Source organism: Mesorhizobium sp. MC2-1-1 (genome assembly GCF_057597255.1).
The window spans coordinates 396,121-508,451 of record NZ_CP195205.1; the positions used below are offsets into that span (position 1 = coordinate 396,121).

Sequence of the window (112,331 nt, forward strand, 5' to 3'; positions counted from 1 at the left end):
GTCATGAAATCCCCCTTTTTGAAACGCCAGCGCCAACGTGCCCGATCCCGATGACGGGAATGGGACAGAGCCAAGCGCCTAGCGCAACTCCAGGAAAGTGCGTACGGCTTTCCGTCCGGAATTGCGTAAAGACAAAGAGCTAAGCGGCTCACCGTTTCCGTGAAACGATGAACCGCTTTAGCACATCGCGGCGGCGACCAATGTGATCTACATCGCCTTGCCGACGCGCGGCAGTGGCGTGTGATTTTGCGGCTGCGTGCCGCCCGACGCATTGGCTGTCGCGGTCGGCTGGCTGCCGGCCTTGTCGTTGCCCTTCGGGGCGGCGGCCGTGCCGTTTGGCGGCGTTGCCGTCGAAGTGCCGTTCGCCGGCGCGGGCGTCGCGGCTGCCGGTGCCGTGGGCTTGGCCGACGCGGCCGCCGGGGGTGTTGCGAAGGCGCCGCCGACGATGCCGGCCCGGATGATCATCGGTGCCTGCTGGTGCCCGGACTTTTCGGGAATTGCCGCGACTTTTTCGTCCGTGACGGCAGGCATTGGATCGCCCAGCGCTATCACCGACGGCGTTAAGGCCGCCGACAGCTCGGCTGGTTCGATCGCCTTGAGGTGGATGACCGAAGGCGTCGAGGTCGACGGTCCCACAACGACGATCGACGAAGCCTGTGCCGCGCCGTGCATCGCCAAAAGGCTGATGCTTAACGCTCTGAGCAAACGCATCACAAGAAACTCCCAAGCCCGCAACCACAACAACCGCACCTTAGGGCCGGCACATTGAAGACGGCTTGCGCGGAAACTTAACATTTTAGGGATTGATAAATCGCCAATGCCCGCACTTGCCCGATAAAGGCGCCCGTATTACGGGACCGGGATGTTCAGGACTGGTGGCGGATTTGGCTGAGATATTGGCGGTTGGCGAGGCGCTTGAGCAAGCTTTGGCGTTGCTTCGAGCCGGCGACATCGTCGCCATCCCTACCGAGACGGTCTACGGGCTAGCCGGCGATGCCACTAACGGCGTCGCCGTGGCTCGTATCTTCGAGGCCAAGGGCCGGCCGCGCTTCAACCCGCTGATCGCCCATGTCGCCGATCGTGCGATGGCGGATCGCATCGCCGGCTTCGATCCGCTCTCGGCAAGGCTCGCCGACGCCTTCTGGCCCGGCCCGCTGACTTTGGTGCTGCCGCACAGGGCGGACAGCGGCATCCATCCGCTGGTCACCGCTGGGCTGGATACGATCGCGCTGCGCATGCCGCGCGGGTTCGGCGGCGAGCTTATCGCGCGGCTCGGCCGGCCGCTTGCAGCCCCCAGTGCCAATTCCTCAGGCAGGATCAGCGGCACGACGGCGGGAGCGGTCGCCGCCGATCTTGGCGGCAGGATCAAGCTGGTCGTCGATGGCGGCGCGACGTCTGTCGGCCTGGAGTCGACCATTCTAAAGGTCGAGAACGGCAAATTGCGGCTGCTGCGGCCTGGCGGCATCGGCGCCGAGGAGATCGAGGCGGTGGCCGGCGCGAAACTGTTGCGCGGCGCCAGCGGCATCGAGGCGCCGGGCATGCTTGCCTCGCATTACGCGCCGGGCGCCCCGATGCGGCTGAACGTCGAGAGCGTGGCCGAGGGCGAAGCGCTGCTCGCGTTCGGCCGCAATCGCGCCCGCGGCTGGGAACGGGCCGTTGCGTTGCGCAATCTCTCCGAAACGGGTGACCTGCGCGAGGCGGCAAGCAACCTCTTCGCCCATATGCAGGCACTCGACCGGGTCGGTGCCGCGACCATCGCCGTCGAGCCGATTCCGTTCGAAGGACTGGGCGAAGCAATCAACGATCGGCTCGCCCGCGCCGCCGCCCCCCGTGACAAGCTTGTCTGAGCACCATAGGTTCCTGGCGTCATGAACGATCAGCCCTTCGACCTCGACCCCGCCGTCATCGACCGCTTCGCGTCAATCGTCGGCGACAAATACGCCCTGCGCGATCAGGCCGACATCGCGCCCTACATCACCGAGCGGCGCGGCCTTTGGCATGGGCGCACATCGCTGGTCCTCAGGCCAGGCAGCGTCGAGGAAGTGAGCCGCATCATGCGCCTTGCGACCGAGACCGGAACGCCGATCGTGCCGCAAAGCGGCAACACCGGGCTGGTCGGCGCCCAGGTGCCGGACAAGATCCGGCCGCGACATCGTGCTGTCGCTGTCACGGCTGAACCGCATCCGCGAGATCGATGTCCTGTCGAACACGGTCACAGCCGAGGCCGGCGTCATCCTGCAGACGCTGCAGGAAGCAGCCGACGCCGCCGACCGCCTGTTTCCGCTTTCGCTCGCCGCTCAAGGGTCGTGCCAGATCGGCGGCAACCTGTCCTCCAATGCCGGCGGCACCGGCGTGCTTGCCTATGGCAATGCCCGAGAACTCTGCCTCGGCGTCGAGGTCGTGCTGCCGACCGGCGAGGTGTTCGACGATTTGCGCAAGCTGAAGAAGGACAACACCGGCTACGATCTGAAGAACCTCTTCGTGGGCGCCGAAGGCACGCTCGGCATCATCACCGCCGCGGTGCTGAAACTGTTTCCGAAGCCGAAGGGCAGGGAGGTCGCCTTTGCCGGCCTGCCGTCGTCCCCGAAGGACGCGCTGTCGCTGTTCACCCTGGCGATGGACCGCGCCGGCGCGTCGCTCACCGCCTTCGAATTGATCGCCAGAAGGCCTTATGATTTCACGCTTAAGCATGGGCAAGGCATTACGCGGCCGCTGGCCGACGACTGGCCGTGGTATGTGCTGATGCAGGTTTCGTCCGGCCGTTCGGAAGAGGACGGCAAGGCGCTGATCGAGGAGATTCTTTCGGCCGGCCTCGAGCAAGGCATCGTCGGCGACGCGGTGGTGTCGGCAAGCCTGGCCCAGGGCGACGCCTTCTGGAATTTTCGCGAGACGCTTCCTGAATGCCAGAAGCTCGAGGGCGCCTCGATCAAGCACGACATCTCCGTGCCGATCGCCTCGATTCCCGAGTTCATCGAAAAGGCGGCCGGCGTGGTCGAGAAGGTCTGTCCGGGCGCGCGCGTGGTGTGCTTCGGCCACATGGGCGACGGCAACCTGCACTACAACATCTCGCGCCCTGTCGATTGGCAGGACGACGCCTTCCTCGACCTCTACCATCCGATGAACAAGGCCGTGCACGATGTCGTGCGCTCGTTCCATGGCTCGATCTCGGCTGAGCACGGCATCGGCCAGCTGAAGCGCGACGAACTGATCGCCACGGCGCCGCCCATGGCCATCGACCTGATGCGCCGGGTGAAGGCGGCCTTCGATCCGGCCGGGGTCATGAACCCCGGTAAGGTTATCTGATCCTTCCCTGGTGGCATTCCGATAACCATCGCCGAGATCAGCAAAATTTAACCGACTTTCTTAAGCGCGCCGGTAAGGAGCCAGCGCTAATGTTTCTTCCCATAACGAGGCCGGAAAAACCGGCCCTGAGAGAACCGGAAAAACGGCCCTCAGGAATAACAGGGAAGACATCGATGAACACTGGACTGAAGCCAGTCTGGGCCGGGCGCAATATGCGTCTTGACCCGTTTCGCCTGCCGCAGATGGTGAGCTATGCCACCCGCGACGACTACGGCGATGTCACCTTCACCATCGACCAGCGCGGCGCCGTCATCCGCCGCATGCTGGAAATGAGCGGCGTGCCGGCGATCATCGCGCTGCCCGCCAAGGCGTTCCGCGGCGTCGCCGCGCGCGCCATGGAGGATCCGGACGGCAACGTCACGGTGACGCTCGAATTGCTGCACAATGATCCAATGCTGTCGGTGCCGCTTCTGGTGGCCGACGACCTCGACGACGTCGCCGCCGACTGGCGCGCCTGGGCCGATGCCTATCGCCTGCCGATGCTTCTGATCGAGGCCGACGGTATTGCCCGCACTCTGGAAGAATCGCTCGGCGCCGCCATCAAGGCGCTGCCGCCGCAGGAGCGCCGCAAGGGCCGCGCCTCCACCATGCGCCGCCCCCGCTTCCTCGCCCGCCGCAAGGCCGGCAACCTTGGCTTGAGGCTAGTCATCGACGGCCAGGAGATTATTGCGCGGGAGTAAGCTCGGCGCCCTTCCTCCCTCCGGGGAAGAAGGGGAAGCGCGCCGCTACACCAGCGGCTTCAGCCATATCCACACTGACCCGCCGATCAGGCCGAGGAAGATCAGCCAGCCGACCTGGTTGTTCGACTTGAACAGTTTCAGGCACTGGTCGGGATTGTTGATGTCAAGCCGGATGATCTGGCGCGCCATATGCGCGCCGGCGGCGATCAGCCCGGCCAGCGCCACGATCGGCACCTGTGCCGAGGCGAAGGCGATGGCGAAGCAGATCAGCGCGCCGCCATAGAGGCCGGCGAGCCACATCTTGGTATTGTCGCCGAACAGCCGCGCCGTCGAGCGCACGCCGACGATGGCGTCGTCTTCCTTGTCCTGATGCGCATAGATCGTGTCGTAGCCGATCACCCATAGGATCGAGCCGATATAGAGCATGATGGCCGGGTCATCGATGTCGCCGAACTCGACAGCCCAGCCCATCAGCGCGCCCCAGGAGAAGGCGAGCCCGAGCACGAATTGCGGCCAGTTGGTGATGCGCTTCATGAAGGGATAGACGGCCACGATCGCCAGCGAGGCGATACCGAGCGGAATGGCGAAGCTGTTGAACTGCAAAAGCACGGCAAGCCCGATGAGGGCCTGGATGATGACGAAAGCCCAGGCCTGGCGTCGCGTCACCTTGCCGGCCGGCAGCGGCCGCGAGCGGGTGCGCTCGACCTGGTTGTCGATGTCCTCGTCGGCAAGGTCGTTATAGGTGCAGCCGGCGCCGCGCATGGCGACGGCGCCGATGAAGAACAGGAACAGATACCAGGGCGCCGGCAGCAGCGTCAGCAGCGGGTCGGTTGGGCGCGGATAGGCGCCCGCGGCGAGCGCCGCCGACCACCAGCACGGCCATAGAAGCAATTGCCAGCCGATCGGCCGGTCCCAGCGCGCAAGCTGCGCATAGGGCCAGAGCCAGCGCGGCAGCACCCGGTAGACCCAATGGCCGCTCGGCGCGTCGGCGACACGGCCCTGGATCGCTTTCGACTGGACGGTTTCCATCACCATGGAGTGGCAGCAGCAAGGGGCGGCGTCAAGCGATCGTGTTGTCGCTCAAGCGGTGAAAACATCGTGACCGGCAAACCATGTCTTGGCGACCTCGATGAACGCCATGGCCGCCTTGGACAGGCGCTGGCGCGTGTCATGGGTGAGGATGATGCGCTGCATGGGGAGCGGATCGGATAGTGGTTTGCAGACCAGTGGCAGCCCGTCATAGCTACGGTCGCCATAAGGCCTCGTATAGCTGATCGCGACGCCGAAACCATTGGCCACCATGGAGCGCTGCAATTCGAACGAACTCGTCGTCGCCCGGGAGACCGGCGACAGGCCGCGGCTGAGGAAAAGGTCCAGCATGTGCTGCCAGCTATGCGGCTGGTCGGTGGTGATCAGCGGATGCTGCGCCAGCTCGGCCAGGCTGACGGCGTGCTTGTCCGCCAGCGTATGGCCGACTGGCAGAAGCGCATGCGGCCGCAATTCGTGGAGGAGGACGCGCTTGAAATGTCCGGGCAGGCCGAGATCGTAGGTGAGGCCGATATCGATGGCGCTGTCTGCCAGGCGCCGCCCCAGCGTGTCGAAGCTCTCGTCCCCGATGACGATCGTGACGGCCGGGCAGCGCTTGGCGAAGGCGCGCATCAGCGCCGGCGCGAAATAGGGCGCGAGGTCCTCGAAGCAGCCGAGCACCAATTCACCGCCGACGTCGGCATCGCGCGAACCGAGCGCCGCCAGCTCATCCGCTTCGCCCAGCACCTGCCGTGCTTTGGCGACGGCCCTGCGTCCGAAAGAGGTCAGCGCAACGCCGCTGCCCCGCTGGCGAACGAACAGTTTCTGGCCAAGCGCATCCTCGACATGGTCGATCGCCACCGAAATCGATGGCTGCGAAACATTCAGGGCTGCTGCGGCCACGGTCACGCTGCCGTGGCGGGCCACGGCGACCACATAGCGCAGTTGGGTGAGAGTCGGTCTCATAGGAGAAAACTATAAGCTGGATGACAAGTTATTATTTTACGCGATGTCGGGTGCTTGCGATAGTCGGCCACCGAACCAAGCAGCAATTCCAGGAAAAGTGTGCAGCGGTTTTCCGTCCGGAATTGCGTAAAACAAAGAGAGATGGAGCGCCATGGCCGGCCCAAGGATCGATGCTTCGACGATTGCCGATTACCAGCGCGACGGCGCTGTCTGCATCCGCGGCGCCTTCAAGGACTGGGTCGACGTCATCGCCGACGGCATCGAGCGCAATATGCAGAACCGTAGCGCCACAGCCTCCGACATCGCCGGCGGCAAGGGCAGCTTCTTCGACGATTACTGCAACTGGGAGCGCATCCCGGAATTCGTCAGGATCGTGCGCGAATCGCCGGCCGCCGAGCTCGCCGCCGCGGTCATGCAGTCGCGCAGCGCCCAGTTCTTCCACGACCACGTCCTGGTGAAGGAGCCAGGCACGCAGAAGCCGACGCCCTGGCACCAGGACATTCCCTATTACTTCGTCGACGGCAGCCAGACGGTCAGCTTCTGGATCCCGATCGATCCGGTGAAGGAGGCGACGCTCAGGCTGATCGCCGGCTCGCACAAATGGGAAAAGATGGTCCTGCCGGTGCGCTGGCTGAACGACGACAATTTCTATGCCGGCGAGGGCGACTATCTACCGGTACCCGATCCCGACAACGACCCGTCGATGAAGGTGCTGGAATGGGAGATGGAGCCCGGCGACGCCATCCTGTTCGACTTCCGCACGGCGCACGGGGCGCGCGGCAACATGACCTCGGCGCGGCGCCGGGCGCTGTCGCTGCGCTGGGTCGGCGACGACGCGCATTATGTCGAGCGTCCCGGCCGCACCTCGCCGCCCTATCCCGGCCACGACATGAAGCCCGGCCAGAAATTGCGCGAGGACTGGTTCCCGGTCGTCTACCGGGGCTGAGTAGCTCTCGCGGAGCGGTCAGCCGCCTGGTCCTCTTCACGTTTTGACGAGGGCCATCTTCCAGTGCGCAATTGCCGCCAAAAATGCCAAGACGCCTTGACCGGTCGCCCGCGGACCAATAGCGGGTTCTCTCGACGAGGACGATCGGCAGCAAGAGGTGGCCATGAATGTTCTTCTTCTCGGCTCGGGCGGCCGCGAACATGCGCTCGCTTGGAAGATGTCTGCCTCGCCACTGCTGACCCGGCTCTACGCCTCGCCTGGCAACCCGGGCATCGGCCGTATCGCCGAACTGGTCAAGCTCGACGTCGCCGACCATGCCGCCGTCACCGCCTTCTGCCTGGAGAGAAAGATCGGCCTCGTCGTGGTCGGTCCGGAAGGGCCGCTGGTCGCCGGCATCGCCGACGATTTGCGGGCGGCCGGTATCCGTGTCTTCGGTCCGTCCAAGGCCGCGGCAAGGCTCGAGGGCTCCAAGGGCTTCACCAAGGATCTCTGCGCCAAGTTCAACATCCCGACCGCCGCCTATGGCCGTTTCGGCGATCTCGCATCGGCGAAAGCCTATGTCGAGAAGACCGGCGCTCCGATCGTCATCAAGGCCGATGGGCTTGCCGCCGGCAAGGGCGTCACCATCGCCATGACTTTGGACGAGGCGAACGCCGCGCTCGAAGCCTGTTTCGAAGGCGCCTTCGGCGCGGCCGGCGCCGAGGTGGTGGTCGAGGAATATCTGACCGGCGAGGAGGCGAGCTTCTTCTGCCTGTGCGACGGCGTCACCGCGCTGCCCTTCGGCAGCGCCCAGGACCACAAGCGCGTCGGCGACGGCGATACCGGGCCGAACACCGGCGGCATGGGCGCCTATTCGCCGGCACCCGTGATGTCTCCGGAAATGACCGACCGCACCATGCGCGAAATCATCGAGCCGACCATGCGCGGCATGGCCAATATCGGCGCGCCTTTCGCCGGCACCCTCTTTGCCGGCCTGATGATCACCGACCAGGGCCCCAAGCTGATCGAATATAACACCCGCTTCGGCGATCCCGAGTGCCAGGTGCTGATGGTGCGGCTGAAGGACGACCTGCTCGTCCTCCTCAACGCCGCCGTCGACGGCCAGCTAGCGCACCTGTCTATCCGCTGGAGCGACGAGAATGCGTTGACCGTGGTGATGGCGGCGAGGGGCTATCCCGGCACGCCGGAAAAGGGCTCCGTCATCCGCGGTCTCGACGAGGTGGAAGACGAAGGCGTCCAGGTATTCCATGCCGGCACCGCCATCAATGGCGGCGCGCTGGTCGCCAATGGTGGACGCGTGCTCAACGTCACCGCGCTCGGCGCCACCGTCGGCGAGGCGCAGGCAAAGGCCTACGCCGCGATCGATCACATCGACTGGCCGCAAGGCTTCTTCCGCCACGACATCGGCTGGCGCGCAGTCGAACGCGAGACGGCGCGTGGTTGATATCGGCCCGACGAGGCCGCAAATCAGCGCTTGGCGCTGTCGAGCGCAGTAGAGGCGGTGCTGACGGGATCGGCGGCGGCAAAGGCCGCGTCGATCTGCTCGGGCGTGCGCTGTCCCGACCGCTTCCAGGCGACATATTGCACGATGCCGAAGCCGGGGCGCCGCGGCACAGTCTTCACCACCGGCATGCGGAAGCCGTCGCGGAATTTCTCCCAGCGCGCGCCGATCACCGCGACAATCTCCTCGACGGTCGGCGGCGTCGCCACGTCGGCATAGGTGATGGTCACCTTGCCGGCGAGGGCAGTTTCGCGCGGAACCGGCACCGGGATCGAGGCGAGATAGTCGGATGGCACGTCGATCAGGCCGCCAGAGGCCCATTGCTGGCGCAGTTCGTCGGCGCTCATCGGCGCGACGCTGACGTCGATATCATTGGGGGTGCCCGGCACACGGTAGGGACAGGAGAAATGGCCGCAATTGGCCTGCGCCGAGAATTGCCACAGCGCGTAGCCCTGCCAGTTGCCCATCGGGAAATGCACGTCGATGTCCGGCTTGTAGCGCGCGTACCAGAGCGGCAACCGCGACAGCAGGCGGTACTGATAACGGTTGTCGGCGATATACTGGGCTGTCTTGCCGTTGACATAGAGCACCGGAAAGCGGCCGAGCCGGCGATGCACCTGGCGCACGAATTCCTCGGCGTCCTCCAGCGACATCCATTGCGTGGCATCGATGCCTTCGATGTCGAGAGCCAGCAGCTCATCCGGCGCCGGGTCCGCGAAATCGATGAAATTATTGGCCTGCTCGACCGGGTTGCCCGGGCGGGCAAGATGATAGGCCCCCCATTTCAGGCCAAGCGCCTTGGCCACGACCTTGCGCGTGAGGAACAACTCGCGCGTCACCGCATAGCGCTTCCATTGCGCCTTGCAGAGTTTCACGTCCGCTTCGGCGCCGAAGCAGAAATAAGGTGGAGGCAGCCCGTCGGATGCCTTGTTGATGAAGCCGGCAACGCGCTTGTCGGTGACGAGCTGCTGCCAGTCGATCGAATTGTATTCGTAGGCGTCGATCACCAGCGGGCGGTCGGCATTCTTCCACGGCTCGGAGAAATCCGAGGCCTTTGCTGCCGTGCCAAGCACCATCGCCGCAGCGATCAGCGCCAGGCGGCGAAGTACGCGCGCCGGCTTTTTCAATCAGGGTGTCCCCACTGACGTAGAGAACGATCCTGAACCGCTATGGTTAAGGAAGTGCTTTAAAATCGGGTAGGCTCAGCGCCTGAATAGCGGCGGGACCTCGAACGGATCGGGCGCCGGTTCCTGCGGCAGCGTACCTTCGGCGGCGCGCTTCTTGTGATGCGCGAGCGAGCATTGCGGCGAGCACACTATGCCGCGATCGGTCCAATAGGCGGGGCCTTCCTCGATCATGCCGTGATAGTAGTGGAAGCCGGTGGCCCGATACGGCAGCCGCACTCGATACAGCGATAGGCGTCAGGTCTGGCAAGCATGTGTCTGTCCGGTGTGCCGGCGACATGCCGGCCTCGTTTAATCTAATGGGCTGAGACAAGAACGCAAAATCCGCGTGACAAAATTTGACGTTTACGTAAAAAGAAGATGACGGGGCGACCAAAGGCGGATGGTTTTGCCTTGGCTGAGGTCCTATGACCGAACTGCCGAAACGACGGCGGAGGAAAAGACAGCATGTATCGCGCCCCGGTCGAGGATATCGCCTTCACCCTGAAGCAGGTGGCCGGGCTGAAGCCGGCGCTCGATTCAGGTGTTTTCGGCGATCTCGGTGAGGACCTCGTCGACGCCATCCTTGCCGAAGCGGGCCGTTTCGCCAGCGAGGAGGTCGCTCCCCTCTACAAGGTCGGAGACGAGCATGGCGCGGTGCTGAAGGACGCGGCCGTCACAACGCCGCCGGGCTGGAAGGAACTCTACCGGCGCTGGATCGAGGGTGGCTGGAACGCGCTGTCCGGTCCGGAGGAGTTCGGTGGCCAGGGCCTGCCGACCATGCTCGGTGTCGCCGCGCTCGAAATGTGGAACTCCGCCTCGATGGCCTTCGGCATAGGCCCGACGCTGACCATGGGCGCGGTGGAGGCGCTCGACAAACACGCCTCGCCGGAACTCAAGGCCAAATACCTCGCAAAACTCGTCTCCGGCGAGTGGATGGGCACGATGAACCTGACCGAGCCGCAGGCAGGCTCGGACCTCGCGGCCCTACGCAGCAGCGCCGAGCCGGTGGGCGACGGCACCTACCGAATTTTCGGCCAGAAGATATTCATCACGTATGGCGAGCATGATTTCACCGACAACATCGTGCATCTGGTGCTGGCCAGGTTGCCCGACGCGCCGGCCGGCACGCGCGGCATCTCGTTGTTCCTGGTGCCGAAGTTCTTCGTCAACGAAGATGGTTCGCTCGGCGCCCGCAACGATGTCTTCTGTTCCGGCCTGGAGCACAAGCTGGGCATCCACGCCTCGCCGACCTGCACCATGATCTATGGCGACGGCTTTCAGGGCGCGACGCCCGGGGCCATCGGCTGGCTCATCGGCGAGGAGAACAAGGGGCTGGCCTGCATGTTCACCATGATGAACAACGCCCGCCTTGCTGTCGGCATGCAGGGCGTGGCAGTGGCAGAGACCGCGACGCAGAAGGCGATCGCCTATGCCAATGAGCGCCGCCAGGGCAAGGCCTCGCACTATTCGGGCCCCGGCATGGCGCCGATCGTCCATCATCCGGACGTGCAGCGCAATCTCCTCACCATGAAGTCGCTGACCCAGGTCGCCCGCTCGATCAGCTATTGCTGTGCGCATGCGATTGACCGCGCCCGCCTCGGCCAGGGCGAGGCCGCCGCCAACTGGCGCGACCGCGCCAACCTGCTGACGCCGCTGGCGAAAGCCTTCTCCACCGATGTCGGCGTCGAGGTCGCCTCGCTTGGCGTCCAGGTGCATGGCGGCATGGGCTTCATCGAGGAGACCGGTGCCGCCGCCCTTTATCGCGACGCGCGCATCGCGCCGATCTATGAAGGCACCAACGGCATACAGGCGATCGACCTTGTGGCGCGCAAGCTGCCTCTCGGCGGCGGCCAGCATGTGCATTCCTATATCGGCGAATTGAAAGCCGTGGCCGATGCGGTGCGCACCTCCAATATCGAAGGCTTCGGACGCACCGCCGACAGTCTCGACCATGCGCTCGCCGATCTCGATGAAGCGACCCGCTTCCTGCAGAAGCTGACGGCAGAAGGCAAGGCCGATGCCGCGATGGCGGGCGCCACGCCCTATCTGCGCCTGATCTCGCTTGTCGCCGGCGGCGCCTATCTGGCGCAGGGCGGGCTCGCCGATCATGGCCGTATCGCGCTTTGCCGCTTCTTTGCCGAAAACCTGCTCGGCGAGACACGCACGCTGAAGGAGCGCGTCATCGACGGTGGCGAAAGCCTTGCCGTCGCCGGCAAGTCGCTGATTTCCGCTTAAGCATCCCGACGCTCAAAGGACCAGCCGTGACAGATCATATCCTCGTCGAGCGCCAGGGCGCCGTGCAGATCATCCGCATCAACCGCCCGGACAAGAAGAACGCGCTGACGCGCGCCATGTACGCCAGCATGTCGGCCGCCCTGGCCGAAGGCGATGCCGATCCGGCGGTTCGCGTACATGTGTTCCTCGGCGTTCCGGGCGCCTTCTCCGCGGGCAACGACCTCGCCGACTTCCTGGTCATCGCCACTGGCGGCGAGGGTGGCAATGAGGTCTGGGATTTCCTGATGGCGCTGGCCAGGTCGCAAAAGCCGATGGTATCGGGCGTGGACGGCATCGCGGTCGGCATCGGCACCACGCTCAACCTGCATTGCGACCTGACCTTCGCCACGCCGCGCACGCTGTTCCGCACACCCTTCGTCGACCTTGGCCTTGTGCCGGAAGCCGGCTCAAGCCTGATCGCGCCGCAAATCCTCGGCCGCCAGGGCGCCTTCGCGCTGCTCGGCCTCGGCGAGGGCTTTTCGGCCGAGCGCGCCAAGGCCGCCGGGCTGATCTACGAGGTCGTCGCGGAAGAGGCCTTGGAAAGCACGGTGCTGGCCGCCGCCGCCAGCATCGCCGCCAAGCCGCCGCAGGCGCTGAAAATTGCCCGCGACCTGATGCGCGCGCCGCGCGAGGAACTCGTCGCCCGCATCAAGGTCGAAGCCGAGCATTTCCGCCAGCGCCTGACCTCCGAGGAGGCGCGCGCCGCGCTCACTGCTTTCATGACGCGCAAGAAAGGCTGAACGTCTCGCCCACGTTCCCCTCTCAAGGATAGAGCCGCGCCTTGTCCCAGCCACCGTCGGCGTTGCGCGAAAAGACGACGCGGTCATGCAGCCGGAACGGCCGATCGTGCCAGAACTCGATCATCCGCGGCACGATGCGGAAGCCCGACCAGTGCTTCGGACGCGGGATCTCGCCGATGGCGTAGCGGGCCGTGTATTCAGCCACCGCTTTCTCCAGCGCGAATCGGCTCTCCAGCGGTCGCGACTGTTTCGAGGCCCAGGCGCCGATGCGGCTACCGCGCGGCCGCGTGGCATAGTAGGCGTCGGCCTCGGCGTCGCTGACGATCTCCACCGGCCCGCGCACGCGCACCTGCCGGCGCAGCGATTTCCAGTGGAAGCACATCGCCGCCTTCATGCTGCCAAGAATCTCGCGGCCCTTGGCGCTCTCGAAATTCGTGTAGAAGACAAACCCCTTTTCGTCGAACCCCTTGAGCAGCACCATCCGCACATCCGGCATGCCGTCGGCGTCGACGGTCGCCAGGGCGACGCCATTGGCGTCGTTGATCTCGCTTTTGGTGGCGTCCTCCAGCCATGCGGCAAAGAGCCTGAAAGGCTCCGCGGCCTCGGTGAAGTCACCGCTTGTTAACTCAGTTTCGTTCATAGTTTTCCGAATATTTACCGTTGCGGGAGGAGTTCGCCGATTGTTGCGTATCGCGCAGGCTTTTGACAGCAGGCAATGGGGCGTTATCGCTTCGGCCAGCGTCAGGGCTGTGGTCGTGACGGCGGCCCTTCCCCTCGCCGCTTGCGGCGCCGGCGGTTTCAGCCTGGAAAAGGCTGAGGTCGACCGCTCGATCGTCACCTCGAGCGCGCCTTCCTCGCCGGCCGCACCGGTGGCCGACAACGACTCCGACCAGACCACCATCGGCAACGCGGTTTCATCCGCCGACATCAAGGAACTTGGCGGCCAGGCGGTGCCATGGGCCAATGCCGGCACGGGCTCGCGCGGCGCGATCACCGAATTGGTGGAACTGAAGGATGGCGGCCTGACCTGCCGCCGCTTCAGCGCCACGCGCGAGAGCTTCGACGGCGTTGCCCTCTACAAGGGCGAGCTGTGCCTTGCCGGCGCCGGCGGCTGGCGCATGCAGGAATTCAAGCCGCTCTGATTCCGCCCTGATTTGGGCCCCCTGATTTTGGCTCCTGATTTTCGGGCGGTAATTCCCCTTGCGCCACTGGAATTTCTTCCTATGCGAGCGCATATAGGAGGCGACTACAATCCATTCTCTCTTTCAGGCAGGAAGCATGCGCGACCCCTATGAGGTGCTGGGCGTTGCCAAGAACGCATCGGCGAAGGACATAAAGGCGGCTTACCGCAAGCTCGCCAAGAAGCATCATCCGGACCAGAATCCGAATGATCCGAAGGCGAAGGACCGTTTTGCCGCCGTCAACCAGGCATATGAAGTCGTCGGCGACGAGAAAGTGCGCGGTGCCTATGACCGCGGCGAGATCGATGCCGAAGGCAAGCCGAAATTCCAGGGTTTCGAAGGCGCGGCCGGCGGCGATCCGTTCGCCGGGTTCCGCCGTCAGCAGGGACCGGGCGGCGCGCATTTCGAATTTCGCACCGGTCGCCCGGGCGGCGATCCGTTCGACGGCAACAGCGACATCTTCAGCCAGATCTTCGGCGATGCCTTTTCCGGCGCCCGCGGCGCCGGTCCAAGGGGAGGCGGGCCAGGCGATCGCCGGCAGGCGGCCCAGGCGGCCGACTTGAACGTCAGCATGGATATCAGCGTCGAGGAAGCCGCGATCGCCGACAAGGTGACGGCGATGTTCCCCGACGGCCGCAAGGTGGCGGTCAAGCTGCCGGCCTATGTCGAGGACGGCCAGACGATCCGCCTGAAGGGCCAGGGCCAGCAGGGCCCGGGCCAGCCGGGCGACGCGCTGGTCAAGATCCACATCCGCCGCCATCCGCGCTACCGCATAGAGGGCCGCGACCTGCATGTCGATCTGCCTGTCGATCTGGCCGACGCCGTGCTCGGCGCCAAGGTGGCGGTCGAGACGCCGACCGGCAAGCTCGCGGTCAACGTGCCGGCGTGGTCGAGCTCGGACAAGGTGCTGCGCATCAAGGGCAGGGGGCTGCCCGAAAAGGCCGGCGGCCACGGCGACCTCTATGCCCATGTGCGGCTGATGCTGCCGGAAGGCGGCGATGCCCAGCTCGAGGCTCTGATGCGCGGCCGAAAAGGCTCATAGAGGGAATTTTGTTCCTGTTGCCGTGTCTTTTGGGCGCTTGAAGGGGCTTTGTGCCTGTGCGATAGGGCTCTCCACAAAGCAGATATTTTGCGGAGAGCTTGCACATGGCAGCTGGACAGGGCCTGATGGCCGGTAAGCGGGGCCTGATCCTCGGCGTCGCGAACAATCGGTCGATCGCTTTCGGCATCGCCAAGGCTTGCGCCGATCATGGCGCCGAAATCGCCCTGACCTATCAGGGCGAGGCCTTCAAGAAGCGCGTCGAGCCGCTCGCGGCCGAACTCAACGCGCATGTCGCTGGCCATTGCGACGTGACCGATCCGGAAAGCCTCGACGCCGTCTTTGCCGACATTGCCAAGCACTGGGGCAGGCTCGACTTCCTCGTCCATGCCATCGCCTTCTCCGACAAGGACGAGCTCACTGGCCGCTATGTCGAGACGACGCGCGACAATTTCCTGCGCACCATGGACATCTCGGTGTATTCCTTCACCACCATCGCCAAGCGCGCAGAGCCGCTGATGACGGACGGCGGCTCGCTTTTGACGCTGACCTATTACGGCGCAGAGAAGGTGATGCCGCACTACAACGTCATGGGTGTCGCCAAGGCGGCGCTCGAAGCGAGCGTGCGCTACCTCGCCGTCGATCTCGGCGCCAAGAAGATCCGCGTCAACGCGATCTCGGCTGGGCCGATCAAGACGCTTGCCGCCTCCGGCATCGGCGACTTCCGCTATATCCTGAAGTGGAACGAGTACAATTCGCCGCTGAAGCAGACGGTCACCCAGGAAGAGGTCGGCGATTCGGGCGTCTATTTCCTGTCGGACTTGTCCCGCGGCGTGACCGGCGAGGTCCATCACGTCGATTCCGGCTACCATGTCGTCGGCATGAAAGCGGTCGACGCGCCGGACATCTCGACCGTTAAGGACTGATCCGCTCTCCGCCTGCCGCTTCGTCCAAGCCTTGGCCCGACCTCGGAAGACCTGATGTACCCGCTCGTCTACATCTTGCGCCACGGCCAGACCCAGTGGAATGCCGAGCGCCGCCTGCAGGGCCAGGCCGATACCGACATCAACGCAGTCGGCCGCGAGCAGGCAGCGCGGAACGGTCGCCGGCTGGCCGCGTTGATCGGCAAGGGCGACGGTTTCGACTTTGTCGCCAGCCCGATGCGGCGCACCCGCGAGACGATGGAACTGATGCGCGAAGCCATGGGGCTGGACCCATCCGGCTATCGTACCGATCCGCGACTGGTCGAGATAAGCTTTGGCGACTGGCAGGGCTTCACCTTCGCCGAACTCGAGGAGCGAGCCCCTGGTTCAACCGACGGACGCCGCGCGGCCAAATGGGATTTCCGGCCGCCCGGCGAGGGCGCCGAAAGCTACCAGATGCTGCTGGAGCGGATAAAGCCCTGGCTCGACGCGCTTCGTCAGCCGACGGTCTGCGTCACCCATGGCGGCGTCATCCGCTGCTTCTTCCGCATCGTCACCGGCCTTTCCAAGCAGGAGGCCGCCGGCCTCGATGTCCCGCAGGACCGCCTGCTGCGGCTGCAGGGCCGGAGTTTGGAGTGGCTTTGAAGGCAGGCGCGCCCCCGCGTCGTCATTCGATGCGCTGAAGCTTCGTCATTCTAGGGTCTGCGCGCGTCGCTACGCTCCTTGCTTCGCCCTAGAATGACGAAACACGGACATTTCAGCCTCCAATTCGAAAGCTAATTCTGGTCGCTGTCGGGCAACTGCATATCGGTCACGACATTTTCGCCATTGGTCACGTCATAGGCGATGACGATGTCCATGCCGGGCTTCAGCGAGTCGATATCGGTCTCGGCGTTGAGCTTGTAGGCCTTTCCGTCGTCAAGCGTCAGGGTCAGCGTGTCCTTGTCGACCTTCTTGATAAGGCCTTCGGTTTGGCCGGCGAACGCGGCGGCGGTGGAAATCAGCAACATGGCGCAGGCGGCGCCAATAACGGTACGCATCGTCGTCCTCTTCAGGTCATTGCGCCGTCTGGTGGCGGCGGATCCTCAACGGCGGATGGAGGAGAGCAGAAACCAACCGAATGTGTCAAAACTAAATCCGCAAGATCACAGTTTGATGCACGGTTTGACCACCGGGGAAAACGCCAATAGAAGGCAAACCGGCGGCGCCGCGTGTGCCTTTGGATGCGTGAGGGACGCCGCGCCACTTTAGATTGCCGGCTACGCCGCCGGGCAGGACGCTTTCATGTCTCACAACACATTCGGCCATCTCTTCCGCGTCACCACCTGGGGTGAAAGCCATGGCGCCGCGCTTGGCTGCGTTGTGGACGGCTGCCCGCCCGGCATCCGCTTCAAGCGCGAGGACATCCAGGCCGAGCTCGACCGCCGCCGCCCCGGCCAGTCGCGCTTCGTTACCCAGCGCCGCGAGCCGGATGAGGTCAAGATTCTGTCTGGCTTCATCCTGGACGACGACGGCGAGACGATGATCACCACCGGCACGCCGGTTTCGATGCTGATCGAAAATGTCGACCAGAGGTCGAAGGACTATGGCGAGATCGCCCGCCAGTATCGTCCCGGCCATGCCGACTACGCCTATGACGTCAAATACGGCCTTCGCGACCATCGCGGCGGCGGCCGCTCCTCGGCGCGCGAGACGGCAGCCAGAGTGGCGGCCGGTGCGCTGGCGCGCAGGGTAGTGCCCGGCATGACGGTGCGCGGCGCGCTAATCTCTATGGGCGAGAAATCGATCGATCGCTCGAACTGGAACTGGAACTTCGTCGGTGACGCCGAAAATCCCTTCTTCACCCCCGATCCGGCCTCCGTCGCGGTGTTCGCCGCCTATCTCGACGGCATCCGCAAGGCCGGCTCCTCGGTGGGCGCTGTGATCGAGATCGTCGCCGATGGCGTGCCGGCGGGGCTCGGCGCGCCGATCTACGCCAAGCTCGACCAGGACATCGCGTCCGGCCTGATGTCGATCAACGCTGTGAAGGGCGTCGAGATCGGCAACGGTTTCGAGGCCGCCCGCATCACCGGCGAACAGAACGCCGACGAGATGCGCATGGGCAATGACGGCAAGCCGGTGTTTCTGTCCAACAACGCCGGCGGAATATTGGGCGGTATCTCGACCGGCCAGGCGATCGTCGCCCGCTTCGCCGTCAAGCCGACCTCGTCGATCCTCACGCCGCGAAAGTCGATCGACAAGGATGGTCGCGATGTCGAAGTGATGACCAAGGGTCGGCACGACCCGTGCGTCGGCATCCGCGCCGTGCCGATCGGCGAGGCCATGGTTGCCTGCGCGATCGCCGATCATTATCTGCGGCACAGAGGACAGACGGGGAAGGGAGGGCAGTAGGGTAGTATGCTAAGCAGCCCCGCAGAAACAGCCAGAATTTCCTTTTCCCTACTCCCTTGCTGCCTTATTCCCCTACTCCCCTAGCGAAGCTTGCGAGCGCCCATGCCTTACGACCAGAAGAAGATCGTCGAAGCGATCCGCGCCTTCGAGCGCGGCGAGATTGTCGTCGTCATGGACGATGACGGGCGCGAGAACGAGGGCGACCTGATCGTCGCCGCCGTGCACTGCACGCCGGAGAAGATGGCCTTCATCGTGCGCAATACCTCCGGCATCGTCTGCACCCCAATGCTGCGCGAGGACGCCAGGCGGCTGAACCTCGCGCCGATGGTGGCGGACAATGACTCCGCCCACACCACCGCCTTCACCGTCAGTGTCGACTTCAAGCATGGCACGACGACCGGCATTTCCGCCGACGACCGCACGCTCACCGTGCGCAATCTCGCCAACGGCAATGTCGGTTCGTCGGATTTCGTGCGCCCCGGCCACATCTTCCCGCTTATCGCGCGCGAAGGCGGCGTGCTGATGCGCTCCGGCCACACCGAGGCCGCGGTCGATCTGTGCAAGCTCGCCGGCCTGCCGCCGGTCGGCGTCATCTCCGAGCTGGTCAATGACGACGGCACGGTCAAGCGCGGGCCCCAAGTGCAGGCCTTCGCCGAGGAACATGGCCTGAAGCAGGTTTCCGTGGCCGATCTCATCGCCTACCGCCAGCGCAAGGAAACGCTGGTCCAGCGCATCGCCTGTTCCGACATCGAAACGCCCGGTGGCAAGGCGCAGGCCTTCACCTACACTCTGCCATGGGATTCCATGCATCACCTGGCCGTGGTCTTCGGCGACATCCGTGACGGCGAGGACGTGCCGGTGCGCCTGCATCCGGAAGACGTGGTGAGCGACGTGTTCGGCACCAGCCACCGGCTCGACGGCATCATGAAGGCGATGGGCGAGCGAAGGCGCGGCGTCATCGTCTATCTGCGCGAAGGCTCGGTCGGCGTCGCCCACCAGGAGCGCAAGCGGCCGGCAAGCGGCGACCGCGAGGATCATGATGAGGCCCGCCGCCGCGAGAACGAGTGGCGCGAGATCGGCCTCGGCGCGCAGATACTGAAGGATCTCGGCATCTCCTCGATCAACCTGATCGCCTCGCGCGAGCGCCACTATATCGGCCTCGAGGGCTTCGGCATACACATCGCCAAGACGGAGATCCTCTAGGTACGACGCAGGTTTAGCCGGACGATTTCGTTTCACGCTGCAGGGACGATGCACTCGCCCTTGTCCACATCGCAATCTCCCGTCGCCAGCAGGCATTGACCAGCGAGCACGGTGGCCAGCGCGATCGCACCGGCCGCCACAGAGACCCAGAACCCGTTCTGCGGACCGAAATTGTCGACCATCCAGCCGGCGGCGAAGGAGCCCAGCGCCATGCCTATGCCGATTCCGGTCGTCACCCAGGTGACGCCTTCGGTGAGCATTGCCGGCGGAACGTGGCGTTCGATCAGGCCGAAGGCGGTGATGAAGGTCGGCGAGATCGCGACGCCGCTGATGAAGACGGCAACCGCCAGCGTCGGCACTGTGTCGACGAAGAGCAGCGGCAACGTGGTGAGCGCGATAACAGCGACCGCGAGCGCCAGTTGCCGCTGCAGCGGCGCCTTGAGGCTGAGCGCGCCGACGATGATACCGAGCACGAAGGATCCGAGGGCGTAGACGCCGATGACGAGGCTCGCCGCTTGCGGTTGGCCGAATGCCTTGGTGATCGCCACGGTCGCGACCTCGGTGGTGGCGAAGGTTGCGCCCACGAAGATCAGCGCGAAGGTGATGACCTGCACCGGTCGCAGGCGGATCGCCGAACCGGTCGCCCTATGTTCCGCCGGGCGGATGACTGGCTCGGACGACCGCTGCAGCAGGAATGCCGCCGAACCGAGCGCGAGCAGCAGCGTGCTTACCACCATGCCGGCTTCGGGAAACAGCGCGGCGCTCAAGCCCACCGACAGCGAGGAGCCGGCGACATAGACCAGTTCGTCCGCCGCCGATTCGAAGGCGAAAGCCGTGTTGAGTTCCGGCCGGTCGCGAAAAATCTCGGTCCAGCGCGCCCTGACCAGCGCCGGGATGCTGGGCATAGCGGCGGCAAGCAGCGCCGACCCGAACAACGTCCAGGCCGGCCAGTGCTGGTTGGCGGCAACGATCAATGTCGCGAAGGCAAGCACCGAGATGAGCGTCATCGGCGCGGCGATCGCCGTTTGGCCGCGCCGGTCCACCAGCCGCGACACCTGCGGCGACAGGAAAGCGTTGACCAGCGCATAGGTCGCCGAGACCGCGCCGGCCAGCCAGTATTCGCCATGCGTCTGCGACAGCATCGCCACGATGCCGATCGGCGCCATAGCGATCGGCAGCCGCGCGATGAAGGCGGCTGCGGCGAAGCCTTTGGCACCGGGGGCCCGAAGGATGTCCGCATAGGGGTTTCGCATGATCCTGCTCCTCGACAAGGGTAAATGCCGCCATTACATACGTGGCGTATGAATGTGAGATAGTTCATACGCTTCGTATGTCAATTGGCATACGACGCGTATGTGAGTAGGGCCAGAGCCATGCACAGACCGCGCAAGGAGATGATCGCCCAGACGCGCGCCAAGCTGATCGCGGCCGCCCGCCACGCCTTCGGCACTGTCGGCTATGCCGAAGCCTCGATGGACGATTTCACTGCCTCGGCCGGCCTCACGCGTGGCGCGCTCTACCATCATTTCGGCGACAAGAAGGGGCTGCTGCAGGCGGTGATCGCCGAGATCGACGGCGAAATGGCCGTGCGGGTGAACGAGGTGGCGTCGAAAGCGCCGACCCGCTGGCAGCATTTCGTCGATGAATGCACCAGCTATATCGAGATGGCGCTGGAGCCGGAAATCCAGCGCATCATGTTCCGCGACGGCCCGGCCGTGCTCGGCGACCCGGCGCAATGGCCCAATGCCAGTGCCTGCACGGCGTCAATGACCGATCACCTGACCGCGCTGCAGGAGGAGGGCGTCGTCGTTGCGGATATCGATCCCGAGACGACCTCGCGGCTGATCAATGGCGCCAGCAGCCAGGCCGCGCAGCGCATCGCCAATTCCAAGGATCCCGAAGCGACCTCGAAGAAGGCGATCGCGGCGTTCAAGCAACTGCTCGAAGGCTTGCACAAGAGGGTTTGACCGCACGCCTGAGCACGCAAGTCACCGGGTTGTGCACCGGTTTCGGGCCGGCGCAATCCTGCCGCGATTGACAATAGCCGGGGCCAGCGCATCCTCCAACGCCAACTCTTGGAGTGGGAGAGTCGGGGCATGTGGGACTTCAGCATCGCCAGGTCTGTGTCCATCATGATGCGGACATGGCCGTTCATCGTCTTTCGCATGATCGTCTATTTCGGCATCACGGTCGCCTACATCATGGCAACCGGCACGGGCGCCAGCGTCGGCTACGGCGTCGGTCACATTTCGACCGACCCCGACGGCCCGATGTCCTTCGCGCTCTGGGGCGGCGTGGTCGGCTTCGGCGTCGTCTCGATCGCCGTCTACTGGATCCGCGAATACATTCTTTACGTGCTGAAGGCCGGCCATATCGCCGTCATGGTGCATCTGATCGACGGCCACGACGTGCCTGACGGCCAGAACCAGATCGCCTATGCCAAGGAAGTGGTCACCCAGCGTTTCGCCGAGGCCAACATCCTTTTCGTCGTCGACCAACTGGTCAAGGGCGCCATCCGCGCAATTACCGGCCTGATCGGCGGCATCGCAGCCTTCCTGCCGATTCCGGGCCTGAGCGGGCTGGTCAGCTTCATCAACACGGTGATCCGCCTGTCACTCACCTATGTCGATGAGATCATCCTCGGCTACAATATCCGCATCAATTCGAATTCGCCTTTCGAGACGGCGCGGCAAGGCGTCGTGCTTTACGCTCAGAACGGCAAGCACATGGTCAAGAACGCCATCTGGCTGGCGGTTATCATGTGGGGCGTGTCCTTCGTCATCTTCCTTCTGATGCTGGCACCGGCGGCCGCGATCCTGTGGGTCATGCCCGGCCAGCTTGCCGGTTGGGCCTTCGTGCTGGCCATCGTCTTTGCCTGGGCGTTCAAGGCGGCCTTCATCGAGCCTTTCGCCATCGCTTCGCTGATGCAGGTCTACTTCGAAGCCATCGAAGGCCAGACGCCCAATCCGGAATGGGATCGCCGCCTCGCCGAGGCGTCGTCCAAGTTCAGGGAACTGCGCGACAAGGCCCTGGGCTCCTACGGTGGCGGCTCGCGCTGGGATACGCCCCGGGCCGCTTGACCGGCGACCAATCAAGGCGTCGACTGGCCGCCAAGCCGCGCGATCGCCGATTTGAGCGGCGCCTCGCCGGCGCCGCGGAACGTCTCGCTCATTACCAGTTCTGGCAGCGGCAGGCGCTTGCCCCAGCCATGCGCTTCCAGGTCCGGCTTCGGCGCGAAGGCCGAGACGCGGCCGACGCACAGATAGGCGATCGGCGTGACATGCTCGGGGATCGACAAGAGCTGCTTCAGAGCCTCGGTTTCGATGATGCTCACCCAGCCGACGCCGACACCTTCGGCCCGCGCCGCCAGCCAGAAATTCTGCACCGCGCAGACGGTGCTGTAGAGGTCCATCTCCGGATTGTGCCAGCGCCCGAGCGGCGAGTCCTTTGACCGCTGCCGGTCGCAGGTGATGCACAGATTGAGCGCGCTTTCGCAGATGCCCTCCAGCTTCAGCGTCCTGTACAGCGCCTGCCGCTCCCCCTCGATCGCCGGCAGTTCCTGCTTGCGTGCAGCGAGGAACAGGTCGCGCACCTGCTGGCGCCTTGCCGCGTCGCGGATCACGATGAAGTTCCACGGCTGCATGTAGCCGACTGACGGCGCATGATGGGCTGCAATGAGAAGCCGCGCCAGCACACTGTCATCGAGATCTTCGGCGGTGAAATGGCTGCGCACATCACGTCTGGTGAACATCGCACGGTAGACCGCTTCGCGCGCCGATTGGTCAAAATCATCGCCGCTCGCGGCGATCGCTGCTGCCGTCATCGCTTTTCCCCTTGCGACAAGCAATCACCCGCCTGACCATGCGGATGACCATGTCTGCCAGGCCGGTCTTCTGGCTCGGGATCGTCCCGCATCCGGCGCCTTCCCGTCTTTCGACAGTGGCTTTGCCGGCGCGGTCCCCCTCACAGCGTTGGGCACGCCACGGAGTTCAACCGTGTTCCCGATTCTCCCGCATCGCGGGCACCAGGCAGCGGGCCGGACCTTACCGCGAAGCATGGGCCGCGCCAATGGCGCGGGCGACATGGGCTGACGCAATTTTCCCCAGCCATTCGGCGCTGGAACATGGTCATCCACGCAGCGGGTGCCTAGATTAGGCGCCATGGTCACCCGTCTCTACACGCATCCCATCTTCCTGGAACACCTCACGCCGCCCGGCCACCCCGAGCGGCCCGACCGCCTGCGCGCCATCGAGCGCGTGCTGGACGATGAGGCTTTTTCTGAACTTGAACGCGTCAAGGCGCCGGAGGGCGACGAAGCGACGCTCCTTTATGCGCACCCTGGGGACTTCGTCGAGCGTGTGCGCTCTGCGATCCCTCAAAACGGCATCGTCTCGATCGACGCCGACACCAGTGCCAGCCCGAAGAGCTGGCAGGCCGCGGTGACGGCGGTCGGCGCCGCCAATGCGGCGGTGGACGACGTCTTCGAGGGGCGCGCCGACAATGTCTTCGTGGCCGCGCGTCCGCCCGGCCACCACGCCGAAAAGGCCACGGCGATGGGGTTCTGCCTGTTCAACACGGCGGCGATCGCCGCCCGCTACGCGCAGAAGAAGCATCAGGCAGAGCGCGTCGCCATCGTCGACTGGGACGTCCATCACGGCAACGGCACGCAGGACATTTTCTGGGATGATCCGTCGGTTCTCTATTGCTCGACGCACCAGATGCCGCTTTACCCGGGCACCGGGGCCAGGAGCGAGACCGGCGCCGGCAACATCGTCAACGCGCCGCTGGCGCCCCGGACCGGCAGCGAGGTCTTCCGTGACGCCTTCCTGTCGCGCGTGCTACCCTCGATCGACGCGTTCGCGCCGGACCTGATCATCATTTCCGCCGGCTTTGACGCGCATCACCGCGACCCCCTGGCCGAGATCAACCTGACCGAGGACGATTTCGACTGGGCGACAGGTCAGCTGATGGAGCGCGCCGGGCGCCACAGCGGCAACAGGCTCGTCAGCTTGCTGGAAGGCGGCTACGATCTGCAGGGATTGGCATTTTCAGTCGCCGCCCATGTCGGGCGGCTGATGAAGGGATAAAGCATGGCTGTTGAAGGCAATGAGGACGTCAAGGCGATGAGCTTCGAACAGGCGCTCGACGCGCTGGAGAAGATCGTCGACGATCTGGAGCGCGGCGACGTCCCGCTCGACCAGTCGATCAGGATCTATGAGCGCGGCGAGGCGCTCAAGGCGCATTGCGACTGGCTGCTGAAGGCAGCCGAGGACAAGGTCGAGAAGATCAGGCTGTCGCGCGACGGCAAGCCGGTCGGAACGGAGCCGCTGGACGCCGACTGATTTGGAGTGGTGGGCAGAGCAAGCAGGTAAGGAGTTCAAGCCATGTGCCGCAACATCAAGACCCTGGCCAATTTCGAGCCGCCGGCGACCAATGACGAAGTGCATGACGCTGCGCTTCAATTCGTGCGCAAGCTGAGCGGCTCGACGAAACCTTCGAAGCGCAACGAGCATGCTTTCCATCATGCCGTCGAGGCAATCGCGGCCGCCGCGCGCGAATTGATCGACTCGCTCGAAACCAACCAAGAACCGCGCAACCGCGAGGAAGAGGCCGCCAAGGCAAAGGCCAGGTCGGCGCTTCGCTTCGCTTGAGGGAGCAGTCATGAGTTTCTTTCCGGGAAACGATCCCGAACCCGGCGACGCCTTCGCCTGCGATCAGATCGAGCTGATGGTGGTTCCGAACGCCAAGGATATTGGGGGGTTCGAGGTGCGTCGCGCCCTGCCGACGGCAAAGCGCCGCCTGGTCGGGCCGTTCATCTTCTTCGACCGCATGGGGCCGGCGATCCTGCGCGCCGGCCACGCGCTCGACGTGCGCCCGCATCCGCATATCGGGCTTTCCACCGTCACCTACCTGTTCGACGGCAAGATCAGGCATCGCGACTCGCTCGGCACCGAAATGGTGATCGCGCCGGGCGACGTGAATTTGATGACCGCCGGGCGCGGCATCGTCCACTCAGAGCGCACGCCGGAGGAACTGCGCGGCGCGCCGATGTCGGTCTCCGGCCTGCAAACCTGGCTGGCGCTGCCGGACGGCAAGGAGGAGATTGCCCCGGTGTTCGCGAACACGGCGGCGGCCCGCCTGCCCGAGATCGATGCCGAAGGCGTCAGCGGCCGCGTCGTCATCGGCGAATTCTCTGGGTTGCGCTCACCCGTCGCGACCGCCTCGGATACGCTCTATGCCGATCTGCGTCTGGCGGCGGGTGCTGCCGTGAAAATCCCGGCCGATGCCGAGGAGCGCGCTATCTACACGCTGGACGGCGAGGTCTCGATCGCCGGCGATGTTTTCCCGGCCGAACGGCTTCTGGTGTTCAAGCCTGGCGAGGAGATTGTCGTTTCCTCCGGACGCGGCGCGCATTTCATGCTGTTCGGGGGCGCCTCGCTGGGCTCCCAGCGCTACATCTGGTGGAATTTCGTCTCGTCCTCGAAGGAACGCATCGAACAGGCCAAGCAGGAATGGAAGACAGGCCGCTTCGACATCGTTCCTGGCGATGAGGAAGAGTTCATCCCTTTGCCCGACAACTAGGGATCGCTCAACCCGCGCGTCACTGGCGCGCATTTACATTCGCCGGCCGGCGGCCTATTGCCGCGCATGATTATGGCGCAATTTGCTGGTAGCGCCGTGTTCGATCGATTGAAGCAGGACGCGACCGAGTGAAGCCAGACACGCCGCTGCTCGACAAGGTCCGCATTCCGGCGGATTTGCGGACGCTCGACGAAAGCGCGCTGCCGCAGCTTGCCGCCGAACTGCGCGCCGAACTCATCGACGCCGTGTCGCAGACGGGCGGCCATCTCGGCGCCGGCCTCGGCGTCGTCGAACTGACTGTCGCGCTGCACTACGTCTTCAACACGCCGGACGACCGGCTGATCTGGGACGTCGGCCACCAGGCCTATCCGCACAAGATCCTGACCGGCCGCCGCGACCGCATCCGCACGCTGCGCCAGGAAGGCGGCCTATCCGGTTTCACCCGGCGGGCCGAGAGCGAATACGATCCGTTCGGCGCGGCACACTCCTCGACCTCGATTTCGGCCGGCCTCGGCATGGCCATGGGCCGCGACCTGTCGGGCCGCCGCAACAATGTCATTTCCGTCATCGGCGACGGCTCGATGTCGGCCGGCATGGCCTTCGAGGCGCTGAACAATGCCGGCGCGCTCGATGCCCGCCTCATCGTCATCCTCAACGACAACGACATGTCGATCGCGCCGCCGACTGGCGCGATGAGCGCCTATCTGGCCAGGCTTGCCTCCGGCAAGGCCTATCTCGGCCTGCGCGATTTCGGCAAGAAGCTGACCTCCTATCTCGGCAAGCGCGCCGACCGTGCCATCACCCGCGCCGTCGAGCATGCGCGCGGCTATGTCACCGGCGGCACCCTGTTCGAGGAGCTCGGCTTCTACCACATCGGTCCGATCGACGGGCACAATCTGGAGCACCTGATCCCGGTGCTGAAGAACGTGCGCGACAACGGCAAAGGCCCGGTGCTGATCCATGTGGTGACCCAGAAGGGAAAGGGCTACGCGCCGGCGGAGGCCGCGGCCGACAAATATCACGGCGTCAACAGGTTCGACGTCATCACCGGCGCGCAGGCCAAGGCGCCGGCCAACGCGCCCGCCTACACCAAGGTCTTCGCCGAGAGCCTGATCCAGGAAGCGCGCGAAGACGACCGCATCGTCGCCATCACCGCAGCCATGCCGAGCGGCACCGGCCTCGACCTCTTCGGCGAGGTGTTTCCGCAGAGAACCTTCGATGTCGGCATTGCCGAGCAGCATGCCGTGACCTTCGCCGCGGGGCTGGCCACCGAAGGCTACAAGCCTTTCGCCGCGATCTATTCCACCTTCCTGCAGCGCGCCTACGACCAGGTCGTCCACGACGTGGCGATCCAGAAGCTGCCGGTGCGCTTTCCCATCGACCGCGCCGGCTTCGTCGGCGCCGACGGCGCCACCCATTGCGGTGCTTTCGACACCACTTTCCTCGCTTCCCTGCCGGGTTTCGTCGTCATGGCCGCCGCCGACGAGGCGGAACTTCGGCATATGGTGCGCACGGCGGCGTTCTATGATGACGGCCCGATCGCCTTCCGCTATCCGCGCGGCAATGGCGTCGGCGTCGACATGCCGGAGCGTGGTTCGGTGCTCCAGATCGGCAAGGGCCGCGTCCTGAAGGAAGGGACCAAGGTCGCGCTGCTGTCCTTCGGCACGCGGCTGCAGGATTGCCTGTTGGCGGCCGAGGAACTCGGCGCGGCGGGCTTGTCCACCACCGTCGCGGACGCCCGCTTCGCCAAGCCGCTGGACGAGGATCTGATCCGGCGGCTGGCCCGTTCGCACGAAGTGCTGGTGACCGTGGAGGAGGGCGCCATCGGCGGCTTCGCCAGCCAGGTGCTGCATTTTCTTGCCCATGAGGGCCTGCTGGAAAGCGGCCTCAAGGTGCGGCCGCTGGTGCTGCCGGATGTGTTCACCGACCACGCCAAACCGGAAAAGATGTATGCCGACGCCGGCCTGGATTCGGCGGGCATAGTGCGCACCGTCTTTGCCGCGCTTGGCCGTGGCGTTGAGGCGCAGCGCGCCTGAATCGAAAGATCAATTGCCTGAATCAAATTGCCGGCGTCCGGCTTCAAGCTTTTGTTAACGCTTCGGTTTGGCGGTTCGCTTACCCTGTCTTTTGGCCGATTTTCAAGGGCGCCCTGCTAGACCCTCAAGCCAGGCAGGGAGTTAGAAAATGAAGACGCTTCTGTGCGGCATGATCCTTTTGGCGTCCATGGCGGCGCCGGCGACAGCCGAGACGCGTTACGACCGCAACCTTGAAAAGGCGGTGCTGGATATTGTCGCCGGCAAGATGGGTAACATCCGCGGGGGCTTTTCCTACAGGCAGGCGCCACAGCTCGTGGTGTTGCCGGATACCCCGCCGTCTCCGCCGCCTCCCGTTGAACCGTCGCGCAAGCAAGCCTCCGGCATCGATGGTCTGGCGCCGGCCGTCGAGCGCCCGGTTTCGCGCACCGTCTTCTAATCTAGAACCACATATCGCGCACGCAGCGCCCGTCGCGCGGCAGGTCGTCGAAAGTATCCAGGCCGTCGAAGTGGTCGATCGGCAGGTCGGCGACTTCCTCCGGCGGCGCGAGCCTGACATTGACGGCGATGCGGGTGCGGCCGCTCTTGTCGGAACGCAGGCCGCGCCAGGCGAGCACGCAGGCGCAGGTCGGACAGAACAGGATTTCCAGCACCGGTTCCGCCACCTCGGCCCGTCTGTAGGATTCCAGCGGACCGGCGACGCTGATACGCTCATCGACATAGTCGTAAGCCCAGAGCGTGCCGTAGCGGCGGCAAAGCGTGCAGTTGCAGGCGGTGATTCCACCGGGATCGCCTTCCAGCGTCCAATGGCTCGCGCCGCAATGACAGGTACCTTTCAGCATTGCCACCTCCATCGGCTGACGAACGGCCAGTTCATGCCGGCATTCTGCAGCCTGGCGCGCGATATTCAAACCCATTGCGTTCGCGTCCGGCTTTCGCCAATGAAGGCCGATGAATTCCGCTTTGCCAGCCAGCCAGCGCCAGCGGCTTGACGAATTGCTCGTCGCGCGCGGCCTGTTCGCCAGCCGCTCGCGCGCTCGCGACGCGATCGAGCGCGGCACGGTAACGATTGACGGCATTGTTGCCCGCAAGCCCGGCCAGCCCGTCGCGCCGGACTGCCAGATCGCCATCGACGATCCGGCGCGGGCCTATGTGTCGCGTGCCGCGCTGAAGCTGATTGCCGGTCTCGACCGTTTCGGCCTGGACCCTGCGGGCTGCGAAGCGCTCGATATCGGCGCCTCGACGGGGGGCTTCACCCAGGTGCTGCTCAATCGCGGCGCGGCGCATGTCACGGCGATCGATGTCGGTCACGGCCAGATACATCCCGACATTGCCGGCGACCGGCGCGTGACGGTATTGCAAGGGCTCAACGCGCGCGATCTGACGGCGGCGGATCTCGGTGGCCGCGTTCCCGGTTTCCTGGTCTGCGACGTCTCCTTCATCTCCCTGAAGCTTGCGCTGCCGCCGGCGCTGGAACTGGCGGGCGAGGGCGCCAAGGCAATTCTCCTGGTCAAGCCGCAATTCGAGGCCGGACGCGAGGCAATCGGCAAGGGCGGGCTGCTCAAGGAGCCGGCTGATGCCGAACGTGTCGCTGCTGGGCTGCACGATTGGCTGTCCTCCATTCCGGGCTGGCGGGCGCTGGGACTTCACCCGTCGCCGATCGAAGGCGGCGACGGCAACCGCGAGTTCCTGCTCGCCGCCGTAAAGGACGCGGGTTCGCGATGAGCACACGCTTGACGATCGCAAGGCTCGGCTCGCAAGGCGACGGCATTGCCAATGCCGAAGGCGGGGAGGTCTTCATCCCGTTCACGCTGCCGGGCGAAACCGTCACCGCCGCGCGTCAGAAGGATCGCGCCACGCTGATATCGGTGCTGGAAGCCTCGCCGCTCAGGATCGACCCGGCCTGCCGCCACTTCACCGAATGCGGCGGCTGCGCGCTGCAGCATTACGAGGCCGCGGCCTATCAGCAATGGAAGCGCGAGAAGGTCGTGCAGGCGTTGAAGGCCAAGGGCATCGCTTGCGACATGGCTGCGCTGGTGCCATGCGCGCCGCATACCCGCCGCCGCGTCACCTTCAGCGCCAGGCGCACCGAGGCCGGCATGCTGTTCGGCTTCGTGCGAGCGCTTTCCTCCGAGATCATTCCGATCGAGGAATGCCCAATCTCGCTTCCGGCGATTGTTTCTGCGCTCGACAAATTGCGCGCGCTGGCCGAATTGGTCTGTGCGACGCCGAAGGCCTTCCACTTGACGGTGACCGTCACTGCGTCAGGCCTCGATATTGCGGTCCATGATTCCGGCAAGCTTGGCGATCACCAGCGCCGCATCGCCTCCAACTTTGTCATGGCCGAGGGTCTGGCAAGGCTTTCTGTCGACGGCGAGATCGTCGTCGAGCCGAATAAGCCCGTGGTGCAGTTCGGACCGGTCGCGGTCGCCGTGCCGCCCGGCGCCTTCCTGCAGGCGACGGAAGCCGCCGAGCGGACTATGGCGGACCTTGTCGGGCAGCATCTGTCGCGCGCGAAGAAGGTCGCGGACCTGTTTGCCGGTTGCGGCAGCTTTGCGCTTCGGCTTGGCGCGAAGTCTGAGGTCCATGCCGTCGAAGGCGATGCGCCGGCGCTTGCCGCGCTCGACCGCGCCTACCGCTTCGCCGGCGGCCTGAAGCGGGTGACCAGCGAACGCCGCGACCTGTTCCGCCGGCCGCTGACCTTCAAGGAATTGAACGCCTTTGACGGACTGGTCTTCGATCCGCCACGCGCCGGCGCCGAGGACCAGTCGAAGCAGATCGCCCGTTCCGACGTGCCGCTGGTCGCAGCCGTCTCCTGCAATCCGGTGACGCTCGCACGGGATTTGCGGATATTGATCGACGGCGGTTACGCGCTGAAAAGCGTCACGCCGATCGACCAATTCCTGTGGTCTCCGCATGTCGAGGCCGTGGCCTTGCTGGAGAAGCCGAAGCGGCGTCGGTAGGGCGGTTTCACCGTTTCTCATGGACACGACGAAACGCTCTTTTCCCGGAATTGCCGTTACCGGATCGGCTCTCGCGCCAGGCCAATCATGATCACATTTCGTTGATGGCGCCGTTTCCGGCGCGCTTGCGGGCAGCCTGAGGGGAGCGCGCCGCAAAGCCGCCTCTTTGCGCCTATCTAGTTCGGACAAGCTGGAGGAGGGTTAGGCTTCCCCAGAGCCGGTTGCTTTACCCATGGTGGCCAGAAAATGCGCACGCTCCGGAAATTGCTCGGTTTCTTCGTTCTCGTCGTCTTCGTTGCGGGTTCGGCGACGGGCGCGCTGGCGCAACAGCAGAAACGCCTTGCCTTCGTCATCGGCAATGCCGCCTATCCGTCGGGCGCGCTGGCAACGCCGTCCAACGATGCAGGACTGATCGCGCAGACTTTGCAGGCTGCGGGTTTCGACGTGGTCGGCGCGCGCGACGTCGACCAAGAATCGCTGCGCGGCGCCTATCGCGATTTCCTGACCAAGGTTTCGGCCGCCGGTCCCGACGCGGTCGTCTTCGTCTACCTTGCCGGTCATGGCGCGCAGTTCGAGGGCGAGAATTATTTCCTGCCGGTCGATGCCAAGATCGCCAATGCGGCCGATGTGCCGATCCAGGCGGTGCGCATTTCCGATCTCACGAGGCCGCTCGCTGCGTTGCCGACCAAGGTCAACATCGTCGTGCTCGACGCGGCTCGGCCGAACGATTTTCTCCAGTCGGACCAGCCGCTGGCCGGTGGCCTGGCGCTGGTCGATCCCGACCCGAACATGCTGATCGCCTTCAACGCCGCGCCGGGCACGGCGGCTCCGGAAGGCGAGGGGCCATATGGCGCCTATGCCCAAGCGCTCGCCGAGATGATGCGCGACGGCGGTCTGTCGCTCGAGGATGTGTTCGACCGCACCCGCCTGCGCGTCAACGAGGCGACCAAAGGCGCGCAAGTGCCGTGGGACGCCTCGAAGATTGATGCGCCCTTCGTATTCTTCGACCGCGCGCCGGACGCGCCGGCGCCCAAGGTTTCCGAGGCGCAATCCCAGGCTGACCGCACAAGGGATATCCGCGACTTCGACGCTCGCGACGCCTATTTCGCGGCCCTCGATCGCGACACGCTGCGCGGCTATGAGGATTTCATCGTCGCCTATCCGCACGATCCGATGGCCAAGCGCGTGCGCGCCATCATCGCGGCTCGGCGCGAGGCGATCACCTGGCGCGAAACGTGGCTGCGGGATACCCCGGAAGCCTACTGGTCCTATCTCCGGCGCTACCCGCATGGCCCGCATGCCTGGGATGCCCGCCGCCGGCTCGAGCATTTCGAGGCCGCCCTGGAGCCGCCGGAGGATTTCACCGTCTACGCCTATGACGTGCCGCCTCCTCCGGAGGAGGAGATCGTCTATGTCGACCGTCCGGTGATCTATTTCGACGATCCGGACTTCGATTTCGAACCGCCGCCGCCCGTCGCGGTGGTTTTCCTGCCGCCGCCGCCGCCGGACTTCGTGGTGTTGGCGCCACCGCCACCGCCGATCGGAATTTTCGTCCTGCCGAGCCCGGTCTTCGTGCCGTTCCCGAGATGGATCAATCCGCCGCGTGACATCGTGCCGCCGCCGGACAACATCATCTTCAACAACATTCACAACACCACGATCATCAACAACACCACGATCAACGAGAACGGCAATGCGCAAGGCGGCCTGACCACCGGCCAGAAGCTGACCGCCGGTGCGGCCGGGTTGGGCGCCGCGGCGCTCGCGACCAAGGTGGCGTTGCCGCCGCTGCTGCAGAAGAAGGCGGTGCTTGAGCAGGGCAAGCAGCCGGGCCTTGTGACGCCCTTGAAGAAGCCGCTAGCCACCGAGCATGCCTTGCCCGGGGCCGGTGGCACCACCATGCCGCTCGTCAATGGCAAGCCGCTACCGCTTGCCAAAGGCAAGACGGTCCCGCTTTCGAACGGCAAGACGGTCCCGCTTGTGAACGGCAAGACGTTGCCGACCGTCAACGGCAAGCCGGCGGTGGCTGATAGCCATCTGAAGACGCTCGGCAAGCAGGGTGAGGGAGTAACCGGCCAGGGCGCCGGAGCGCAGACCGGCAAAGGCAAATTGCACAAGCTGCCTACCGTCAAAGGCGTACCTGTCACGAACGGACCGACGGCGCAGGACAAGCTCAGGAAAAACAACCCTGCTACCCTGTCCGATCAGAACGTCAGCAAACCTAAACGGCTCACGCACAAGGATCTTGCCACCGGCGCGCCCCTAGCTCCGAACGAAAAGGGGACAGGCAATGGCGGTGACGGCGGCAAGAAGTTCCGCAAGCAGACCGGGGCCGCCGGTGGACCGGCCGGCGCCGAGGTCAATGTCGAGCGCAATTTCAAGGTCAACAAACCGAACCCGCAGGTGCTGTCCAAGCCGGTAAAGCCCGAATTCCATGCGCAGCCGAAGTTCCAGGTCCAGCAGCAGGAGCGCCGCGTCCAGCAGCAGCCCAAGCCGCAAGGAAACAACAAGCCGCAGCCGCCGCAGGGAAACAAGAAGCCGACATGCGGGCATCCGGGTGAGCCGCCCTGCAAGTAGCATGCTGGTCACGGCCGAGGCGACAGTTCTGCGTTGATGGGCCGGGTTGCCTGGCCTGTCAAACCGCCGATCACCAGATGGTGGGTCCGTAGCGCGTCAATCCGGTTGCGGCCGGCCGACCGTGCGGGCAGGCAATGTCAGTCTATGAGCTCGGAGAAAGCCGTTTCGCAGTGCCGCCCCGCTGGTTCAGCGAAACCCAAATGTTCGGATCCTGCTGCGACTGTCGTTTGAGGAAATAGTAACCGGTCGCGTTCCAGGGGCGGATTTCGTCGACCAGATTGTCCAGGATGAGATCGCCCTTGTCGGTCTTCACCGTCAGGATTGTATGGCCTTCATTGTTGAGGTCGCGCACCACCGTCATAAGCAGCGCCTGCCGGGGAAATCCCGCCTCCTGCAGAAGCTTTCGCTTGTAGAGCGCGTAGATCTTGCAATCGCCCTTGCCGTCCACCGGGTAGTCCCAGTGGTCCATCATCGTGCCCCAGTGATCGTAGTTGCTGACGGGCTTGATGAACCGGTTCGCTTTCTGGTTTATCCGCTTGAGAATGCTCAAGTTCTGCGCGGTCAGCTTGACGCTGGTGGCCGGCAGCGCGGGCACCTTGCATTCTTTCGGCCGGCGATGACAGAAATCGAGCCAGCCATACGGGACGCTGGTGCTGCCCCCAACCGATGCGAAACTGGCTGCAGGTCGTGTCGACGCCAGCTTGAACAGCGACGGCTGCGCCGCCGCGGCTCCGACCAGCAGCGACGAAGCGCCGATCAACGAGACGAGGCCAAGGAAGAAAGAAGAGGTCGGGACACCACGGGAACGCTGCATTGCCAACACCACCGCAACGAGGAGACTGGCCACAGGCTAATGCGCAAAAGCCGGTCCGGCCAATTAAACAATTAATAATGTCCTAACACGATTGTGTTCAGTTCAAGGTGCAGATGGGGCAGGCGAAAAAAATCATCCCGTCAGCCTGTGCCTGACGGGATGCGCTTCAGAAGGGGGGCAGCCTCGCACGCTGGCAGAACGCTCCGGCGCGCCAGAACCTCGCAATCCGCTTATGCCATGACTGAATTCAGGCCAGATCGGCTCAGACCTCAAACCCTGGTGCCGCCCACGGTCATCTGGTTCATCCGCAGATGCGGCTGGCCGACGCCGACGGGCACGCCCTGTCCGGCCTTGCCGCACATGCCGATGCCATTGTCGAGCTTCATGTCGTTGCCGATCATGCTGACGCGGTGCATTGCGTCCGGCCCGTTGCCGATCAGCATCGCCCCCTTGATCGGTTGCGTCACCTTGCCGTTCTCGATCATGTAGGCCTCGGTGCAGCCGAACACGAACTTGCCCGATGTGATGTCGACCTGGCCGCCGCCGAAGGATACGGCGTAGATGCCGTTCCTGACCGAGGCGATGATCTCTTCCGGCTGCATGTCGCCCGAGGTCATGTAGGTGTTGGTCATGCGCGGCATAGGCTGGTGCGCATAGCCCTCGCGCCGGCCGTTGCCGGTGGCCTTCATGCCCATCAGGCGGGCATTCTGGCGGTCCTGCATGTAGCCTACCAGTACGCCGTCCTCGATCAGCACGTTGCGCGCCGAGGGCGTGCCTTCATCGTCGACGGTGAGCGAGCCGCGCCGCTCGGGAATCGTGCCGTCATCGACCACGGTGACACCCTTCGCCGCCACTTGGCTGCCCATCAGCCCGGCAAAGGCCGAGGTCTTCTTGCGGTTGAAATCGCCTTCCAGCCCGTGGCCGACCGCCTCATGCAGCATCACGCCCGGCCAGCCGCTGGACAGCACGATGTCGAACGTGCCGGCCGGCGCGGGAATCGCCTCGAGGTTGACCAGCGCCTGCCGCAGCGCCTCGCCCGCGGCGTGCTTCCAGCTTTCCTCGCTGACGAACTCGCCAAAACTCTTGCGGCCGCCCATGCCGTAGGAGCCGCTCTCCTGCCGGTCGCCGCTGCCGACAACGACCGAAACGTTGATCCGCACCAGCGGGCGGATGTCGCGCACGATCTGGCCGTCGCCGCGCACGATCTCGACATGCTGCCACGAGGCGGCGAGCGAGGCCGTCACCTGGCGCACGCGCGGATCCCTCGCGCGCAGCCAGCCGTCAATCTCCTGCAACAGCTTGGCCTTGGCTTCGAAGGAAGGGGAGGGGATAGGGTTTTCATCGCCATAGAGATGGCGGTTGGTGCGGGCGGGCGCTCCTGCGAGCGTGCCGGAATAGCCGCCCTTGACCGCCGAGACGGCATCGGCCGCGCGCAGCAGCGAGGCCTCGGAGAGATCGCTCGAATGCGCATAGCCGCTGGCCTCGCCGGCCACGGCGCGCAGGCCGAACCCCTGATCGGTGTTGAAATTGGCCGTCTTCAGCCTGCCATTGTCGAACATCAGCGCCTCGCTCTCGCTGTATTCGAGGAACAGCTCGCCGTCGTCGGCGCCCTTGATGGTGTCGGCGACGATCTCTTTGACGCGATCGTCGGAAATGTCGAATTGGCCGATCAGGCTGTTCATGGCAGGGTATCCGCTGGGTTCTGGTCGTTCCCCCGATGTAGGGGCGCAGGCACATCAAGACAATCGGCGGCGTTCACACGCGATCGTCACCGCCCGCGAATCCGTGGACAACCCCAGCCACGCCGGGTTCAGGGCAGGGCGGCGAAGCCTTCCGCGAAGCCCTTGAGATCGACGGGAATGCCGATGCCTTCCTCCGGCGTCTGGAAGACGATGAAGGTGGCCGAGGTGCCGCTCTTGAGCGTGTCGAGCAGCGGCTTTTCGAGGATCACCTCGGCATAGCAGCCATCCTGGAAACAGCGCACGAAATAGGCCCGGCCGATATCCTTGCCGTCGACATTGAGTCCGAGGCCGTTGGGCAGGAGCACGCCGAGTGGCGCCAGCACGCGCAGGATCTCGGCCTTGTTGTCGGCGGTGCGCAGCACCACCACCGAAAGGCCCATTTCAGGACGATCCTCGGCGACGACGTTCTGCATCATCACGCATTGCTCGGAAGTCGCTCCCGCCGGGGTATCGCATATGATCGACCATGCGCCATGCGTCGACTTCACCGTGCCGCTGGGCGGCGTCGCGTTGTTCGGCGAGGCGGCGGCGCCGACGGCTATGCCGACGCCGAGCAAGGCGACGGCAAGAACGACCTTCGCCAAGGTTCTCGAAAGCCAGGAAGTCATAACGGCTCCATTGCGAATCACGGCACTTTAAGCTGCGCCCGGGCCAAGTAAAGGACGAGACCGCCGCCGGCCCGCCCCGATACCGGCAATTGCGTGCTTTTCCAAAGCAAATTCGCCCGAATTGGGGCCGCTGCGCATATAGCATGGCGGGCGCCGAACACGGCCTTCGGCTTGCGCGCAAAAATGCCGCACGGTTTCCTCTGCTCCTTTCTTGCGGAGGGAAAAGGAGTATGGTTTGAACCACCCTAGGGACAGACCGGGATTCCCAATCCCGGCGTCGTCCGTTATTGGTGCGACCAGATCGCGGGAAGTGGGAGACGATGAGGGCGATGAGGAAATTCCTGGCAAGCGCTGAATTCTTGGCAGGTACGGCAGCTTCGGCCGTGCTCTTCTCCGGTGCCGCGGCCCGTGCCGACCAGCCCCGGCCATGGGAGGTAACCTTCCAGGACCCCGCGACCGACATGATGCGGCAGATCGAGCGGTTCGGGAACTACACCATGTGGTTCATCGTCCCGATAACCGTGCTCGTGCTGGTGCTTCTGCTGGTCTGCATTGTGAGGTTCCGCGCCAGCGCCAATCCGGTGCCATCCAAGACCAGCCACAATACGCTCATCGAGGTGGTATGGACGGTGGGGCCGGTTATCGTGCTCTTGCTCATTGCCATTCCTTCCTTCCAGTTGCTCACCGCGCAGTACACCCCGCCGGAGGAAGCCAAGCTCACCGTGAAGGCGACCGGCAATCAGTGGAACTGGGACTATGAGTATCAGGTTGACAAGACCTTCTCGTTCAACTCTGCGGTCCTGCAGGACGGCGACCGCGCCAAGGCCGGGAAGGAAGACCGCGCCCTTTATCCGCGCCTGCTTGCGGTCGACAACGAGCTGGTCGTGCCGGTCAATACCACCACCCGCGTGCTGATCACCGCGACCGACGTCATCCACTCTTTCGCAGTGCCTTCCTTCGGCATCAAGATGGACGCCGTTCCCGGCCGCACCAACGAGACCTGGTTCAAGGCGGAGAAGGAAGGCCTCTATTACGGCCAGTGCTCGCAGCTCTGCGGCAAGGACCATGCCTTCATGCCGATCGCCGTGCGCGTTGTTTCCGATGCGCAGTTCAAGACCTGGCTGGAGACGGCCAAGACCGACGTGCCCGCCGCCAACAAGGCGCTGATGGCCGAGATCGATGGTACCAACAAGGTAGCGGCCGCCGGCAACTGAGCCGCGGGTTAGCAAGATTTAGGGAACGGAGCGGAACATGGCAGAGGCTGCAGCTCACGACCACGACGACCACAGGCCGCATGGCTGGGTCCGCTGGGTCTACTCGACCAACCACAAGGACATCGGCACGCTCTACCTGATCTTCGCGATCATTGCCGGCATCATCGGCGGCGCGCTCTCGGTCGCCATCCGCATGGAATTGCAGGAGCCGGGCATCCAGATCTTCAGCGGTCTGGCGCAGATGGTCTATGGCATGCAGGGCGACGCCGCCATCGACGGCGGCAAGAGCATGTACAACGCATTCGGCGCCGCGCACGGCCTGATCATGATCTTCTTCATGGTCATGCCGGCCCTGATCGGCGGCTTCGCCAACTGGATGGTGCCGATCATGATCGGCGCGCCGGACATGGCTTTCCCGCGCATGAACAACATCTCCTTCTGGCTGCTGCCGCCGGCCTTCATCCTGCTGCTTTCCTCGATGTTCGTGCCGAGCGCGCCCGGCGCTTTCGGCGTCGGCGGCGGCTGGACGATCTATCCGCCGCTCTCGACATCGGGCCAGCCGGGTCCCGCGATGGATCTCGCGATCCTGTCGATCCACATCGCCGGCGCCTCGTCGATCCTCGGCGCCATCAATTTCATCACCACCATCTTCAACATGCGCGCGCCCGGCATGACGCTGCACAAGATGCCGCTGTTCGCATGGGCGGTGCTGATCACCGCCTTCCTGCTGCTTCTGTCGCTGCCCGTCCTGGCGGGCGGCATCACCATGCTGCTCACCGACCGCAACTTCGGCACCGCCTTCTTCGTGCCGGATCAGGGCGGTGACCCGCTGCTCTTCCAGCACCTGTTCTGGTTCTTCGGCCATCCCGAAGTTTACATCCTGATCCTGCCGGGCTTCGGCATCATCAGCCACATCGTCTCGACCTTCTCGAAGAAGCCCGTCTTCGGCTATCTCGGCATGGCCTACGCCATGGTCGCGATCGGCGCGGTCGGCTTCATCGTCTGGGCGCACCACATGTACACCACCGGCCTTTCGCTCGACACGCAGCGCTACTTCGTGTTCGCCACCATGGTCATCGCGGTGCCGACGGGTGTGAAGATCTTCTCCTGGATCGCCACGATGTGGGGCGGCTCGATCTCGTTCAAGCCGCCGATGCTGTGGGCGCTGGGCTTCATCTTCCTGTTCACGATCGGTGGCGTCACCGGCGTCCAGCTGGCCAATGCCGGCCTCGACCGCTCGCTGCACGATACCTATTTCGTGATCGCCCACTTCCACTACGTGCTGTCGCTGGGCGCCGTGTTCGCAATCTTCGCCGGCTGGTACTACTGGTTCCCGAAGATGACCGGCTACATGTACTCGCCGGTGATCGCCAACACCCACTTCTGGGTCACCTTTGTCGGCGTCAACCTGATCTTCTTCCCACAGCACTTCCTCGGCCTCGCCGGCATGCCGCGCCGCACCGTTGACTATCCGGACGCTTTCGCCGGCTGGAACATGGTGTCGTCCTACGGCTCCTACATTTCTGCCGTGGGCGTTGCGATCTTCCTCTACGGCGTGTTCGAGGCCTTCCAGAAGAAGCGCGTCGCCGGCGCGAACCCGTGGGGCGAGGGCGCCACCACGCTCGAATGGCAGCTGCCTTCGCCGCCCCCGTTCCACCAGTGGGAACAGTTGCCGAAGATCAAGTAGGCGGCATCCGCCGACGCATACGAGACCGCCGGCTAGTCCGGCGGTCTTGGCCAACGGAATGATGGATTTTAAGTACGCATGGCCCTTGTCGAAGACAGATTGATGGAGGAAGCGGGCTTTCGCATATCGGAAGCGACCGCGGGTGATTACTTCGCCCTGTTGAAGCCTCGGGTCATGTCGCTGGTCGTCTTCACGGCTTTTGTCGGCCTGGTCGCGGCCCCCGTCGCCATCAACCCCCTGCTGGCGATGATCGCCATCCTTGCGATCGCTATCGGCGCGGGCGCCTCGGGAGCGCTCAACATGTGGTACGACGCCGACATAGACGCGGTGATGACCAGGACGGCCGGCCGTCCGGTGCCGGCCGGCCGCGTCAGCCCGGGCGAGGCGCTGAGCTTCGGTTTGGTGCTGTCGGTGCTGTCGGTCATGACGCTCGGCGTGCTGGTCAACTGGCTGTCGGCATCGCTTCTGGCCTTCACCATCTTCTTCTACGCCGTCGTCTACACCATGTGGCTGAAGCGCTGGACGCCGCAGAACATCGTCATTGGCGGCGCCGCCGGCGCCATCCCGCCCGTGATCGGCTGGGCTGCCGTGACCGGATCGGTCAGCCTCGAAAGCGTGATCCTGTTCCTGATCATCTTCCTGTGGACGCCGCCGCATTTCTGGGCGCTGGCGCTGTTCAAGTCCGATGACTACGCCCGCGCGGGCATCCCGATGATGCCGAACGTCGCCGGCCCGGCCTCGACCCGCAGGCAGATCTTTGCTTATGCGCTGATCCTGGCGCCGGTCGGTGTCCTGCCTTGGGCGCTCGGCTACACCACGGCCGGCTATGGCGTTGTTTCGGCCGTCCTCGGCGCGGGCTTCGTCTGGTATGCGTGGAAAGTGCTCGGCATGGCCGACGGCGATCGCGCGATGAAACCGGCCAAGGCGTTGTTCGGCTATTCGCTGCTTTATCTCTTCGCGATCTTCGCCGCCTATCTCGTCGACTGCGTGGTCGGGCGAGCCTTCATGATGGGGGGACTATGATCGTGGCCGAGAAGAACCTCGAACTGGTCACGCTGACCGAACGCCAGCAGAAGGCGCGCCGAAACCGCTCCATTGCAATTGGGTTCGCGCTGGCGGCGCTGGTCGTCATCTTCTATGCCGCCACCATCGTGCGTTTCGGCCATCAGGGCGCCAGCCTCACCGGCTCGGGCCTGCTGGGAGGCGGCTGATGAGCGGCGACTCGAGCAAGCCCCGCAAGCTGAACAACGGCATCGTCGCCGCCGTCTGCCTTTCGTTCTTCGCCGGCATGGTCGGCATGGCCTACGCGGCGGTGCCGCTCTACAAGATGTTCTGCCAGGTCACCGGCTATGGCGGCACCACGCAGCGCGCCGAGAGGCAATATGCCGGCCGCGTGCTCGACCGTGACATCACCATCCGCTTCGACGCCAACACCAACGGCATTCCGTGGCAGTTCGAGCCTGTCGCCCGTTCAGTGACGATCAAGATAGGCGAGACGACGCAGGCGCATTACAGCGCCACCAACAGGTTCGACCGCCCCGTCACCGGCCGCGCCTCGTTCAACGTCCAACCCGAGATGGCCGGCGCCTACTTCAACAAGGTGGAGTGCTTCTGCTTCACCGACACGACGCTGAAGCCCGGTGAGACGCTGGACATGCCCGTCTTGTTCTATGTCGATCCAGACATCGTCAACGTGCCGGAACTCAAGGACTTGAAGACCATCACCCTGTCCTACACGATGTTCCCGGTCGAAAAGAAACAGCCGGTGGCCTCCTCAGCGCCAGCCGCTGGCACCAGCAAGAAAATTCCAGATTCCGAAGCAAGCCTCGGGGGTTGATATGGCAGACGCGCACGCAAAACCACACCACGACTACCATCTCGTCAACCCAAGCCCCTGGCCTTTCCTGGGATCGGTCGGTGCGCTGGTCACCGCCGTCGGCGGCGTCTGCCTGATGCAGTATCTGAAGGGCGGCAACTTCCCGGTCTTCGGCCACAACATCGCCAATCCGTGGCTGTTCTTCATCGGCATGATCATCGTGCTCTACACGATGTTCGCCTGGTGGTCGGACACCATCAAGGAAGCCCATGAGGGTCACCACACGCGCGTCGTGTCGCTGCATCTGCGCTACGGCATGATCATGTTCATCGCTTCCGAGGTGATGTTCTTCGTCGCATGGTTCTGGGCCTTCTTCGATGCCAGCCTGTTCCCGGGCGAGGCACAGCAATACGCCCGCACCGCCTTCACCGGCGGCGTCTGGCCGCCGAAGGGCATGGAGGTCCTCGACCCCTTCCACCTGCCGCTCTACAACACCATCATCCTGCTGTTGTCGGGCACGACGGTAACCTGGGCTCACCACGCGCTGCTGCATGGCGACCGCAAGGGCCTGATCAATGGCCTGGTGCTGACCGTCGGCCTCGGCATGCTGTTCACCATGGTGCAGGCCTATGAGTACATGCACGCGCCCTTCGCGTTCAAGGAGTCGATCTATGGCGCCACCTTCTTCATGGCGACCGGCTTCCACGGCTTCCACGTCATAATCGGCACGATCTTCCTGCTCGTATGCCTGGTGCGCGCGATACGCGGCGACTTCACGCCGAAGCAGCATTTCGGCTTCGAGGCAGCCGCCTGGTACTGGCACTTCGTCGACGTGGTCTGGCTGTTCCTGTTCAGTGCGATCTACGTCTGGGCTTCGAACGGCGCGCTGATCGAAGGCCACTGATCTCATGAACTGAAATCAAGGGGGCGGCCGCGGCAACGTGGCCGCCTTATCTTTTTAAGCGAAAGCGTCTACGGTGCCGGCATGAGTGAAGACAAGGCAATCTGGCCTCCCATCGATCCCATTTCGGCGGGCCTGCATGGCCGTTGCCCGCGCTGCGGCGAAGGCAAGCTGTTCTCGGGTTTTCTCACCGTCGGCCAGCGCTGCTACAATTGTGGCCTCGATTATTCCTTCGCCGATGCCGGGGACGGGCCGGCGGTTTTCGTCATCCTGATCATCGGCTTCCTTGTCGTTGGGCTCGCCCTGTGGATGGAGGTGGCGCTCAACCCCCCGCTCTGGCTGCACTTCATCTTGTGGATACCGCTGGCGCTGGTGCTCTGCCTGACGGCGCTGCGGCTGATCAAGGGCGTGCTGATAACCTTGCAGTATTCGAAGAAGGCCTCCGAGGGCAGGCTGGAATCCAACGAATGACCGAGACGACGGGTTCGGCTGCCGGCCGTTCGCGGCAGCGCTCGGCGTTGCTGCTTGGCCTTGGCCTTGTGCTGTTCGCCGTACTGGTCGGGCTCGGCACATGGCAGGTCCAGCGCCTGCACTGGAAGGAAGGCCTGCTCGCGACCATCGACAAGCGCACCCATTCCGCTCCTCTCGCGCTGGCCGACGTCGAGAAGGAATTCGCCGCTTCCCATGATGTCGACTACACCCCGGTGACGGTGACAGGCACCTTCCTGCATCAGGGCGAGCGGCATTTCTTTTCGACCTGGGAAGGCGACAGCGGCTTCAATGTCTACACGCCCCTGCGGCTCGATGACGGTCGCTTCGTGCTGATCAATCGCGGCTTCGTTCCCTACGACCTCAAGGACCCGGCCAAGCGCCAGCGGGGCGAAATTGCCGGCAAGGTGACGGTCACCGGACTTGCCCGCAATCCGTTGCCCGGCAAGCCGTCGATGATGCTTCCCGACAATGATGTCGCCAAGAACATCTTCTTCTGGAAGGACCGCGACGTCATGGCGGCGACCGCCGGGCTGCCCGCCGGCTTTGTGCTGGTGCCTTTCTTCATCGATGCCGACAAGACGCCGAATCCCGGCGGGCTGCCGATCGGTGGCGTCACCATCATCGATCTGCCGAACAACCACCTGCAATATGCGGTGACGTGGTACGGGCTGGCCGCCGCCCTTGCGGCTGTGCTGATCCTCAGGCTTCGCCGCCCGGCGAAGGAAGCTTGAAGCCGGCCGCTCTTGACAGGGCGGGGGCGCGCACCTCATTTCCCTCCAGCTTTCCGACTGAACCGGCCCGTTTTCATGACTGAGAAAAAGCCTCCGCTGACGATCAGGCTCTGCCAGCCACGCGGCTTCTGCGCCGGCGTCGACCGCGCGATACAGATCGTCGTGCTGGCGCTGAAGAAATACGGTGCGCCGGTCTATGTCCGCCACGAGATCGTGCACAACCGCTATGTCGTCGAGGGGCTGCAGAGCCTGGGCGCGGTCTTCATCGAGGAACTGTCCGAGATTCCGCCGGAGCATCGCCAGTCGCCCGTGGTCTTTTCCGCGCATGGCGTACCAAAGTCGGTACCGGCGGATGCCGAGGCGCGCAATCTCTTTTACCTCGATGCTACGTGCCCGCTCGTCTCCAAGGTGCACAAGCAGGCGATGCGTCACCAGCGGCTCGGCCGCCATGTGCTTTTGATCGGCCACGCCGGCCACCCGGAAGTGATCGGTACGATGGGCCAGTTGCCGGAAGGCGCCGTGACGCTGATCGAGACCGAGGCCGATGCGGCGCGCTTCGTGCCGGTCGACGCTTCGGCGCTGGGCTTCGTCACCCAGACGACATTGTCGGTCGAGGATACCGCCGGCATCATTCGGGCGCTCCAGGAGCGGTTTCCCGAATTGCACGCGGCTGCGGCCGAATTGATCTGCTACGCCACCACCAACCGCCAGGAAGCGGTGAAGGAAACGGCCTCCGGCGCCGATCTTTTCCTCATCGTCGGCGCTCCCAATTCGTCCAACTCGCGTCGCCTTGTCGAAGTGGCGGAGCGCGCGGGTGCTGCGATGTCGCTTCTCGTGCAGCGCGCCGCCGAGATTCCGTGGGATGAGATCGCCGGGATTTCGACCCTCGGCCTGTCGGCCGGCGCCTCGGCGCCGGAAATCATCGTCGACGAGATCATCGACGCGTTCCGGCAGCGCTTCGAAGTCACCATCGACCTGGCCATCACGGCCACGGAAACGGAGGATTTCCCGGTGATGCGGGTACTGCGCGATGTCGAACTGACGGCGGCCGACATGGCCTTCGTCAACGGAGCGGCGTGAACCGAATGGCCGTCTACACCGACGTCAACGAAGGCGAACTGACCGCATTCCTCAAAGCCTATCCGGTGGGGGAGCTGCTTTCATACAAGGGCATCGCCGAAGGCACCGAAAATTCCAATTTCCTGGTCCATGCCTCGACCGGTTCCTACATCCTGACGCTTTACGAGAAGCGCGTCGACAAGGCCGACCTGCCGTTCTTTCTGGGCCTGATGGGCCATCTCGCCAGGAAGGGCATTTCCTGTCCGCTGCCGGTCACCGCGCATGACGGCACCGTCATCGGAACGCTTGCCGGCCGGCCGGCCGTCATCATCACTTTCCTTGAGGGCCTGTCGCTCAGGCGGCCTGCCGCCGCGCATTGCGCGGAAGTCGGCAAGGCGCTCGCCGGCCTGCACATCGCCGGCCAGGATTTCCAGATGAGAAGGCCTAACGCGCTGGCGATCGACGGCTGGCGCAAGCTGTGGGCGGCCTCGCGCGACCGCGCCGAGGAGGTCGAGCCGGGCTTGGCGGCCGAGGTCGACGCCGATTTCGCCGATCTCGAGCGCAATTGGCCGAAGGGCCTGCCGCAGGGCATCATCCATGCCGACCTGTTTCCCGACAATGTCTTCTTCCTCGGCGAGAAGCTGTCGGGCCTGATCGACTTCTATTTCGCCTGTGACGACCTCTACGCCTACGACGTCGCCACCTGCCTCAACGCCTGGTGCTTCGAGAAGGATTTTTCCTTCAACCTGACCAAGGGGGCGGCGCTGCTTGCTGGCTATCAGTCGGTGCGGCCGCTCGGTAGCGACGAGAAGGCGGCGCTGCCGATTCTGGCGCGCGGCTCGGCGCTGCGCTTCATGCTGACGAGGCTCTATGACTGGCTGACCATTCCGGATGGCGGGCTGGTCATGAAGCGCGATCCGACCGAGTATATCCGCCGCATGCGCTTCCATCGCGCGATCAGGTCGCCATCGGAATACGGACTGACATGAACAAAAAGATCGAGATCTTCACCGACGGCGCCTGCTCGGGCAATCCGGGGCCGGGGGGCTGGGGGGCCGTGCTGCGCTACAACGGCGTCACCAAGGAGCTGTCGGGCGGCGAGGAGGAAACCACCAACAACCGCATGGAACTGCTTGCCGCCATCACGGCGCTCAACGCGCTGAAGGAGCCTTGCGCGGTCGATCTCTACACCGACAGCAAATACGTCATGGACGGCATCTCCAAATGGATCCATGGTTGGAAGAAGAACGGCTGGAAGACCGGCGACAGGAAGCCGGTCAAGAATGGCGAGCTATGGCAGGCGCTCGACGAGGCCAACCGGCGCCACAAGGTCACCTGGCACTGGGTGAAGGGCCATGACGGCCACCCGGAAAACGAGCGCGCCGACGAACTGGCGCGGCAGGGCATGGCGCCGTTCAAGCCCATGCGGGCGAGGCCCGCGCCGGCTGCTGCCGCGCCAAAGCAGGAAGGCGCCCCGGCAAGGAAGCCCGCGCCAAGACGTTCGACCCAGAGCTATTGAGAGGTCGACGGCTACACCCGCTCAGCGGATCAGCAGCGCCGTCGAGAACATCCCGAGTGCGAACACAGTGTGCGCCACGAGGTTGAGCGCGCGCACCTTCATAGGATTGGGCGCCTTGGATGCGGCCCAGCCGGCGCCCATGCCCGGCGCCAGCAGGAACCAGCCGGCGCCGACGGTGACGATGCCTAGGATGAAGGCCGGCAGGAAGGTCGGCGCCGCCAGCCAGCCCGCGCCCGCGAGCACCACGAGGATCACGCCGTAAAGGATCCCTACCAGATAGTGAAAGACCCAGCCCAGCGCCTTTTCATGCGCGTAGGGCGCGGCCTTGCCGATATCGTCGTGGAAGATTTTTTCCGGCAAATGCCAAACCCAGCGTCCCACGAGGCCCCAATTGGGCCGAGCCAGGCCGAACGCCTTGTTGAGGATGATCGCCCAGATATCCATGAACACCGTGGCGCCGATGCCGATCGCTACCGCGCGCCAGGCGATGTCGAGCATCAGAGCATGATCCTGAAAAGTGGGAACCGGTTTTTGGACAAGATCATGCTCCAACAAGAGTTAGATCAGGAGGGCGGGTCAACGAAACGTCATCCTGATCTAAAGCTGCTCGAGGATCTTGGCGGCACCGCTCTCGTTGACGCCCGGCTTCGTCTCGACATTGAGCGCGGTTACCTTGCCGTCATCGACGATCATCGAAAACCGCTTGGAGCGCAGGCCCATGCCGGCCACGGACAGATCGATGTCGAGCCCCACGGCCTTGGCGAAATCACCGCTCCCATCCGCGAGATAGAGGATCTTGCCTTCGCCGCCCGAGAAGCGCGCCCAAGCGCCCATGACATGGACGTCGTTGACCGAGACGACGGCAATCGTGTCGACGCCGCGCGCCAGGATGGCGTCATGGTTTTCGAGATAGCCTGGCAAATGGTTGTTGCTGCAGGTCGGCGTGAAGGCGCCGGGTACACCGAACAGCACCACCTTCTTGCCGGCGAAGATTTCATTGCCTTTTATATCCTTCGCGCCATCGGCGGTCATCGTCTTGAAGGTCACGTCAGGCAGTTTTTCGCCAACCGAAATGGTCATGGGAGCCTCGCTTTGGGGGGATGGGAAGGGCTGGTATCTTCGATATCGGACTGCGCGGCGGCCAGCAACCTCTCACAGCAAGTCCAGGAAAGTGCGCGCCGGTTTTCCGTCATCAATGGCGGCTCAAAGGGCAATTACGGCCCGGCTCACAGAGACGCCGGATCAAGGAAAAGGCAACAGCCCGTCCACTGAACCCTCGGCGCTGGTCAGCGTATAATACAGCCCGCCATCGGTCGGCGTCGCCGACGGCCGGTCGAGGATCGGCACGGTGAAGACGAGCTTGCCGTCCTTCTCGCTGCGCACCGGCGCGCCGAACATGTAGTCGCGCTCGCCGGCGATGAAGAAGTCGACGGACGCCGGATCGCCCGGCGACTGCGCCTGCACGACAAGGGTCTCGTGATCGCCGGACAGCATGCTGATGCCGAAATCGGACCGAGCCGGAGAGGGTAGCGTCGCAATCGCGGTTTTGACCAATGCCGCGTCGGCTGGGTTATCGGGGTCGGAACCAGGATCGACGCTGAGCCGGGTCTGCACCGGAATGCAGATCGTTTCGCAGATGCCGAGGAATACGTTGGCGTCGATGGTCGCCGGCTGGCCGGGCGAAGACAAGGTGAAGGTCACCGGAAGCGACACCGGACGATCATAGCCGGCCCATTTGCCGTAGCCGTCGTCATGCCGCTGCGGCGGCGGGAACGACAGCTGGGCGTCCGCGACATTGGTGCTGCCCGATATGTCGAGTTGCGGCGGCACGCCGGCGTCGCCCGGATCGCGCCAATAGGTCTTCCAGCCGGGCTTCAGCGCGATGTCGAGCACGCCGCGGATCTTGCCGGCGTCGTCAGGCTTGCCGGTTGTCACCAGCCGCACCTTGCCGCCCTCGCTGTTGTACCAGATCGATGAGGAGGCTTCGGCCGGGAGACCAGTAACCCACCCGAAAACGACGCCGAGAACAATTGCCTTCATGTATCGCATGGCGGTGATTTGATCGTCCGTTCTTGGCCGTGCAATGACTTCGTCGCTCTCCCGGTATCATATTTGCGTTACATCGGGGACCGGCACCATCTTTTCGGCGCTGCCGAAAAGCGTTACGCTTAAGCCATGGACTTGCTGCGCCACAAGAAACCAGCCGCCGGACGCGGCTTCCTCGACGACCAGTTCCTGATTGCCATGCCTGGCATGAAGGACGACCGTTTCGCGCGCTCGGTCATCTACATCTGCGCCCACAGCGACGAGGGCGCGATGGGCCTAATCATCAACCAGACCCAGCAGATGCTGTTTCCGGATCTGCTTGTGCAGCTCGGCATAATGAACGAGCAGGAGGCGATCCGCCTGCCGGCCCATGCGCGCGATTTCGTCGTGCGCAATGGCGGGCCGGTCGACCGCAGCCGCGGCTTCGTGCTGCATTCCGGCGACTATCGCGTGGAATCCTCGCTCAACGTTTCCGATGACATCTGCCTGACCGCAACCGTCGACATCCTGCGCGCTATCTCCACCGGTCGCGGCCCGCGCCATGCGCTTATGGCGCTCGGCTATTCCGGCTGGGGCGCCGGCCAGCTCGAAAGCGAGATTGCCGAGAATGGCTGGCTCACCTGCCCGGCGACGCAGGAACTTCTGTTCGACACGGATATCGAGCGCAAATACGACCGTATCCTGGCATCGATCGGCATCGACCTCGCTCATCTGAGCGCCGCCGCAGGGCACGCTTGACCTGCGCGCCGACGCCGAGGCCGTTTCGAAACTCTCTCATTCGATCATATGGCGGTGATTTCGAGAACCGCAGCAGACCGTACTTGAGGTACGCAAGCACAGGAAGCGCAGAAACCCCCGCCAGATGGCCATAAGGGCAGCGTTTCCAGGCCGCCTTTAAGCCTGCGTCAGCGGATACTGCTCCCGCAGCGTCTTCAGCACCTGGTCGCCGGGCATCGGCGCGCCGAACATGAAGCTCTGGACATATTCGCAGCCCATCTGGCGCAACTCAAGCGCGTCGCTTTCGTCGGAAATGCCCTCGGCCACCACCGACAGCCCAAGCTCATGCGCCATGTTGACCATGGATTTGATCAGCACCGCGCGCTTCGGCGTCGCGTCGTCGACGAAGCTCTTGTCGATCTTGATCGTGTCGAAGGGGAAGCGCGTCAGATAGGAGAGCGAAGAATAGCCGGTGCCGAAATCGTCGAGCGACAGCCCGATGCCGAGCTGTTTCAGCTTGGTCAGCACATGCGCGGTCTGCTCCGGGTTGTCCATCACCAGCGATTCGGTGAGCTCGAGCCGGAAGCAGCGTGGCTTCAGGTTGGCGCGCGCGATGACGGAGCGGACATCGCTCACCAGATCGCGGCGGATGAGCTGGCGGCTCGACAGGTTGACCGATACCGACAGCGGCGCGTCGCCGATCTGCTTCTGCCAGGAGGCCAGGTCTTCGGCCGCCTGTTGCATGGCGAACAGGCCGAGTTGCACGATCAGTCCGCAATTCTCGGCCACCGGGATGAAATCCCCCGGCGGGATCATGCCGCGGCGCGGGTGGTCCCACCGAAGCAGCGCCTCGAAGCCGGCGACGCTGCCGTCTTCCAGCCGCACGATCGGCTGGTAGGCAAGCGTGAACTCGCGCCGCTCGATAGCGCGGCGAAGGTCGGATTCGAATTGCAGCCGGTCGGTGCCGACGGTGCGGAAGGCGGGCCGGAACGGCTCGATCCTATCGCCTCCGAAGCGCTTGGCCTGGTGCATGGCGAGCTCAGCGTCCTTGACCATGTCCTCGGCCGAGGTCTGCGCCGTCGTCCAGGTGATCAGGCCGATCGAGGCGGTCAGCACGATCTCGCGCTTGGCGAAGGTGATAGGGTTGTTGATCGCGTGCTTGATGGCATCGGCGATCGCCGCGATGCGGGCGGGTTCCTGCTCCGAAAGCAGCATCAGCGCGAACTGGTCGCCGGCGAAGCGCGACAGCGAATCCTTCGGTTTGAGCAACCGGTGCAGCCGGCGGGCGACGGTCAGCAGAATGGTGTCGCCGGCGGAAATGCCAAGGCCGTCATTGACCTGCTTGAAGCGGTCGATGTCGATGATGAAGACCGTGGGCCGTACATTGTCCTCGGTACGCGCGATCGAGATGATCGCCTCCAGCCGGTTCATGAACAATTCACGGTTGGGCAGGCCGGTCAGATTGTCGTGCACGGCGTCGTGCAGCAGCCTTTCTTCGGATTTCTTCTGCTCGGTGACGTCGACCATGGTGCCGACGCAGCGGATCACCTCACCGTCAGAGCCGATCACTGGGCGGGCGCGCAGCGAGAACCAGTGGTAGTGGCCGTCGGCGCCGCGCAGGCGGAAGTTCTGCGCCACCTTGCCGCGGCGGTGCTCCAGGACCACGTCGAGCGTGGTGCGGAAAGTGTCACGGTCGTCGGCGTGCAGAACCGGCAGCCAGTTGCGGGCAGCGCCGCCAAGGCTGTTGGGCGCAAGGCCGAGCTGCAGGCTTATGTCCGGCTTGGTGACGACGCGGTCGCGCAGCACGTCCCAGTCCCAGACGATGTCGCCCGAGCCGGCGACGGCGAGCGCCTGCCGCTCGAGGTCGGAGAACAGGCCCTGGTGGAGAGCGCCGCCGGCAAAGGCATGCTGCATGACGGTGAAGCCGATCAAGAGGATGATCAGGATCAGCCCGCCGCCGAGCGCCGGCTGAGCGATGTCGTTGTCAAGCATGCCGGTGATCGCCATCCACGATCCGCACAGCCACAGCAGCACCATCACCCAGCTCGGCACCAGCATTATCGCGCGGTCATAGCCGCGGATGCCGAGGAAGATGATCAGGCCGAGTCCGGTGAGCGCGGTAGCGGCGAAGGAGATGCGGGCGATGCCGGCGGCTACCGCGGGATCTACGATGGCGACGCCCGCGATCAGGAGCAGCCCGAGGATCCAGACCAGCGCGCCATAGCTGAAATGGCCGTGCCACCGGTTGAGGTTGAGATAGGCGAACAGGAACACCACGAAGGTTCCGGCAAGCGCCACCTCCGTGCCGGCCCGCCATATCTGCTCGTTGCCGGGCGATATCTCGATGATTTTGTTGAGGAAACCGAAGTCGACGCAGATATAGGCGAGCACCGCCCAGGCGAGCGCCGCCGTCGCCGGGAACATCGAGGTTCCCTTGACAACGAACAGGATGGTCAGGAACAGCGCCAGAAGGCCCGAAATGCCGATGACGATGCCGCGGAACAGCGTATAGGAATTGACCGAGTCCTTGTAGGAATCCGGTTCCCAGAGATAGACCTGCGGCAGCTTCGGCGAGGCGAGTTCAGCGATGAACGTCACCACCGTTCCCGGGTTCAGCGTCACCCGGAACACGTCGGCGTCCGGGCTTGTCTGTCGGTCGAGCGCGAAGCCTTCGCTGGGCGTGATCGCGGCGATGCGCGTCGAGCCGAGGTCGGGCCAGAAGATGCCCGAATTCACGAGGCGGAAATGCGGCGCCACGATCAGCCGGTCGAGCTGCTGGTCGGTGGTGTTGGCCAGCGCGAACACGGCCCAGTCGCCGCTCGAACGTGCGTCATTCGCTTCCACCTCGATGCGCCGCACGATGCCGTCGGGGCCTGGTGCGGTCGAGACCTGGAAATTCTCGCCCTGGTTCCGGTAGATTTCCACCGCGCCGGAGAGGTCCAGCGCCTTGTCGTCGCGCGCGATCTTGATCGGCTCGACAGCAAAAGCCGGCATGGCCGCGCAAAACGTGACGACGATCGCCAGGATAAGGGCGAGCAGCGACGCGAATCGCGAAAAATTCGTCACATTCAGCCCTTCGTTCCATCGCCCGGCGGATCGTCCGCGATCCGGGCGTAGAGGTAGTGATCCTGCCAGATGCCGTTGATCCTGAGATAGGATCGCAGCAGTCCTTCGCGCCGGAATCCGGCTTTTTCAAGCACGCGCATCGACCGGGCGTTTTCGGGAATACAGGCAGCTTCGATCCGGTGCAACCGCAGCGTATCGAAGGCAAAGCGCGACACCAGCCTGACCGCCTCGGTCATCAGGCCGCGACCGCCGAAGCGTTCGCCGATCCAGTAGCCGATATGGCCGCTCTGCGCGACACCGTGGCGGATGTTGCCGAGCGTGATGCCGCCGGCAAGCTTGCCGCTCGATTTCTCGAAGATGAAGAAGGCGATGGCCGTGCCCTGCGCGTAATCCTCGCGGTAGCGGCTGATGCGCAGCCGCCAGGCGTTTCGGTCGAGCTCGTCCGGCTGCCAGCGCGGCTCCCATGGCTCCAGGAAGGCGCGGCTTTCGCCACGCACCGCCGACCATTCCCGGTAGTCGTTGGTCAAGGGCACGCGCAGCGTGACCTTGTCACCCTTCAGTGCCGGCAGGTCCCGGCGAAAGAAAGGGAGTGCGAACACGGTGCCTGCTCTAGGCAGATATTCGTGGGATGCCCCACGAATATCTGCCTAGATTCCCTGGTTTCTCGCAGGATTTGATCGCAAGACCGTGGGACATTTTTGCGGAACCTGCTTGGGCTCAGACGGCGAGCCGGCGGGCCGTCGTCTGCGGACCCGCAAGCGATTCGAGGATCGCCTCATAGGGCGCAAGCGTGCCCACTGGCCCGACCGCGGTAAGCGTCGGCTTGGTCGAGAACAGCCGGGAGGAGAGGTCGGTCAGACGCTCGATCGTCAGCGCCGAGAGCCGCTCCATCAGTTCCTCCTTGGCGATCGGCCGGCCAAACAAAAGCATCTGCCTGGCGATCTGCGAGGCCCGGCTTGCCGGGCTTTCGGCCGACATGATGAGGCCGGCGCGATATTGCGCGCGCGCCCGGTCGAGCTCCTCCTGGTGGATGCTTTCGCCGGCCTTCTGCAATTCGTCGACGATCACCGGCACCAGTTTGGCGATATCGCTCTGCCCGGTCGCGGCATGCACGCCGAAAATGCCGGTGTCGGAAAAACCCCAGTGGAAGGCATAAACCGAGTAGCAGAGGCCGCGTTTCTCGCGCACTTCCTGGAACAGCCTCGACGACATCCCGCCGCCCAGGATCATCGACAGCACCTGCGAGGCATAGAAATCGCGAACATGGTAGGCTCGCCCTTCGAAGCCGAGCACGATCTGCGCATCCATCAGGTCGCGGTCCTCGCGGAAGTCCCCGCCGACATATTGCGCGTATTGCGGGATGTTGCCCGCCGCCTTGGCGCGGAAGCCGCCGAGCTGCTTCTCGACCTCGCGCACGAAATTGTCGTGCTTTATGTCGCCCGCCGCCACGAGGACCATGCGCTCGGCGTCGTATTGCCGCTCGATGAAGTCGTGCAACTGTCCGGACGTGAAGGATTTGACCGTCTCCGGCGTGCCCAGGATCGAGCGGCCGATGGTCTGGTGGCGGAAGGCGGTCTCGGTGAAACGGTCGAAGACGATGTCGTCGGGCGTGTCGTGCGCGGCGCCGATCTCCTGCAGGATCACATGCTGCTCGCGCTCAAGCTCTTCCGGGTCGAATTCGGATTCCTGCAGGATGTCGGCCAGGATGTCGACCGCCAGCGGCACGTCGTCGGAGAGCACCCTGGCATAGTAGGAGGTCGTCTCGACGCTGGTGGCGGCGTTGATCTCGCCGCCGACATTCTCGATTTCCGAGGCGATCTCGAAAGCGCTGCGGCGCTTGGTGCCCTTGAACGCCATGTGCTCGAGCAGATGGGCCATGCCATGCTCTTCGTCGCGTTCGTTGCGGGCGCCTGACTTCACCCAGGCCCCGAGGGCAACCGATTCGATGCTTGGAAGGGTTTCGGTGGCGACTGTCAGGCCGTTCGACAGACGGCTTACCTCAACACCCATATGGCAAGTACTCCCTAACGCGCCGCCCGCGAGTGGCGGTTCACGTAATCTTCCACCATTTTCAAGTCGGAGGGAAGTATCGTGTATTTTTCGTCGGCTGTCATCAAGCCGCCTAGCCATGCGGGCAGGGCAGGGGTGACGCCGCTGGCGGCTTCGACCGCCGCCGGGAATTTCGCCGGATGCGCGGTGCCGAGCACCACCATGGGCACCGGACCGGAGACATGGGCGGCGGCGACATGAACGGCGGCGGCCGTGTGCGGATCGAGCAGGTAGTTGCTTTTCCCGAGTGTCGCGCGGATGGTGGAGGCAACCTCGTCCACCGCGGCGCGGCCGGCGTCGAATTCGGCGCGGATGCGCTCGAGTTCGCCGGCCTCGATGGTGAAGGCGCCGGACTGCTTCAGCCCGTTCATGTAGCGCCGCACGGTCTCGGCATCGCGGCCTGCCGCCTCGAACAGCAGGCGCTCGAAATTCGACGACACCTGGATGTCCATCGACGGCGAGGTCGTGGCGAACACGCCCTTGGTGCGGTATTCGCCGGTTGCAAGCGTACGCGCCAGGATGTCGTTGTCGTTGGTGGCGATGATCAGCCGCTCGATCGGCAGGCCCATGCGCTTGGCGGCGTAACCAGCGAAGATATCGCCGAAATTGCCGGTCGGCACGGTGAATGAGACCGGCCGGTCCGGCGCCCCCAGCGACAATGCCGACGAGAAATAATAGACGATCTGGGCCATGATGCGGGCCCAGTTGATCGAATTGACGCCCGATAGCGACACCCGATCGCGAAAGCCGTGGTCGTTGAACATGTCCTTCACCAGGCCCTGGCAGTCGTCGAAATTGCCTTCGACGGCCAGCGCATGGACGTTGGCGGCGCTCGACGTCGTCATCTGGCGCTGCTGCACCGGCGAGACCTTGCCGTGCGGGAAAAGGATGAAGATGTCGGTGCGGTCGCGGCCGGCGAAGGCGTCGATCGCGGCGCCTCCGGTGTCGCCCGAGGTCGCGCCGACGATGGTGGCGCGCTGTCCGCGCTCGGAAAGCACGTGATCCATCAGCCGCGCCAGCAACTGCATCGCCACGTCCTTGAAGGCCAGCGTCGGGCCGTGGAACAGCTCGAGGATGAAGGTGTTTTTCCCGGTCTGGACCAGCGGGCAGACAGCCTCGTGCCGGAATGTGGCGTAGGCCTCGCGCACCAGCCGCTCGAAGACGGGCGCCGCGATCTCGCCGCCGAGGAACGGCGTCAGCACGCGGATGGCAAGGTCGGGATAGGCAAGGCCGCGCATGGCGCGGATATCGGGGGCGGAAAATTGCGGCCATTCGCGCGGCACGTAAAGCCCGCCGTCGCGCGCCAGGCCGGCCAGCACCGCATCTGAAAATCCAATCGCGGACGCATCGCCGCGGGTACTCACATATCGCATCGTAAAAGGCCCATTGCTGCCGGTCGCGTCATCCACGGCATTTGGTTAATTTTCCGAGCCGGCTCAGTCGCATTTTTGCCGCGCGGTTGCTATACGTCACCGGCTTTGTGAGAGGGAAGTGCAGTTTCATGGCGTTTTATTCGGTCAACCGTCGTCTTGTCGCGGGTCTGGCGCTCACCGGCTTTATGCTTGCCGCCGCCGGCTGCCAATCGAGCGACAATGGCATCCTGAACCTGGGTTTCGGCAAAAAGACCGACCCGACCGCGCCGCCGCCGCCGCAGGACCCCAAGATTCTCGCCAGCCAGCTGCGCGCCTATTGCCCGAAGGTGACGCTCCGCGATGGCACCGCCTATTTCAACACCTATGCCAAGGGCACGAAGGCCAAGCCCAAGAAAAAGAAGGGTGATGCCACGGCGCAGGCCGAGGCCGAGGCGGCCGCCGCCGCCCAGACGGGACCCAACGGTCAGCCGATCGATCCCGATCACGATCCGACGAAGATCATCTACCAGGCCTCGATTTCGGACACGACGCGTGACTGCACCCATGCCAATGGCCAGATGTCGATGAAGATCGCCGTCGCGGGCAAGGTCGTGCCGGGCCCGATGTTCGCGCCCGGAACCATCACGATGCCGATCCGCATCGCCGTCCAGCACGGCGACGAGGTGCTTTATTCGCAGGTCCATCAGTACCAGGTGCAGGTCGCCGATCCCTCTGCCGCAACCCAGTTCGTCTTCACCGATACCAATGTGGTGGTACCGGAGCCTTCCGCGCGCGACTATCAGGCCTATGCGGGCTTCGACGAGAACACGCCGGCCCCGGCCGGGGAAAAGTCGAAAGGCAAGAGGAAGAAGCGCGCTCCGGCGACGAACTAGCCAAAGCCTGGGACCCACGCGACTATGCGTCTTCCGACCACTCCGACAGTGCCGCGATCGTGCCGTTGAGTTCCGCCCAGCGCCGGATCACAGTTTCGGCGCCGGCTTCGGTCAGCGCGTCGGCATGGCCTGGATAACTGTGCCCGGCGCCGGTGAAGCCGATGACGCGCATGCCGGCCGCCCTGGCGCCGGCGATGCCACGTACGGAATCCTCGATGACGAAGGTGTTATTCGGGCTGGCGCCGAGCTTCTCGGCGGCGTAGAGGAACACGTCCGGCGCCGGCTTGGTCTTTTTGCTCGGGATATCGAGCGCCGAGAAGATGCGGCCGGCGAACAACGGCAGCAGCCGCACCTTCTCGAGCATGAATTCGATCCGCTCCGTGCGTGAGTTGGAGCAGACGGCGCGTGGCGTGGTCACGGCGGCGACCGCCTCCCGGGCGCCGTCGATGATGCGTACGTCGCTGCGCAGCTTGCGATCGACCAGCTCCTCCGCGCGGTCTATCAGCGAGGCCTGGAACGGAACGTTCGATTTCTCTTCAAGCCGCAGCATGATGTCCTTGAACGTCAGCCCGGCATAGGTCTCGAAGATTTCCTCGGCCGAAATCTCGAAGCCGGCTGACGTGAGAAGCTCGGCCTCGACGCGCGCGGCGACGATCTCGGAATCGACGAGCACGCCGTCGCAATCGAAAATGACAAGGTCTGGCTGGGGCATGGCAATCCGGAAACGTTGGGAAAGGGGCCTGGCGGCTCAAGCGGCGCGGCATACACCAATGGGCGGGCTGGCGCAAACCGCATGAGCCGGGTCTGAGGCCTTCACCGAATGTTTACGCTGATCGGTAACCATAACAGCCAGTAAACCGTAACGCGTGCTTTTGGGTGTTTTGATGTCTGCCGTGCGTCTTCTCGACGAGCTTTCCCACGCCCCCCAGCAGTCCGAATGGCTGGACACGATCCTGAAGGGCGATTGCGTCGCCGCGCTCGACAGGCTGCCGGAAAAGTCGGTCGACATCATCTTCGCCGATCCACCCTACAATCTGCAGCTTGACGGCGACCTGCACCGGCCCGACCAGTCCAAGGTCGACGCCGTCGACGACGACTGGGACCAGTTCGAGAGTTTCGAGGCCTATGATGCCTTCACCCGTGCATGGCTGCTCGCGGCGCGCCGCGTGTTGAAGCCCAGCGGCACCATCTGGGTCATCGGCTCTTATCACAACATCTTCCGCGTCGGCGCCCGCATGCAGGATCTCGGCTTCTGGATCCTCAACGACATCGTCTGGCGCAAGACCAACCCGATGCCGAATTTCCGCGGCCGCCGTTTCCAGAATGCGCATGAGACGATGATCTGGGCCTCGCGCGACCAGAAGGCCAAGGGCTACACCTTCAACTATGAGGCGCTGAAGGCCTCCAACGACGATCTGCAGATGCGCTCCGACTGGCTGTTTCCGATCTGCACCGGCGGCGAGCGGCTCAAGGACGAGAACGGCAACAAGCTGCATCCGACGCAGAAGCCGGAAGCGCTGCTTGCCCGCATCATGATGGCTTCGACCAGGCCGGGCGATGTTGTGCTCGATCCCTTCTTCGGCTCCGGCACCACCGGCGCGGTCGCCAAGCGTCTCGGCCGCCACTTCGTCGGCATCGAGCGCGAGCAGGCCTATATCGACGCCGCCAATGAGCGCATCGCCGCGGTGCGACCGCTGGAAAACGCCGATCTCACCGTGCTTTCGGGCAAGCGAGCCGAGCCGCGCGTCGCCTTCATCAGCCTGATAGACAACGGCCTGGTGACGCCGGGCATCACGCTTTACGACGCCAAGAAGCGCTGGGCGGCGAAGGTGCGTGCCGACGGTACGCTGGCCATCGGCGACAGCGCCGGTTCGATCCACAAGATCGGCGCCGAAGTGCAGGGGCTGGATGCCTGTAACGGCTGGACCTTCTGGCACTATGAACGCAGCGGCGGCCTGACCCCGATCGACGAGCTGCGCCGCATCGCCCGCCTCGGCATGGAGCGGGCAGGCGGCTGAATCGACACTTCAACGGATCGCTGCAAGCGATTCGGATCAAACAGCGATTCCGAGCCGTTCAAGATCCGCTTCAAGCGTCCCGGCATCGGTAAAAAGCACCGCCTGCCAGCCGGCGGCCCTGGCGCCGTCGACATTCTTCTGGCTGTCGTCGATGAACAGCGAAGCCGCGGGGTCGAGCCCGAAGGAGGCGGCGTGATGGTCGTAGATGGCCCGGTCCGGCTTGATCAGTCCGATGTCGCCCGAGACCGTGACGCCGCGCGGTTTTTCGAGGAACGGAAAGCGCTTGCGCGACTCGCGGAAGGTGTCTGAGGCCCAGTTGGTGAGCAGCGTCACGTCGTGGCCGTCATCGATAAGGCTTTCCAGCAGCGCGACGCTGTCTTCATAGGCATGCGGCACCATCTCGTGCCAGTGGCGGCGGAAGTTGCGGATGTTTTCGGCGTGGTCGGGATGCTCGGCGATCAGCAGCGCTTCGGCTTCCTCCCATGTCCGGCCGCGGTCCTGCTCGAGATTCCAGGCGCTGGTGCAGACATTGCCGAAGAACCAGGTCCGCTCCGCCGCATCCGGGATCAGGCGGCTGAATGGGATGTCGGGATCGTAATGGAGCAGCACCTTGCCGATGTCGAAGACGATGTGGCGGATTTCGGTCATGCCTGTCCTTTCACAGTGGGCGTCGTTTCCTGGTTGCGCCCGGTATCGCCGCCTCGATTACCTTTTTCATGACGGTGGGCAGTGCTTCCCCGGAAATTTCATGGGCCAGCGACCAGAAATGACCATCGGGCGCATCGCCTTTGATGTGGGCATGGAAGACTTCGAGTTCGAGCGCGAAATGCGTGAAGACATGCCCGATCTGCCCGGCGCGCCGCCAGTCGGCGGGAAAGGGCGCGGCCTCTGCGGTCGTGGCCCCGTCGACCCGCGCGGTCCAGCCGGTCGTCGGCACCTCCGTCATGCCGCCCAGCAGGCCCTTCTCAGGCCGTTTGCGCAACAGGATGGCGCCGTCCCCGCGCTCGGCGACAAAGGCGGCGCCCTTGCGCAGGGGTTTGTCGTTCTTCGGCAGGCGGACCGGGAAGCGTTCCGGATCGCCGGTGAGAATAGCGCTGCAATCCTCGCGCACCGGGCAGAGCATGCAGCGCGGCCGCTTCGGCGTGCAGATCGTGGCGCCGAGGTCCATCATCGCCTGGGCAAAATCGCCGGGGCGTGCCTGCGGCACCAGTTTTTCGACCAACGCGCGGATTTCAGGCTTGGCCTCGCTGATCGGCGTCTCGATCGAATAAAGCCGGGTCATCACCCGCTCGACATTGCCGTCAACGACGGCGGCCGGATGGTCGAAGGCGATCGCCGCGATGGCTGCCGCCGTGTAGGCGCCGATGCCGGGCAGTTCCCGCAGGCTGGCTTCGGTCTCGGGGAAGCGGCCGCCTTTTTGCGCCACAAGATCGGCGCAGGCCTTCAGGTTCCGTGCCCTCGAATAATAACCGAGCCCGGCCCAGGCCTTCATCACTTCCTCGGCGGGTGCCGCCGCCAGCGCCTCGACCGTCGGCCATTTCTCGACGAAAGCGCGGAAATAAGCTTTTACCGCCTCGACCGTGGTCTGCTGCAGCATCACCTCCGACATCCACACGCGGTAAGGATCGGCCCTTACGCCACGCGCGAACGCCCCGGGCGTCACGCGCCAGGGCAGGTCGCGGTGATGCGTGTCGTACCAGGCAAGCAGACGGGCGGCGATGCTGACATCTCCGGATACGGTGGTCTTGGCCTTGCGGGTCTGGTCTTGCGGTGCCATTGATCGGATGGACTGGGGACTGGAGAACGCACATGGCAGGGAAAAGGCCCTTCGGCAATCCCGTTCCGGTCAGCGATCTCGCCACCGCGATCCTTGATCCCGTGCTGAAGAAGCGCGCCGGCATCTCGATCGGGCTGGTGCAATCCTGGGAGGAGATCGCCGGACCGCGCCTGGCCAGCCTTTCGCGGCCGGAAAAGATCCAGTGGCCGCGCCGCCTGCACGAGGACGACCCGTTCGAGCCGGCGACATTGATCATCGCCTGCGAAGGCATGGCGGCGCTGCATCTGCAGCACGAGGCGGGCGAGGTCATCAACCGCGTCAACGCCTTCCTGGGCTTCAACGCGATCGGCCGCATCAAGATCCTGCAAAAACCGGTGGTTTCGCAAAAAGCCCGGCCGAAGCCCGTGCCACTTCCCTTGAACGCGGTGGAGAAATCGAAGCTTTCCCAGATGGTCGGGAAGATCGAGGATGACGGACTGCGCACTTCGCTGGAGCGGCTAGGCGCCACGATTATGGGTGAAAGAAAGCGCAAAGGATCGTAAGAAGCGTCATGAATGCGTCACCAATCTCGCGCATTCGTGATGCTTATGATCAAGTTTCGCGATTGGATTGGGGATCGCGATGCCTTAATTCGCGCCAACTCTCGCCTTTTCTAGCCCTTGCATTGCAAAATCCAACCGATATCAGGTGATTCGCATGAACCGTGCCCCGTTTGGCAATAGCTTGTCCCGCAGAAACCTTCTGACCACGCTGGCCGCTGTGCCCGCGGTGGCATTGCTTGCCGCATGCAGCGACTCCGGCGAGGAGGCGAAGGCCGCCGATGTGAAGCCCGCCAACCCGTCGACGCCTGCCAAGCCGGCCGCGACACCGGCGGCTGTGCAGGTGCCGGAAGCGCAAGGCACGGTCGACATGGCGGAACTGCTGAAGCCCGGCGCGCTGCCCGAAAAGCAGCTCGGCAAGGACGACGCCAAGGTCACCATCGTCGAATACGCGTCGATGACCTGCCCGCACTGCGCGCATTTCGCCATGACCACTTTCCCCGAGTTGAAGGCCAAGTATATCGACACCGGCAAGGCCCGCTATATCCTGCGCGAATTCCCGTTCGACCCGAGCGCCGAGGCCGGCTTCATGCTGGCGCGCTGCTCGAAGGACAACTACTTCGCCATGGTCGACGTGCTGTTCAAGCAGCAGCCGAGCTGGGTTGGCGTCAACAATACCAAGGAAGCGCTGCTGCAGATCTCCAAGCTCGCCGGTTTTACACAGGAGTCCTTTGAGTCCTGCTTGACGGACCAGAAACTTCTGGACGATGTGAGAGCAGTCCAGAAACGCGGAGCGGACGAGTTCAAGGTCGACTCGACGCCGACCTTCTTCATAAACGGAAAGACCTACAAAGGGGCGATGTCGATTGAGGAAATGTCGGCCATCATCGACCCTCTGCTCTGACATCCAGACCGCGCCGAAGCGTTCCGGCCTCGGTGCTTTGGCCTGCAGGATGGGGCGGCGCGAATGAAATTTTCGCGCCTTCGCCTTCTCGGTTTCAAATCCTTCGTCGAGCCCGGCGAGTTCGTCATCGAACGCGGACTTACCGGTATTGTCGGGCCGAACGGCTGCGGCAAGTCGAACCTCGTCGAAGCCTTGCGCTGGGTGATGGGCGAAAGCTCATACAAGAACATGCGCGCGTCCGGCATGGACGATGTGATCTTTTCCGGCTCCGGCGCGCGCCCGGCGCGCAACACGGCCGAAGTCACGCTTTTCCTCGACAATACTGACCGTACCGCGCCTTCCGCCTTCAACGACGCCGACGAATTGCAGGTGTCGCGGCGCATCGAGCGCGAGGCGGGCTCGCTCTACCGCATCAACGGCAAGGAAGCACGCGCCAAGGACGTGCAGCTTCTCTTCGCCGACCAGTCGACCGGCGCTCGCTCGCCCTCGATGGTCGGACAGGGCCGCATCGGCGAGCTGATCCAGGCCAAGCCGCAGGCCCGCCGCGCGCTGCTCGAAGAAGCCGCCGGCATTTCCGGCCTGCACACGCGCCGCCACGAGGCGGAACTCCGGCTCAAGGCCGCCGAGCAGAACCTCGAACGGCTGGACGATGTCGTCGGCGAGCTGGAAGGCCAGATCGACAGCCTGAAGCGTCAGGCGCGCCAGGCCTCGCGCTTCAAGAACCTCTCTGCCGATATCCGCAAAGCCGAAGCGACGCTGTTGCATCTGCGCTGGACACTGGCGAAAACCCAGGAAGGCGAGGCGCGTTCCGCGCTTGCCGTCGCCACCACGCTGGTTGGCGACCGCGCCGCCGCCCAGATGGCGGCCGCCAGGGAGCAGGCCATCGCCGCGCACCGGCTGCCGGACCTGCGCGAGGCGGAAGCCGCCGCCGCCGCGGCTTTTCAGCGCCTGTCGATCGCCAAGACGCAGATCGAGGAAGAGGCCGGCCGTATCCGCGTCCGCCAGACCGAGCTCGAACGCCGCCTCCAGCAGCTCGATGCCGACATCGCCCGCGAGGAGCGGATGGTGCGCGACAACGCCGACATCCTCGAGCGCCTGCGCACCGAGGAAGCCGAGCTCAATTCGGAAAACGCCGGCGCCGCCGAGCGCGAGGCGACCACGCGCGCGGCTTTCGAACAAGCCGGCGCGACGCTGTCGCAAAGCGAGGCAAAACTTGCCGCGCTGACCGCCGAACGCGCTGAGGCGGCCGCCTCGCGCCACCAGATCGAGCGCAGTCTGCGCGAGACCGCCGAGCGCCGCGACCGCTTTGCCCGCCAGCTCGCCGAGGTCGATCGCGAACTCTCCGACATTGCGGCGCGCATTTCCGGCCTCCCGGATCCGGCCGAGAAGCGGCTGCTGGTCGAGGACGCGCTGGCCCGGCTGGAAGAGAGTGAAGCCGGCACTATTGCCGCGGAGCAGGCCGTCGCCGAGGCACGCGCTGCCGAAAGCGCTGCGAGGCCTCCGCTGCAGGAGGCCAGGGCGGAACTCGCCCGCATAGAGACGGAAGCGCGCACGCTGGCTAAGGTCCTGAACGCCACCAGCGGCGGCGATCTTTTCCCTTCGGTGCTTGAACAGATCAGCGTCGAGCGCGGCTACGAGACCGCGCTTGGCGCGGCACTTGGCGAGGATCTCGACGTGCCGCTCGACCGCAGCGCCCCGGTGCATTGGGGCGAAAGTGCGGTGCAGCCCAGCGATGCGGAGCTGCCCGAAGGCGTGAAGAGCTTGGCAAGCGTCGTGCGCGCGCCGGCGCAGCTTGCGCGCCGCCTGGCGCAGATCGGCATCGTCGATGCCGCCGACGGCCGCCGGCTTCAAGCATTGTTGGCGCCCGGCCAGCGACTGGTCAGCCGCGATGGCGCGCTCTGGCGCTGGGACGGCCTGACCGCGAGCGCCGACGCCCCGACTGCCGCCGCGCTGCGGCTGGCGCAGAAGAACCGCTTGGCCGAGCTCGATGCAGAGGCCGTGCAGGCGACGCGCATCGTGCGCGAGGCCGAGGAAGCGCTGGCGCACGCCGAGCGGACGATGCGCCAGGCAAGCGAGGCCGAACGCAATGCGCGCCAGGCCGGCCGTGACGCCCAGCATGCGCTGGATGCCGCCCGCAACGCGCTGGCCGAGGCCGAAAAGGCCGGCGGCGAGCTGGCGAGCCGCCGCGCCGCCCTGGATGACGCCCGCGCGCGCATCGTCGAAAGCCATGAGGAGACGCAGGCCGCCTTCCTCGAAGCCGAGGAGATGCTGAAGGACGCGCCCGATCTCGGCGACCTGCAATTGCAGCTCGAACAGGCCTCCGCCAATGTCTCGCGCGACCGTGCCACGCTCGCCGACGCGCGCGCCGTGCATGACGGGCTGCGGCGCGAGGCCGAGGCGCGCATGCGCCGGCTGGATGCTATCGGCGCGGAGCGCAAGAACTGGCTGGAGCGCGCCGAAAACGCCTCGACGCAGATCGCGGCGCTCGGCGAGCGCAAGGCCGAGGCCGAAGCCGAGCGCGAGAGGCTGGCCGATGCGCCCGACGAGATCGACGCCAAGCGCCGCGCCCTGCTGACGCAGCTTTCCGAGGCCGAAGCGCTGCGCCAGGCAGCCGGCGACCGCCTGCAGGAGGCGGAGAACAAGCAGGCTGAGCTCGACAAGGCCGCGACCGCCGCCATCCAGTCGCTCGCCGAAGCGCGCGAGACGCGCGTCCGCGCCGAGGAACGGCTGACAGCGGCGGATGAACGCCGCGCCGAGGTCGAGGCGCGCATCCAGGAAGCGCTGAACACGCCGCCGCATCTGGTCGTCAAGCATACCGGCCTCGAAGCCGACGATCCGATGCCCGACATGGCCGAGATCGAGCGCCAGCTCGACCGGCTGAAGATCGAGCGCGAGCGGCTGGGCGCCGTCAATCTGCGCGCCGAGGAAGAGCAGAAGGAATTGTCGGAGCGGCTGGAGACGATCGTTTCCGAGCGCGAGGACATCGTCGAGGCGATCCGCAAGTTGCGCCAGGCGATCCAGAGCCTCAACCGCGAGGGTCGCGAGCGGCTGCTTTCGGCCTTTGAGGTGGTCAACGGCCACTTCCAGCGCCTGTTCTCGCATCTGTTCGGCGGCGGCACGGCCGAGCTGCAGCTGATCGAGTCGGAAGATCCGCTCGAAGCCGGGCTCGAAATCCTCGCCCGCCCGCCCGGCAAGAAGCCGCAGACCATGACGCTCTTGTCCGGCGGCGAGCAGGCGCTGACGGCGATGTCGCTGATCTTCGCCGTGTTCCTCACCAATCCGGCGCCGATCTGCGTGCTCGACGAGGTCGACGCGCCGCTCGACGACCACAATGTCGAGCGTTTTTGCAATCTGATGGAAGAGATGGCAAAGACCACCGAGACGCGCTTCGTCATCATCACCCACAACCCGATCACCATGGCGCGCATGGACCGCCTGTTCGGCGTCACCATGGCCGAGCAGGGCGTCAGCCAATTGGTCTCGGTCGACCTGCAGGCCGCCGAGGCAATGCGCGAGGCGAGCTGATTCAGGGTCTCGTTACCTGAGGAGCTAGATCCGCCCACTTGCCGCGCAGCAACGCCTTCGCTACTGCCATTCCATGGCAACGCACAAGCTCATCAACACCACGTGGCACAATGTCCTCGGCACGGTCGCGCCGGCGCTCACGATTGCATCCGGCGATGTCGTGATCACGGAGACGCTGGACGCTAGGGGCTTCGACAAGAACGGTGCGCGACCGGCTCATGGTCCAAACCCGATGAACGGCCCGGTCTTCGTGACGGGAGCCGCACCGGGCGATGCGCTCCGCGTGGACATCCTGCGCATGGATCCTATCCGCCCCTCCGGCTGGACGATCTCGTCGCTGGCCGCGAATGTTGTCGATCCCGAGGCTGCTCGCCAATTGCCGGCGAGGGACAGAGCAGACTGGCTGATCGATTTGGAATCGCGAACCGTGAAGTTGCAGGAGCCGCCGCCGGGCCTTGAGAACTTCGTGCTGCCGCTCGAACCGATGATCGGTTGCTTTGGCGTGGCGCCCGCGATGGGCCAGGCTTTCTCCACCGCGACAAGCGCGGAGAATGGCGGGAACATGGATTATCGCGGCTTTCGGCCTGGCGTGACCGTTTGGTTTCCCGTTGCCGTGGAGGGTGCGCTTTTCTTCGCGGGCGATTGCCATGCGACGCAGGGCGATGGGGAGATCGTCGGAACCGGGATCGAGACCTGTTTTGAAGTGCAGCTACGCCTTAGTGTGGAAAAGAACAGGCGGTTGACATGGCCTCGCGGTGAAAACGAAACGCATATTTTCTCGGTCGGCAACGCTCGGCCGCTGGATCAGGCCCTTCAGCATGCGACCACGGACATGCTCAACTGGCTGACCAGCGATTATGGATTGTCTGCTGCCGCCGCGTCGCATCTGATGGGACAGGTTGTCCGGTATCACGTCGGAAACGTCTTTGACCCTGCCTATACGATGGTCTGCCTTGTCGAAAAGCGATGGCTTCCGAAACCGGCCTCCGTCGGTTGAGGAGCGCGCGGCCCAAGGTGCGCCAACCGGAACCGCTGCGTGGCTCCGGTTGGCAGGCATCAGATTGCTGTGACGGCATGAAACGGACGCGTGCCGACCGGCTCTCGCCGGGCGCGAGCACCATGCAGCCGGTGCCTTCCTCAAGCCGGTTGAAGGCGTCGGTGATGTTGCTCACCGGCTCGGCGCAGAAGAACGGCTCGCCCGGCGGTGTGTAGAGCACCAGGAAATCGAGCGGTGCTTCGGCCTCGATATCCAGCAACCGTTCTTCATCCGGCCAGGTGATGCGCGCCCGGCGTGTCCATCCGGTGAAGACGGTGTCGAATGCGGCCTCGGTGACGTCGAAGCCCGTGGTCGGATCGCCGCCCGCGGGCGGCGAAACGTGGCGTGTGGGCAGAACCTCTGCGTCGGTTTCCCACATCCCGGTGACATCGGCCTGGACATGCGTCCACGGCGTGGCGGGAAAGTAGGGGTGAAGTCCGAACCCGGCCGGCATGGGCGTGTCCGAGAGGTTGCGCAGCGAGATCCGGATGCTCAGGCAGCCCCGTGCGAGTCCGATCCTCTGCTCGGCCTCGTAGCTCCAGGGCCAGGAATCGGCCTCGTGGCGATAGCGCAGGATCGCCGTGGCGTCCTGGTGCCCGGCCAGCGTCCACGGCCGTCGCCAGCCATGGCCGTGCTCATAATGCGGGTCGTCCGGTCGAGTCGGCAGTTCGATGGCCCGGCCGGCGAAAGTGAAGCGGCCCGCCCTGACACGATTGGAGTAGGGGACGAGCGGAAAGCAGGCCATCGCGCCGGCGTCGCGGCTGTCGAGCGCGGCTGGTCCGGCGGGACGTAGCCAGTCGACGGCATGTCCATTCTTCTTGCGCCAGCGATACGACGCCAGCGCGCCGCCGGCGGCCGGGGCGATCCCGACCGTCGCCAGGTCATCGGCGATCGTAACCAGCCCACCCGCACCCCCCGTCTCAAAATTCCCGTCCATCCTCTCTCCAGCGGCTTGACTCTCATCCTCGGCTGGATAAAGACATATCATATGAATAGTATGAAGAATACCAAATCCTTCAGCACCGCACGCACGTCGCGGGTCGTCGCGGCGGTCGCCAGCGGCTCGACGGCGCTGCATGCGACGGTCGTCGAGCAGATCGGACTGCGCATCGTGCAGGGCGATTTCCTGCCGGGTGAGGCGCTCCCCAATGCCGACGACTCCAGTGAGATGCTTGGCGTCAGCCGCACCGTGTTGCGCGAGGCGATCAAGGTCCTGGCAGGCAAGGGGCTGGTCGAGTCGCGGCCGAAGACCGGCACTCGGGTGCGCCCGCGGTCCGACTGGAACTTCCTCGATCCGGACGTCCTTTCATGGCGCTACGCGGCGGGCGTCAGTGCCGAGGATGTCACGGCCCTTTTCGAGCTCCGTCGGGCGATCGAGCCGATGTCGGCCGCGCTCGCGGCCAAGCGCGCGACGCCGGAGCAGCTTGCGGAGCTCAACGCCGCTCTCGCCGAAATGGAAAGCGTTGGCGACGACGGCGACCGCTTTGCCAAGCCCGACCTGGTCTTCCACCAGACCATCCTGCGCATGACGGGCAATGAGCTGATCGGCTCCCTGGCGGCGTTGGTGGAGACGGCCCTGATGATGAGCTTCCGTCTCTCCAACGACAATCCGGAGGGACAGCGCCACTCGCTGCCGCTGCATCGCGAGGTGGCCGAGAAGATCGCCGCCGGCGATGGGGGCGGTGCTCAGCAGGCTCTTCTCGTCCTCATCGACAACGCCGAGGACGATGTTCGCCGCAGTGTCGAGAACCGTAACAGGCGCCGTAAGGAACAGAGATCGTGAGCGAGCAAAAGCCAAAGCTGCGATCGACGGCTTGGTTCGGCGGTGAAGGCAAGAACGCCTTCATGCATCGCAGCTGGATGAAGAACCAGGGCATTCCGGCCGACGCGTTCGACGGCCGGCCGGTGATCGGAATCTGCAACACCTGGTCGGAGCTCACCCCATGCAATGCGCATTTGCGGGCGCTCGCCGATCACGTCAAGCGCGGCGTCTATGAGGCAGGCGGCCTGCCGGTGGAATTCCCCGTCATGTCGCTCGGCGAAAGCAATATGCGCCCCACGGCCATGCTGTTCCGCAACCTGGCGAGCATGGATGTCGAGGAGTCCATCCGCGGCAACCCGATCGACGGCGTCGTGCTTCTGGTCGGATGCGACAAGACCACGCCGGCCCTGCTGATGGGCGCGGCATCGTGCAACCTGCCGACCATAGCGGTGTCCGGCGGGCCGATGCTCAACGGCAAGTTCCGCGGCCAGGACATCGGTTCGGGCACCCATGTCTGGAAATTCGCCGAGGAGGTGAAGGCCGGCCGCATGAAGGTCGAGGATTTCCTGGCGGCCGAGCAGGGGCAGAGCCGGTCGGCCGGCAGCTGCATGACCATGGGCACCGCCTCCACCATGGCCAGCATGGTCGAGGCGCTGGGCATCGGCATGCCTGACAACGCGGCGATACCTGCGGTCGATTCACGCCGCGCCGTGCTTGCCCAACTGGCGGGGCGGCGGATTGTCGAAATGGTCCACGAAGGCGTGACCATCTCGCAGATCCTCACCAGGCAGGCCTTTGAAAACGCCATCCGCGTCAATGGCGCCATCGGCGGATCGACCAATGCGGTGCTGCACCTCATCGCGATCGCGCGCCGCATCGGTATCGATCTCGGCCTCGACGACTGGGACCGCCTCGGCCGCAATGTGCCGACAATTGTCGACCTGATGCCGTCGGGCCGGTTCCTGATGGAAGATTTTTACTATGCCGGGGGGCTCGCCGCGGTCATGGCGTCGCTTGATGAGGTGGGGTTTCTTCATCGCGATGTCATGACCGTCAGCGGCAGGACCATCGGCGAGCTGGTCGACGGCGCGCCGAACTACAATCCCGAGGTCATCAGGCCGCTCGACCGGCCGCTGACCGGCGAAGGCGGCATATCGGTGCTGCGCGGCAACCTTGCGCCCGACGGCGCCGTCATAAAGCCGTCGGCGGCGACGCCGGCGCTTATGCAGCATCGGGGCAGGGCGGTGGTTTTCGAGAACATCGAGCACTACTACGCCCGCATCGACGACCCGGATCTCGACATCGACGCCTCGTCGGTGATGGTGCTCAAGAATTGCGGGCCGCGCGGCTATCCGGGCATGGCAGAGGTCGGCAACATGCCGCTGCCTGCGAAGCTCCTGAAGCAGGGCGTATCCGACATGGTGCGCATCTCCGATGCGCGCATGAGCGGCACCGCATACGGCACCGTTGTCTTGCACGTTGCTCCCGAGGCCGCGGCGGGTGGCGCGCTTGCCCTGGTTCGCGATGGCGATCTCATTGATCTCGACGTGGCCGGCCGGCGTCTCGAGTTGCTGGTTTCCGAAGAGGAGCTTGCCGCCCGCCGCCGCGACTGGAAACCGCCGGCGCCGCCGGAGGGCGGCTATCAGAGCCTCTATGTCGAACGCGTCCTGCAGGCCGACCAAGGCTGCGATTTCGATTTCCTCGTCGGGCGCCGCGATGCCGGCATCCCCCGCCATTCGCATTAGGTGCCGCAATGAGCGACGAGACCGCGAGCTATGCGATCTACCCCAGCCTCAAGGGCCGCAGCGTCTTCATAACCGGCGGCGGCAGCGGCATCGGCGAGAGCCTCGTGCGCCATTTCTGCGCGCAAGGCAGCCGTGTCGCCTTCGTCGACATGGCGGCGGAGCCTTCCCGGCAGCTGGCGGCTGCGATCGCGGCGCAAGGCCATCCCGAACCGTTCTTCATTGCCTGCGATCTGCGCAATGTAGAGGCGCTGCAGGCGGCCGTCGAGCAGGCGAGGGAGCGCAATGGTCCCATCCAGGCTCTCTGCAACAACGCCGGCAATGACGATCGCCACCAGACCGCCGATGTCAGCGTCGCCTATTGGGACGACCGCATGGCCGTCAACCTGCGCCACCAGTTCTTCGCCGCGCAGGCCGTGCGCCCGCAAATGAAGGCGCTTGGCGGCGGCTCGATCATCAATTTTGGTTCTATCACCTGGATGGTCGGCGATCCGGATTGTCCCGCCTACGTGACGGCGAAGGCGGCCGTCTACGGCATGACACGGGCGCTTGCCCGTGAACTCGGCCCCGAGCGCATCCGCGTCAACTGCATGGTGCCTGGCTGGGTGATGACGGAGCGCCAGATGCGTTTGTGGCTGACGCCGGCCGGCGAGCGCCAGATCGAGGAAAGGCAGTGCCTGCCCGACAGGTTGCAGCCTTCCGACATCGCGCGGATGGCGCTGTTTCTTGCCGCCGATGACAGCCGCATGTGCTCGAGCCAGCAATTCATCGTCGATGGCGGCTGGGTGTGACCGCCATCGGACCGCAGCAAAAAGGTAGCATCATGCGTCTCGTTCAGTTCGAATTGCCCGATGGCAGCCGTCGTGTTGGCCGCGTCGACGCCGATGGCGATCACCTCAATATCCTTGACGACACCGAAACCGTCCTCGAACTTGCCACGGCGGCCATCGCCGAGGGCAGGTCCATAGCGTCGCTCGTCGAGGAGCGGACCAGCAGCGAGAAAGTCGATTACGACCGGCTGCTGCGCGAAGGCCGCGTGCTTGTCCCGGTCGATCATCCGGAGCCGGCGCGTTTCCTCATCACCGGCACCGGCCTCACGCACACGGGAAGCGCCGCCGCGCGCGACAAGATGCATGTGCTGACGCACGGCGAGGACGCCGCCGAATCCGATTCGCTCAAGATCTTCCGCATGGGGCTGGAAGGCGGCAAGCCCGCGCCGGGACAGCTCGGCGTCCAGCCCGAATGGTTCTTCAAGGGCGTCGGCACCTGCGTCGTGCCGCCCGGCGCCGCGCTGCCGCTGCCGGCCTACGCCAAGGCGGGCGCCGAGGAGGCCGAGATCGTCGGGCTCTACCTCAACGGAACGGACGGCCGCCCCTATCGCATCGGCTACGCGCTGGGCAACGAGTATTCCGACCACGTGACCGAGGCCGAGAATTATCTCTACCTCGCGCACTCGAAACTTCGCTCCTGCTCGATCGGTCCCGAACTGCTGATCGGCGAGCTGCCGCAGGAGGTGCGAGGCACTTCGCGCATCCGGCGGGACGGCGCCGTCATCTGGGAACAGGAATTCCTCTCGGGCGAGGCGCACATGTCGCACTCGATCGCCAATCTCGAGCACTACCACTTCCGCTACCCGATGCATCGCCGGCCAGGCGATCTGCATGCCTATTTCTTCGGCGCGGCGGTGATGAGTTACGCGTCCGGCATCAAGACGGCGCCGGGCGACGAATACGAAATCCAGGCACCGGAATTCGGCAGGCCGTTGCGCAACCGCATGCAGGCGGTGCCGGACGAGGGGCTGGTGGCCGTCACACCTTTGTGACGGCAAGACCCGCGGACTGAGATCATCACAACAAAAAATGGGAGAATGATCATGCTGTTGAAGAGACTGCTTCTAGGAATAGCGAGTGTCGGCCTGGGCATCGGCCTGATGGCATCGTCGGCGCTCGCGGCGAACCTGCGCGTTCTGGCCTGGGACGGCTACGCCGACGCCGACTGGGTCAAGGAGTTCACCGCCGAAACCGGGATCGGCGTCGATGTCGTCTTCATCGGCAGCGACGACGAGATATGGGCCAAGATCAAGGGCAGCGAAGGGCAGGACTTCGACGTCTTCGCCGTCAACACCGCGCAACTGCAGCGCTACATCAAGGCCGATCTCGTCAAGCCGATCGACGTGTCGAAGCTCTCAAACCAGAAGGATGTGCTGCCGCGCTTCCGCGACATCTCCAAGGTCAGCGGCGACACCAAGGACGGCAAGGTCTACGGCATTCCCTTCTGCTTCGATTCCATCGGACTGATCTACGACACCGACAAGGTGAAGCCGGCGCCGACCTCGATGTCGGTGCTGTGGGATCCGGCCTACAAGGGCAAGGTGCTGGCCTATGACAATGGCGAGCACAATTTCTCCTTCACGGCCCTGACGCTGGGCTACGAGGACCCGTTCAATCTCAGCGCCGAGCAGATGGCGGCGGTCAAGGCCAAGCTGGTCGAGCTGAAGCGCAACGTGCTCAGCTTCTACACGACCGCCGACGAGGCCCAGCAGATTTACCAGAACAACGACGTCGCCCTGATCTGGGCCAACTACGGCCAGCAGCAGGTCAAGGCCCTGCAGAAGATTGGCGCCCATGTCGCCTACATCAATCCGAGCGAAGGCGCGCTCGCCTGGCTCGACAACTGGGTGATCTCAAAGGGCGTTCGCGACAATGACGCGGCTGAGAAGTGGATCAACTTCATGCTGAGCAAGAAGGTGAGCGGCGCGCTATCCGAGCGGACCGGCTTCGGCAACACCGTGGTCGAGTCCGGCAGCGCCGGCAGCAACGACAAGCTGGTCTGGCTCAACAATGTCGAGGATCCGCTGAAGCGCTCCGACCTTTGGAACGAGATCAAGGCTACGCCCTGAGCCGATCCCGCTCCACTCGACGATCTGGCGGTCCGGACCCTTCCGGACCGCTTACACGCCATTCTTGAAAGTAGGCCATGAACCAGACCAGTGACCTGCTCACGCTGCACTCCGTCTCGAAATCCTATGGCACGGTTCCCGTGCTGCACGGAGTCGACCTTTCAATCCGGGACGGAGAGTTCCTCACCGTGCTGGGGCCGTCCGGTTCGGGCAAGACCACGGTGCTCAGGCTCATCGGCGGCCTGGAGCCGCTCACGGCGGGTGAGATACGGCTGGATGGCCGGGACATCAGCGGCATGCCGATCAATCGGCGGCCCTTCAATACCGTGTTCCAGGACTACGCCCTGTTCCCGCATCTCACCGTCGCCGGCAATGTCGGCTACGGCCTGTCGGTCCGCCACGTGCCGCGCAAGGAGATAGCGCGCCGGGTCGCGCAAGCCCTGGAACTGGTCCAGCTCGGGCGCTTCGCCGAACGCTTTCCGGCCCAGTTGTCGGGCGGCCAACGGCAGCGCGTGGCGCTGGCGCGGGCGCTGATCTGCCAGCCCCGGCTCGTCCTGCTCGACGAGCCGCTTGCGGCACTCGACCTCGAACTGCGCCGGCAGATGCAGGAGTTCCTGAAATCCATCCAGCGCGAGGTCAAGACCACGTTCCTGTTCGTCACCCATGACCAGGAGGAAGCCATTGGCATGGCCGATCGGATCTGCGTCATGCAGGCCGGCCATATCCGCCAGCTCGGCAGTCCGCACGAGCTTTATTACAAGCCGAACTGCGAGTTCGTGGCGCGGTTCTTCGGCGAGAACAATCTTGTGGCGGGCACGCTCGGCGAGACGCAGGGCGAGTTCCGCGCGATCGAGACGGCGCTCGGCCGGCTGGTCTGTTCGGTCGCCGGACAGCCGCATCTCAAGGCCGCGGCCACCGGTGCCCGCGGCTTCGCCGCCTTCCGCCCCGAAGCGCTGCGCCTTGCCGGCGACGGCGATGCCGGGAACCGTCTTTCCGGCGCTGTCGCCGATGTCGCCTTTGCCGGTTCCTCGACGGTCGCCACGATCACGGCCGGCGGCGACGCCGCGCAGCGCCTGAGGCTGCGGTTTCCAAGCAGGGTGGAGGGCAGCGCGCTGACGGCCGGCGAGACCGTGGCGCTTTCCTTCGCGCCGCACGAAGGCCATCTGGTGCTGGCATGAGAAACGCTGGCCTGGCGCGTCCTGCCTCCATCCGCTGGTCGCCGCTGGTCCCCGTGCTCGCCTTTGCGCTGCCGGTGATGTTCGTCCTGGCGCCGCTGGCGATCTTCCTCGTCTACAGCTTCTTCAGCGTCGACCAGGGCCAGATCGTCTACGTGCCGACGCTCGCCAATTATGTTCGCTTCTTCACCGACCCGGTCTTCCTTCCGGTGTTCTGGCGCACGATCGTGCTCTGCCTCTCGGTGGCGGCGATCTCCATCCTGCTCGCCTATCCGGCGGCCTATTTCCTGACAACGCTCAAGGGCCGCTGGCGCTACGCCTTGCTGATGCTGCTGATGGTGCCGCTCTTGATGAGCTACGTCATCAAGATCTACGCCATCCGCAGCATCCTCGGCCTCAATGGCTTTCTCAACAAGGCTCTGGTGGGACTTGGCATCCTGTCCGAGCCGTCGACGCTCTTCGTCTTCAACATGAACGCCATCCTGCTCACGCTGACGCTGTTGTTGATCCCCTTCGCGATCCTGCCGATCTTCCTGGCGCTGGAGCGTATCCCGCAGGTGCTGCTGCGCGCTTCCGACGACCTCGGCGCAAGCAGCCTGCAGACCTTCCTGAGGATCACCCTGCCGCTTTCCTTGCCCGGTGTCGCCTCGGCGGCGAGCTTTGTTTTCGTGCTGGCAATCGGCGACTTTCTCACGCCGCAGATGGTCGGCGGGATCAGCGGCTTCACTTTCGGCCGCATCCTCTACAGTCAGTTCGGCACCGCCTATAACTGGCCTTTCGGCGCCGCACTGTCAGTTGCCCTGGCCGTCGTGGTCATCGTCGCCATCCTTCTCGGCGAGCGCTTCGGGCGCAATCGGGGGGCCTCGCTTTGATCGCCCCGCCGCGCCTGTCCACGATCCTTCTCGCCGCGATAACCGTGCTGGTCGCGGTGCTTCTCTACAGCCCGCTATTCGTGCCGATCGTGTCGTCCTTCTTTCCGGTGGCGCGCGGCGAGGTCGACTGGTCGGCACCGACCATCGAGACCTATGTCGCGCTGACTGGAAACCACGAGATCCTTTCCGCCCTCCGCACCACGCTCGTCGTCGGCTTCTGCACGGTCGTCCTCTCGGTGGTCGGCGGCACGCTGCTTGCCCTCTATTACCATGGCCGCCGCGCCGGCCGCTCGGCGCTGCAGTTCATCATCTTCCTGCCGTTCCTGATGCCGCCCATCATCAGCGGCCTTGCGTTGCTGATCTTCTTCCGCGAGATCGGCCTCGAGCGGTCGCTGCTGACCGTGATCATCGGCCATACCGCCTTCGTGCTGGCGATCGTCTACCGCACGGTGCTGACGCGCCTGCAGTCGATGAGCCGCACGCTGATCGAGGCCTCCTACGATCTCGGCGCGACCAAATTGCAGACTTTCTGGCGCATCATCCTGCCCAACCTGTCGAGCGCGATGGTCGGCGGCGCCATCCTGGCTTTCGCGCTGTCGTTCGACGAGACCATGATCACCATTCTGGTCACCGGCACCCAGTCGACGCTGCCGGTGCGCCTGTGGGCGATGATGCGACTCGGTTTCTCGCCGGACATCAATGCGCTGGTGGCGCTGATTCTGATGTTCACTGTCTTGCTCTGCGCCCTTGCGGCCCGGTTCCTCGTTCCGAGGCAGATCGCCACGCAACGCGCTTGATCGGGGCCGACGCCGCGCCGGACTGCGCTCCCCGGCTAAGCCGGCCGGACCGGGAGAGGATGGCTGGGGCGCCAGGATTCGAACCTGGGAATGTCGGTACCAAAAACCGATGCCTTACCGCTTGGCGACGCCCCAGCAGGCGGTCATGCCCGCTGCGCGCGGCCTTATAGGACGAGGCGAAGCAAAGCTCAATGCCGGGAGATCAACTAAAAGCGAGGCCATACGGGCCGCCATACCCCGCCGGTTCGTCGCTGGATCGTCTACGATGTGCGGCAAGCCCGCGCACCCTGGCTACCGCTCGCGCCTGCGGTCGATATGGGGGCAGTCCGGTTCAAGCTGGAGCGCGGTGCATATCCATGCTCAAGCCTGGGCCACGCGAGCGCGGCAATCCTCCAGAACGGCCGCAAGCGTATCTTCGAAAGGATGCGCGGGCGCCCAGCCAAGCCGTGTCCGGGCGCGCGTCGCATCGCCAACGATGCAGGGCAGGTCGCTCCGGCGAAGCCGCAGGGGATCGTGCTCCGTCACGATCCTGGCGCTGCTTCTGGCCAACAGCAGGTCGAGGATGTCGCTCATCCTCCAGGAGAGGCCGGACGAAACATTGAAAATGCTGTTCGGCGCAAGCTCGTTGCTCTTCAGGACCACGCGCGCATAGGCATCGGCGACGTCGCGTGCGTCCAGGAAATCGCGCCTTGCGTCGAGATTGCCGACGCGGATCACTGGCTCGGCAAGGCCCGCTTCGATCCGCGCGATCTGCATGGCGAAAGCTGGCACCGCAAATGCCTCGGTCTGACCCGGTCCCGTATGATTGAACGGACGCATCCGAACACATTTCAAGCCCTGGTATGAAAGCGCGCCGAGCGCGAGGTCGGCCGCAGCCTTGGTCACCGCGTACTCGTCGATCGGAGCAAGCAGCGCGCCTTCGTCGAGCGGCAGTCCGGTCTTCGCGCTTTCGCCATAGACCAGGCCGGATCCGACATGAACCAGCCAGCAGTCAGGGGCTCTGTCGATGATGGCATTGGCCAGGTTGAGCGCACCGTCCACATGAATGCGCCACGTTTTCCGGGGATCGGCCTGGGCAACATCAAGGGCCGCGACCGCCGCCAGGTGAATGACATGGGTGGGTCGGTGACGGGCAACGGCCTCACGGACCGCGGCCGTGTCGGTCACGTCAAGGGCCTCGACCCGGCCGAAAGCGGGATGCGGGCCCCCATCCTTGGAGGTCGCAACAACGACAACGTCGTCGCCGCAAATCCTGCGCAGCGCATGGCGCACATAGGGGCCGACGAAGCCGTTCGCGCCGGTTATCAGAACTCGCATGCCGGCCTCCCTGACCACGACACATTGTCCCCGAGTGGATGGGTGGGATAACGCGGTCCGTCAAGCCATCGACGCGAAATGCATGAGCTTCCTGTCAACACGCGGCCGAGTGGCGCGCAAGATAGGCGTCCACCATTTCGCGGATCGTCTCTTCCAGGGAGATCGCCGCTTCCCATCCGAGCTTCGCCCTTGCCTTGGCCGGATTGCCGGGCAGCATTTCGACTTCCGCGGGCCTGAACAAATCGGGATCGATGACGAGATGATCGTCTATCGTCAACCCGGCATGCTCAAACGCGATCCTGCACATGTCGCGCACCTGCTGCAGCGCCGGCACCGGTCTCGTTATCGGGCCTGGCTAATCCGCCAATGTGGCGGCCCGCGCCCGTTCAAGCGCCGACGCCACGATTTCAGCCGCCCTTTCGGGGCTGGCGGCCTCGGCATAGCAACGAAATTCGGGGGCATTGCCGGAGGGCCGCAGATGGACGATCTCGCCGCTGGCCATCCGCGCCCTGAGGCCGTCGGTCTCATCGACATCCGCGACGTTTCCGAACGGGGCAAGGAATTCCTGCAGCGCATCGCGGCTGGTGAGCCTGCGCATCAGGGCACGCGATTTCTCCACCGGGAAGTTCTCGAGCCGCTCGCTGGCGCAGACCGGGAGATTCCAGGTTTCACGCAGGCCGGACAATGATTTGCCGGTCGATGCCGCAGTGCCCAGCACCGCCAGGATCGGCAGGAATGAATCCCGTGTCGGCAGCGCCGACAATGTTTTGCCGTTCAACAGACAGTCCGACCCGAGCAGAACCCCGCCATTGGCCTCGAAACCGACCACAGTGCCGACTGCCTGCCGCGCGGCCTCCATTCCCGCTATGACGAAGGGGGAGCCGACCTTCGTTCTCAGCACCCTGAAGCCGAAAGCTTCGGAAATGCCCGAATTGGAGGTCACGGGCGTCACCACGATGTCAGCCTTGAGGAAAAGCGCCGTAGCCAGCCCGATCAGGTCGCCGCGGAACAGCTCGCCGTTTTCGTCGATGACGAGAGGGCGGTCGGCATCAGCATCGGCCGATAGCACGGCGTCGAACTTGAACTCGCGCACCCAGCCCTTCATCTTCGCGATCGTTCCCTGGCCGACGGCCTCCGTGTCGACGGGGACGAAAATTTCAGATTTCCCGACAGGGGTCACATCCGCGCCAAAGGACCTCAGGACCTCGATCAGCAACTCCGCCGCGACGGTGCTGTGCTGGTACACGCCGAGCCTCATGCCGGAAAGGGCGCGAGAGGTGAGAATACCGCCCACCCGGTCTCGAAAGGCCGCGAGCGCCTGTTCGTGCGCGGTCTGCCAGTCCGCCTGCGCCGGCGGCCAGGGATATCCGTCCGACAGCTCAGCGACATAAGAGGTGATCGCGGCCTCATCCGCCTTGTCGATCTCGCCTTTCGGTCCATAGAACTTGATGCCATTGCGGTCGGCGGGAATATGCGAGCCGGTTACCATCAGCGCGGCGGCGCCGTGCTGGCGGGCATAATAGGCAAGCGCTGGTGTTGGGATCGCACCGCAATCGACCGGGTGGAAGCCTGACGCGGCCAGCGCGGCCATGCAGTCCTGCGCGATTGCCGGGCTGCTGTCGCGCAGGTCGCGCCCCACGAAGACCTCGCCTTGCTGGAATCCAGTCGACCGCAAACGTCGGGCAAAGCCTTCAGTGTAAAGTCCGCTTGGCCTTCCGACCAAATCGCAAGCCAAACCTCGAACGCCGCTGGACCCGAATTTCATCAGCCTGCTTTTGCTGTTGGAAGATCGCCATTGTTTGTTGAAGTGAGCCTAGCCCGGCTGTCAACAGCAAAAAATACCTCGAAATCCGCGCCCTTTCTAGTTTCCCCACACCGCAAGCTCGTTACCGGCCGGATCGGTGAAATGAAACCGCCTGCCGCAGGGGAAGGAAAAGATCGGTTTGACGATGGCGCCGCCGGCGCTCTCGACCGCTTGCAGCGTTTCCTCGAGATTGTCGGAGTAGAGCACGGGCAGCGGTTTTTCGGGCGCCTCGCTGGCATCTGCCTGGAAGCCGCCGTCGAGCCCCTGGGCGAAAGCGGAATAGGTCGGACCGTAGTCGGTGAACGACCACGAAAAGGCCGCACTGTAGAAGGATTTGACGCTGTCCAGCGTGCCGCCTGTCGCTGGCAGTTCCAGATAGTCGAGTTTACCGTTGAGTTTCATAACGCTACTCCACTTTGTTCTCTTTATGTTCTATATCGCCTCCATGCGTCCGGCAAGTCTTGTTGCCGCAGCTTTTGCTTAATCGATTGTAGTGACTGCGAGCGCGGCCGGTCCCTTGCCTTTCGCACTGCAGCATCCTATCGCTCGGGCCGGCGAGGCGGGGAATGGGCTTCAGCCCGGATGTTTCCAACTTCCACGAACTGGAGGGCAAGCATGACCAAGTGGGTTTACACCTTCGGCGACGGCGCCGCTGAAGGACGGGCCGGCGACCGCAATCTTCTCGGTGGCAAGGGTGCCAATCTGGCCGAGATGTGCAGCCTTGGGCTGCCGGTACCGCCGGGCTTCACCATCACCACGGAAGTCTGCAACGCTTATTACGCCAATGGACGCAACTATCCTGAGGCGCTCAAGGCCGATGTCGTTTCCGCCCTCGACCATATCGGCCGCATAACCGGCCGCCGTTTCGGCGATCCATCGAGGCTGCTTCTGGTCTCTGTGCGCTCCGGCGCCCGCGCCTCCATGCCCGGCATGATGGATACGGTGCTCAATCTCGGCCTCAACGACGAGACGGTCCAGGCTCTGGCCGCCGATTCCGGCGATGCGCGTTTTGCCTATGACAGCTACCGCCGCTTCATCCAGATGTATTCCGACGTCGTCATGGGCCTCGACCACGAGGTGTTCGAGGAAATCCTCGAGGACCAGAAGGCCAGCCTCGGTCACGAGCTCGACACCGAGCTGACGGCCACGGAATGGCAAGGCGTGATCGCGCTCTACAAGGCCAAGGTCGAGGAAGAGCTCGGCAAGCCGTTCCCGCAGGATCCGCAGGAACAGCTCTGGGGCGCGATCGGCGCCGTGTTCTCGAGCTGGATGAACAACCGCGCCATCACCTACCGCCGCCTGCACGACATTCCCGAAAGCTGGGGCACGGCGGTCAACGTCCAGGCCATGGTGTTCGGCAACATGGGCGACACGTCGGCGACCGGCGTCGCCTTCACCCGCAATCCCTCGACCGGCGAGAGGCAGCTCTACGGCGAGTTCCTGGTCAATGCCCAGGGAGAGGACGTGGTGGCCGGCATCCGCACGCCGCAGAACATCACCGAGGCGGCGCGCATCGCTGCCGGCTCGGACAAGCCGTCGCTGCAGAAGCTTATGCCCGACGCCTTCCAGGCCTTCGTCGACATCTCGGACCGGCTCGAGAAGCATTACCGCGACATGCAGGACCTTGAATTCACCATCGAGCGCGGCAAGCTGTGGATGCTGCAGACCCGCTCCGGCAAACGCACCGCCAAGGCGGCACTGAAGATCGCCGTCGAGATGGCGAGGGACGGGCTGATCAGCAAGGAGGAGGCGGTTGCCCGCATCGACCCGGCTTCGCTCGACCAGCTCCTGCACCCGACCATCGACCCGAAGGCGGCGCGTGACGTCATCGGCATGGGCCTGCCTGCCTCGCCGGGCGCCGCTACCGGCGAGATCGTCTTCTCGTCGGCAGATGCCGAGGAGGCCCGGGCTCTGGGGCGCAAGGCGATCCTGGTGCGCATCGAGACCAGCCCGGAAGACATCCACGGCATGCACGCCGCCGAGGGCATCCTCACCACGCGCGGCGGCATGACCAGCCATGCCGCCGTCGTGGCGCGCGGCATGGGAAAGCCCTGCGTCTCGGGCGCCGGCTCGCTGCGCGTCGACTACAAGGCCGGCACGCTGGTCTCGATGGGGCAGACCTTCCGCAAGGGCGATATCATCACCATCGACGGCGGCAACGGCCAGGTTCTGAAGGGCGCGGTCGCCATGCTGCAGCCGGAGCTGTCGGGCGACTTCGCCGCCATCATGGAATGGGCAGACGCCGCACGCCGCATGAAGGTGCGCACCAATGCCGAGACGCCGCTCGACGCGCGCATGGCGCGCTCTTTCGGCGCCGAGGGCATCGGGCTTTGCCGCACCGAGCACATGTTCTTCGACGGCGACCGCATCGTCGCCATGCGCGAGATGATCCTGGCCGACACCGAGAAGGACCGGCGCGCCGCGCTCGACAAGCTCCTGCCGATGCAGCGCTCGGATTTCCTCGAGCTGTTCGAGATCATGGCCGGCCTGCCGGTGACGATCCGCCTGCTTGATCCGCCTCTGCATGAGTTCCTGCCCAAGACCGAGGCTGAGCTCGCCGAGGTCGCCTCGGCCATGAACGTCTCGGCCGACAAGCTGCGGCAGCGCACGGAAGCACTGCACGAGTTCAACCCGATGCTCGGCCATCGCGGCTGCCGGCTCGCCGTCTCATATCCCGAGATCGCCGAGATGCAGGCGCGCGCCATTTTCGAGGCGGCGGTCGAGGCCGGCAAGAAGGCCGGCGCGCTTGTGGTGCCGGAAATCATGGTGCCCCTGGTCGGCATCGTGAAGGAGTTGGAATACGTGAAGGCGCGCATCGACGCGGTGGCGCAAAGCGTCATGCAGGAGACCGGCACCAAGATCGACTACCTCACCGGCACGATGATCGAATTGCCGCGCGCGGCGATCCGCGCCCATGTCATTGCCGAAGCCGCCGAATTCTTCTCCTTCGGCACCAACGACCTCACCCAGACGACATTTGGCATCTCTCGCGATGATGCCGCGTCCTTCCTCGAAACCTACCGGCAGAAGGGCATCATCGAGCAGGATCCGTTCGTTTCGCTCGACGTCGATGGCGTCGGCGAGCTGGTGCGGATCGCGGCTGAGAAAGGCAGGGCGGCCCGGCCGGGCATCAAGCTCGGCATTTGCGGGGAGCATGGCGGCGATCCGGCCTCGATCCGCTTCTGCGAGGAGGTAGGGCTCGATTATGTGTCGTGCTCGCCCTACCGCGTGCCGATCGCCAGGCTTGCGGCCGCGCAGGCGGCCTTGGCGATGGCGAAAGGTTCCGCCAAACGCGGCTGAGGCGCGTTGCGGAGCCGACTCCAGGCACCTTACGATTTCGTATGGAATGTCACGCGAACGTGCGCGTGACCGCACTGAATATCGACATCGTTTCAAGGAATGGTCGACGCGGTGCTGGAACTCCTGGCGCGCACCGAGATGGCTCTGGAAGAAGCGGTCTGACACCGGTGGAGATTTCGTGCGGCCTGTCGGCCGCATTGCAAAAAGCGAAATAAAGGAGTTTCGCTATTCCATGAGACGGTGACAGGCTCTGCCGGCACGTGCGAGTCACTCTGGCCCACGACCTTGTCGTCTTGTATATGGGGGCCACGTGAACCATGCGCCTGGCGGCCCCGAATGTCGACGTCTCAACCTAGTTCTGGTGCACGGACACCGATATTGCAGGGTCCCTTCGTGGACGTCCGCTCGATCCTTATACTGCAAACAAAATATATCGGCGATCTGGTTCTTGCCTCGGCGCTGGCGAAGAATCTGCAGATCGCTTATCCGGACGCCAAGATTGTCTTCCTTTGCGAGGCTCGCTTCGCAAGCTTCCTGACTGCCCATGGTATCGCGGCTGAGACCGTAGCTTTCAGGCGCTCGAGCGCGCGTGGCACGCTGATGCAGCGCGGCGTGGAACTCTCCCAGGTGCTGCTAAAGCTGCGTCGCTTGGCTTTCGATATGACCATCGACTTGACCGATTCAAAAACGACGCACTTCATCGCCATGGCACTCAACGCCAGGATCCGGGTCGGCTATTTCCCCACCGAGAAGCGATTGCACCGGTTCGAGCGCCAATCCGCAAACGTCAGGGCCAAGCCCTTCGGCTATGGCGAAAGGCATTTCCTTTATCGCTATCTTTCTCCGCTGGAGGCGCTTGGGGTAGATCTGCGCGTGCGGTTTCCTTCGATCGAGCCGCTGCCATCGGAAACCGCGCGGGTCCTGACATTGCTGGACAGATGCCGCCTTCGGCGCAAAGCCTACCTGGTGGTGCATGCCGGAGCAAGCTTTCCGGGGCGCCGGTGGCAGCCCGAGCGTTTCGCCGCGGTCATCGATATGATATCGAGCGAGACCGGTCTCGCCGTCGCCCTGGTCGGCGGTCCCGACGAAGCCGAGGCGAACGACCAGATCATGGCCGCGGTCAAGGCGCCGGTCGTCAATTTGGTAGGTAAGCTATCGCTCGAAACGTTGATGGCGCTCCTCAAGGAGGCGCGGCTCTTCCTCGGCAACGAAAGCGGCCCGATGCATATGGCCGCCGCAGCCGGCACGCCCGTCGTCGGCCTATTCGGCCTGACGAACCCGGTTGCATGGGGTCCGGTTGGCGTACCCAGCATCTCGCTGCGGCCCCCAATGCCTTGCGAGTGCATCGCCGCCGACACGTGCCACCGGACCAATCCAGCCAAGGCGTTTTGCGTCTGGCGGCTGGAAGTGGACTCGGTCGCCAAAGCGGTGCGCGAACTGCTGGCGCGAACGGAGACTGCCTCGGAAGCCGAGATCTAAGGCGAAAGCAATTTTTCGCGATTTCTCCTTTTGCGCTGTCGGACGTCCCACTTTCGCCTAGATGCCGGTCTGTTGGGACGAGCGGAGGCAAGTTTTCTTGGGCGCGATGCGGCGACTGGCCGGGCGCGCCGGCTTGGAATGGATGATGGGTCTGCTTCGATACTCTCTTTGCGCAATGGCGCTGTCGCTGTTCGCTGTGTCCGCGGGCAATGCCGCGACGCTGGTCGAGCCGACGCTGCATCTGAAGCCTGATGTTGCGGAAGGAGGCGGGCGAGTCTCCCTGACGCTCGACGCTTGCGGCGGAAAGACCGACACTCGGATTCTTTCGGCTCTTGTCGACAACAAGATACCGGCGACGATCTTCGTTACCGGCATCTGGCTGAAGCGCAACGCCGCGGCCGTCGAGATCATGCGGGCGCATCCTGATCTGTTCGAATTGGAAAACCATGGCGGCCGCCACATTCCGGCGGTCGACACGCCGCGGACGATCTATGGCATCCGCAGCGCGGGCAGTCCGGAGGCAGTACAGGCCGAGGTTGAATCCGGCGCCGCCGCTTTGGTCAGCGCCGGCGGTCCGGCGCCCAAATGGTTTCGCGGCGCCACCGCCGAATATAGCCCCTCGGCGATCGCGATGATCCGCAAGCTGGGTTTCAAGATCGCCGGCTTCTCGATCAATGGCGACGGTGGCTCGCTGCTCGGCGCGAAGGAAACGGCACGCCGCATCGGCGCCGCCAAAAACGGCGACGTCATCATCGCCCACATCAACCAACCGACCCATGCGGCCGGCGAGGGCGTGGTTCAGGGGCTGCTCGCCCTGAAGCAGAAGGGCATGACCTTCGTGCGCCTGGACGACGCCGAGGGTATCGGCAACAACGGCACCACGGATTGAGCGGCGCGATGATGTCCGGGTGATGCCGGCCTGCGAGGGGCTGCGTGGCAGATAAGGCTGCGGCCAGTCAGGCCGGTACTCGTGATGCCCGCGCCGCTCCGGTTCCCAGAACCATCATTCTCCACTCGGCCCAAGTCTCAAATCGCCATGGGCGGTCCTTACCCAAGGACGATCAGTCGGGCTCGGTTTCCACCGTCACCTTGCTCGCATAGAACGCGCCGTGATTGCGTATCTCGGTCATTTCGTCGAACGGCCGCTGATAAGCCCACATCGCGTTCTTGCCGGCTTCGCCGGCCGCCCGGACGCTCCAATAGCTGGCATCGCCCTTGTACGGGCAATGCGTGGAATGCTCGGTGCCGACGAGCTTGCTGAAGTCGATGTCGTCGAACGGGATATAGAAGACCGCCGGGTAGGGCGGTTCGGACAGCAGCTTGGCCCTGGTCGATCGGGCGATGATGGTATTGCCGACGCGCACGGTGACATTGCCGCGATAGGGTTCGACAGCGATCACCTTGTCGGGATTGCGCTGGGAGCCGGGGGCGGGGTTGGCGAGCATATCCATGAATGGTCTCCTGGAGCAATCCGGAACGTGCGAAGCGGCTAGGCTCGGCGGTTCGCCGTAGCCTCCCGGAACTGCGTCAAACGAAGAGAAATCGTTTCACCGTTTCCATGAAAACGGTGAGACATTCTCGGGGGAGACTTACATGTGTCGGACAAGCGCGTCGCGCAAGCGCGGGGCGCCATCACCATTCATTGAACGTGTGTCACCCCTGGGAAGCTGGCGGTCAGGCGGCCTTCTTGAAGGCATCCATGAGACCGGCATAAGCGGCAGCGATGCCTGCCACCGGATTGGTGCTTCTTGCCGCGGTCTCCACCTTCAGCGCGCCGCCGGTTGTCGGCAGTGTGAGCAGCAGGAATTGGCGATTGTCGGCATCGCCAATGCAGGCAGCGGCGACATGCTCTCCGTTCTCGCCGTTTTCGACGCGCATCTTGAACAGCAAAGTTCCACCGACCGCCTCCAGCGCGCCGCCGACGACCTCGGCAAATTCATCTTCGGAAACGGTTTTGGTGTCCGGCGTCAGATCGTCCAGACTTTCGGCAAGGGTGCTTTCGAGGGCCTTTTCGTCGAGCTGCGCGTCCATGCGAACATCTCCATTCGCCAATCTCACCCAGCCCGTTAACGAAACTTAACGCCGACGATGGCCGGATTATGGCGGTTTTCCTGGTTCTTCGATCCATCCGCGGGCTTCGACTTATGGCGGCTGGACAATCCGCCGGTTCGTTCCACAATGTGAGGAACAAACGACGCGAATGCGCCAAGGGGAGGAACAGATGCTCGGATTGATGCAGGAATGGCCGCTGCTATGTCACAAGCTGATCGACCACGCAGAACGCCAGCACGGCGGCCGGGAGGTCGTGTCGCGTTCGATCGAAGGCCCGATTGTGCGCACGACCTTTGCCGAAATCCATCACCGGTCGCTCAAGGTGGCGCAGCGGCTGGAGCGTGACGGCTTCAGGCTCGGCGACCGCATCGCCACGCTTGCCTGGAATACGGCCCGCCATGTCGAGGCCTGGTACGGCATCATGGGCATCGGGGCGATTTATCACACGCTCAACCCGAGGCTTTTTCCCGAGCAGATCGCCTGGATCATGAACAATGCCGAGGACAAGGCGATCTTCGTCGACCTGACCTTCGTGCCGCTCCTGGAGAAGATCGCCGGCGCCGTCCGATCGCTGCGCAGGGTGATTGTGCTGACCGATCAGGCGCATATGCCGCAAACCTCGCTGGCGAACGCCGTCGCTTACGAGGAATGGCTGGCCGAGGCCGATGGCGACTTCGCCTGGAAGGCGTTCGACGAGAACACCGCCGCCGGCATGTGCTATACCTCGGGCACGACGGGGGACCCGAAGGGCGTGCTTTACAGCCACCGCTCCAATGTCCTTCACGCCATGATGGCCGCCATGCCCGACGCCATGGGCATATCAACCCGCGATGTGATCCTGCCCGTCGTGCCGATGTTTCACGCCAATGCCTGGGGGCTCGGTCAGAGCGGACCGATGATCGGCGCCAAGCTGGTGATGCCCGGTTGCAAGATGGACGGCGCCTCGATCTACGAACTGCTCGACACCGAGAAGGTGACGTTCAGCGCCGCCGTGCCGACCGTCTGGATGATGCTGCTGCAATATCTGGAGGAGACCGGCAAGAAGCTGCCTCACCTGAACAAGGTCGTCATCGGCGGGGCGTCCTGCCCGCGCGCCATCATTGCCAAGTTCCAGGACAATTACGACGTGCAGGTGGTGCATGCCTGGGGCATGACCGAGATGTCGCCGCTCGGCACGCTCTGCACGCTCAAGCCGCAATATGAGTCGTTGACCGGCGAGGCGCGGCTGGATGTCCAGGGCAAGCAGGGTTTTCCGCCCTTCGGCGTCGAGATGAAGGTGACCGACGACGACGGCAACGCGCTGCCCTGGGACGGCAAGACCTTCGGACATCTCAAGGTTCGCGGCCCGGCTGTGGCCCGCGCCTATTATGGCGGCGCCGGAGCCGGGCAGTTCGACGCCGATGGCTGGTTCGACACCGGCGATGTCGCCCATATCGACGCTACCGGCTATATGCAGATCACCGACCGCGCCAAGGATGTCATAAAATCCGGCGGCGAGTGGATATCCACCATCGACCTGGAGAATCTCGCCGTCGGGCACCCGGACGTGGCGGAGGCGGCGGCGATCGGCATCCCGCATTCGAAATGGGGCGAGCGGCCCTTGCTGGTCGTGGTGAGCAAGCCGGGCAAAGAGCCGAGCAAGGGCGACATCCTGACCTTCATGAGCGGCAAGGTGGCGAAATGGTGGATGCCCGACGACATCGCCTTCGTCGGCGAAATTCCGCACACCGCCACCGGCAAGATTCAGAAGACCAGTTTGCGCGATCAGTTCAAGGACTATCGCCTGCCGACGGATTGACGAAAAAGTTCGATCTTGCGGCTTCAAGACCGCGCCGAAAACCGCTAACTCTCGGCCCGGGTTGGGACGATACGGCAAAGAATGGCATCTATTCCTGAACGGCAGACGTCGAGGGCGGCCGGTTGGTCGCGGAGGATCGGCGCATTTTCCGCCGTCCTTTTGCTCACCTCCGTTGCCGGCTACCGGCTCGGTCTCGTCGAGACGCCGCCCTTCCTGTGGGTGCTTGCGGTCGTCGCGCTGCTGGCCGCGCTCGCCCTGTTCCTGGCGGGCCTCGGCCTGTCGAGGGTCTGGAGCTTCGGCGATCGCGGCGGCCGCGATCTCAGCGTCGGCGCGCTGCTGGCGCTGCTCGTGCTCGCGCCCTACGGCGTCGCCATCTACTGGGCGACGCTCTATCCGCCGCTGCGCGACATCTCGACCGATCTAGACGACCCGCCGGTCCTGGACACCAGCGACCGGACAAGCGACATGAACGAGCTGACGCCGCCGACGCCGGGCGAACAGCGCTTGCAGGCCGACGCTTATCCGCTGGTCAGCGGCCACAGCTACAATCTGCCTTTCGAAACCGTCGTCGACGCCGTCGAAACCGTGCTCGACCGCCGCGACTGGCAGCTGACGGCGCCCTATCCCGACATCAACGGCCAAAGCGAGGCGACGATCAATGCGCTGGCCAGGGGTTTCGTGCTCGGACTGCCGGCCGATGTCGCCATCCGCGTCACCGACGATGGCGAACAGGTGATCGTCGACATGCGCTCGGCCTCGCGTTACGGCCGCTACGACCTCGGCGACAACGCCGCCCGCATAACCGAATTCCTCGCCGAGCTCGACCAGGAGGTCGCCGGGCAGGTCGGCGCGGCCCCGGCCGAGTGATCAGCCTGCGGGGCTGAAAATGCCGTCGATGGCGGGGTCGCCTTCGGTGGCGATCAGGCCGCGCGCGACCAGATCCTCGATATGGGCAAGCACCGAGAGCCCAGCGGCGCCATGCAGCCGCGGGTCGGTGTCGCGATAGATCGCGGCGACCATTTCCGCGATCGTCCGGTCGCCGGCGCGGATGCGTTCCAGGATCGCCCTTTCGCGCATCTTGCGATGTGTCTTTAGGCCGCGCATGAACCTTTGCGGGGCGATCACGGGACCGCCATGGCCGGGCAGCAGCAAACGATCATCGCGCGCCAGCAGCCTGTCGAGGGAGCCCATGTAATCGGCCATGGCGCCGTCCGGCGGCGCGACGATCGAGGTCGACCAGGCCATGACATGGTCGGCCGAAAACAGGGTGCCGGTTCCCTCGAGGGCAAACACGGCATGATTGGCTGTGTGGCCAGGCGTAAGCACGGCGCGGATTGCCCAGCCGTCGCCCTGGGTCAGGGCACTGTCGGCCAACACGACGTCGGGAACAAAGGCCAGGTCGGCGCTGGCGTCGAGCGGATTGATCTCGCCGATGCGCAAAGGCCGCGCCGGCCGATGCGGACCTTCGGCAAGCGTTGGCGCGCCGGTATGCTCCTTCAGCCGTGCCGCCAAAGGCGAATGGTCGCGATGGGTGTGGCTGATGAAGATGTGGCTGACGGGCCGGCCCGCAATCGCCGTAAGCAGGGTTTCCAGATGCGCGTCGTCTTCCGGCCCTGGATCGATCACCGCCAGCGTGTCGCGGCCGACGATATAGCTGTTGGTGCCGTGGAAGGTGAACGGGCTCGGATTTCTTGCGGTGACGCGCAGCACATCCGGCGCCACCGCGACCGCCCGGCCGTAGGCGGGATCGAAGCTGGTATCGAATTCAAGGGCCATGCCGGACTCCGCTGCAACGCGGCAAAATGATTGCCGCCCGGTACGGAAGCCAATATAGGAAAATCGAAGACAGCAAATCAGCCAGAATGGGGAAGACCATGGCAATTGCAACCACGATGCGTCCGCTCGTTTCTCTCACTCTGCCGGAGCGGGGCGCCGCGCGGCTCGCGACCCAGCTATTCCTGGCGCTGGCCGGAACGCTGCTGCTCACGCTTTCGGCCAAGACGAAAGTGGTGCTCGGCCCGGTCGACATTTCGCTGCAGACGCTCGCCGTGCTGTTGATCGCCTCGGCGTTCGGCCTGAGGCTGGCGGTGGCGACGCTGCTTCTCTATCTCGCCGAGGGCGCTTTTGGCCTGCCGGTTTTCCAGGGCACGCCGGAAAAGGGCATCGGCATCGTTTACATGCTGGGTTCTACGGGCGGCTATCTTGCCGGCTTTGTGGTCATGGCGGCGATCGCCGGCTGGGCCGCCGATCGCGGCTGGGACCGCAATCCGCTGAAGCTGTTCGGCGCCATGCTGGCAGCCGAGGTCGTGATGATGGCCATGGGCTTTGCCTGGCTGGCAATGCTCATCGGGCCGGAAAAGTCCTGGCAGTTCGGCGTCCTGCCCTTCATCGCTGGAGATCTGATCAAGGTGGCTTTGGCCGCCAGCCTGGTGCCGGCCGTGTGGGCATTGCTCAAGCGCGGCTGAGCGCGATGGACGAAAAAAGGGCCGGCGGGCGACAGGCGCCCGCCGGCCCTTTTTAATGGCGCGGTCGGATTTCGCTCGAACGCACCGCCTGTCGGATGATAGAAAGCGCAAGCAGCGTCAGCGAGGAATCAAAGCCGACATTGACAAGCCGGTACCCGAAACCTAAGCACGGGCAACTTGGCATCGAGGTGGGGGCCGCGGTAGTTCAAGGAGAGCTTGTTGAAAGGAATTATCCTTGCGGGCGGCAGCGGAACACGACTTTATCCGCTTACATTAGCTGTATCTAAGCAAATACTGCCGATCTACGACAAGCCTATGATCTACTACCCGTTGAGCGTGCTGATGCTCGCGGGTATCCGCCAGATCCTGGTCATTTCAACTCCGCGCGACTTGCCAGTCTTTCAGGCGTTGCTGGGCGACGGTTCCGAATTCGGCTTGGAGTTCTCTTATGCCGAGCAGCCGCAACCCAATGGCCTCGCCGAAGCCTTCATTATCGGCCGCGACTTCATCGGCAAGGACAGCGTGTCGATGATTCTCGGCGACAACATCTATTTTGGCGGCGGCCTGTCGCAGCTCTGCCGCGAGGCGGCAACGCGCGAGAGCGGCGCCTCCGTCTTTGCCTACTATGTCGACGATCCCGAGCGTTATGGCGTGGTCTCCTTCGACAAGGTCACCGGCAAGGCCTTGACGATCGAGGAGAAGCCGCAAAAGCCGAAGTCCAACTGGGCGGTGACCGGTCTATATTTCTATGACAACAACGTGGTCGACATTGCCTCGACCATCCGCCCTTCGGCGCGTGGCGAGCTCGAGATCACGGCGGTCAACAATGTCTATCTCGAGCGTGGCGAGCTGCATGTCCACCGCCTCGGCCGCGGCTATGCGTGGCTCGACACCGGCACGCATGACAGCCTGCTCGAGGCATCGTCTTTCGTGCGCACCATCGAGCATCGCCAGGGCATGAAGATAGCGTGCCCGGAGGAGATTGCGCTGGAGCAGGACTGGATCAGCGCCGACAAGGTTCTGGATCGCGCCGCGCGGCTCGGCAAGAACGAATATGCCGCCTACCTGCGCCGGCGGGTGGCCGAACTGACGGAGGAACGCGGTGCTTGAGGTCAGGCCGCTCGGCCTCGACGGCGTGCTGGAAATCGTGCCGAAACGGCATGGCGACGCGCGCGGCTTTTTCAGCGAGACCTGGAATGCCCAACGCTTCGCCGAAGCCGGCATCGATCTCCATTTCGTGCAGGACAACCATTCCTATTCCGCCGCGGCCGGCGTGCTGCGCGGGCTGCATTACCAGCTGCCGCCGCGCGCGCAAGCCAAGCTGCTGCGCGTCGTCAGGGGCAGCGTCTTCGATGTCGCGGTCGATATCCGCCGCGCCTCGCCGACTTTCGGCAAATGGGTGGCGCTGGAGGTGTCGGCGCGGAAGGGCAACCAGATCCTGGTGCCGAAGGGGTTCGCGCATGGCTTCGTCACGCTCGTGCCGGATACTGAGGTGCTCTACAAGGTGACCGACACCTATTCGCCGGAGCATGACCGGTCGATCCGCTTCGACGATCCCGCGATCGGCATCGAATGGCCGGCGCTTGCCGGCGGATTCCAGCTTTCGGACAAGGACCGCAGTGCGCCGTTGCTCGCCATGGCGGAGGTGTTTGCGTCGGCGGAGGGGGTGACATGAATTTCCTGGTCACCGGCGGCGCCGGCTTCATCGGCTCGGCCGTTTGCCGGCATATGTGCGCCAACCCGGCCTACCGCGTCACCAATCTCGACAAGCTCACCTATGCCGGCAACCTCGCGTCGCTCAGGCCGATCGAGAACGCGCACAATTACCGCTTCGAGCAGGCCGACATCTGCGACGAGCGCGCGGTGCTGGAGATATTGCGCCGCGACGACATCGACATCGTCATGAACCTGGCCGCCGAAAGCCATGTCGACCGCTCGATCGACGGTCCCGGCGCCTTCATCGAGACCAACATCGTCGGCACCTACCGCATCCTGAACGCGGCGCTGGAGTACTGGCGCGGGCTGCCGGAGGCTCGCCGGAGCCGCTTCCGCTTCCATCACATCTCGACCGACGAAGTCTTCGGCGATCTTCCTTTCGACGGCGGCATGTTCGTCGAGGAGACGCCTTACGCGCCATCGTCGCCCTATTCGGCGTCGAAGGCGGCGTCCGACCATCTGGTGCGGGCCTGGCATGAGACCTACGGCCTGCCGGTGGTGCTTTCCAACTGCTCGAACAATTACGGCCCCTACCATTTCCCCGAAAAGCTGATCCCGCTGGTCATCCTCAACGCGCTCGATGAGAAGCCGCTGCCGGTCTATGGCGCCGGCGCCAATGTGCGCGACTGGCTGTTCGTCGAGGACCATGCGCGGGCGCTGGAACTGGTGGCCACCAGGGGGCGGCCGGGCGAGAGCTACAATGTCGGCGGCAATTCCGAGCGCACCAATCTTGCCGTCGTCGAGACGATCTGCGACCTGCTCGACGTGAGGCGCCCGCGCGCGGGAGGCGCGAGCCACCGCGACCTGATCAGCTTCGTCACCGACCGCCCCGGCCATGACCGCCGTTATGCCATCGATGCCTCCAAGATCGCGCGCGACCTCGGCTGGGCGCCGCGCGAAAACTTCGACAGCGGCCTGGCAAAAACGGTCGACTGGTATCTCGACAACAGATGGTGGTGGGGGCCGATCCGCGAGCAGCGCTACGCCGGCGAGCGGTTGGGCCGAGCTGCGGTCGAAAGCAGCCCGGTCCAGGACAATCCGATCGAAAGCGGCCCGGCCGGGAGCAAGGCCGAGCGCGGGAAGGTGCCGACGTGAGGCTTGCCGTCACCGGACGCGAAGGCCAGGTCGCCGCGAGCCTGATCGAGGCGGCGCGGGGCCGCGACGACGTGGAAGTCGTCTCCGTCGGCCGGCCGGCGCTCGACCTGGCGCGGCCGGACACGGTGTTCGCCGCACTAGAAGCGGCAAGGCCCGACATCGTCGTGTCAGTCGCCGCCTACACCGCCGTCGACCAGGCCGAGGACGAGAAGGACCTGGCCTTCGCGGTGAACGCCACCGGCGCCGGCAAGGTGGCGGAAGCGGCGGCTCGCCTCGGGGTGCCCGTCATTCATCTGTCGACCGATTATGTCTTCGACGGCGCCAAGGACGGCGCCTATGTCGAGACCGACGCGACCGCCCCGCTCGGCGTCTACGGCGCCTCCAAGCTCGCCGGCGAACAAGCCGTGGCCGCCGCCAACCCGCGCCACCTCATCCTGCGCACGGCCTGGGTCTACAGCCCCTTCGGCAGGAACTTCGTCAAGACGATGCTGCGGCTGGCGGGCGATCGCGACGAGATTTCGGTCGTTGCCGACCAGTGGGGAAACCCGACCTCGGCGCTCGACATCGCCGACGCGATCCTGCACGCGGCGGCGAGGCTGGTCGGCGACCGGAATTTCACTGCCTTCGGCATTTACCATCTGGCGGGAACCGGCGAGACCAACTGGAGCGGCTTTGCCCGTCACATCCTGGATACGAGCAAGGCCTTGGGCGGCTCGCACGCGACGGTGCGGGAAATCGCGACGAGCGATTATCCGACCAAGGCCAGGCGCCCAGCCAATTCGCGGCTTTCGAGCGCAAAGTTTGCGGGCGTGTTTGGGTGGCAGGCGCCGGATTGGCGGGAGGCGGTGGGGAGAGTGGTGCGATTAGTCGTCTGCAACAAGCTATTTTCACCCACCACACAACCTTAGCTTCAAGATCTTTCGGCCTCAGATACATGTAATGAGGAGTCAGCGATTATAAGAAAATTTATTGATCATCTCCGGTTTGGCTGTGTTGTTGAAGGCCGTCGTGAAAACATCCGCCGAGATGGACGGTATAATAGCAGAGAGTTTCCTAAAAAGATAAGCGGCGTCCGTAGCTGATCTCGGAAATGAAATCAGCGTGATAGGTATATCATGACGCACAAGGGCCTCCACAAGGTTTGCGAATTTTCTGCTCAAAACATCGGCCTGGTCTTCAGCTGTTTCAGTCCCCCACAGTCCGCCGTTGACGCTTTTTCCATCCTTCGCTCCCGTGGTTTCAAGTTGAACATGAGCCCGGCTGGCTGCTGCGTCGACCATTCTACGGACTGGGATGATTACATGGTCAATTTTGATGCCCGAGAGGAGCGCTTCGTCGACATAGTCGCAAAGGAACGGTGTTTTCACAATGGTAGGGATGTTCGCGTCGAATACATCTCGCTCTAGTCCCGCCCGCGCGTTGGGAAAGTAATCGTCGTCGGACCATGTGCCGGTATCAAAGCCCAATTGTGTAAAAAGTTGGATCAGGAATGTTGTTCCGGCGCGGCCGGTCCCGCTAATGAATATATGGCCTTGCGATCCTGAATCGAAGCGTCCGCTTAGACCTTCCATTTTTGCTATCCGTTAGCTACAACAGATCAATAACCGGGCGTATTCCAGAGAACCGCAGAATTCCCACAGAAATGGACTTTCACCGGATTGGTCGTCAACTTGGTTCTAGTTACGAAGAAGACTACCCAGGCCGCTCGCCACGCTGGCAGAACACGCTGGGGCCACATAACGCTCAATGACGTGCTGGTAGAGAGCAAGGTCAACATTCACCAGCGGATAGAGTTGGTCGCGGAGTGAAACAGGGATATCGCTAAGACTTGGTCGTGTCTGGGTTACGTTGCTTCGATCCATGCGAGTGTCTATCGGGAGGCCAAGTTTCCGGTCAATCTCCGTAGCCAACAACGGCATAGCCTCAGTTATACCCACAACCTCGAAGCTCTCGAGGTTTTTGATGGCTCTTTTTAATAGTTGATCTGCCGATATATTCCTGTGTTCATCGCGCGCGCTAAGCGTCGTTCCAAACGCGATCTGCCATGTTTGCGCGTTAACGACGTCTAAGACGACTGCATCGTCACGGCTATCGAGAAATTCCTCAAAGCTCACCAACTTAGCAATTCCTGGACCGAAGTCGGCGCCAGGAACTTCTCTCCAGTAATGATATAGGCTCACGATCCTATCAAAGGGATTGCGTAGCACAGTTACTAAGTGGCCGTTTAGCTTCGAAGCTACGTCGTAACCGATGTGGCTATCGAATAGCTTAAATGCGGCCAATTCGTCTAAATTATTCGAAAATTGCGATTCAAACTGGAGCTGACAAACTTCCTCGTGGTCATAAAATGGGCGCAGGGCATCTTTCAACCAAGTCCCTCCTGTCTTCCCGATATGAACGATCACGACGTTTGGCGAATCTGACATTCTCTTCCCCCTATGCGTCCGATAATTGGGGGTGTGCGTCTGGGTCAACCACCAACTGCGTGCTCCACTAAAATCTAACGCGGTCAGGGGGATTTCTTTTGACCCGGGAGACTTTTTTTGATCTACCGCCCCAATCAAGATGCGAGATTGCCCCCTCCGATATCAGGCGAGACCTTCGCAATGCGAAGTGGCACTAACGGTATCGGCTTTCTCTTGTGAACCGACAATGTACCGACATTTCAGGGGAATCCGAGTCGATGAAGACTGAGCGGCGGCTCGCGCCAGATTATGCCGACACAGATTACGTTAGGAACGAGCGGCAACTGGACCTCGAAGTTGCGTTGGAGAGGCAAGCCAATCGTATCAGGGCCTTGGAGGCTCAGGTCGATGCGCTGAGAGCGCAGGTAGCGCTTCGCAGATCGGGATTCAGGCGGTTTACGCAGTTGATGCGGCATACGATCAGCTGGTTTCCGGGCGGCCCTCGTCTTGTGAGCCTTTACGCTGCGTGGAAGGCTCCAAGTCTGTCCGGCTTTGCGGTGTCGGCCGACATTCCGCCAGCCATCGCCGACCTCGCCTCCGAAAGATCTAGAGCTCTTTTTTCCGATTGGCATGTTGGGTGTGTTCGAGCCTCCAGGCAAGCTGAACCCAATGCTCCTTTTGTCGATATCTCGATATCTGTTGTCCTTCACAATAGTTCTCGATGGATAGAGGGATTTACGTCATCCATTCTGAAGTCAAATTATCCGCTCAGTAAGGTGAACGTGATATTCGTTGACAACGATTCAAGGGACGACACGGTAGAAAAGGTCACCTCTTGGATCCAAAGCGTCGGAAGAGCTGTGGGGAGCACTTCGATTATTCGCAGGAAAAACGACGGGTATGGCGCAGGGAACGATGCGGCGATTGCTCTAAGCAGAACAGAATTAGTTCTTGTCACCAATGTGGACGTAGAATTCGATCCAAATCTGCTGCGTTGTATGGTCGGCGCTGCGATTGCTGACGAGCCGGATGTCGGTTGCTGGGAGGCTATGCAAGTGCCTTTTCAGCATCCTAAGTATCACGACCCGGTTACGCTTCAGACCAACTGGTGCAGCCACGCTTGCGTATTGCTTCGAAGGAGTGCTTACGTATCCGCAGGCGGATACGAAAAACGGCTCTTTATGTACGGGGAAGATGTCGAGTTGTCGTACCGGCTTCGCTCGGCAGGTTGGCGTTTGCGATATATACCCTTTGCTCGCCTTCTTCATCACCACGATGTCGAGAAGCAGGAGTTTCGCCCGTTGCAACTTTCTGGTTCCTTGGCTGCAAACGTGCTTCTTCGTCATAGGTACGGCCGGCCAATCGACGCATTTGTAGGGGAAGCGCTTTTGCGGGCGTTAAGGGCGACGACGCACGATCAACCTCGACTTCGAGCGATCCACGCTGCAATCCGGACCGTTCGCAGGCATAGGCGAGCGTTTATGACTACTCGTAAACGAAGGAACGGGTTCTTTCCGTTTTCCGGGTTCGACTATGACATCATTCGCGACGGAGCTTCTTTTAAACACAAGGCAAATATATCAGATGGTGTTCTGCCTACTGTTTCGATCATAACGAGAACTATCGAGGGGAGGGAATGGCTTCTCAGAGAGGCTATATGTTCAGTGCTTACGCAGACATATCCTTATATACAGCATGTCATTGTTGAGGATGGCAGTACGAGTGCAGGGCAACTGGTGGAGGATGTCCGAAATGCGTACGGGGCTGATATTTGCTATTGTCGCTCCACGAAGGGCGGGCGGACAGCCGCCGGCAACGCCGGGCTAAAGGCTGCCACGGGGGATTTAATCCTTTTCCTTGATGATGATGATCTTCTGTTCCCAGATCATATTGAGACGCTGGTTCAGACCATACAGAAGAATCCGCGCGCGATTTGTGCCTACTCGCTTGCCTGGATGGTTCGAACCGAAACCGATGCGGTGGCGAAGACGTATCGAGAATTGTCACACGATGTTGTGGCTTCTCATCGTCTGCCTTTCGACAGAAGTAGGCTCCTTGTGGAGAATATTGCCGCTATTCAGTCGGTGCTTTTTCGACGGCTCGCGTACGAAAAATGCGGCGGGTTCCATGAAGATATGGACCTTTTGGAGGACTGGAACTTGTGGTGTCGATTCTCGGCGCTCGGTTCTTTCGCTTTTTGCGAGAAGTTGACGTCGATCTATCGAGTCCCGGCGGACCCTGCTGTAGTGGCCTCCAGACAGCGGGGGTTTGACGAAAGCTATGAAGATGTCCGCAATCGAAACTTAAATGACATCTCTCAGCAGATGCTGGATTCCGAGCGGCTGACCAGACTCTCCGACATTGATGGAAACTGATGACTGACGAATTGTTCGTTCCGCCGGGGCATTTCTACAGCCCCATCCCGTCCCTTGAAGACCGTGAGTTGGCGCTACGCCAAGCCTGCGCCGCGGTCGGTTCGGAAGTTGATGGCCTGAACATCAATGCTGACGCAATGGTGGCGCTCTGGCGACGCATAGCACCTCGGACACTCGAAATGCCTTTCGGGGACGAGAAAGGGGCCGGCGGATATCGGTACCACTTTGCTAACGACATGTACTCCTTTGGTGATTCTGCTATCTACTTTGGTCTCGTTTGGCATCTGCAGCCAAGACGTATTATCGAGATCGGGTCGGGATACTCGTCCGCCCTCGCGCTGGACATGCGTGACGTCTTCAGGCGCGAAATAGCGCTTACCTTTATCGAGCCCTACCCTAATACGTTGAACGGACTCCTGCGCGAAGCCGATCGGTCGGATGTGACAATAATCGAAGACAAGGTCCAAAACGTCCCGGTTCACCATTTTGAATCTCTTCAAGCTAACGATATTTTGTTCATAGATAGCTCCCACGTTGTGAAGGCTGGGAGTGACGTCTGTTTCGAGATATTCAATATACTGCCGAAGTTGCGACCAGGAGTCGTGGTGCATTTTCATGATTGCTTTTGGCCGTTTGAGTATCCAAAGCAGTGGCTTGTTGAGCAAAACAGAGGTTGGAACGAGCTATACTTTCTTAGGGCATTTCTATCATACAATACGGTATTCGAAATAATATTCTTTAACAGCTATTTCGCGGCGACGCATCATAAAGAGCTTGCCGCTTTTCCAAGGACTCCCGTGCTTAAGAACCCGGGAGGAGGACTGTGGCTAAGGAAGAACAGATAAACTCATGTGAGTGAATTACAGGTCAGTCCTCAGATACACCGGGAAAGGATGATTAAGGGGATGGAGGGGACGCATTCTAGTCGACGGATCAATGCCATAGCTGAGGTAGTCGGTGCAAAGACCTACCTTGAGGTTGGCGTAGCTGACGGCGAAACTTTTTTTTCAGTATCTGTTCCGAACAAGACAGGCGTTGATCCGCATTTCAGGTTTGATCTCAAGAGTAAAGAATCAGAAGAAAATATATTTTGGCCGATAGAATCTGATAAATATTTTTTGGAAATTGTGGAAGAAGAAAAAAAGTTTGACATTGTATTTCTGGACGGATTGCATACGTTCGAGCAGACATTTCGCGACTTTTGCAACACAATTTTTGTTACACACAAAACGTCATTGATAATAATAGATGATACTATCCCATCTGATATTTTTTCATCAGTGCCAGACATGGATCTAGCTATTTCAACTCGAATACGCGAAGGTGGAACAGGTGCTGCATGGCACGGCGATATCTACAAGATGATCTATGCCATCCATGATTTCTTCCCGAGACTTTCGTATCTAACCGTCTCTGATAACGGGAACCCTCAGACATTTGTTTGGAGGGAGCCCAGAAGATATTTTGCTCCCCGATTTGGATCCCTTGAGGCTATTAGCCGAATGACTTGGTTCGACTTTCAAGGGAATATGGATTTAGCTTGTTTGACGCAGGAGAAATATGCAATCGCGGAAATCATCTCGAAGTTGTCGCCAAGTTCGATTTAGGTAAGACCGGAACGAGGGATTCTTTCCTGCCACTTCGCAATGTGAGCAGCTTCGTGCACAAGTTATTGAGTAGGCTTTCACTATGGCTTGCTAGAATAATGATACCTGCCTTTTCGGCTAACTCATCCATCCGCCTCTTGGCCTTCGCTTGAAACGAGGCGTCGCCGGCGCCAATCCACTCGTCCATCAGTAGGATTTCGGGGTTGAGCGCTGTCGCGACGGAAAACGCGAGTCTTGCTGCCATCCCTTGACTATATGCTTTGAATGGAAGGTCGATGAAGTCGCCGAGTTCGCTAAAGGCGATGATGTCCTCCATTTTCTCTTCGATCTCAGCCTCAGACCATCCGTTTATTAGCCCTCGCAGAACGATGTTTCTGCGGCCCGTCGCCTCTGCCCGAAATCCTAGGTTGATGTTGAACAACGCGTCAACCTTACCCTTTATCGCAACGGTTCCTCCGGATGGTTCATAGATTCCGTAGAGAACTTTCAGCAAGGTGGTCTTCCCTGCACCGTTGGGTCCGACGAGGCCAAGCCGGTCACCGGCACTCAGTTCGAAACTGATGTCTTCCAATGCCTGTACGTACTGCTTTCGGCCAGATTCCTGAATGGTGCCGCCGGTGACGTTCATGCGCCGGTCTCGGGCTGAGAGGGTCAATTTTTCGTGCAGCGTGTAAACCAGGCTCACGTTATCCAGCTTGATGGAAACCATGGGGATCTCAGATCATAAAAACGATTTGCCGGCGATATTTGCCTAGTAGCAGCAATGCGATCGCCCACATACCTATGGAAACGGTGCTGGTGACGGCAAAAGCATGAGCTGGGAATTCGCCGGTAAGGATGGGAACGCGAGCAATGTCCAGGAAATAGCTGAACGGGTTCCAGTGATGCGCATACTTTTGAATTCCGTCTTGCCCGGAGTAGACCCAAAAGACGGGTGTGAAGAACATTCCGACCCGCATCATATTGCCGATAATGAATTCGCTATCTGGAAAGAAGGCACCGGCAAATGCGAACACGGTGACGATGCCCGGAGTGGCGAGGAGAATCAGGAACAGACCGGCGCCCGACCAAAGCCAAGCTGGCGTGACGTCCGAACCGCTAAGCAGGAGAATGACAATACACCCTGCCACGGCATAACCCGCACGGATCGCAGACTGCATCGTCAGACGCATCACATAGACGAACAAAGGCAGTGTTGTGCCTTCGATGAAGCTGCGCTCACGCCTGAAGAGCGGTACACTTAAAGAAATGATTTCCATCAGGTAGAACCACACCATCAGGCCAATGGCCACATAGGCGGAATAACCGGCCGCATCCTTACCTGCGGGCTGGAACACGAAGACGAAAGTGCCAACGAAGGCGAGGTAGTTCACCAGCAGCCAGAGCGGTCCAAGCGTGGTGCGCCTGTGCTGGTCGCCTATATCCTCGTGGGCGAGGGCGATCCACACCCTTCGCAACTTCATCGCCCTGAAGATATCGTCGAGGGCGCCGTTCAGTGCCGAAATCATCGTTGTGGTGCCAGTTGTTCAGGTGCTTCGTCCCGCGCCCACACGCCACCGAGCACCCCTTCATAACCATTGCGACGGCCTTATGGCAACTCGGTGCGGCTTAATGAAGCCGGCTAGTCCTAATGTGAATCTATTAGCATAGCCTGGTAGATATCGCGGCAGTGCTCGCAGCGCGTTTAACAGTCTGAGCTGTTGTTGCTTCAAGACTTATCCTTAACATGATTTCCTGTGCAAAAAACCGCTAGCTCTCCTGCCGAGTCCGCGCTAATGCGGTAAGTGGGTGACGGGGCAGGGGATTCACAATTCAGAGTGGTGCCGGAGGATGGTTGATCCGGCGCGTTCTGGTAGTAGTTTCCTTTCGCCTGGAGTTCAGTACTACCCAATGACCGCATACGTAGAAGCCGTATCGGGACTTCGACCGAAGATGCGGCGCGCCATCATCATGGTCCAGGACCTCGTCATGGTCCTGGTCGCGGTGGCGCTTAGCCTGATCCTGTCGCAGTCGCGGCTTTCCTTCGCCGCGTTCTCCGCCGAGGGGCTGGCCTGCTGGGCGCTCATCGTGCTCGTCGCCCATGTGCTGTTTCGATTTTGCGGCCTTTACAACACCGTATGGCGCTTTGCCTCCACGCCCGACTTCTTCAACATCCTCAAGGGCTGCGGCAGCCTGTCGGTTGTCCTCTATCTGACCTCGCTTGCCTTCCGCTTCTTTTTCCAGCCGGTCTCCGGTCTCAACGAACGCCAGTTCATCGTTTTCTTCCTGGTCTCCTTCACCATCATTTCGGCGCCCAGGCTTTATTATCGCTTTCTCCGCGACGGCGCATCCTGGCGCATCCTGCGCCGCGCTCCGGGCGACGCGCCGGTCAAGCAGGCGCTGTTCATCGGCCGGCTGAGCGAGGCCGACGTGATCGTCCGCTTCACCCGCACGGCGGTGCCGGCCGAATACGCCATTGCCGGCATCATGGCGACCGAGGTTGAAGCGCCGCCCGGCACGCGGATCCGGGGCGTTCCCGTCGTGGCGCTGCGCCCGCGCCTTGTCGAGGTGCTGGAGGACTATGTCAACGGCACGGAAAACCTCGACCTGCTGATCTTCGGCAACGGCGCCGAGCGCGATATCGAGGACTATGCCGAATTGGTGCGCGTCGCCCGCCACAGCGGCATCGCCGTCGTCCAGTTTTCCGGCCTTTCCGAATTGGGGCAGGGCGGCAAGCTGGTCCTCGACGCGGTCGAGATGGAAACCATCATGCGCCGTTCGGCGGTCGCCACCGACACGGCGCGTATCGGTGCCTTCGTCGGCGGCAAGCGCGTGCTGGTCACCGGCGGCGCGGGTTCCATCGGCCGTGTCCTGGTCAAGCGCGCGCTGGAGCTCGGCGCCGAGGCGGTGCTGGTGGTCGACAATTCCGAGTTCGGCATTTTCCAGCTCGATCAGCTGATCGACGACAAGGACCGCGACCGGTTGACCAGCCGCATCGTCGACGTCACCGACCGGCCGCACATGTTGCGCCTCGTCAGCGAGTTCAAACCCTCGATCCTCTTTCATGCCGCGGCGCTGAAGCACGTGCCGCTGCTGGAAGAGAACTGGGAAGCGGCGATCGAGACGAATGTCTTCGGCACGCTCGCCTGCGCGGAGGTGGCGGCCGAATGCGGGGTGCCGCAGTTCCTGCTAATTTCCAGCGACAAGGCCGTCGATCCCACTTCGGTGCTCGGTGTCACCAAGCGGGCGGCCGAGCAGATCGTCTCCTCGCTGCATGAAACCCACGCGGCGCCGTCGCGGGCGCAGGGCGGCGCGGCGGACGCTCAACGGGCCGGCGCGCATCATGCCCGTCACCTCGGCGTGCATGGTTCCGGCACCAAATTCGTCGCCGTGCGCTTCGGCAATGTCTTTGGCTCCAACGGCTCGGTGGCGACCATCTTCCAGGCGCAGATCGAGGCCGGCGGGCCGGTCACCATCACCGACAGGCGCATGACCCGCTATTTCATGACCGTGGCGGAGGCGGTCGATCTCGTCATCATGTCGGCCGCCGATGCCGAGCAGCGCCAGGGCAGGGACGACTATGCCATCTACATGCTCGACATGGGCAAGCCCGTGCCGATCTTGGAAGTCGCCGAGACCATGATCCGCATGGCCGGCAAAAGCCCCTACACCGACATTCCGATCCGCTTCACCGGCATCAGGCCCGGCGAAAAGCTGCACGAGATGCTGCATGGCGAGAACGAAGAGGTCGTCAAGCTCGACACCGCCAAGATCTTCGGCCTCAGGGGCGACGTCGTGGAGTGGCGAAGGATCGAGGCCGCGCTGCCGGCGCTGGTGGCCGCGATGCACGATCGCGACAAGGCGGCCGCGCTTGCCATCCTGGCCGGGCTCAACCTGGCGGGGGAACACGCCGGCGCGCCCGCGCGTGCGGTGCCGAAAGCGGCAGGACAGATCGGTTAGCATGTCTCCCGAAAGTCGAACCCGGTTTCGGGACAAAGACATGCGTGATATCAACAACCTAAAGCGCGCTACGCGCTTTAGGCCTGTGCCGCCCGCCCGCAACTGGCTGCTGGCGCCTCTCCGAACGCCGCGCGGGTTCTGAGGCCGTGACCGGAAAAGATGAGCGCGTGGCCGTTCTCATGGGCACCAAGGATGGCGCGGCATTCATCGGCGAGCAATTGGAGTCCCTGCTCGCGCAGTCCTGGCCTGCCGTCGATCTCTGGGTTTCCGACGACGGCTCGACGGACGCCACGGCCGCAAAGGTCGAGGCCTGGCGGTCCCGCTGGAACAAGGGTTCCCTCACGCTGGTGGAAGGACCGCGAGAGGGTTTCGCCGCCAATTTCCGCTCGATGATCATCGATCCCCGTATCGATGCCGATTACTATGCCTTTTGCGACCAGGACGATGTCTGGGAGCCGGACCGCCTGGAGAGCGCCATCCGCTGGATGCAGGCAGAGGATATTGAAGCGCCGCTCCTGTTCTGTTCGCGCACGGCGACCATTTCCGAGACCGGCGTCCCGGTCGGCCATTCGCCGCCGTTTCGCCGCCCTCCGTCCTTCCGCAACGCGCTGGTGCAAAGCATCGCCGGCGGCAACACCATGCTCTTCAACCGGAAGGCGCGCGACCTTCTGGCGAAAGCATCGGCAAGAACCGAATTCGTCAGCCATGACTGGTGGGCCTATCTCATCGTCACCGCCGCCGGCGGCAAGGTCCGCTACGAGCCGAGGCCGCTGGTCAGGTACCGGCAGCATGCGGCAAACCTCGTCGGCGCCAATGTCTCGTGGCGGGCGCGACTTTCAAGGCTCGGGCGGCTGTTCCAGGGCCAGTTTGCCACCTGGACCGACAGCAATCTCAGGGGCCTTGCCGTCAATCGCGACCTCATCACGCGTGACGCGGCGCTCTGTCTGCGCCTGTTCATCAGGGCGCGCAAGGGCAGCGCCTTCAGGCGCTTCAGCCTGCTTGGCAAAAGCGGCGTCTACCGGCAGACCCTCATGGGCACGCTCGGGCTCTACCTCGCCTTCCTCTTGCGGCGGATCTGAGCCGTGACGGCAAAGCGGGCCTTTGACTTGGCTGTTGCGGCGGTGATGTTGGCGGTGACGTCGCCGATCGTGCTGGTCGCGATGCTGGCGATCCGGGCGACGTCGCCCGGCGCCGCCATCTTCTCGCAAATCCGCGTCGGCCGGGGCGGGGCTCTCTTTTCCTGCCGCAAGCTGCGCACGATGCGTCGGAACACGCCGTCCTTGCCCACCCATGAGGCGCCGGCCGGGTCGGTCACCGCGGTCGGCAAGGTGCTGCGCGCAACCAAGATCGACGAACTGCCGCAGCTCTGGAACGTGCTCAAGGGCGAGATGAGCCTTGTGGGGCCGCGTCCATGCCTGCCGACGCAGACGGAACTGATCGAGCGGCGCAAGGAACTGGGCGTGCTGGCAGCGCTTCCAGGCATCACCGGGCTCGCGCAGATCAAAGGCATCGACATGTCGGACCCAAGGCGCTGCGCCGAGGCCGACGCGGCCTACGTCAAGGCTGCCTCCATGGGCCTGGACCTCAAGATATTGCTGGGTACGTTCTACCGCGCATAGGGCGTTTGACCGCTGCACGGAAACGGCGAGCCGCTACTCTTGCTTCGATGAAATTCCGGACGGGAGACCGCTTACGCTTCTCCTGAAGCTGCTTTACCGGCCTGCCTTGCCAGTTCCTCGAGCCGGCCGAGCGTTTCGGGTTCCGGCATCCAGCCCTCCGAGGCCAGCAGCGACGAATCGCAGATCTGTGTTGCCACCAAAGCCTGCCACGACGTCTGTCTGCCGACCAGCGTGGCCAGCAACCGGAGCGGCCAGGCCGGCATGGGGAGAAGCCGGGTCGGCCGGCCATATCCGCGCCGGAACGCCCTGATGATTTCGAACGTCGCAACCGGCGAAAGGTCTCCCAGCACATAGATCGGGCGCGGCTCTGCGGGGCGAGTCAAAAGATGCGTCACGGCGCCGGCTACGGCGTCCTGCGAGATAAGCGTACGGACCGCCGTCAAGGCGGCTGTCGGCAGTGGCAGGCCGCTGGCTGCCAGCCGCATCAGTCCGCGCAGATTTCCCTTCATGCCTTCGCCGTAGACCGGCGGCAGCCGCAGCGTCGTCGCGCCCTCGCGTCCGGCCGCGGCAAAAGCCTCCAGCATTGCGATCTCGCCTTCGCGCTTGGAGCGTCCGTAGGCGCATCGCGGGGCAGGGGGCGTGGCCTCGTCGATGGTGCCGTTGAAATCGGCTCCCACGACGGCCCGGATCGAGGAGAGATAGATGAAGCGCCCCTCGGCGTGATTGGCGGCCGCCTGGGCGAGCCTTCCGGTCAGCGTCGCGTTGATGGCCCGCAAGTCGGCCTCGCCGGCGCCGCGATCGTTGTTGAGCGCCGCGCAGTGAACGACATGCGTTACATCGCGCATCAGCGCCAGAAAGGCTTCCTCCGGCGCATCGGCGCCCGGCAAGGCGACGGCGTCATCGGCGCCCGCCAGTCGGTGCGGCAGGCGCGAGGCGATCCGCAAGTCGAACCCGGCCTCGCGCAAACGGCCGATGATCCGCCCTCCGACGAAGCCTGTCGCGCCGGTGACCAGGACCTTCATGGCCGCGGGGTGACGCCCGGCGCCATGGCTGGCCCGCCTTTCCCGGTCGGCGCCACCGTTTGCCCGGACGCAAGGTAGGTTCCCGAGATCAGGAACACCATCAGCGTGGCGTCGAGGATGTCGTGTCCGATGAGGATGCCGGTCAGTCCGGCGATGAGATAGGTAATGACCGCGACAAGGATCATCGTCGCGCCGAAACGCTCCACCGGATCGGCGCTGATACGAAGCGTCCTTGTCGCGTTCCAGGCGGCAACGACGAAGATCGACGCCAGGGCCAGAGCTCCCAGCAGGCCGGCCTCGACCAGCGCTGTCAGGAAGCCATTGTGGAAATGGCTGAGGGTCACCTGCACGCCGAACTGGTCCTGAAGCCCTTGCTTCATCAGCGCGCGGCTCGCCGAGATGCCGTGGCCGAAAATCGGCATTTCGCGAAATGCCTTGACGCCGATTTCCCACATCGCCACGCGCAGGCCCAGCGCCGTCGAATGGTCGCCATTGGCATTCAGCGCATCCCAGTCGCTGACGAGGAAGTCGGCTCGATCCAGGATGACGTGAAAGCCGACGGCGCCAATCACGAGGGCGACCGCGCCGCCGAGGACCGCCAGGCGCGCCATGCTGGCGCCGGCGAACCGGCGGCGATTGATGAGAAGGACGACGATGCCGGCGATCGGCACGGCCACCCAGATCATGCGCGATCCCGAATAGACGATCGCCATGGTTCCGGCCACCGCCGCCAGCACCAGCAGCTTCCAGCGCTTCTCGATCCCCGACAGGGCGCCGGCGAGGCACAACATGACGGCAAGGCAGGTCACTGTTGCGAACACGATCGCGTTTCCGGCGCCGCCCTCGGCTCTCGTGGCGAGCCAATGATACTGGACGATTGCGAGCGCCAGCGCGCCGAAGCAGGCCGCGGCGCTTGCCAGAATGGCGATGCGCGCCAGCGTGGTCTTCCCGGTGATGCTCCAGGTCGAATAGGAGATGGGGAAGAACAGGAAGGTGATCAGCGGCAGGAACAATCGCAGATCGGCCGACAGCCTGCCATTGACCACCGAAGCGAGAAACAAGGCCCCGCAATAGGCATAGATGGCCGCCGTCAGGGCGAGCATCGGCCGATCGATGTTGAAGCGCCGCCGTTTCGTAGCCAGCAGGATTACGGACCATACACCGCCGGAGTTGAAGGCGATGCTGACCAGCGACCCGAGCACCGGCGGCGAGAAGAAGCAGACGATCGAGAAATAGATGTTGATCTGGGCGGGCGTCAGGTGGCGCCGGAGCGTTGTCAAAGGGTTCAAATGCTTGCTTCGCAATTTCCAGGTTTGCGCCCGGATCCGCGATGTCAGCCGATGGCTGGCCCGAGGGACTCCGTTTGCCGCGCCTTGCCCGTTCCCGAGCCCATATAACCGCTGGCGCCGTTCCGCGATAGGGCGGCTGACGAAGTACCGACAGAAATCCTTGGTCCGCGAGACCGCCGGACCTACCGGATGCCGGCCTCCTCCTCGCTTTCGTGTTTCGAACGCCCGGGCAGGTTTTTTCCGCTTTCCCGGTCTCTCTTGGAAAATTCGTTCGCTAATCACCTCAGGCCGGGCGCGTCCTGCATTGTTAGGAATGGCGCCGATCTGTTAGAACGCCCGCAGAAAACAGTTTGTCCAGGTGAAATCTGCGCAGGGCGGCATGGGATTGCGCCTGCGATGCCGGATTTCCGCTCGGCGGCACGAGAGAACGCTCGACAGTCCATGAATATCGCGCTCACGCATCTACAGCGGCTCGAGGCCGAATCCATCCACATCTTCCGCGAGGTCGCGGCGTCTTTCTCCAAGCCGGTGATGCTCTATTCGGTCGGCAAGGATTCCTCGGTGCTGATGCATCTGGCGATGAAGGCCTTCTATCCAGCAAAGCCGCCTTTTCCGTTCCTGCATGTCGACACCACATGGAAGTTCCGGGAAATGATCGCCTTTCGCGACCAGATGGCGCGCAAGCTCGGCTTCGACCTGCTCGTCCATGTCAATGAGGATGGCGTTCGCGACGGCATCAACCCCTTCGATCATGGCTCCAACACCCACACCCATGTGATGAAGACGGTGGCGCTGCGCCAGGCGCTCGACAAGTACGGCTTCGACGCCGCGTTCGGCGGGGCCCGCCGTGATGAGGAGAAGTCGCGGGCCAAGGAACGCATCTTCTCCTTCCGCAATGCCCAGCATGCCTGGGATCCGAAGAACCAGCGGCCGGAAATGTGGAAGATCTTCAACACCCGCATCGCGCCGGGGGAGTCGATCCGCGTCTTTCCGCTGTCCAACTGGACCGAGCTCGACATCTGGCAGTACATCCTGCAGGAGAACATCCCGATCGTGCCGCTCTATTTCGCCAAGGAGCGCCCCGTGGTCGAGCGCGACGGCATGCTGATCATGAAGGACGACGACCGCATGCAGTTGCGTCCCGGCGAGGCGATCGAGAACCGCCTGGTGCGCTTCCGCACGCTCGGATGCTATCCGCTGACGGGCGCCATCGAGTCGGACGCCGATACACTGGAAGCGATCGTCGGCGAGATGCTGACCGCTCGCACTTCCGAGCGCCAGGGCCGCCTCATCGACCGCGACGAGGCGGGCTCGATGGAAAAGAAGAAGCGCGAGGGATATTTCTGATAATGCGCCACATCATGGCCAAGAGCCTCGCCCAGACCGATCAGATCCGCGACTACATGGCCGCGCAGGAGAAGAAGTCGCTGCTGCGCTTCCTCACCTGCGGCTCGGTCGACGACGGCAAGTCGACGCTGATCGGCCGCCTGCTCTCGGACACCAAGCAGATCTTCGAGGACCAGCTTGCCGCGCTCGAGAAGGACTCGCGCAAGCACGGCACCACCGGTGACGACATCGACTTCGCGCTGCTGGTCGACGGGCTGGAGGCGGAGCGCGAGCAGGGCATCACCATCGACGTCGCCTACCGCTTCTTTGCCACTCCGAAGCGCAAGTTCATCGTGGCCGACACACCCGGCCACGAACAGTACACGCGCAACATGGCGACGGGCGCTTCGACCGCGGACCTCGCCATCGTGCTGATCGACGCGCGCCAGGGCGTGCTGCGCCAGACCAGACGTCATTCCATCATCGCCTCGCTGCTCGGCATCCGCCACATAGTGCTTGCGGTCAACAAGATCGACCTCGCCGGCTTCGACAAGGCCGTGTTCGACCAGATCGTCGCCGACTACGGCGAGTTCGCGAAAGACCTTGGCTTCGTCAGTGTCGCGCCCATCCCGATGTCGGCGCGTTTCGGCGATAACGTCACCAGCCGCTCGGAGCGCACGCCCTGGTATTCCGGGCCGTCGCTGATCGAGCATCTTGAAACCGTGTCGGTAGACGAGGCGGCGATCGAACTGCCGTTCCGCTTTCCCGTCCAGTATGTGAACCGCCCGAACCTCGATTTCCGCGGCTTTGCCGGCACCATTGCCTCGGGCACCGTCTCTGAAGGAGACGAGGTTGTCGTCGCCAAATCGGGCAAGGCTTCCCGGGTCAAGCGCATCGTGGCGCATGGCGGCGACCTCGAGCAGGCCATCGCCGGTCAAGCGGTCACGCTCGTCCTCGAGGACGAGGTCGAAGTGTCGCGCGGCAACATGCTGGTGGCGCCGGCGGCACGGCCGCAGGTGGCCGACCAGTTCGCCGCCAACATCGTCTGGTTCGACGAGCAGGCGCTGCTGCCCGGCCGCTCTTACATCCTGCGCACCGAGACCGACCAGGTCAGCGCCACCGTCACCGACCTCAAGTACCGGGTCAACGTCAACGATTTCGCGCATGAAGCTGCGAAGTCGCTCGACATCAACGAGGTCGGCGTCTGCAACCTTTCGACGCGCGCTCCGATCGCATTCGATCCCTTCGCCGAGAACCGCACGACCGGCGCCTTCATCCTGATCGACCGCATCACCAACGCCACCGTCGGCGCCGGCATGATCCTGCATTCGCTGCGCCGCGCGGAAAACATCCACTGGCAGTCGCTCGATGTCGGCAAGCGCGGCCGCTCCGACCTGAAGAACCAGCGTCCGGCCGTATTCTGGTTCACGGGGCTGTCGGGCTCGGGCAAGTCGACCATCGCCAACCTGTTCGAGAAGAAGCTGTTTGCGTCTGGCCGCCACACCTACATCCTCGACGGCGACAATGTCCGTCACGGCCTCAACCGCGATCTCGGCTTCACCGATGCCGATCGCGTCGAGAACATCCGCCGCGTCGCCGAAGTCGCCAAGCTGATGGCCGATGCCGGCCTGATCGTCATCGTCTCCTTCATCTCTCCCTTCGCCGCCGAGCGCCGCATGGCGCGGGACCTGATGGCCGAGGGTGAGTTCGTCGAAGTGTTCGTCGACACGCCGTTCGAGGAATGCGCAAGGCGCGATCCGAAGGGCCTTTACGCGCGCGCCCTGAGCGGCGAGATCAAGAATTTCACCGGTGTCGATTCTCCTTATGAGGCGCCGGAGAAACCGGAAATCCACCTCAAGACTCTCGGCAGGAGCCCGCAGGAGATGGCGGAAGCCCTGGAACACTGGCTGATCGAGCGCGACATTGCCGAAGAGCAGTATGACAATGGCGGCGGTATCTGAAGACGAAGTCATGCTGGGCGTCTTCGAACGCCTGGCGCTGGACGCGGGGCGCGAGGTGATGCGCGTCTTCCACGAGGGCTGCGCCGTCGACAGCAAGTCCGACTCCTCGCCGGTGACGGAAGCCGATCGAGAAAGCGAAAAGATCATCCTGGCCGGCCTGCGCGCCGCCTATCCGGATATCCCCTGCGTGGCTGAGGAAGAGGTCGCCGCCGGAATTGTCGCCCCCGATCTCGACGGTGCCTTCTTCCTGATCGATCCGCTCGACGGAACCAAGGAATTCGTCAACCGCCGCACCGACTTCACAGTCAACATCGCGCTGGTCCGTAGTGGCGTGCCGGAAGTCGGAGTCGTTTACGCGCCGTGCACCGGACGCTTTTTCTCCGGTCGGCCGGGCAGGGCCGAGGCATTGGAGGTCGATACCGACTATCGCATTGCCGGCCGCCGGTCGATTGGTGTGCGGCAAGCGGCGACGCCGCTCGCGGTCGTTGCCAGCCGCTCGCACAACACGCCCGAGACCGAGGCTTTCATCCGCGACCTCGGCGCCGCCGAGATCGTCTCGGTCGGCTCGTCATTGAAATTCTGTCTGCTCGCCGCGGCGGAGGCCGATATCTATCCGCGCTTCGGCCGCACCATGGAATGGGACACGGCGGCGGGTGACGCGGTGCTGCGTGCCGCGGGAGGCATGACGTGCACGCTGGACGGCCAGCCGCTCGTCTACGGCAAGCGCAACCAGGCCGGCGACAGCGATTTCGCCAATCCCTATTTCATCGCAACAGGGAAGAGCGCCGCTTAGAGCCTTGACGATTGGCAGCCGCCAATTGTGGCGTCGTCATCCTAGGGTGGAGCAAGGAGCGAAGCGACGCGCGCAGACCCTAGGATCCGTGCCGTTACGCTAAAGCGTTGCAGCGGTTACAGAATTCCGCACCCTTGTGCTCGACGTCGAAGGTCACGGCAATGGATCCTCGGGTCAAGCCCGAGGATGACGAAGGTGGTGTTTACGCCGCCGCCACATGCGCCGAGTTCGAGCCGATGTAGTTGCGGATCGTCTCGATGATGCGGTCCTGGTCGGCTTCGCTGAGATAGGCGTGCATCGGCAGGCACAGGATCTGCTTGGGCAGTTCTTCCGAGACGGCAAGACCCGTCGGCGTGCGCGGATAATCCTTGTAAGCCACCTGGCTGTGCAGCGGCTTTACATAATAGATCACCGACGGAATTCCCTTTTCGCCGAGATGGGCCTTCAGCCCGTCGCGCTTCGGCGTCTCGATCGCATACTGCGCCCAGGCCGAGCGGCCGTTTCCGAGATTGCGTGACGCCTTGACGATGTCGCCCAGGCCCTTGGCGTAGCGGTCGGCGACCGCCTGGCGCGCCACCAATTCATCCTCCAGGACGGCAAGCTTCTCGATCAGGATCGCCGCCTGCAGGGTGTCAAGGCGCGAATTGATGCCGACGCGGACATTGTCGTATTGCGTCTCGCCCTTGCCGTGGAAGGCGAAGGATCTCAGCTTGTCGGCCAGCGCGCTGTCATTGGTGAACATCGCGCCGCCGTCGCCATAGCAGCCAAGCGGCTTGGCCGGATAGAAACTGGTCGAACCGACATGGCCGAAAGCGCCGCACATCTTGGCGTCGGCGGAACCGCCCATCGACTGGGCGGCGTCCTCGATCACCAGCAGGTTCTCGCGCTTGGCGATCGCCATGATCGCGTCGTAGTCGGCAGCAAGCCCGAACAGGTCGACGGGGATGATCGCCTTCGGCTTCAGCCTTCCTTCCTTCCTGATCATTTCGATCGCAGCCTCAAGGCTGGCGATGTCGATGTTATAGGTGTCTGGATCGACGTCGACGAACACCGGCTCGGCCTTGGCGAGCGCCACCACCTCGGCCGTCGCGGCAAAGGTGAAGCTCGGGACGAACACCGCGTCGCCCGGGCCGATCCCGGCGGCAAACAGCGGCAGTAGCAGCGCATCGGTGCCGTTGGCGCAGGCGACCACATGCTTGACGCCGACGTAAGCCGCGAGCTTGTTCTCGAACTCGGTGACCTGCGGCCCGAGAATATAGCGGCCGTCCTCGACAACATGGTCGATCGCGGCCTTCAGCCGGTCACGGATACGTTCGCGCTGCGCGCCAAGATCGATGAATTGCATGTCGGCCTCAAAACTGCCCTTAAAACCGGCCCGCTGGTAGCAGACTTGAGCCGGCGGAGAAAGCCGGTGGCTGTGGACGCAAATTGCGTATGTATCGCAGCCTGTTACCGATTTGCCGGCGCAACGCCTGAAAAAGCTGGAAATCCGAGCTTTGAAAGACGGTCGCCAGCCTCTCTTATCGCGCCGTCCTCTCGTGGCGAAACATAAAGTGATCAGGCAGGGATGGCGGTCTCGCGCCCATTCCGATGCCGGATCAGCCGATTTCGTGCCGCCACGGCGGGTTTGCGCCGGCCCGCGAAACGGTCACTGCGGCCGCCT

The 112,331-nt window shown here is 63.7% G+C and carries 105 protein-coding genes, 1 tRNA gene, 4 pseudogenes and 1 riboswitch (2 of these 111 only partly in view); of the genes and pseudogenes, 69 read left to right on the forward strand and 41 right to left on the reverse strand.

Translation table 11 applies throughout. The features are described from left to right. Both ACR64R_RS01840 and ACR64R_RS01845 read right to left on the reverse strand, forming a co-directional pair. Positions 1 to 5 carry the 5' portion of a hypothetical protein gene (locus tag ACR64R_RS01840; protein WP_487359999.1) on the reverse strand. 385 nt of this gene lie to the left of the window's left edge, so the window shows 5 of its 390 coding nt (coding positions 1-5); the start codon lies at positions 3 to 5; the stop codon falls past the left edge of the window. A gap of 202 nt (positions 6 to 207) precedes the next feature. Further along, the gene (locus tag ACR64R_RS01845) at positions 208 to 711 is read right to left on the reverse strand and encodes a hypothetical protein (RefSeq protein ID WP_487360000.1); all 504 of its coding nucleotides are present in this window, start codon (positions 709 to 711) and stop codon (positions 208 to 210) included. Between the two features lie 173 nt (positions 712 to 884). Here ACR64R_RS01845 and ACR64R_RS01850 point away from each other — a divergent pair, with 173 nt between their 5' ends. The 3 genes and pseudogenes from ACR64R_RS01850 (at position 885) to ACR64R_RS01860 (ending at position 4,043) form a co-directional block, all read left to right on the forward strand. Continuing rightward, positions 885 to 1,847, forward strand: coding sequence for an L-threonylcarbamoyladenylate synthase (locus ACR64R_RS01850; protein WP_487360001.1), 963 nt, complete (start codon positions 885 to 887; stop codon positions 1,845 to 1,847). Positions 1,848 to 1,868: 21 nt separating this feature from the next. After that, a pseudogene (locus tag ACR64R_RS01855) lies at positions 1,869 to 3,303 on the forward strand (FAD-binding oxidoreductase). Positions 3,304 to 3,476: 173 nt separating this feature from the next. After that, positions 3,477 to 4,043, forward strand: a complete 567-nt coding sequence (locus ACR64R_RS01860; RefSeq protein ID WP_487360002.1) for a DUF6101 family protein — start codon at positions 3,477 to 3,479, stop codon at positions 4,041 to 4,043. Between the two features lie 45 nt (positions 4,044 to 4,088). Here ACR64R_RS01860 and ubiA read toward each other — a convergent pair whose 3' ends face one another. Then, a complete protein-coding gene (gene ubiA / locus ACR64R_RS01865; protein ID WP_487362356.1) occupies positions 4,089 to 5,072 on the reverse strand; it encodes a 4-hydroxybenzoate octaprenyltransferase in 984 nt (327 codons plus the stop codon). A 51-nt stretch (positions 5,073 to 5,123) separates the two neighbouring features. Next, a complete protein-coding gene (locus ACR64R_RS01870) occupies positions 5,124 to 6,035 on the reverse strand; it encodes a LysR family transcriptional regulator (RefSeq protein WP_487360003.1) in 912 nt (303 codons plus the stop codon). 151 nt (positions 6,036 to 6,186) lie between these two features. Between ACR64R_RS01870 and ACR64R_RS01875 the strand changes: the two genes are divergently transcribed. Then, positions 6,187 to 6,981, forward strand: a complete 795-nt coding sequence (locus ACR64R_RS01875) for a phytanoyl-CoA dioxygenase family protein (protein ID WP_487360004.1) — start codon at positions 6,187 to 6,189, stop codon at positions 6,979 to 6,981. A gap of 163 nt (positions 6,982 to 7,144) precedes the next feature. Next, positions 7,145 to 8,425 (forward strand): phosphoribosylamine--glycine ligase, encoded by a 1,281-nt coding sequence (gene purD, locus ACR64R_RS01880; protein WP_487360005.1) that lies wholly within the window; start codon positions 7,145 to 7,147, stop codon positions 8,423 to 8,425. Positions 8,426 to 8,448: 23 nt separating this feature from the next. Here the strand turns inward: purD and ACR64R_RS01885 are convergent, their stop codons facing one another. Both ACR64R_RS01885 and ACR64R_RS01890 read right to left on the reverse strand, forming a co-directional pair. Further along, positions 8,449 to 9,609, reverse strand: coding sequence for a glycoside hydrolase family 25 protein (locus ACR64R_RS01885; protein WP_487360006.1), 1,161 nt, complete (start codon positions 9,607 to 9,609; stop codon positions 8,449 to 8,451). 75 nt (positions 9,610 to 9,684) lie between these two features. After that, a pseudogene (locus ACR64R_RS01890) lies at positions 9,685 to 9,920 on the reverse strand (hypothetical protein). 193 nt (positions 9,921 to 10,113) lie between these two features. Here ACR64R_RS01890 and ACR64R_RS01895 point away from each other — a divergent pair. Together ACR64R_RS01895 and ACR64R_RS01900 are read left to right on the forward strand one after the other, a co-directional pair. Continuing rightward, the gene (locus tag ACR64R_RS01895) at positions 10,114 to 11,883 is read left to right on the forward strand and encodes an acyl-CoA dehydrogenase family protein (protein ID WP_487360007.1); all 1,770 of its coding nucleotides are present in this window, start codon (positions 10,114 to 10,116) and stop codon (positions 11,881 to 11,883) included. A 26-nt stretch (positions 11,884 to 11,909) separates the two neighbouring features. After that, complete coding sequence (locus ACR64R_RS01900; protein WP_487360008.1) at positions 11,910 to 12,662, forward strand: crotonase/enoyl-CoA hydratase family protein; 753 nt, start codon at positions 11,910 to 11,912, stop codon at positions 12,660 to 12,662. A 22-nt stretch (positions 12,663 to 12,684) separates the two neighbouring features. On the opposite strand, the gene pdxH is transcribed toward ACR64R_RS01900, so the two are convergent. After that, complete coding sequence (gene pdxH, locus ACR64R_RS01905; protein WP_487360009.1) at positions 12,685 to 13,302, reverse strand: pyridoxamine 5'-phosphate oxidase; 618 nt, start codon at positions 13,300 to 13,302, stop codon at positions 12,685 to 12,687. Positions 13,303 to 13,342: 40 nt separating this feature from the next. Between pdxH and ACR64R_RS01910 the strand changes: the two genes are divergently transcribed. The 4 genes from ACR64R_RS01910 (at position 13,343) to ACR64R_RS01925 (ending at position 16,450) form a co-directional block, all read left to right on the forward strand. Next, a complete protein-coding gene (locus ACR64R_RS01910) occupies positions 13,343 to 13,804 on the forward strand; it encodes an RT0821/Lpp0805 family surface protein (protein ID WP_487360010.1) in 462 nt (153 codons plus the stop codon). 136 nt (positions 13,805 to 13,940) lie between these two features. Next, positions 13,941 to 14,885, forward strand: coding sequence for a DnaJ C-terminal domain-containing protein (locus ACR64R_RS01915; protein WP_487360011.1), 945 nt, complete (start codon positions 13,941 to 13,943; stop codon positions 14,883 to 14,885). Positions 14,886 to 14,989: 104 nt separating this feature from the next. Beyond that, complete coding sequence (fabI, locus tag ACR64R_RS01920) at positions 14,990 to 15,808, forward strand: enoyl-ACP reductase FabI (protein WP_487360012.1); 819 nt, start codon at positions 14,990 to 14,992, stop codon at positions 15,806 to 15,808. A gap of 54 nt (positions 15,809 to 15,862) precedes the next feature. Further along, positions 15,863 to 16,450 (forward strand): histidine phosphatase family protein, encoded by a 588-nt coding sequence (locus ACR64R_RS01925; protein WP_487360013.1) that lies wholly within the window; start codon positions 15,863 to 15,865, stop codon positions 16,448 to 16,450. A 131-nt stretch (positions 16,451 to 16,581) separates the two neighbouring features. Here ACR64R_RS01925 and ACR64R_RS01930 read toward each other — a convergent pair whose 3' ends face one another. Continuing rightward, on the reverse strand, positions 16,582 to 16,845 hold the full coding sequence (locus ACR64R_RS01930; RefSeq protein WP_487360014.1) for a DUF1344 domain-containing protein: 264 nt from the start codon (positions 16,843 to 16,845) through the stop codon (positions 16,582 to 16,584). A gap of 244 nt (positions 16,846 to 17,089) precedes the next feature. Here ACR64R_RS01930 and aroC point away from each other — a divergent pair, with 244 nt between their 5' ends. Together aroC and ribB are read left to right on the forward strand one after the other, a co-directional pair. Then, positions 17,090 to 18,196, forward strand: coding sequence for a chorismate synthase (gene aroC / locus ACR64R_RS01935; RefSeq protein WP_487360015.1), 1,107 nt, complete (start codon positions 17,090 to 17,092; stop codon positions 18,194 to 18,196). 102 nt (positions 18,197 to 18,298) lie between these two features. After that, positions 18,299 to 19,399, forward strand: coding sequence for a 3,4-dihydroxy-2-butanone-4-phosphate synthase (gene ribB / locus ACR64R_RS01940; protein WP_487360016.1), 1,101 nt, complete (start codon positions 18,299 to 18,301; stop codon positions 19,397 to 19,399). 32 nt (positions 19,400 to 19,431) lie between these two features. Here ribB and ACR64R_RS01945 read toward each other — a convergent pair whose 3' ends face one another. Then, on the reverse strand, positions 19,432 to 20,652 hold the full coding sequence (locus ACR64R_RS01945; RefSeq protein ID WP_487360017.1) for an MFS transporter: 1,221 nt from the start codon (positions 20,650 to 20,652) through the stop codon (positions 19,432 to 19,434). Positions 20,653 to 20,772: 120 nt separating this feature from the next. On the opposite strand from ACR64R_RS01945, the gene ACR64R_RS01950 reads away from it, so the two are divergent. Both ACR64R_RS01950 and ACR64R_RS01955 read left to right on the forward strand, forming a co-directional pair. Next, a complete protein-coding gene (locus tag ACR64R_RS01950; protein ID WP_487360018.1) occupies positions 20,773 to 21,366 on the forward strand; it encodes a TetR/AcrR family transcriptional regulator in 594 nt (197 codons plus the stop codon). Between the two features lie 129 nt (positions 21,367 to 21,495). Further along, positions 21,496 to 22,479, forward strand: a complete 984-nt coding sequence (locus ACR64R_RS01955; protein WP_487360019.1) for a hypothetical protein — start codon at positions 21,496 to 21,498, stop codon at positions 22,477 to 22,479. Between the two features lie 11 nt (positions 22,480 to 22,490). Here the strand turns inward: ACR64R_RS01955 and bluB are convergent, their stop codons facing one another. Then, positions 22,491 to 23,222, reverse strand: coding sequence for a 5,6-dimethylbenzimidazole synthase (gene bluB, locus ACR64R_RS01960; RefSeq protein WP_487360020.1), 732 nt, complete (start codon positions 23,220 to 23,222; stop codon positions 22,491 to 22,493). Between the two features lie 43 nt (positions 23,223 to 23,265). Further along, positions 23,266 to 23,443, reverse strand: a riboswitch (cobalamin riboswitch). Between the two features lie 116 nt (positions 23,444 to 23,559). On the opposite strand from bluB, the gene ACR64R_RS01965 reads away from it, so the two are divergent. The 6 genes from ACR64R_RS01965 (at position 23,560) to ACR64R_RS01990 (ending at position 28,453) form a co-directional block, all read left to right on the forward strand. Next, positions 23,560 to 24,486, forward strand: a complete 927-nt coding sequence (locus ACR64R_RS01965; protein ID WP_487360021.1) for a histone deacetylase family protein — start codon at positions 23,560 to 23,562, stop codon at positions 24,484 to 24,486. A gap of 3 nt (positions 24,487 to 24,489) precedes the next feature. Further along, a complete protein-coding gene (locus tag ACR64R_RS01970; protein ID WP_487360022.1) occupies positions 24,490 to 24,741 on the forward strand; it encodes an exodeoxyribonuclease VII small subunit in 252 nt (83 codons plus the stop codon). 42 nt (positions 24,742 to 24,783) lie between these two features. Further along, the gene (locus ACR64R_RS01975) at positions 24,784 to 25,050 is read left to right on the forward strand and encodes a DUF2277 domain-containing protein (RefSeq protein WP_278160313.1); all 267 of its coding nucleotides are present in this window, start codon (positions 24,784 to 24,786) and stop codon (positions 25,048 to 25,050) included. A 10-nt stretch (positions 25,051 to 25,060) separates the two neighbouring features. Further along, positions 25,061 to 25,981 carry a pirin family protein gene (locus tag ACR64R_RS01980; protein ID WP_487360023.1) on the forward strand — a complete coding sequence of 307 codons (921 nt, stop codon included), beginning with the start codon at positions 25,061 to 25,063 and terminating at the stop codon, positions 25,979 to 25,981. 128 nt (positions 25,982 to 26,109) lie between these two features. Beyond that, a complete protein-coding gene (dxs, locus tag ACR64R_RS01985) occupies positions 26,110 to 28,017 on the forward strand; it encodes a 1-deoxy-D-xylulose-5-phosphate synthase (RefSeq protein WP_487360024.1) in 1,908 nt (635 codons plus the stop codon). 148 nt (positions 28,018 to 28,165) lie between these two features. After that, positions 28,166 to 28,453, forward strand: a complete 288-nt coding sequence (locus tag ACR64R_RS01990) for a hypothetical protein (RefSeq protein ID WP_487360025.1) — start codon at positions 28,166 to 28,168, stop codon at positions 28,451 to 28,453. 1 nt (position 28,454) lies between these two features. On the opposite strand, the gene ACR64R_RS01995 is transcribed toward ACR64R_RS01990, so the two are convergent. Continuing rightward, a complete protein-coding gene (locus tag ACR64R_RS01995) occupies positions 28,455 to 28,856 on the reverse strand; it encodes a GFA family protein (protein ID WP_487360026.1) in 402 nt (133 codons plus the stop codon). Between the two features lie 109 nt (positions 28,857 to 28,965). Between ACR64R_RS01995 and ACR64R_RS02000 the strand changes: the two genes are divergently transcribed. The 3 genes from ACR64R_RS02000 to ACR64R_RS02010 all read left to right on the forward strand — a co-directional run bounded on the left by ACR64R_RS02000 (position 28,966) and on the right by ACR64R_RS02010 (position 33,554). Then, entirely contained in the window at positions 28,966 to 29,739 is a 774-nt protein-coding gene (locus ACR64R_RS02000; RefSeq protein WP_487360027.1) for a TlyA family RNA methyltransferase, read from the forward strand. Further along, positions 29,736 to 30,977 carry a class I SAM-dependent RNA methyltransferase gene (locus ACR64R_RS02005; protein WP_487360028.1) on the forward strand — a complete coding sequence of 414 codons (1,242 nt, stop codon included), beginning with the start codon at positions 29,736 to 29,738 and terminating at the stop codon, positions 30,975 to 30,977. Before ACR64R_RS02000 ends, ACR64R_RS02005 begins: the two co-directional genes overlap by 4 nt. A 246-nt stretch (positions 30,978 to 31,223) precedes the next feature. Then, positions 31,224 to 33,554, forward strand: coding sequence for a caspase family protein (locus tag ACR64R_RS02010; protein ID WP_487360029.1), 2,331 nt, complete (start codon positions 31,224 to 31,226; stop codon positions 33,552 to 33,554). A gap of 142 nt (positions 33,555 to 33,696) precedes the next feature. Here ACR64R_RS02010 and ACR64R_RS02015 read toward each other — a convergent pair whose 3' ends face one another. The 3 genes from ACR64R_RS02015 to ACR64R_RS02025 all read right to left on the reverse strand — a co-directional run bounded on the left by ACR64R_RS02015 (position 33,697) and on the right by ACR64R_RS02025 (position 36,718). After that, positions 33,697 to 34,368 (reverse strand): transglutaminase-like cysteine peptidase, encoded by a 672-nt coding sequence (locus ACR64R_RS02015; RefSeq protein WP_487360030.1) that lies wholly within the window; start codon positions 34,366 to 34,368, stop codon positions 33,697 to 33,699. 269 nt (positions 34,369 to 34,637) lie between these two features. Beyond that, entirely contained in the window at positions 34,638 to 36,050 is a 1,413-nt protein-coding gene (tldD, locus tag ACR64R_RS02020; RefSeq protein WP_487360031.1) for a metalloprotease TldD, read from the reverse strand. Positions 36,051 to 36,178: 128 nt separating this feature from the next. Beyond that, positions 36,179 to 36,718 carry an invasion associated locus B family protein gene (locus ACR64R_RS02025; protein ID WP_126078560.1) on the reverse strand — a complete coding sequence of 180 codons (540 nt, stop codon included), beginning with the start codon at positions 36,716 to 36,718 and terminating at the stop codon, positions 36,179 to 36,181. Positions 36,719 to 37,047: 329 nt separating this feature from the next. Between ACR64R_RS02025 and coxB the strand changes: the two genes are divergently transcribed. The 11 genes from coxB to rnhA all read left to right on the forward strand — a co-directional run bounded on the left by coxB (position 37,048) and on the right by rnhA (position 46,137). Beyond that, positions 37,048 to 37,932: a cytochrome c oxidase subunit II gene (coxB, locus tag ACR64R_RS02030; protein ID WP_487360032.1), complete on the forward strand. Its 885-nt coding sequence runs from the start codon at positions 37,048 to 37,050 to the stop codon at positions 37,930 to 37,932. A 37-nt stretch (positions 37,933 to 37,969) separates the two neighbouring features. Continuing rightward, a complete protein-coding gene (gene ctaD / locus ACR64R_RS02035; RefSeq protein ID WP_487360033.1) occupies positions 37,970 to 39,619 on the forward strand; it encodes a cytochrome c oxidase subunit I in 1,650 nt (549 codons plus the stop codon). 78 nt (positions 39,620 to 39,697) lie between these two features. Then, positions 39,698 to 40,642, forward strand: a complete 945-nt coding sequence (locus ACR64R_RS02040) for a heme o synthase (protein ID WP_487360034.1) — start codon at positions 39,698 to 39,700, stop codon at positions 40,640 to 40,642. Continuing rightward, positions 40,639 to 40,830 carry a hypothetical protein gene (locus ACR64R_RS02045; protein ID WP_487360035.1) on the forward strand — a complete coding sequence of 64 codons (192 nt, stop codon included), beginning with the start codon at positions 40,639 to 40,641 and terminating at the stop codon, positions 40,828 to 40,830. Before ACR64R_RS02040 ends, ACR64R_RS02045 begins: the two co-directional genes overlap by 4 nt. Next, complete coding sequence (locus tag ACR64R_RS02050; RefSeq protein ID WP_487360036.1) at positions 40,830 to 41,456, forward strand: cytochrome c oxidase assembly protein; 627 nt, start codon at positions 40,830 to 40,832, stop codon at positions 41,454 to 41,456. Before ACR64R_RS02045 ends, ACR64R_RS02050 begins: the two co-directional genes overlap by 1 nt. Position 41,457: 1 nt before the next feature. Next, positions 41,458 to 42,339 carry a cytochrome c oxidase subunit 3 gene (locus ACR64R_RS02055; protein WP_487360037.1) on the forward strand — a complete coding sequence of 294 codons (882 nt, stop codon included), beginning with the start codon at positions 41,458 to 41,460 and terminating at the stop codon, positions 42,337 to 42,339. 81 nt (positions 42,340 to 42,420) lie between these two features. Continuing rightward, positions 42,421 to 42,807, forward strand: coding sequence for a DUF983 domain-containing protein (locus ACR64R_RS02060; RefSeq protein ID WP_487360038.1), 387 nt, complete (start codon positions 42,421 to 42,423; stop codon positions 42,805 to 42,807). Continuing rightward, a complete protein-coding gene (locus ACR64R_RS02065; RefSeq protein ID WP_487360039.1) occupies positions 42,804 to 43,559 on the forward strand; it encodes an SURF1 family protein in 756 nt (251 codons plus the stop codon). Before ACR64R_RS02060 ends, ACR64R_RS02065 begins: the two co-directional genes overlap by 4 nt. A gap of 75 nt (positions 43,560 to 43,634) precedes the next feature. After that, positions 43,635 to 44,639, forward strand: a complete 1,005-nt coding sequence (ispH, locus tag ACR64R_RS02070; protein WP_487360040.1) for a 4-hydroxy-3-methylbut-2-enyl diphosphate reductase — start codon at positions 43,635 to 43,637, stop codon at positions 44,637 to 44,639. 5 nt (positions 44,640 to 44,644) lie between these two features. Next, positions 44,645 to 45,607, forward strand: coding sequence for a homoserine kinase (locus ACR64R_RS02075; RefSeq protein ID WP_487360041.1), 963 nt, complete (start codon positions 44,645 to 44,647; stop codon positions 45,605 to 45,607). Beyond that, entirely contained in the window at positions 45,604 to 46,137 is a 534-nt protein-coding gene (rnhA, locus tag ACR64R_RS02080; RefSeq protein ID WP_487360042.1) for a ribonuclease HI, read from the forward strand. The genes ACR64R_RS02075 and rnhA overlap by 4 nt, the downstream gene beginning before the upstream one ends. 21 nt (positions 46,138 to 46,158) lie before the next feature. Here the strand turns inward: rnhA and ACR64R_RS02085 are convergent, their stop codons facing one another. The 3 genes from ACR64R_RS02085 to ACR64R_RS02095 form a co-directional block, all read right to left on the reverse strand. Then, positions 46,159 to 46,635, reverse strand: coding sequence for a DUF2938 domain-containing protein (locus ACR64R_RS02085; RefSeq protein WP_487360043.1), 477 nt, complete (start codon positions 46,633 to 46,635; stop codon positions 46,159 to 46,161). A 99-nt stretch (positions 46,636 to 46,734) separates the two neighbouring features. Then, positions 46,735 to 47,217, reverse strand: a complete 483-nt coding sequence (locus ACR64R_RS02090; RefSeq protein ID WP_487360044.1) for a redoxin family protein — start codon at positions 47,215 to 47,217, stop codon at positions 46,735 to 46,737. 162 nt (positions 47,218 to 47,379) lie between these two features. After that, positions 47,380 to 48,177 (reverse strand): protein-disulfide reductase DsbD domain-containing protein, encoded by a 798-nt coding sequence (locus ACR64R_RS02095; protein WP_487360045.1) that lies wholly within the window; start codon positions 48,175 to 48,177, stop codon positions 47,380 to 47,382. A gap of 135 nt (positions 48,178 to 48,312) precedes the next feature. Here ACR64R_RS02095 and ACR64R_RS02100 point away from each other — a divergent pair, with 135 nt between their 5' ends. Further along, entirely contained in the window at positions 48,313 to 48,921 is a 609-nt protein-coding gene (locus ACR64R_RS02100; protein WP_487360046.1) for a YqgE/AlgH family protein, read from the forward strand. A 156-nt stretch (positions 48,922 to 49,077) separates the two neighbouring features. Here ACR64R_RS02100 and ACR64R_RS02105 read toward each other — a convergent pair whose 3' ends face one another. The 4 genes from ACR64R_RS02105 to thrC all read right to left on the reverse strand — a co-directional run bounded on the left by ACR64R_RS02105 (position 49,078) and on the right by thrC (position 55,388). Further along, positions 49,078 to 51,966, reverse strand: a complete 2,889-nt coding sequence (locus ACR64R_RS02105) for an EAL domain-containing protein (protein WP_487360047.1) — start codon at positions 51,964 to 51,966, stop codon at positions 49,078 to 49,080. 2 nt (positions 51,967 to 51,968) lie between these two features. Then, entirely contained in the window at positions 51,969 to 52,565 is a 597-nt protein-coding gene (locus ACR64R_RS02110; RefSeq protein WP_487360048.1) for a GNAT family N-acetyltransferase, read from the reverse strand. A gap of 118 nt (positions 52,566 to 52,683) precedes the next feature. Continuing rightward, a complete protein-coding gene (locus tag ACR64R_RS02115) occupies positions 52,684 to 53,976 on the reverse strand; it encodes a M16 family metallopeptidase (protein ID WP_487360049.1) in 1,293 nt (430 codons plus the stop codon). A 14-nt stretch (positions 53,977 to 53,990) separates the two neighbouring features. Next, positions 53,991 to 55,388, reverse strand: a complete 1,398-nt coding sequence (gene thrC, locus ACR64R_RS02120; protein ID WP_487360050.1) for a threonine synthase — start codon at positions 55,386 to 55,388, stop codon at positions 53,991 to 53,993. 128 nt (positions 55,389 to 55,516) lie between these two features. Here thrC and ACR64R_RS02125 point away from each other — a divergent pair, with 128 nt between their 5' ends. Further along, complete coding sequence (locus ACR64R_RS02125; protein WP_487360051.1) at positions 55,517 to 56,260, forward strand: hypothetical protein; 744 nt, start codon at positions 55,517 to 55,519, stop codon at positions 56,258 to 56,260. Positions 56,261 to 56,282: 22 nt separating this feature from the next. On the opposite strand, the gene ACR64R_RS02130 is transcribed toward ACR64R_RS02125, so the two are convergent. Then, positions 56,283 to 56,972 carry an HAD family hydrolase gene (locus ACR64R_RS02130; protein ID WP_487360052.1) on the reverse strand — a complete coding sequence of 230 codons (690 nt, stop codon included), beginning with the start codon at positions 56,970 to 56,972 and terminating at the stop codon, positions 56,283 to 56,285. 172 nt (positions 56,973 to 57,144) lie between these two features. On the opposite strand from ACR64R_RS02130, the gene ACR64R_RS02135 reads away from it, so the two are divergent. Beyond that, positions 57,145 to 58,278 carry a DNA methyltransferase gene (locus ACR64R_RS02135; protein ID WP_487360053.1) on the forward strand — a complete coding sequence of 378 codons (1,134 nt, stop codon included), beginning with the start codon at positions 57,145 to 57,147 and terminating at the stop codon, positions 58,276 to 58,278. A 36-nt stretch (positions 58,279 to 58,314) separates the two neighbouring features. Here ACR64R_RS02135 and ACR64R_RS02140 read toward each other — a convergent pair whose 3' ends face one another. Together ACR64R_RS02140 and mutY are read right to left on the reverse strand one after the other, a co-directional pair. Beyond that, entirely contained in the window at positions 58,315 to 58,926 is a 612-nt protein-coding gene (locus ACR64R_RS02140) for an HAD family hydrolase (RefSeq protein WP_487360054.1), read from the reverse strand. A 10-nt stretch (positions 58,927 to 58,936) separates the two neighbouring features. After that, on the reverse strand, positions 58,937 to 60,055 hold the full coding sequence (mutY, locus tag ACR64R_RS02145) for an A/G-specific adenine glycosylase (protein WP_487360055.1): 1,119 nt from the start codon (positions 60,053 to 60,055) through the stop codon (positions 58,937 to 58,939). Positions 60,056 to 60,087: 32 nt separating this feature from the next. On the opposite strand from mutY, the gene ACR64R_RS02150 reads away from it, so the two are divergent. The 4 genes from ACR64R_RS02150 to ACR64R_RS02165 all read left to right on the forward strand — a co-directional run bounded on the left by ACR64R_RS02150 (position 60,088) and on the right by ACR64R_RS02165 (position 66,020). After that, entirely contained in the window at positions 60,088 to 60,597 is a 510-nt protein-coding gene (locus tag ACR64R_RS02150) for a DUF721 domain-containing protein (protein WP_487360056.1), read from the forward strand. A 154-nt stretch (positions 60,598 to 60,751) separates the two neighbouring features. Next, positions 60,752 to 61,498 carry a DsbA family protein gene (locus ACR64R_RS02155; protein ID WP_487360057.1) on the forward strand — a complete coding sequence of 249 codons (747 nt, stop codon included), beginning with the start codon at positions 60,752 to 60,754 and terminating at the stop codon, positions 61,496 to 61,498. A gap of 63 nt (positions 61,499 to 61,561) precedes the next feature. Then, positions 61,562 to 65,023: a chromosome segregation protein SMC gene (smc, locus tag ACR64R_RS02160; RefSeq protein ID WP_487360058.1), complete on the forward strand. Its 3,462-nt coding sequence runs from the start codon at positions 61,562 to 61,564 to the stop codon at positions 65,021 to 65,023. A 73-nt stretch (positions 65,024 to 65,096) separates the two neighbouring features. Then, positions 65,097 to 66,020: an acetamidase/formamidase family protein gene (locus ACR64R_RS02165; protein WP_487360059.1), complete on the forward strand. Its 924-nt coding sequence runs from the start codon at positions 65,097 to 65,099 to the stop codon at positions 66,018 to 66,020. 91 nt (positions 66,021 to 66,111) lie between these two features. Here the strand turns inward: ACR64R_RS02165 and ACR64R_RS02170 are convergent. Next, a pseudogene (locus tag ACR64R_RS02170) lies at positions 66,112 to 67,137 on the reverse strand (aldose 1-epimerase); the annotation flags it as partial. On the opposite strand from ACR64R_RS02170, the gene ACR64R_RS02175 reads away from it, so the two are divergent. The 8 genes from ACR64R_RS02175 to ACR64R_RS02210 all read left to right on the forward strand — a co-directional run bounded on the left by ACR64R_RS02175 (position 67,057) and on the right by ACR64R_RS02210 (position 75,306). Continuing rightward, positions 67,057 to 67,842, forward strand: coding sequence for a FadR/GntR family transcriptional regulator (locus tag ACR64R_RS02175; RefSeq protein ID WP_487360060.1), 786 nt, complete (start codon positions 67,057 to 67,059; stop codon positions 67,840 to 67,842). The pseudogene ACR64R_RS02170 and the gene ACR64R_RS02175 overlap by 81 nt on opposite strands. A gap of 62 nt (positions 67,843 to 67,904) precedes the next feature. Further along, a complete protein-coding gene (locus ACR64R_RS02180) occupies positions 67,905 to 69,566 on the forward strand; it encodes an IlvD/Edd family dehydratase (RefSeq protein ID WP_487362357.1) in 1,662 nt (553 codons plus the stop codon). A gap of 8 nt (positions 69,567 to 69,574) precedes the next feature. Further along, positions 69,575 to 70,354, forward strand: a complete 780-nt coding sequence (locus tag ACR64R_RS02185) for an SDR family NAD(P)-dependent oxidoreductase (protein WP_487360061.1) — start codon at positions 69,575 to 69,577, stop codon at positions 70,352 to 70,354. A 32-nt stretch (positions 70,355 to 70,386) separates the two neighbouring features. Beyond that, positions 70,387 to 71,385, forward strand: coding sequence for an AraD1 family protein (araD1, locus tag ACR64R_RS02190; protein ID WP_487360062.1), 999 nt, complete (start codon positions 70,387 to 70,389; stop codon positions 71,383 to 71,385). A 51-nt stretch (positions 71,386 to 71,436) separates the two neighbouring features. Next, positions 71,437 to 72,462, forward strand: a complete 1,026-nt coding sequence (locus tag ACR64R_RS02195) for an ABC transporter substrate-binding protein (RefSeq protein WP_487360063.1) — start codon at positions 71,437 to 71,439, stop codon at positions 72,460 to 72,462. Between the two features lie 77 nt (positions 72,463 to 72,539). Continuing rightward, a complete protein-coding gene (locus ACR64R_RS02200) occupies positions 72,540 to 73,640 on the forward strand; it encodes an ABC transporter ATP-binding protein (RefSeq protein WP_487360064.1) in 1,101 nt (366 codons plus the stop codon). Beyond that, positions 73,637 to 74,509, forward strand: a complete 873-nt coding sequence (locus ACR64R_RS02205) for an ABC transporter permease (protein WP_487360065.1) — start codon at positions 73,637 to 73,639, stop codon at positions 74,507 to 74,509. The genes ACR64R_RS02200 and ACR64R_RS02205 overlap by 4 nt, the downstream gene beginning before the upstream one ends. Continuing rightward, positions 74,506 to 75,306 (forward strand): ABC transporter permease, encoded by an 801-nt coding sequence (locus ACR64R_RS02210; RefSeq protein ID WP_487360066.1) that lies wholly within the window; start codon positions 74,506 to 74,508, stop codon positions 75,304 to 75,306. The genes ACR64R_RS02205 and ACR64R_RS02210 overlap by 4 nt, the downstream gene beginning before the upstream one ends. A 60-nt stretch (positions 75,307 to 75,366) precedes the next feature. On the opposite strand, the gene ACR64R_RS02215 is transcribed toward ACR64R_RS02210, so the two are convergent. The 5 genes and pseudogenes from ACR64R_RS02215 to ACR64R_RS02235 all read right to left on the reverse strand — a co-directional run bounded on the left by ACR64R_RS02215 (position 75,367) and on the right by ACR64R_RS02235 (position 78,829). Next, positions 75,367 to 75,441: transfer RNA gene (locus tag ACR64R_RS02215), tRNA-Gln, on the reverse strand. A gap of 225 nt (positions 75,442 to 75,666) precedes the next feature. Further along, positions 75,667 to 76,623, reverse strand: coding sequence for an NAD-dependent epimerase/dehydratase family protein (locus ACR64R_RS02220; protein ID WP_487360067.1), 957 nt, complete (start codon positions 76,621 to 76,623; stop codon positions 75,667 to 75,669). A gap of 94 nt (positions 76,624 to 76,717) precedes the next feature. Beyond that, positions 76,718 to 76,939 (reverse strand): annotated as a pseudogene (locus ACR64R_RS02225) (GDP-mannose 4,6-dehydratase); the annotation flags it as partial. A gap of 39 nt (positions 76,940 to 76,978) precedes the next feature. Further along, positions 76,979 to 78,388 carry a phosphomannomutase gene (locus ACR64R_RS02230; RefSeq protein WP_487360068.1) on the reverse strand — a complete coding sequence of 470 codons (1,410 nt, stop codon included), beginning with the start codon at positions 78,386 to 78,388 and terminating at the stop codon, positions 76,979 to 76,981. Positions 78,389 to 78,484: 96 nt separating this feature from the next. Continuing rightward, a complete protein-coding gene (locus tag ACR64R_RS02235; protein WP_487360069.1) occupies positions 78,485 to 78,829 on the reverse strand; it encodes a VOC family protein in 345 nt (114 codons plus the stop codon). Positions 78,830 to 79,042: 213 nt separating this feature from the next. Here ACR64R_RS02235 and ppdK point away from each other — a divergent pair, with 213 nt between their 5' ends. From ppdK to ACR64R_RS02250, 3 genes are all read left to right on the forward strand, one after another. Further along, complete coding sequence (gene ppdK / locus ACR64R_RS02240; RefSeq protein WP_487360070.1) at positions 79,043 to 81,727, forward strand: pyruvate, phosphate dikinase; 2,685 nt, start codon at positions 79,043 to 79,045, stop codon at positions 81,725 to 81,727. Positions 81,728 to 82,105: 378 nt separating this feature from the next. Beyond that, a complete protein-coding gene (locus tag ACR64R_RS02245; RefSeq protein ID WP_487360071.1) occupies positions 82,106 to 83,206 on the forward strand; it encodes a glycosyltransferase family 9 protein in 1,101 nt (366 codons plus the stop codon). 145 nt (positions 83,207 to 83,351) lie between these two features. Then, positions 83,352 to 84,095, forward strand: coding sequence for a polysaccharide deacetylase family protein (locus ACR64R_RS02250; protein WP_487360072.1), 744 nt, complete (start codon positions 83,352 to 83,354; stop codon positions 84,093 to 84,095). A 172-nt stretch (positions 84,096 to 84,267) separates the two neighbouring features. Here ACR64R_RS02250 and ACR64R_RS02255 read toward each other — a convergent pair whose 3' ends face one another. Together ACR64R_RS02255 and ACR64R_RS02260 are read right to left on the reverse strand one after the other, a co-directional pair. Next, positions 84,268 to 84,657, reverse strand: a complete 390-nt coding sequence (locus ACR64R_RS02255) for a DUF427 domain-containing protein (protein WP_487360073.1) — start codon at positions 84,655 to 84,657, stop codon at positions 84,268 to 84,270. Positions 84,658 to 84,880: 223 nt separating this feature from the next. Further along, a complete protein-coding gene (locus ACR64R_RS02260; protein WP_487360074.1) occupies positions 84,881 to 85,237 on the reverse strand; it encodes a hypothetical protein in 357 nt (118 codons plus the stop codon). 190 nt (positions 85,238 to 85,427) lie between these two features. Here ACR64R_RS02260 and ACR64R_RS02265 point away from each other — a divergent pair, with 190 nt between their 5' ends. Both ACR64R_RS02265 and ACR64R_RS02270 read left to right on the forward strand, forming a co-directional pair. Further along, on the forward strand, positions 85,428 to 87,056 hold the full coding sequence (locus tag ACR64R_RS02265) for a fatty-acid--CoA ligase (RefSeq protein WP_487360075.1): 1,629 nt from the start codon (positions 85,428 to 85,430) through the stop codon (positions 87,054 to 87,056). Between the two features lie 81 nt (positions 87,057 to 87,137). Further along, entirely contained in the window at positions 87,138 to 87,923 is a 786-nt protein-coding gene (locus tag ACR64R_RS02270) for a DUF1499 domain-containing protein (protein WP_487360076.1), read from the forward strand. Here the strand turns inward: ACR64R_RS02270 and ACR64R_RS02275 are convergent, their stop codons facing one another. Further along, positions 87,924 to 88,832, reverse strand: a complete 909-nt coding sequence (locus tag ACR64R_RS02275; RefSeq protein WP_487360077.1) for an MBL fold metallo-hydrolase — start codon at positions 88,830 to 88,832, stop codon at positions 87,924 to 87,926. A gap of 98 nt (positions 88,833 to 88,930) precedes the next feature. Between ACR64R_RS02275 and ACR64R_RS02280 the strand changes: the two genes are divergently transcribed. The 5 genes from ACR64R_RS02280 to rfbD all read left to right on the forward strand — a co-directional run bounded on the left by ACR64R_RS02280 (position 88,931) and on the right by rfbD (position 93,240). Beyond that, positions 88,931 to 89,521: a biotin transporter BioY gene (locus ACR64R_RS02280; RefSeq protein WP_487360078.1), complete on the forward strand. Its 591-nt coding sequence runs from the start codon at positions 88,931 to 88,933 to the stop codon at positions 89,519 to 89,521. 219 nt (positions 89,522 to 89,740) lie between these two features. After that, positions 89,741 to 90,631, forward strand: a complete 891-nt coding sequence (gene rfbA, locus ACR64R_RS02285; protein ID WP_487360079.1) for a glucose-1-phosphate thymidylyltransferase RfbA — start codon at positions 89,741 to 89,743, stop codon at positions 90,629 to 90,631. After that, positions 90,624 to 91,196 (forward strand): dTDP-4-dehydrorhamnose 3,5-epimerase, encoded by a 573-nt coding sequence (rfbC, locus tag ACR64R_RS02290; RefSeq protein WP_487360080.1) that lies wholly within the window; start codon positions 90,624 to 90,626, stop codon positions 91,194 to 91,196. The genes rfbA and rfbC overlap by 8 nt, the downstream gene beginning before the upstream one ends. Next, complete coding sequence (gene rfbB / locus ACR64R_RS02295; protein WP_487360081.1) at positions 91,193 to 92,332, forward strand: dTDP-glucose 4,6-dehydratase; 1,140 nt, start codon at positions 91,193 to 91,195, stop codon at positions 92,330 to 92,332. The genes rfbC and rfbB overlap by 4 nt, the downstream gene beginning before the upstream one ends. Continuing rightward, positions 92,329 to 93,240: a dTDP-4-dehydrorhamnose reductase gene (gene rfbD / locus ACR64R_RS02300; protein ID WP_487360082.1), complete on the forward strand. Its 912-nt coding sequence runs from the start codon at positions 92,329 to 92,331 to the stop codon at positions 93,238 to 93,240. Before rfbB ends, rfbD begins: the two co-directional genes overlap by 4 nt. A gap of 39 nt (positions 93,241 to 93,279) precedes the next feature. On the opposite strand, the gene ACR64R_RS02305 is transcribed toward rfbD, so the two are convergent. Beyond that, positions 93,280 to 93,903: a hypothetical protein gene (locus tag ACR64R_RS02305; protein WP_487360083.1), complete on the reverse strand. Its 624-nt coding sequence runs from the start codon at positions 93,901 to 93,903 to the stop codon at positions 93,280 to 93,282. A gap of 105 nt (positions 93,904 to 94,008) precedes the next feature. Continuing rightward, entirely contained in the window at positions 94,009 to 94,758 is a 750-nt protein-coding gene (locus ACR64R_RS02310) for a sulfotransferase family 2 domain-containing protein (RefSeq protein WP_487360084.1), read from the reverse strand. 257 nt (positions 94,759 to 95,015) lie between these two features. Here ACR64R_RS02310 and ACR64R_RS02315 point away from each other — a divergent pair, with 257 nt between their 5' ends. The 3 genes from ACR64R_RS02315 to ACR64R_RS02325 are packed head-to-tail and all read left to right on the forward strand — an operon-like array spanning position 95,016 to position 98,719. Further along, positions 95,016 to 97,112, forward strand: coding sequence for a glycosyltransferase family 2 protein (locus ACR64R_RS02315; RefSeq protein ID WP_487360085.1), 2,097 nt, complete (start codon positions 95,016 to 95,018; stop codon positions 97,110 to 97,112). Beyond that, entirely contained in the window at positions 97,112 to 97,957 is an 846-nt protein-coding gene (locus tag ACR64R_RS02320) for a class I SAM-dependent methyltransferase (protein WP_487360086.1), read from the forward strand. Before ACR64R_RS02315 ends, ACR64R_RS02320 begins: the two co-directional genes overlap by 1 nt. Positions 97,958 to 98,017: 60 nt before the next feature. Continuing rightward, positions 98,018 to 98,719 (forward strand): class I SAM-dependent methyltransferase, encoded by a 702-nt coding sequence (locus ACR64R_RS02325; RefSeq protein ID WP_487360087.1) that lies wholly within the window; start codon positions 98,018 to 98,020, stop codon positions 98,717 to 98,719. Here the strand turns inward: ACR64R_RS02325 and ACR64R_RS02330 are convergent. Both ACR64R_RS02330 and ACR64R_RS02335 read right to left on the reverse strand, forming a co-directional pair. Next, on the reverse strand, positions 98,688 to 99,428 hold the full coding sequence (locus ACR64R_RS02330) for an ABC transporter ATP-binding protein (RefSeq protein ID WP_487360088.1): 741 nt from the start codon (positions 99,426 to 99,428) through the stop codon (positions 98,688 to 98,690). The genes ACR64R_RS02325 and ACR64R_RS02330 overlap by 32 nt on opposite strands. A gap of 7 nt (positions 99,429 to 99,435) precedes the next feature. Then, the gene (locus ACR64R_RS02335; RefSeq protein WP_487360089.1) at positions 99,436 to 100,227 is read right to left on the reverse strand and encodes an ABC transporter permease; all 792 of its coding nucleotides are present in this window, start codon (positions 100,225 to 100,227) and stop codon (positions 99,436 to 99,438) included. Between the two features lie 382 nt (positions 100,228 to 100,609). On the opposite strand from ACR64R_RS02335, the gene ACR64R_RS02340 reads away from it, so the two are divergent. The 3 genes from ACR64R_RS02340 to ACR64R_RS02350 all read left to right on the forward strand — a co-directional run bounded on the left by ACR64R_RS02340 (position 100,610) and on the right by ACR64R_RS02350 (position 104,277). Continuing rightward, complete coding sequence (locus tag ACR64R_RS02340) at positions 100,610 to 102,658, forward strand: UDP-N-acetylglucosamine 4,6-dehydratase (RefSeq protein ID WP_487360090.1); 2,049 nt, start codon at positions 100,610 to 100,612, stop codon at positions 102,656 to 102,658. Between the two features lie 167 nt (positions 102,659 to 102,825). Next, positions 102,826 to 103,737 carry a glycosyltransferase family 2 protein gene (locus tag ACR64R_RS02345; protein ID WP_487360091.1) on the forward strand — a complete coding sequence of 304 codons (912 nt, stop codon included), beginning with the start codon at positions 102,826 to 102,828 and terminating at the stop codon, positions 103,735 to 103,737. 3 nt (positions 103,738 to 103,740) lie between these two features. Further along, positions 103,741 to 104,277 carry a sugar transferase gene (locus tag ACR64R_RS02350; protein WP_487360092.1) on the forward strand — a complete coding sequence of 179 codons (537 nt, stop codon included), beginning with the start codon at positions 103,741 to 103,743 and terminating at the stop codon, positions 104,275 to 104,277. Between the two features lie 71 nt (positions 104,278 to 104,348). On the opposite strand, the gene ACR64R_RS02355 is transcribed toward ACR64R_RS02350, so the two are convergent. Both ACR64R_RS02355 and ACR64R_RS02360 read right to left on the reverse strand, forming a co-directional pair. Beyond that, positions 104,349 to 105,299 carry an NAD-dependent epimerase/dehydratase family protein gene (locus ACR64R_RS02355; RefSeq protein ID WP_487360093.1) on the reverse strand — a complete coding sequence of 317 codons (951 nt, stop codon included), beginning with the start codon at positions 105,297 to 105,299 and terminating at the stop codon, positions 104,349 to 104,351. Continuing rightward, positions 105,296 to 106,588, reverse strand: coding sequence for an O-antigen ligase family protein (locus ACR64R_RS02360; RefSeq protein WP_487360094.1), 1,293 nt, complete (start codon positions 106,586 to 106,588; stop codon positions 105,296 to 105,298). The genes ACR64R_RS02355 and ACR64R_RS02360 overlap by 4 nt, the downstream gene beginning before the upstream one ends. 441 nt (positions 106,589 to 107,029) lie before the next feature. On the opposite strand from ACR64R_RS02360, the gene cysD reads away from it, so the two are divergent. Genes cysD through cysQ form a run of 3 tightly spaced genes read left to right on the forward strand, consistent with a single transcriptional unit; the run spans position 107,030 to position 110,668 of the window. Then, complete coding sequence (cysD, locus tag ACR64R_RS02365; protein WP_487360095.1) at positions 107,030 to 107,935, forward strand: sulfate adenylyltransferase subunit CysD; 906 nt, start codon at positions 107,030 to 107,032, stop codon at positions 107,933 to 107,935. A 2-nt stretch (positions 107,936 to 107,937) separates the two neighbouring features. After that, entirely contained in the window at positions 107,938 to 109,875 is a 1,938-nt protein-coding gene (cysN, locus tag ACR64R_RS02370) for a sulfate adenylyltransferase subunit CysN (RefSeq protein ID WP_487360096.1), read from the forward strand. 10 nt (positions 109,876 to 109,885) lie between these two features. Further along, the gene (gene cysQ / locus ACR64R_RS02375) at positions 109,886 to 110,668 is read left to right on the forward strand and encodes a 3'(2'),5'-bisphosphate nucleotidase CysQ (RefSeq protein WP_487362358.1); all 783 of its coding nucleotides are present in this window, start codon (positions 109,886 to 109,888) and stop codon (positions 110,666 to 110,668) included. Between the two features lie 202 nt (positions 110,669 to 110,870). Here the strand turns inward: cysQ and ACR64R_RS02380 are convergent, their stop codons facing one another. Both ACR64R_RS02380 and ACR64R_RS02385 read right to left on the reverse strand, forming a co-directional pair. Further along, positions 110,871 to 112,013: a DegT/DnrJ/EryC1/StrS family aminotransferase gene (locus tag ACR64R_RS02380; RefSeq protein WP_487360097.1), complete on the reverse strand. Its 1,143-nt coding sequence runs from the start codon at positions 112,011 to 112,013 to the stop codon at positions 110,871 to 110,873. A 253-nt stretch (positions 112,014 to 112,266) separates the two neighbouring features. Then, positions 112,267 to 112,331 carry the end of a carbohydrate kinase family protein gene (locus tag ACR64R_RS02385; RefSeq protein ID WP_487360098.1) on the reverse strand. The gene runs 859 nt beyond the window's last position, so only the last 65 of its 924 coding nucleotides appear in the window; its start codon lies off the right edge, out of view; it ends in the stop codon at positions 112,267 to 112,269.

Coding starts and splice junctions, on each gene's coding strand:
- ACR64R_RS01870 (WP_487360003.1), bottom strand. CDS start 6,035: ATGAGACCGACTCTCACCCAACTGCGCTATGTGGTCGCCGTGGCCCGC.
- ACR64R_RS02325 (WP_487360087.1), top strand. CDS start 98,018: ATGGAGGGGACGCATTCTAGTCGACGGATCAATGCCATAGCTGAGGTA.
- ACR64R_RS01845 (WP_487360000.1), bottom strand. CDS start 711: ATGCGTTTGCTCAGAGCGTTAAGCATCAGCCTTTTGGCGATGCACGGC.
- ACR64R_RS02250 (WP_487360072.1), top strand. CDS start 83,352: ATGGGTCTGCTTCGATACTCTCTTTGCGCAATGGCGCTGTCGCTGTTC.
- ACR64R_RS02085 (WP_487360043.1), bottom strand. CDS start 46,635: ATGCTCGACATCGCCTGGCGCGCGGTAGCGATCGGCATCGGCGCCACG.
- araD1 (WP_487360062.1), top strand. CDS start 70,387: ATGCGTCTCGTTCAGTTCGAATTGCCCGATGGCAGCCGTCGTGTTGGC.
- ACR64R_RS02265 (WP_487360075.1), top strand. CDS start 85,428: ATGCTCGGATTGATGCAGGAATGGCCGCTGCTATGTCACAAGCTGATC.
- ACR64R_RS02025 (WP_126078560.1), bottom strand. CDS start 36,718: ATGACTTCCTGGCTTTCGAGAACCTTGGCGAAGGTCGTTCTTGCCGTC.
- ACR64R_RS02200 (WP_487360064.1), top strand. CDS start 72,540: ATGAACCAGACCAGTGACCTGCTCACGCTGCACTCCGTCTCGAAATCC.
- ACR64R_RS02180 (WP_487362357.1), top strand. CDS start 67,905: ATGCATCGCAGCTGGATGAAGAACCAGGGCATTCCGGCCGACGCGTTC.
- ACR64R_RS02150 (WP_487360056.1), top strand. CDS start 60,088: ATGGCAGGGAAAAGGCCCTTCGGCAATCCCGTTCCGGTCAGCGATCTC.
- ACR64R_RS02235 (WP_487360069.1), bottom strand. CDS start 78,829: ATGAAACTCAACGGTAAACTCGACTATCTGGAACTGCCAGCGACAGGC.
- ACR64R_RS02010 (WP_487360029.1), top strand. CDS start 31,224: ATGCGCACGCTCCGGAAATTGCTCGGTTTCTTCGTTCTCGTCGTCTTC.
- ACR64R_RS02060 (WP_487360038.1), top strand. CDS start 42,421: ATGAGTGAAGACAAGGCAATCTGGCCTCCCATCGATCCCATTTCGGCG.
- ACR64R_RS02260 (WP_487360074.1), bottom strand. CDS start 85,237: ATGGACGCGCAGCTCGACGAAAAGGCCCTCGAAAGCACCCTTGCCGAA.
- ACR64R_RS01930 (WP_487360014.1), bottom strand. CDS start 16,845: ATGCGTACCGTTATTGGCGCCGCCTGCGCCATGTTGCTGATTTCCACC.
- cysQ (WP_487362358.1), top strand. CDS start 109,886: ATGCTGGGCGTCTTCGAACGCCTGGCGCTGGACGCGGGGCGCGAGGTG.
- ACR64R_RS02065 (WP_487360039.1), top strand. CDS start 42,804: ATGACCGAGACGACGGGTTCGGCTGCCGGCCGTTCGCGGCAGCGCTCG.
- ACR64R_RS02355 (WP_487360093.1), bottom strand. CDS start 105,299: ATGAAGGTCCTGGTCACCGGCGCGACAGGCTTCGTCGGAGGGCGGATC.
- ispH (WP_487360040.1), top strand. CDS start 43,635: ATGACTGAGAAAAAGCCTCCGCTGACGATCAGGCTCTGCCAGCCACGC.
- ACR64R_RS02255 (WP_487360073.1), bottom strand. CDS start 84,657: ATGGATATGCTCGCCAACCCCGCCCCCGGCTCCCAGCGCAATCCCGAC.
- ACR64R_RS02320 (WP_487360086.1), top strand. CDS start 97,112: ATGACTGACGAATTGTTCGTTCCGCCGGGGCATTTCTACAGCCCCATC.
- ACR64R_RS01970 (WP_487360022.1), top strand. CDS start 24,490: ATGGCTGTTGAAGGCAATGAGGACGTCAAGGCGATGAGCTTCGAACAG.
- rnhA (WP_487360042.1), top strand. CDS start 45,604: ATGAACAAAAAGATCGAGATCTTCACCGACGGCGCCTGCTCGGGCAAT.
- pdxH (WP_487360009.1), bottom strand. CDS start 13,302: ATGAACGAAACTGAGTTAACAAGCGGTGACTTCACCGAGGCCGCGGAG.
- ACR64R_RS02195 (WP_487360063.1), top strand. CDS start 71,437: ATGCTGTTGAAGAGACTGCTTCTAGGAATAGCGAGTGTCGGCCTGGGC.
- coxB (WP_487360032.1), top strand. CDS start 37,048: ATGAGGAAATTCCTGGCAAGCGCTGAATTCTTGGCAGGTACGGCAGCT.
- ACR64R_RS01955 (WP_487360019.1), top strand. CDS start 21,496: ATGTGGGACTTCAGCATCGCCAGGTCTGTGTCCATCATGATGCGGACA.
- ACR64R_RS02125 (WP_487360051.1), top strand. CDS start 55,517: ATGGCGTTTTATTCGGTCAACCGTCGTCTTGTCGCGGGTCTGGCGCTC.
- ACR64R_RS02165 (WP_487360059.1), top strand. CDS start 65,097: ATGGCAACGCACAAGCTCATCAACACCACGTGGCACAATGTCCTCGGC.
- ACR64R_RS02015 (WP_487360030.1), bottom strand. CDS start 34,368: ATGCAGCGTTCCCGTGGTGTCCCGACCTCTTCTTTCTTCCTTGGCCTC.
- ACR64R_RS02055 (WP_487360037.1), top strand. CDS start 41,458: ATGGCAGACGCGCACGCAAAACCACACCACGACTACCATCTCGTCAAC.
- ribB (WP_487360016.1), top strand. CDS start 18,299: ATGCCTTACGACCAGAAGAAGATCGTCGAAGCGATCCGCGCCTTCGAG.
- ubiA (WP_487362356.1), bottom strand. CDS start 5,072: ATGGAAACCGTCCAGTCGAAAGCGATCCAGGGCCGTGTCGCCGACGCG.
- rfbB (WP_487360081.1), top strand. CDS start 91,193: ATGAATTTCCTGGTCACCGGCGGCGCCGGCTTCATCGGCTCGGCCGTT.
- purD (WP_487360005.1), top strand. CDS start 7,145: ATGAATGTTCTTCTTCTCGGCTCGGGCGGCCGCGAACATGCGCTCGCT.
- ACR64R_RS02040 (WP_487360034.1), top strand. CDS start 39,698: ATGGCCCTTGTCGAAGACAGATTGATGGAGGAAGCGGGCTTTCGCATA.
- ACR64R_RS02140 (WP_487360054.1), bottom strand. CDS start 58,926: ATGACCGAAATCCGCCACATCGTCTTCGACATCGGCAAGGTGCTGCTC.
- ACR64R_RS02220 (WP_487360067.1), bottom strand. CDS start 76,623: ATGCGAGTTCTGATAACCGGCGCGAACGGCTTCGTCGGCCCCTATGTG.
- fabI (WP_487360012.1), top strand. CDS start 14,990: ATGGCAGCTGGACAGGGCCTGATGGCCGGTAAGCGGGGCCTGATCCTC.
- ACR64R_RS02130 (WP_487360052.1), bottom strand. CDS start 56,972: ATGCCCCAGCCAGACCTTGTCATTTTCGATTGCGACGGCGTGCTCGTC.
- ctaD (WP_487360033.1), top strand. CDS start 37,970: ATGGCAGAGGCTGCAGCTCACGACCACGACGACCACAGGCCGCATGGC.
- ACR64R_RS02315 (WP_487360085.1), top strand. CDS start 95,016: ATGAAGACTGAGCGGCGGCTCGCGCCAGATTATGCCGACACAGATTAC.
- ACR64R_RS02050 (WP_487360036.1), top strand. CDS start 40,830: ATGAGCGGCGACTCGAGCAAGCCCCGCAAGCTGAACAACGGCATCGTC.
- ppdK (WP_487360070.1), top strand. CDS start 79,043: ATGACCAAGTGGGTTTACACCTTCGGCGACGGCGCCGCTGAAGGACGG.
- ACR64R_RS02005 (WP_487360028.1), top strand. CDS start 29,736: ATGAGCACACGCTTGACGATCGCAAGGCTCGGCTCGCAAGGCGACGGC.
- ACR64R_RS02175 (WP_487360060.1), top strand. CDS start 67,057: ATGAAGAATACCAAATCCTTCAGCACCGCACGCACGTCGCGGGTCGTC.
- ACR64R_RS02100 (WP_487360046.1), top strand. CDS start 48,313: ATGGACTTGCTGCGCCACAAGAAACCAGCCGCCGGACGCGGCTTCCTC.
- cysD (WP_487360095.1), top strand. CDS start 107,030: ATGAATATCGCGCTCACGCATCTACAGCGGCTCGAGGCCGAATCCATC.
- cysN (WP_487360096.1), top strand. CDS start 107,938: ATGCGCCACATCATGGCCAAGAGCCTCGCCCAGACCGATCAGATCCGC.
- ACR64R_RS01915 (WP_487360011.1), top strand. CDS start 13,941: ATGCGCGACCCCTATGAGGTGCTGGGCGTTGCCAAGAACGCATCGGCG.
- ACR64R_RS01945 (WP_487360017.1), bottom strand. CDS start 20,652: ATGCGAAACCCCTATGCGGACATCCTTCGGGCCCCCGGTGCCAAAGGC.
- ACR64R_RS02135 (WP_487360053.1), top strand. CDS start 57,145: ATGTCTGCCGTGCGTCTTCTCGACGAGCTTTCCCACGCCCCCCAGCAG.
- ACR64R_RS01875 (WP_487360004.1), top strand. CDS start 6,187: ATGGCCGGCCCAAGGATCGATGCTTCGACGATTGCCGATTACCAGCGC.
- mutY (WP_487360055.1), bottom strand. CDS start 60,055: ATGGCACCGCAAGACCAGACCCGCAAGGCCAAGACCACCGTATCCGGA.
- ACR64R_RS01860 (WP_487360002.1), top strand. CDS start 3,477: ATGAACACTGGACTGAAGCCAGTCTGGGCCGGGCGCAATATGCGTCTT.
- ACR64R_RS02155 (WP_487360057.1), top strand. CDS start 60,752: ATGAACCGTGCCCCGTTTGGCAATAGCTTGTCCCGCAGAAACCTTCTG.
- ACR64R_RS01990 (WP_487360025.1), top strand. CDS start 28,166: ATGAAGACGCTTCTGTGCGGCATGATCCTTTTGGCGTCCATGGCGGCG.
- ACR64R_RS02075 (WP_487360041.1), top strand. CDS start 44,645: ATGGCCGTCTACACCGACGTCAACGAAGGCGAACTGACCGCATTCCTC.
- ACR64R_RS02230 (WP_487360068.1), bottom strand. CDS start 78,388: ATGAAATTCGGGTCCAGCGGCGTTCGAGGTTTGGCTTGCGATTTGGTC.
- ACR64R_RS02275 (WP_487360077.1), bottom strand. CDS start 88,832: ATGGCCCTTGAATTCGATACCAGCTTCGATCCCGCCTACGGCCGGGCG.
- bluB (WP_487360020.1), bottom strand. CDS start 23,222: ATGACGGCAGCAGCGATCGCCGCGAGCGGCGATGATTTTGACCAATCG.
- smc (WP_487360058.1), top strand. CDS start 61,562: ATGAAATTTTCGCGCCTTCGCCTTCTCGGTTTCAAATCCTTCGTCGAG.
- ACR64R_RS01895 (WP_487360007.1), top strand. CDS start 10,114: ATGTATCGCGCCCCGGTCGAGGATATCGCCTTCACCCTGAAGCAGGTG.
- ACR64R_RS01925 (WP_487360013.1), top strand. CDS start 15,863: ATGTACCCGCTCGTCTACATCTTGCGCCACGGCCAGACCCAGTGGAAT.
- aroC (WP_487360015.1), top strand. CDS start 17,090: ATGTCTCACAACACATTCGGCCATCTCTTCCGCGTCACCACCTGGGGT.
- thrC (WP_487360050.1), bottom strand. CDS start 55,388: ATGCGATATGTGAGTACCCGCGGCGATGCGTCCGCGATTGGATTTTCA.
- ACR64R_RS01975 (WP_278160313.1), top strand. CDS start 24,784: ATGTGCCGCAACATCAAGACCCTGGCCAATTTCGAGCCGCCGGCGACC.
- ACR64R_RS02310 (WP_487360084.1), bottom strand. CDS start 94,758: ATGTCAGATTCGCCAAACGTCGTGATCGTTCATATCGGGAAGACAGGA.
- ACR64R_RS02305 (WP_487360083.1), bottom strand. CDS start 93,903: ATGGAAGGTCTAAGCGGACGCTTCGATTCAGGATCGCAAGGCCATATA.
- ACR64R_RS02090 (WP_487360044.1), bottom strand. CDS start 47,217: ATGACCATTTCGGTTGGCGAAAAACTGCCTGACGTGACCTTCAAGACG.
- ACR64R_RS01965 (WP_487360021.1), top strand. CDS start 23,560: ATGGTCACCCGTCTCTACACGCATCCCATCTTCCTGGAACACCTCACG.
- ACR64R_RS02045 (WP_487360035.1), top strand. CDS start 40,639: ATGATCGTGGCCGAGAAGAACCTCGAACTGGTCACGCTGACCGAACGC.
- ACR64R_RS01995 (WP_487360026.1), bottom strand. CDS start 28,856: ATGCTGAAAGGTACCTGTCATTGCGGCGCGAGCCATTGGACGCTGGAA.
- ACR64R_RS02280 (WP_487360078.1), top strand. CDS start 88,931: ATGGCAATTGCAACCACGATGCGTCCGCTCGTTTCTCTCACTCTGCCG.
- ACR64R_RS01950 (WP_487360018.1), top strand. CDS start 20,773: ATGCACAGACCGCGCAAGGAGATGATCGCCCAGACGCGCGCCAAGCTG.
- ACR64R_RS02270 (WP_487360076.1), top strand. CDS start 87,138: ATGGCATCTATTCCTGAACGGCAGACGTCGAGGGCGGCCGGTTGGTCG.
- ACR64R_RS02000 (WP_487360027.1), top strand. CDS start 28,966: ATGAATTCCGCTTTGCCAGCCAGCCAGCGCCAGCGGCTTGACGAATTG.
- ACR64R_RS02115 (WP_487360049.1), bottom strand. CDS start 53,976: ATGGGTGTTGAGGTAAGCCGTCTGTCGAACGGCCTGACAGTCGCCACC.
- tldD (WP_487360031.1), bottom strand. CDS start 36,050: ATGAACAGCCTGATCGGCCAATTCGACATTTCCGACGATCGCGTCAAA.
- ACR64R_RS02380 (WP_487360097.1), bottom strand. CDS start 112,013: ATGCAATTCATCGATCTTGGCGCGCAGCGCGAACGTATCCGTGACCGG.
- ACR64R_RS02340 (WP_487360090.1), top strand. CDS start 100,610: ATGACCGCATACGTAGAAGCCGTATCGGGACTTCGACCGAAGATGCGG.
- ACR64R_RS02335 (WP_487360089.1), bottom strand. CDS start 100,227: ATGATTTCGGCACTGAACGGCGCCCTCGACGATATCTTCAGGGCGATG.
- ACR64R_RS01980 (WP_487360023.1), top strand. CDS start 25,061: ATGAGTTTCTTTCCGGGAAACGATCCCGAACCCGGCGACGCCTTCGCC.
- ACR64R_RS02185 (WP_487360061.1), top strand. CDS start 69,575: ATGAGCGACGAGACCGCGAGCTATGCGATCTACCCCAGCCTCAAGGGC.
- ACR64R_RS02205 (WP_487360065.1), top strand. CDS start 73,637: ATGAGAAACGCTGGCCTGGCGCGTCCTGCCTCCATCCGCTGGTCGCCG.
- ACR64R_RS02330 (WP_487360088.1), bottom strand. CDS start 99,428: ATGGTTTCCATCAAGCTGGATAACGTGAGCCTGGTTTACACGCTGCAC.
- ACR64R_RS02095 (WP_487360045.1), bottom strand. CDS start 48,177: ATGAAGGCAATTGTTCTCGGCGTCGTTTTCGGGTGGGTTACTGGTCTC.